Source organism: Lacibacter sp. H375 (assembly GCF_037892425.1).
Lineage (GTDB): Bacteria > Bacteroidota > Bacteroidia > Chitinophagales > Chitinophagaceae > Lacibacter.
On sequence record NZ_JBBKTT010000001.1, the window covers coordinates 2,537,550 to 2,652,892 of the forward strand.

Annotated in this window: 85 protein-coding genes, 1 tRNA gene and 1 riboswitch (2 of these 87 cut by a window edge); of the genes, 65 read left to right on the forward strand and 21 right to left on the reverse strand. The window is 40.5% G+C overall.

Annotated features, from left to right (window positions below):
* From WG954_RS11120 to WG954_RS11170, 11 genes are all read left to right on the forward strand, one after another.
* On the forward strand, nt 1-1,607 hold the 3' portion of the coding sequence (locus tag WG954_RS11120) for an aceric acid hydrolase (RefSeq protein ID WP_340436445.1). Its footprint begins 409 nt before the window's first position; only the last 1,607 of its 2,016 coding nucleotides appear in the window; its start codon lies beyond the left edge, outside the window; it ends in the stop codon at nt 1,605-1,607.
* Between the two features lie 6 nt (nt 1,608-1,613).
* On the forward strand, nt 1,614-2,858 hold the full coding sequence (locus tag WG954_RS11125; protein WP_340436447.1) for a ribulose-bisphosphate carboxylase large subunit family protein: 1,245 nt from the start codon (nt 1,614-1,616) through the stop codon (nt 2,856-2,858).
* The gene (locus WG954_RS11130; protein WP_340436449.1) at nt 2,858-4,162 is read left to right on the forward strand and encodes a four-carbon acid sugar kinase family protein; all 1,305 of its coding nucleotides are present in this window, start codon (nt 2,858-2,860) and stop codon (nt 4,160-4,162) included. Before WG954_RS11125 ends, WG954_RS11130 begins: the two co-directional genes overlap by 1 nt.
* A gap of 98 nt (nt 4,163-4,260) precedes the next feature.
* Nucleotides 4,261-4,923 carry an aspartate/glutamate racemase family protein gene (locus tag WG954_RS11135; protein WP_340436451.1) on the forward strand — a complete coding sequence of 221 codons (663 nt, stop codon included), beginning with the start codon at nt 4,261-4,263 and terminating at the stop codon, nt 4,921-4,923.
* 14 nt (nt 4,924-4,937) lie between these two features.
* Nucleotides 4,938-6,233 (forward strand): bile acid:sodium symporter family protein, encoded by a 1,296-nt coding sequence (locus WG954_RS11140; protein ID WP_340436453.1) that lies wholly within the window; start codon nt 4,938-4,940, stop codon nt 6,231-6,233.
* A 10-nt stretch (nt 6,234-6,243) separates the two neighbouring features.
* Nucleotides 6,244-7,455: a glycoside hydrolase family 88/105 protein gene (locus WG954_RS11145; RefSeq protein ID WP_340436455.1), complete on the forward strand. Its 1,212-nt coding sequence runs from the start codon at nt 6,244-6,246 to the stop codon at nt 7,453-7,455.
* Nucleotide 7,456: 1 nt separating this feature from the next.
* Nucleotides 7,457-9,427, forward strand: a complete 1,971-nt coding sequence (locus WG954_RS11150) for a glycoside hydrolase family 2 TIM barrel-domain containing protein (RefSeq protein ID WP_340436457.1) — start codon at nt 7,457-7,459, stop codon at nt 9,425-9,427.
* Nucleotides 9,400-10,800: a beta-galactosidase small subunit family protein gene (locus WG954_RS11155; protein WP_340436459.1), complete on the forward strand. Its 1,401-nt coding sequence runs from the start codon at nt 9,400-9,402 to the stop codon at nt 10,798-10,800. Before WG954_RS11150 ends, WG954_RS11155 begins: the two co-directional genes overlap by 28 nt.
* A gap of 109 nt (nt 10,801-10,909) precedes the next feature.
* On the forward strand, nt 10,910-11,917 hold the full coding sequence (locus WG954_RS11160; protein ID WP_340436460.1) for a glycoside hydrolase family protein: 1,008 nt from the start codon (nt 10,910-10,912) through the stop codon (nt 11,915-11,917).
* 18 nt (nt 11,918-11,935) lie between these two features.
* Nucleotides 11,936-15,244 carry a glycosyl hydrolase gene (locus WG954_RS11165; protein ID WP_340436462.1) on the forward strand — a complete coding sequence of 1,103 codons (3,309 nt, stop codon included), beginning with the start codon at nt 11,936-11,938 and terminating at the stop codon, nt 15,242-15,244.
* A complete protein-coding gene (locus WG954_RS11170) occupies nt 15,241-17,535 on the forward strand; it encodes a DUF5703 domain-containing protein (protein WP_340436464.1) in 2,295 nt (764 codons plus the stop codon). The genes WG954_RS11165 and WG954_RS11170 overlap by 4 nt, the downstream gene beginning before the upstream one ends.
* Nucleotides 17,536-17,624: 89 nt before the next feature.
* On the opposite strand, the gene WG954_RS11175 is transcribed toward WG954_RS11170, so the two are convergent.
* The gene (locus WG954_RS11175) at nt 17,625-19,058 is read right to left on the reverse strand and encodes a sialate O-acetylesterase (RefSeq protein ID WP_340436465.1); all 1,434 of its coding nucleotides are present in this window, start codon (nt 19,056-19,058) and stop codon (nt 17,625-17,627) included.
* A gap of 143 nt (nt 19,059-19,201) precedes the next feature.
* Between WG954_RS11175 and WG954_RS11180 the strand changes: the two genes are divergently transcribed.
* The gene (locus tag WG954_RS11180; RefSeq protein WP_340436466.1) at nt 19,202-20,137 is read left to right on the forward strand and encodes an AraC family transcriptional regulator; all 936 of its coding nucleotides are present in this window, start codon (nt 19,202-19,204) and stop codon (nt 20,135-20,137) included.
* Nucleotides 20,138-20,146: 9 nt separating this feature from the next.
* Here the strand turns inward: WG954_RS11180 and recN are convergent, their stop codons facing one another.
* On the reverse strand, nt 20,147-21,793 hold the full coding sequence (gene recN / locus WG954_RS11185) for a DNA repair protein RecN (protein WP_340436468.1): 1,647 nt from the start codon (nt 21,791-21,793) through the stop codon (nt 20,147-20,149).
* 615 nt (nt 21,794-22,408) lie between these two features.
* Here recN and WG954_RS11190 point away from each other — a divergent pair.
* The 11 genes from WG954_RS11190 (at nt 22,409) to WG954_RS11240 (ending at nt 41,758) form a co-directional block, all read left to right on the forward strand.
* Entirely contained in the window at nt 22,409-25,315 is a 2,907-nt protein-coding gene (locus tag WG954_RS11190; RefSeq protein WP_340436469.1) for a SusC/RagA family TonB-linked outer membrane protein, read from the forward strand.
* A gap of 29 nt (nt 25,316-25,344) precedes the next feature.
* Nucleotides 25,345-26,922, forward strand: coding sequence for a RagB/SusD family nutrient uptake outer membrane protein (locus WG954_RS11195; RefSeq protein ID WP_340436470.1), 1,578 nt, complete (start codon nt 25,345-25,347; stop codon nt 26,920-26,922).
* Nucleotides 26,923-26,973: 51 nt separating this feature from the next.
* Nucleotides 26,974-27,660 carry a fasciclin domain-containing protein gene (locus WG954_RS11200; protein WP_340436472.1) on the forward strand — a complete coding sequence of 229 codons (687 nt, stop codon included), beginning with the start codon at nt 26,974-26,976 and terminating at the stop codon, nt 27,658-27,660.
* Nucleotides 27,661-27,700: 40 nt separating this feature from the next.
* On the forward strand, nt 27,701-28,753 hold the full coding sequence (locus WG954_RS11205) for a DUF5007 domain-containing protein (protein ID WP_340436474.1): 1,053 nt from the start codon (nt 27,701-27,703) through the stop codon (nt 28,751-28,753).
* A 44-nt stretch (nt 28,754-28,797) separates the two neighbouring features.
* Nucleotides 28,798-31,968, forward strand: a complete 3,171-nt coding sequence (locus WG954_RS11210; RefSeq protein ID WP_340436476.1) for a SusC/RagA family TonB-linked outer membrane protein — start codon at nt 28,798-28,800, stop codon at nt 31,966-31,968.
* Between the two features lie 24 nt (nt 31,969-31,992).
* Complete coding sequence (locus WG954_RS11215) at nt 31,993-33,549, forward strand: RagB/SusD family nutrient uptake outer membrane protein (RefSeq protein ID WP_340436478.1); 1,557 nt, start codon at nt 31,993-31,995, stop codon at nt 33,547-33,549.
* Nucleotides 33,550-33,568: 19 nt separating this feature from the next.
* A complete protein-coding gene (locus WG954_RS11220; RefSeq protein ID WP_340436481.1) occupies nt 33,569-34,282 on the forward strand; it encodes a hypothetical protein in 714 nt (237 codons plus the stop codon).
* Between the two features lie 57 nt (nt 34,283-34,339).
* The gene (locus tag WG954_RS11225; RefSeq protein ID WP_340436483.1) at nt 34,340-36,007 is read left to right on the forward strand and encodes a DUF5008 domain-containing protein; all 1,668 of its coding nucleotides are present in this window, start codon (nt 34,340-34,342) and stop codon (nt 36,005-36,007) included.
* Nucleotides 36,008-36,038: 31 nt separating this feature from the next.
* Nucleotides 36,039-37,799: a DUF4983 domain-containing protein gene (locus WG954_RS11230; RefSeq protein WP_340436485.1), complete on the forward strand. Its 1,761-nt coding sequence runs from the start codon at nt 36,039-36,041 to the stop codon at nt 37,797-37,799.
* A 47-nt stretch (nt 37,800-37,846) separates the two neighbouring features.
* Nucleotides 37,847-39,874 (forward strand): M60 family metallopeptidase, encoded by a 2,028-nt coding sequence (locus tag WG954_RS11235; RefSeq protein WP_340436486.1) that lies wholly within the window; start codon nt 37,847-37,849, stop codon nt 39,872-39,874.
* A 123-nt stretch (nt 39,875-39,997) separates the two neighbouring features.
* A complete protein-coding gene (locus tag WG954_RS11240) occupies nt 39,998-41,758 on the forward strand; it encodes an alkaline phosphatase family protein (protein WP_340436487.1) in 1,761 nt (586 codons plus the stop codon).
* Between the two features lie 121 nt (nt 41,759-41,879).
* Here the strand turns inward: WG954_RS11240 and WG954_RS11245 are convergent, their stop codons facing one another.
* Nucleotides 41,880-42,632: a zinc ribbon domain-containing protein gene (locus WG954_RS11245; protein WP_182805032.1), complete on the reverse strand. Its 753-nt coding sequence runs from the start codon at nt 42,630-42,632 to the stop codon at nt 41,880-41,882.
* 91 nt (nt 42,633-42,723) lie between these two features.
* Complete coding sequence (locus WG954_RS11250; protein ID WP_340436490.1) at nt 42,724-43,821, reverse strand: Nif3-like dinuclear metal center hexameric protein; 1,098 nt, start codon at nt 43,819-43,821, stop codon at nt 42,724-42,726.
* Between the two features lie 144 nt (nt 43,822-43,965).
* On the opposite strand from WG954_RS11250, the gene WG954_RS11255 reads away from it, so the two are divergent.
* Nucleotides 43,966-44,391, forward strand: coding sequence for a hypothetical protein (locus WG954_RS11255; RefSeq protein WP_340436492.1), 426 nt, complete (start codon nt 43,966-43,968; stop codon nt 44,389-44,391).
* A gap of 82 nt (nt 44,392-44,473) precedes the next feature.
* Here WG954_RS11255 and WG954_RS11260 read toward each other — a convergent pair whose 3' ends face one another.
* Nucleotides 44,474-45,349 carry a LysR substrate-binding domain-containing protein gene (locus WG954_RS11260; protein WP_340436494.1) on the reverse strand — a complete coding sequence of 292 codons (876 nt, stop codon included), beginning with the start codon at nt 45,347-45,349 and terminating at the stop codon, nt 44,474-44,476.
* A 150-nt stretch (nt 45,350-45,499) separates the two neighbouring features.
* Here WG954_RS11260 and leuC point away from each other — a divergent pair, with 150 nt between their 5' ends.
* From leuC to WG954_RS11290, 6 genes are all read left to right on the forward strand, one after another.
* Nucleotides 45,500-46,906 carry a 3-isopropylmalate dehydratase large subunit gene (gene leuC / locus WG954_RS11265; protein ID WP_340436496.1) on the forward strand — a complete coding sequence of 469 codons (1,407 nt, stop codon included), beginning with the start codon at nt 45,500-45,502 and terminating at the stop codon, nt 46,904-46,906.
* Between the two features lie 112 nt (nt 46,907-47,018).
* A complete protein-coding gene (leuD, locus tag WG954_RS11270; RefSeq protein WP_340436498.1) occupies nt 47,019-47,615 on the forward strand; it encodes a 3-isopropylmalate dehydratase small subunit in 597 nt (198 codons plus the stop codon).
* A 16-nt stretch (nt 47,616-47,631) separates the two neighbouring features.
* Nucleotides 47,632-49,167, forward strand: coding sequence for a hydroxymethylglutaryl-CoA lyase-like TIM-barrel protein (locus tag WG954_RS11275; RefSeq protein ID WP_340436500.1), 1,536 nt, complete (start codon nt 47,632-47,634; stop codon nt 49,165-49,167).
* 86 nt (nt 49,168-49,253) lie between these two features.
* Nucleotides 49,254-50,327, forward strand: a complete 1,074-nt coding sequence (gene leuB, locus WG954_RS11280; RefSeq protein ID WP_340436502.1) for a 3-isopropylmalate dehydrogenase — start codon at nt 49,254-49,256, stop codon at nt 50,325-50,327.
* Between the two features lie 107 nt (nt 50,328-50,434).
* Nucleotides 50,435-50,905: a redoxin domain-containing protein gene (locus tag WG954_RS11285; RefSeq protein WP_340436505.1), complete on the forward strand. Its 471-nt coding sequence runs from the start codon at nt 50,435-50,437 to the stop codon at nt 50,903-50,905.
* Between the two features lie 204 nt (nt 50,906-51,109).
* Nucleotides 51,110-51,361, forward strand: a complete 252-nt coding sequence (locus WG954_RS11290; protein WP_340436508.1) for a T9SS type A sorting domain-containing protein — start codon at nt 51,110-51,112, stop codon at nt 51,359-51,361.
* 157 nt (nt 51,362-51,518) lie between these two features.
* Here the strand turns inward: WG954_RS11290 and WG954_RS11295 are convergent, their stop codons facing one another.
* Complete coding sequence (locus WG954_RS11295; protein WP_340436509.1) at nt 51,519-52,691, reverse strand: class I SAM-dependent rRNA methyltransferase; 1,173 nt, start codon at nt 52,689-52,691, stop codon at nt 51,519-51,521.
* A 238-nt stretch (nt 52,692-52,929) separates the two neighbouring features.
* On the opposite strand from WG954_RS11295, the gene WG954_RS11300 reads away from it, so the two are divergent.
* From WG954_RS11300 to WG954_RS11360, 13 genes are all read left to right on the forward strand, one after another.
* The gene (locus WG954_RS11300) at nt 52,930-53,133 is read left to right on the forward strand and encodes a hypothetical protein (protein WP_340436510.1); all 204 of its coding nucleotides are present in this window, start codon (nt 52,930-52,932) and stop codon (nt 53,131-53,133) included.
* Nucleotides 53,134-53,282: 149 nt separating this feature from the next.
* Entirely contained in the window at nt 53,283-53,852 is a 570-nt protein-coding gene (locus tag WG954_RS11305; RefSeq protein WP_340436511.1) for a nucleotide exchange factor GrpE, read from the forward strand.
* A 78-nt stretch (nt 53,853-53,930) separates the two neighbouring features.
* Nucleotides 53,931-55,103 (forward strand): molecular chaperone DnaJ, encoded by a 1,173-nt coding sequence (gene dnaJ / locus WG954_RS11310; protein ID WP_340436512.1) that lies wholly within the window; start codon nt 53,931-53,933, stop codon nt 55,101-55,103.
* Between the two features lie 197 nt (nt 55,104-55,300).
* On the forward strand, nt 55,301-55,747 hold the full coding sequence (locus WG954_RS11315) for a hypothetical protein (RefSeq protein ID WP_182805060.1): 447 nt from the start codon (nt 55,301-55,303) through the stop codon (nt 55,745-55,747).
* Nucleotides 55,748-55,868: 121 nt separating this feature from the next.
* Complete coding sequence (gene aspS / locus WG954_RS11320) at nt 55,869-57,713, forward strand: aspartate--tRNA ligase (protein WP_340436513.1); 1,845 nt, start codon at nt 55,869-55,871, stop codon at nt 57,711-57,713.
* A gap of 8 nt (nt 57,714-57,721) precedes the next feature.
* On the forward strand, nt 57,722-58,237 hold the full coding sequence (locus WG954_RS11325) for a hypothetical protein (protein ID WP_340436514.1): 516 nt from the start codon (nt 57,722-57,724) through the stop codon (nt 58,235-58,237).
* A complete protein-coding gene (locus WG954_RS11330; protein WP_340436516.1) occupies nt 58,230-58,760 on the forward strand; it encodes a hypothetical protein in 531 nt (176 codons plus the stop codon). Before WG954_RS11325 ends, WG954_RS11330 begins: the two co-directional genes overlap by 8 nt.
* Nucleotides 58,761-58,806: 46 nt before the next feature.
* Nucleotides 58,807-59,652 carry an alpha/beta hydrolase fold domain-containing protein gene (locus WG954_RS11335; protein ID WP_340436517.1) on the forward strand — a complete coding sequence of 282 codons (846 nt, stop codon included), beginning with the start codon at nt 58,807-58,809 and terminating at the stop codon, nt 59,650-59,652.
* Between the two features lie 63 nt (nt 59,653-59,715).
* The gene (locus WG954_RS11340; RefSeq protein WP_340436518.1) at nt 59,716-60,972 is read left to right on the forward strand and encodes a replication-associated recombination protein A; all 1,257 of its coding nucleotides are present in this window, start codon (nt 59,716-59,718) and stop codon (nt 60,970-60,972) included.
* A gap of 12 nt (nt 60,973-60,984) precedes the next feature.
* Complete coding sequence (locus WG954_RS11345; RefSeq protein WP_340436521.1) at nt 60,985-62,337, forward strand: M20/M25/M40 family metallo-hydrolase; 1,353 nt, start codon at nt 60,985-60,987, stop codon at nt 62,335-62,337.
* A complete protein-coding gene (locus WG954_RS11350) occupies nt 62,337-62,798 on the forward strand; it encodes a GNAT family N-acetyltransferase (RefSeq protein WP_340436524.1) in 462 nt (153 codons plus the stop codon). The genes WG954_RS11345 and WG954_RS11350 overlap by 1 nt, the downstream gene beginning before the upstream one ends.
* Before the next feature lie 159 nt (nt 62,799-62,957).
* The gene (locus tag WG954_RS11355; protein ID WP_340436526.1) at nt 62,958-63,953 is read left to right on the forward strand and encodes an outer membrane beta-barrel protein; all 996 of its coding nucleotides are present in this window, start codon (nt 62,958-62,960) and stop codon (nt 63,951-63,953) included.
* Between the two features lie 39 nt (nt 63,954-63,992).
* Nucleotides 63,993-64,127, forward strand: coding sequence for a hypothetical protein (locus tag WG954_RS11360; protein ID WP_340436528.1), 135 nt, complete (start codon nt 63,993-63,995; stop codon nt 64,125-64,127).
* 629 nt (nt 64,128-64,756) lie between these two features.
* Here the strand turns inward: WG954_RS11360 and uvrA are convergent.
* Nucleotides 64,757-67,591, reverse strand: a complete 2,835-nt coding sequence (gene uvrA / locus WG954_RS11365; protein WP_340436530.1) for an excinuclease ABC subunit UvrA — start codon at nt 67,589-67,591, stop codon at nt 64,757-64,759.
* Between the two features lie 285 nt (nt 67,592-67,876).
* Between uvrA and WG954_RS11370 the strand changes: the two genes are divergently transcribed.
* The 16 genes from WG954_RS11370 to WG954_RS11445 all read left to right on the forward strand — a co-directional run bounded on the left by WG954_RS11370 (nt 67,877) and on the right by WG954_RS11445 (nt 87,425).
* A complete protein-coding gene (locus WG954_RS11370) occupies nt 67,877-68,335 on the forward strand; it encodes a hypothetical protein (RefSeq protein ID WP_340436532.1) in 459 nt (152 codons plus the stop codon).
* An 89-nt stretch (nt 68,336-68,424) separates the two neighbouring features.
* Nucleotides 68,425-68,538, forward strand: a riboswitch (SAM riboswitch).
* A gap of 425 nt (nt 68,539-68,963) precedes the next feature.
* Complete coding sequence (locus tag WG954_RS11375; protein WP_340436535.1) at nt 68,964-70,289, forward strand: O-acetylhomoserine aminocarboxypropyltransferase/cysteine synthase family protein; 1,326 nt, start codon at nt 68,964-68,966, stop codon at nt 70,287-70,289.
* Between the two features lie 114 nt (nt 70,290-70,403).
* Entirely contained in the window at nt 70,404-71,456 is a 1,053-nt protein-coding gene (locus WG954_RS11380) for a homoserine O-acetyltransferase family protein (RefSeq protein WP_340436537.1), read from the forward strand.
* A 1-nt stretch (nt 71,457) separates the two neighbouring features.
* A complete protein-coding gene (locus WG954_RS11385; RefSeq protein WP_340436539.1) occupies nt 71,458-72,720 on the forward strand; it encodes a homoserine dehydrogenase in 1,263 nt (420 codons plus the stop codon).
* 2 nt (nt 72,721-72,722) lie between these two features.
* Nucleotides 72,723-73,457 (forward strand): phosphoadenylyl-sulfate reductase, encoded by a 735-nt coding sequence (locus WG954_RS11390; RefSeq protein WP_340436542.1) that lies wholly within the window; start codon nt 72,723-72,725, stop codon nt 73,455-73,457.
* 112 nt (nt 73,458-73,569) lie between these two features.
* Nucleotides 73,570-74,478, forward strand: a complete 909-nt coding sequence (cysD, locus tag WG954_RS11395) for a sulfate adenylyltransferase subunit CysD (protein ID WP_340436544.1) — start codon at nt 73,570-73,572, stop codon at nt 74,476-74,478.
* A gap of 92 nt (nt 74,479-74,570) precedes the next feature.
* Complete coding sequence (locus WG954_RS11400) at nt 74,571-75,812, forward strand: sulfate adenylyltransferase subunit 1 (protein WP_340436546.1); 1,242 nt, start codon at nt 74,571-74,573, stop codon at nt 75,810-75,812.
* A 67-nt stretch (nt 75,813-75,879) separates the two neighbouring features.
* On the forward strand, nt 75,880-76,689 hold the full coding sequence (gene cobA / locus WG954_RS11405; RefSeq protein ID WP_340436549.1) for a uroporphyrinogen-III C-methyltransferase: 810 nt from the start codon (nt 75,880-75,882) through the stop codon (nt 76,687-76,689).
* An 8-nt stretch (nt 76,690-76,697) separates the two neighbouring features.
* Nucleotides 76,698-78,416 (forward strand): diflavin oxidoreductase, encoded by a 1,719-nt coding sequence (locus WG954_RS11410; RefSeq protein WP_340436552.1) that lies wholly within the window; start codon nt 76,698-76,700, stop codon nt 78,414-78,416.
* A 29-nt stretch (nt 78,417-78,445) separates the two neighbouring features.
* Entirely contained in the window at nt 78,446-80,128 is a 1,683-nt protein-coding gene (gene cysI / locus WG954_RS11415) for an assimilatory sulfite reductase (NADPH) hemoprotein subunit (RefSeq protein WP_340436554.1), read from the forward strand.
* A gap of 4 nt (nt 80,129-80,132) precedes the next feature.
* Nucleotides 80,133-80,813, forward strand: coding sequence for a DUF2490 domain-containing protein (locus WG954_RS11420; protein ID WP_340436556.1), 681 nt, complete (start codon nt 80,133-80,135; stop codon nt 80,811-80,813).
* Nucleotides 80,797-82,284: a TSUP family transporter gene (locus WG954_RS11425; protein ID WP_340436558.1), complete on the forward strand. Its 1,488-nt coding sequence runs from the start codon at nt 80,797-80,799 to the stop codon at nt 82,282-82,284. The genes WG954_RS11420 and WG954_RS11425 overlap by 17 nt, the downstream gene beginning before the upstream one ends.
* Nucleotides 82,285-82,577: 293 nt before the next feature.
* Nucleotides 82,578-85,160 (forward strand): TonB-dependent receptor, encoded by a 2,583-nt coding sequence (locus tag WG954_RS11430; RefSeq protein ID WP_340436560.1) that lies wholly within the window; start codon nt 82,578-82,580, stop codon nt 85,158-85,160.
* Between the two features lie 97 nt (nt 85,161-85,257).
* A tRNA-Cys gene (locus WG954_RS11435) sits at nt 85,258-85,348 on the forward strand.
* A gap of 19 nt (nt 85,349-85,367) precedes the next feature.
* A complete protein-coding gene (locus WG954_RS11440) occupies nt 85,368-86,123 on the forward strand; it encodes a DUF2490 domain-containing protein (protein ID WP_340436563.1) in 756 nt (251 codons plus the stop codon).
* Nucleotides 86,124-86,249: 126 nt separating this feature from the next.
* Nucleotides 86,250-87,425, forward strand: coding sequence for an O-succinylhomoserine sulfhydrylase (locus tag WG954_RS11445; RefSeq protein ID WP_340436565.1), 1,176 nt, complete (start codon nt 86,250-86,252; stop codon nt 87,423-87,425).
* A 133-nt stretch (nt 87,426-87,558) separates the two neighbouring features.
* On the opposite strand, the gene WG954_RS11450 is transcribed toward WG954_RS11445, so the two are convergent.
* The 14 genes from WG954_RS11450 to WG954_RS11515 form a co-directional block, all read right to left on the reverse strand.
* Nucleotides 87,559-88,047, reverse strand: coding sequence for a hypothetical protein (locus tag WG954_RS11450; RefSeq protein ID WP_340436567.1), 489 nt, complete (start codon nt 88,045-88,047; stop codon nt 87,559-87,561).
* A gap of 189 nt (nt 88,048-88,236) precedes the next feature.
* Complete coding sequence (locus WG954_RS11455) at nt 88,237-88,998, reverse strand: SDR family NAD(P)-dependent oxidoreductase (RefSeq protein ID WP_340436569.1); 762 nt, start codon at nt 88,996-88,998, stop codon at nt 88,237-88,239.
* A gap of 52 nt (nt 88,999-89,050) precedes the next feature.
* Nucleotides 89,051-90,427 (reverse strand): Gfo/Idh/MocA family protein, encoded by a 1,377-nt coding sequence (locus WG954_RS11460; protein WP_340436570.1) that lies wholly within the window; start codon nt 90,425-90,427, stop codon nt 89,051-89,053.
* A gap of 86 nt (nt 90,428-90,513) precedes the next feature.
* Nucleotides 90,514-91,821, reverse strand: coding sequence for a glycerate kinase type-2 family protein (locus WG954_RS11465; protein WP_340436572.1), 1,308 nt, complete (start codon nt 91,819-91,821; stop codon nt 90,514-90,516).
* A 128-nt stretch (nt 91,822-91,949) separates the two neighbouring features.
* Nucleotides 91,950-93,281, reverse strand: coding sequence for a Gfo/Idh/MocA family protein (locus WG954_RS11470; protein ID WP_340436574.1), 1,332 nt, complete (start codon nt 93,279-93,281; stop codon nt 91,950-91,952).
* Between the two features lie 450 nt (nt 93,282-93,731).
* Nucleotides 93,732-94,307 (reverse strand): hypothetical protein, encoded by a 576-nt coding sequence (locus tag WG954_RS11475; protein WP_340436576.1) that lies wholly within the window; start codon nt 94,305-94,307, stop codon nt 93,732-93,734.
* Between the two features lie 188 nt (nt 94,308-94,495).
* On the reverse strand, nt 94,496-97,144 hold the full coding sequence (locus tag WG954_RS11480; protein WP_340436578.1) for a PKD domain-containing protein: 2,649 nt from the start codon (nt 97,142-97,144) through the stop codon (nt 94,496-94,498).
* Entirely contained in the window at nt 97,141-97,962 is an 822-nt protein-coding gene (locus WG954_RS11485) for an alpha/beta fold hydrolase (RefSeq protein WP_340436580.1), read from the reverse strand. Before WG954_RS11485 ends, WG954_RS11480 begins: the two co-directional genes overlap by 4 nt.
* A gap of 78 nt (nt 97,963-98,040) precedes the next feature.
* The gene (gene lnt, locus WG954_RS11490; RefSeq protein ID WP_340436582.1) at nt 98,041-99,663 is read right to left on the reverse strand and encodes an apolipoprotein N-acyltransferase; all 1,623 of its coding nucleotides are present in this window, start codon (nt 99,661-99,663) and stop codon (nt 98,041-98,043) included.
* 97 nt (nt 99,664-99,760) lie between these two features.
* Nucleotides 99,761-101,257 (reverse strand): IMP dehydrogenase, encoded by a 1,497-nt coding sequence (gene guaB / locus WG954_RS11495; RefSeq protein ID WP_340436585.1) that lies wholly within the window; start codon nt 101,255-101,257, stop codon nt 99,761-99,763.
* Nucleotides 101,258-101,304: 47 nt separating this feature from the next.
* Nucleotides 101,305-102,405 carry a DNA-processing protein DprA gene (gene dprA, locus WG954_RS11500; protein ID WP_340436586.1) on the reverse strand — a complete coding sequence of 367 codons (1,101 nt, stop codon included), beginning with the start codon at nt 102,403-102,405 and terminating at the stop codon, nt 101,305-101,307.
* Between the two features lie 24 nt (nt 102,406-102,429).
* On the reverse strand, nt 102,430-104,352 hold the full coding sequence (locus WG954_RS11505; RefSeq protein WP_340436587.1) for an OmpA family protein: 1,923 nt from the start codon (nt 104,350-104,352) through the stop codon (nt 102,430-102,432).
* 86 nt (nt 104,353-104,438) lie between these two features.
* The gene (locus tag WG954_RS11510) at nt 104,439-105,104 is read right to left on the reverse strand and encodes a 7-carboxy-7-deazaguanine synthase QueE (RefSeq protein ID WP_340436588.1); all 666 of its coding nucleotides are present in this window, start codon (nt 105,102-105,104) and stop codon (nt 104,439-104,441) included.
* Nucleotides 105,105-105,126: 22 nt separating this feature from the next.
* Nucleotides 105,127-106,002 carry a bifunctional 5,10-methylenetetrahydrofolate dehydrogenase/5,10-methenyltetrahydrofolate cyclohydrolase gene (locus WG954_RS11515; protein ID WP_340436589.1) on the reverse strand — a complete coding sequence of 292 codons (876 nt, stop codon included), beginning with the start codon at nt 106,000-106,002 and terminating at the stop codon, nt 105,127-105,129.
* Nucleotides 106,003-106,113: 111 nt separating this feature from the next.
* Between WG954_RS11515 and WG954_RS11520 the strand changes: the two genes are divergently transcribed.
* From WG954_RS11520 to dapA, 6 genes are all read left to right on the forward strand, one after another.
* Nucleotides 106,114-106,944 carry a PorV/PorQ family protein gene (locus WG954_RS11520; protein WP_340436590.1) on the forward strand — a complete coding sequence of 277 codons (831 nt, stop codon included), beginning with the start codon at nt 106,114-106,116 and terminating at the stop codon, nt 106,942-106,944.
* On the forward strand, nt 106,941-108,989 hold the full coding sequence (locus tag WG954_RS11525) for a ComEA family DNA-binding protein (RefSeq protein WP_340436592.1): 2,049 nt from the start codon (nt 106,941-106,943) through the stop codon (nt 108,987-108,989). Before WG954_RS11520 ends, WG954_RS11525 begins: the two co-directional genes overlap by 4 nt.
* Before the next feature lie 139 nt (nt 108,990-109,128).
* Nucleotides 109,129-112,236, forward strand: a complete 3,108-nt coding sequence (locus WG954_RS11530; RefSeq protein ID WP_340436594.1) for a SusC/RagA family TonB-linked outer membrane protein — start codon at nt 109,129-109,131, stop codon at nt 112,234-112,236.
* Between the two features lie 18 nt (nt 112,237-112,254).
* The gene (locus tag WG954_RS11535; protein WP_340436596.1) at nt 112,255-113,748 is read left to right on the forward strand and encodes a hypothetical protein; all 1,494 of its coding nucleotides are present in this window, start codon (nt 112,255-112,257) and stop codon (nt 113,746-113,748) included.
* 115 nt (nt 113,749-113,863) lie between these two features.
* Nucleotides 113,864-114,838, forward strand: coding sequence for an acetyl-CoA carboxylase carboxyltransferase subunit alpha (locus tag WG954_RS11540; protein WP_340436598.1), 975 nt, complete (start codon nt 113,864-113,866; stop codon nt 114,836-114,838).
* 48 nt (nt 114,839-114,886) lie between these two features.
* Nucleotides 114,887-115,343: the 5' portion of a 4-hydroxy-tetrahydrodipicolinate synthase gene (gene dapA / locus WG954_RS11545; protein WP_340436600.1), read on the forward strand. 431 nt of this gene lie beyond the right edge of the window; 457 of the gene's 888 nt are visible here — the first part of the coding sequence; the start codon lies at nt 114,887-114,889; the stop codon falls past the right edge of the window.

Below are 115,343 nucleotides of genomic sequence, written 5' to 3' on the forward strand. Positions count from 1 at the left end.
AGACCGATGGTTATATCTATACCAAGAATATTATTGAGCAAAAGAAATCAGGTAAAGAAAAAATGTTTGATGACCAGTTAAGTTTTGAAGCTTACAACTTTGGTCATTTAATGACAGCGGCTTGCGTGCATTACCGTGCAACAGGGAAAGCAACATTGCTCAACATCGCAAAGAAAGCAGCTGACTTCTTAATTGGTTTTTATAGTTCAGCCTCTCCTGAATTGGCAAGGAATGCGATTTGTCCTTCGCATTACATGGGTTTAACAGAATTGTATCGCACAACAAACGATAAAAAGTATTTAGATCTTGTTATTCATCTCATCAACATTCGTGGTACGGTTGAAGGAACAGATGATAACAGCGACCGTGCACCTTTCCGTGAAATGAACAAAGTGGTGGGTCATGCAGTACGTGCAAACTACTTGTTTGCAGGTGTTGCCGATGTATATGCCGAAACAGGCGACGTAACATTGATGAACACGTTGAATAAAATGTGGAATAACGTCATCAATACAAAAATGTATGTAACCGGAGGTTGTGGTGCGTTGTATGATGGTGTTAGTGTGGATGGTACTGCTTACAAGCCGGATACTGTTCAGAAAGTACATCAGAGTTATGGACGGGATTATCAATTGCCAAACTTCAGTGCACACAATGAAACCTGCGCCAACATCGGTAATGTGTTATGGAACTGGCGAATGTTTTTATTAACCGGTGAAAGCAAGTATGCAGATATTGTTGAACTCACTTTATACAACAGTGTATTGAGCGGTGTAAGCATGGACGGTTCAAAATATTTTTATACTAATCCATTGGCAGCAACAACGAACTATCCATATCATTTGCGTTGGGAAGGTGGAAGAGTGCCTTATATCAGCAAATCGAATTGTTGTCCGCCGAATGTTGTCCGCACAATTGCAGAAGTAAACAGCTACATGTACAGCATTGGCGAAAAAGGTTTGTACATTAATATGTATGGCGGCAACACACTTGCTACGGAATTGCATGATGGTACAAAGATCAAACTTGAACAGACAACGAACTACCCTTGGGATGGAAAGATTGTGATTACAATCAAAGAAGCTACAGATAAACCTGTGAATATCTTCTTACGCATACCAGGTTGGAGTAAAGCGTATACGTTGAAGATTAATAACACATTTCCGAAAGTGAGAGACAGAGATGGCGGCTTTGTTATTGCAGGAAGAAAATGGAGTGCCGGTGATAAAATTGAATTGGTTTTTGATATGCCTGCGACATTGATCGAAAGCAATCCATTGGTGGAAGAAACAAGAAACCAGGTAACGGTGAAACGTGGACCTGTTGTGTATTGCCTTGAATCAAGTGATTTGCCTCAACAAAAAGTATTTGATGTAGTGATTCCATCAAATATTAAACTGCAACCAGTGGCAATGAAAATTGATAATGGGAACGTAATGGCATTAACTGGTGAAGCAAGACTGCTTGATCAGAATCAATGGAACAATACATTGTACAAAGAAGTAAATACAAAACTCAAACCTGTCGACATAAAACTCATTCCTTACTATGCCTGGGCAAACAGGGGAAAAACGGATATGACGGTTTGGTTGCCTTTAATGAGATAACATAACATGGAACGGATTACAGCAACATATTTTATTGAAACGCCGTATGCGCCGGAAAAAGCAGCGGCGGTATTGGCAGGTGAGCAATCATCCGGAACATTTGTAGCAGTGCCCGGCGAAACCGAAGAACTCAAACAACGTTTTGCTGCAAGAGTTGAATCGGTTGATGTATTGGAAACCGTGAATGAACCAGCCATTCCCGGAGCATCAAGCAAGGATGGGAAGTACCGCCGTGCCATTGTGAAAGTATCGTGGAGTATTGAAAACTTCGGTTATAACCTTCCTGTGATGGTTTCAACCTTACAAGGAAATTTATACGAGATCACACAGTTCACCGGTTTGAAGTTGATGGATATAGAATTGCCTGCCTCATTCGGCCAACATTTCAAAGGCCCTGCATTTGGTATTGAAGGTTGCAGAACATTAACCGGAGTAAAGGATCGTCCGTTGATCGGCACCATCATCAAACCATCGATCGGATTATCAGTCGAGCAAACTGCTTCGATGGTGAAAACTTTAGCTGAAGCAGGAATTGATTTTGTAAAAGATGATGAACTGCTTTCTTCATCTGCCAATTCAAATTTCAATGATCGTGTTGATGCGGTGATGAATGTCATTAATGCACATGCAGATAAAACAGGTAAGAAAGTAATGTATGCGTTCAACCTCAGTGGCGAAGTAGATGAAATGCTGCAACGTTATGAGAAGATCGTTAAGAGTGGCGGCACTTGTGCCATGATCAGTATTAACAGCGTTGGGTTGGCAGCTGCAAAAAAAATCATGGATCAACGACAGTTGGCTATTCATGCACATCGCAACGGTTGGGGTATGATGACAAGACACCCTTTGCTGGGAATTGACTATAAAGCCTATCAAAAAATATGGCGATTGGCTGGTGCAGATCAAATGCATGTCAACGGTATACAAAATAAATTCTGGGAGAGCGATGATAGTGTGGTGGCATCCATTGAAGCATGCTTAACAAAAATGTTCGATCATAAAACGGTTGTGCCGGTGGTATCATCGGGCCAGTGGGGTGGACAGGCATTTGAAACCTATCGCAGAACAAAAACTGTTGATCTCTTGTACATGGCCGGTGGCGGTATTATGGCGCACCCAATGGGAGCAGCAGCAGGTGTGGTGGCATTGCAACAGGCATGGAAAGCAGCTGTTGATGGATTGACGTTGGAAGAAGCAGCGAAGCTGTATAAAGAATTTGCGGCAGCGGTTGAAAAATTCGGTAAGAAGTAGTGAACAACAATCAAAATATATTACTTGCTTTTTACGGCGATGATTTCACCGGTAGTACCGATGCACTGGAATTTATTACACGTGCCGGTGCAAAGGCTGTGTTGTTCATTGAGCCACCAACAACAGAACAGTTGCAACAGTTTCCGCAAATGGATGTAATTGGTGTAGCAGGTAAAACAAGATCATTATCGCCCATGCAAATGAAAGAGATATTGATTCCTGCATTTGAACAGTTGAAAGCAAGCAGCGCAAAGCATGTGCATTATAAAGTATGCTCTACATTTGATTCATCGCCTGCGGTTGGGAGTATTGGTCAAGCGATTGATTGTGGTGCTGAAGTGTTCCAGAATAAACTGATACCGATGTTGGGTGGTGCGCCATCGCTTGGAAGATATTGTGTGTTCGGGAATTTGTTTGCAAGGATGGGTATTGGCAGCAATGGAAATATTTATCGGTTGGATCGTCATCCATCGATGAGTAAACATCCGGTAACACCGGCTGATGAAAGTGATTTACGATTGCATATTGGTAAGCAAACGAATAAAACAATAGGATTGATCGATATTACACACATTGAACAACCAATAAAACGATGGGCTGAATCAATAAGAGATGAAGAAGTTGTATTGGTTGACGTAATGGATGAATTACAATTGATCAAGATCGGAGAGTGGATGGCGCAACTTGAAGAAAATAAAACATTGTTCAGTGTAGGTGGCTCAAGCGTGGAGGCGGCATTAGGCAATTACTGGAATGAAAAGAAAATATTGAATCCTGAAACGCAATGGAAACATCCGGGTAAAGCAGAATCATTATTGGTGATATCAGGAAGTTGCTCACCTGTTACTGCTGCACAAATTGAATTGGCCAAGGCAAATGGTTTTGCAGAAGTGGTGCTGGATGCAGTGAGAATTGTAAATGAGAACACAGTTGATGCTGCAATAGGAGGCCATGTAGCGATGTTGTTGCAGGAGCAGAAGAAAGTTATTGTTCATACAGGTGCAAAAGAACTGGAGAATCTATCATCTGAGAAATTGGGTACTGCATTGGGAAGCATTGCAAAGCAAGCAGTGATGCATACAAATGTGAAACGTGTGGTATTGGCCGGTGGCGATACAAGCAGTTATGCAGCGAGGGCAATGGAGATTGATGCGGTTGAAATGATTGCTCCATTGGTGAGCGGTGCACCGTTGTGCAAAGCTTATTCGAAAAATGAAAAGATAAATGGACTGGAAGTGAATTTTAAAGGCGGTCAGGTTGGTGCAGAGAATTATTTTGGAGTGTTGTTGAATGGTGAGCTATAATGGTGAATGAAGAATCTGAAAGCACAAGAGTGCGACGCAACGAAAGCTAAATAGAACTACAAAAATTGGAATCATAAAATAAAAGGAGCATAAGCAATATGTCACAAAAAACATTAGGATTGGTTCATACATCGGCAACGTTGGTGCCTTTGTTTGCAGACTTGTGTAAAAAATATTTGCCAAACGTAAAAGTATTCAACATTGTAGACGACAGTTTGATCAAGAATACCATTGCACGTAATGAACTTACTCCCGACACTTCGAAACGGGTAGTGAACTATGCAGCATCAGCACAGGAAGCAGGCGCAGATTTTATTTTATTCACCTGTTCATCAATCGGGCCTGCAGTTGAAACAGCAACAACATTAACAGGAGTGCCTGTTTTGCGGGTAGATCAACCAATGGCCGACAAAGCTGTTGCAACAGGAAAGAAGATCGGCGTGGTAGCAACATTATCAACAACATTAAATCCTACAAGCGATTTGGTGAGAAGAAGAGCGGCTGTTGCAGGAAAAGAAATTGAATTGAAATCAGTTTTATGCGAAGGTGCATTTGAAGCATTGATGAGCGGCGATGCAGCAACACACGATAAGAAAGTAGGTGATGCGTTAAAACAATTAGCCAACGAAGTGGATGTGATCGTGTTGGCGCAGGCAAGCATGGCAAGAGTGGTGGATACATTGACGGAAGCAGAAAAGAAAGTGCCGATATTGGCAAGTCCGCCGATTGCAATGGAATACTTGGCAACAATTATAAAATAACGGGATTGCTTGTAATGAAAAATTCGGGTAAACTTTTTTTACTGTTAAGTGGCATTGCTGCAGTTGTGTTGCTCGTTGGCATTGCAATGCAGAATGCTGCTTTGTACAAACCTTTCGCCATTGCAACAGCAGTTTGTTTAGCAATCGGGTTGGGTTCAGTGCCATCATTAAAAGGTTATCAATACACGGCATGGATCATTGCGGCAGTTGTTGCAGGAATGGTTTTCCCGGAAGCATTTAAAAATTGGGGTGGCGTAAATCTGAGAGATAAAACATTGATCCTTGTGATTATTCAACTCGTGATGTTTGGCATGGGCACGCATATGAGTTTAAAAGATTTCAGCGGTCTTGCATCAACAGGCAAAGGTGTATTGGTTGGATTGTTTTGTCATTTCTCTATTATGCCGTTGATGGGTTTGTTACTGACAAAAGTTTTTCAGTTTGAACCGGCGATTGCTGCGGGAATTATTTTAATCGGCAGTTGCAGCAGCGGATTAGCAAGTAATGTTATGGTGTACCTGGCAAAAGCGAATTTGGTATTGAGTGTAATTGTAACAGCTATGGCAACATTGGTTGCTCCGCTGCTAACACCATTGCTGATGAAAACGTTGGCAGGTACATTGATCGAAATAAAATTTATAGACATGATGATGGAGATCATCAAAATTGTATTGGTGCCTATTGGCGCAGCGTTGTTGCATGATTTTCTGAAACGGGCTACAACAGCACAGAAGAAGAAAGTAAACATCATTACTGTTTTTTCTGCGGCATGGATTGCTGTGATTATTTTCTTCCTGCACAAGAGTATCAGTGATGCGGGATTGTTACAAAGTATAACTCTCTCAGGTTTTTTCGCAGGTGCTGTTATTGCCGGTGTGTTATATCATTGGCTATGGGTAAAGTTTCCAAAGCTTGATAGCATTATGCCATTGATCTCAATGTTTGGTATTATTTATTTTACAACGGTAACAACTGCAGCAGGCAGAGAAAATTTGATGAAGGTTGGGGTGTTGCTATTCATTGCATCGGTGGTTCATAATGCAGCCGGTTACTTTTTTGGATACTGGCTTAGTCGCTTGTTTGGAATGGATAAAAACTCAAGTCGCACCATTGCCTTTGAAGTAGGTTTGCAAAACGGTGGCATGGCCAGTGGTATTGCAGGAAGTATGGGGAAATTGGGAACGGTTGGTTTGGCTGCTGCAGTGTTTAGCCCGTGGATGAATATCAGCGGAAGTTTGCTGGCGAACTATTGGAGAAGAAGACCCGTTGAACTACAAAGACAGGAAGACACAAAGGAGCACAAAGATTAAATCAACATACATGAAACAGATACTTGTTTTACTGATGCTTGTTGTTGCATTCAATTCGAATGCGCAGATCGAATATGCCAAACAAATGGCTGCCACTATTATGAAGCAATACAAAGATTCAATGGTGGTGAAAAAGTATGCCAGTCATTTGGAACAGGATAAATTACCAACGGGTGATCGGCCTGCAAACTGGAATTATGAAATAGGTGTTGTGCTGATGGGCTTTGAACGTTTGTGGAAGATGACGGATGATCAAACCTATATTGATTATACCAAACACATCGTTGATCATTTTATTACAGCCGATGGAAAGATCCTTACGTATGTAATGGATGAATACAATAGTGATAACATCCCTCCCGGAAGACAACTATTGCGTTTGTATGAATTGTATAAAGACGAGAAATATAAAATAGCTGCACAAACATTGCGTGACCAGATCAGCATTCAGCCACGTAACAAAGCTGGGGGTTTTTGGCATAAGTTGAAATACCCTTCACAAATGTGGCTCGATGGATTGTATATGATCGAACCGTTTTATGCAGAGTATGCTGTCGTAAATAAACAACAGCAGGATTTCAATGATATTATCAACCAGTTTGTGTGGATGGAGAAATATGGTCGTGATGCAAAGACGGGTTTATTGTATCATGGCTGGGATGAAAGTAAGCTGCAAGGCTGGGCAAATAAACAAACCGGTGTATCGCCTGAGTTCTGGAGCCGCAGCATGGGTTGGTATATGATGGCGTTGGTGGATGTCTTGGATTTTATTCCTCCTACTCATCCACGAAGAAAAGAATTGATCACTATTCTTAATCGTCTTTCAAGTGCTATTGTAAAATTCCAGGATGCAAAGAGTGGTGTTTGGTGGCAGGTGACTGATAAAGCGAATAAAGAAAAGAATTATCTCGAATCATCGGGCACAGCCATGTTTGTGTTTGCATTGGCAAAAGGCATCCGCATGAATTATCTGCCTGCAACATTCAATGCGTCTTTACAAAAAGCATACAAGGGCATGATCAAAGAATTTGTAACAACAGATGCAAATGGTCAGTATCATTTTATACAGGCAGTTGCAGGTGCAGGGTTAGGTGGCATTCCATACCGTGATGGTACGTATGAGTATTATGTGAACGAGCCGAGAAGAGATGATGATCTGAAAGCGATCGGCCCTTTCTTACAAGCCTGTATTGAAATGGAGTTGTTGAAAAAGAAAAAGTAAAATGAAAAAAGAAAAGAAGAATAGAACCACAAAGTCGCAAAGGCACAAAGGAACACTAAGGAATTTCTTTGTGCTTCTTGCTGTACTTAGTGTCTTCGTGGTTCAAACAAAAGCACAGTTGGTTGATAAAACACCGGCTGCTGTTCCTGTTGCGCCAACAATTTTCAACCGGGAACCGTATGAAGATCCGTATGTCAGCGGCATTAACCGGGATCAATCAAGAGTAACAGCTTATTCATTTGCAACTGTTGCCGAAGCATTAACGAACGACAGAACAAAAAGCGGTCGTTATATTTCTTTAAATGGTGAGTGGGATTTTTCTTTCGCATTAAAATCTGCTGACGCACCCAAAGATTTTTACAAAAGCAAAGTGAATGGATGGAAGAAGATCGTTGTTCCATCGAGTTGGGAAATGCAGGGTTATGATAAACCGATTTACAAAAGTGCGGTGTATCCATTCCGCCCGGTAAACCCGCCACATGTGCCGCAAGATTATAACGGTGTTGGTTGTTACCAGAAAACATTTACTGTTCCTGCCAACTGGAAAAACATTAATGTGACCTTGCATTTCGGCGGCGTTAGTTCAGCTTATAAATTATGGATCAACGGAAAGTTTGCAGGTTATGCAGAAGATAGTTTTCTGCCAAGTGAATTCAACATCACACCTTACTTACAAGACGGCGAAAATGTGATTTCTGTTTGGGTGATCCGCTGGAGTGATGGCAGTTTTTTAGAAGACCAGGATCAATGGCGCATGAGTGGAATTCATCGTGAAGTGTATCTGCATGCAGAACCATCGTTGCGTATTGCAGATTTTTTCTATCAAACAAAATTGGATAAAGATTATAAAGATGCGTTGTTGAGTATCCGTCCACGTATTGAAAACTTAACAGGGAAGGATATGCCGGGTTATGTATTGAAAGCACAGGTATATGATGCCAACAATCAACCGGTATTACAACAACCGCTTTCGAAAAAGACTGATGAGATCATTAATGAAATTCATCCACGGTTAGATCGTGTAAAATTCGGTTTGATGGAAACTACCATCAGCAATCCAAAAAAGTGGAGTCCTGAAGAACCGAACTTGTATAAACTTGTGTTGACATTAGAAGATAGTACAGGTAAAACACTCGAAGTAAAAACCTGCAAGCTTGGTTTTCGTTCTATTGAATTCAGAAAAAGCGATAGCAAGTTACTCATCAACGGAAAGTTGACTTATCTCTATGGTGTCAATCGTCCTGATCATCATCCAACCAGAGGGAAAGCATTGACAAGAGAAGATATTCTGCAGGATATTAAAACCATCAAGCAATTTAATTTTAATTGTGTTCGTCTCAGTCATTATCCAAGCGATCCATATTTGTTAGACTTATGTGATGAGTTCGGCATTATGGTGATTGATGAAGCAAATTTAGAAACACATGGTTTGGGAGGAAAGCTGAGTCATGATGCTGCATGGGCCGGTGCGTATGTTGAGCGAATCAGTCGTATGGCTTTGCGTGATAAAAATCATCCGAGCATTATCATGTGGAGTTTGGGTAACGAAGCAGGTAGTGGACCCAATCATGCAGCGATGGCCGCATGGATCAAAGATTTTGATATGACAAGGCCGCTCCATTACGAGCCTGCAATGGGCAGTCCGAAGGAAGAAGGCTATATCGATCCGAGTGACAGTCGTTATTTAAAAAGCAATGATCATTCGCATCGAATTCAGAATCCATTGGACCAATATTATGTTGATGTGATCAGCAGAATGTATCCATCTGATTATACCGCACCATTGTTGGTGAATCAATCGAATGGTGATCATCGTCCTATTTTCTTTTGTGAGTATGCACATGCCATGGGCAACAGTGCAGGTAACTTAAAAGAATTCTGGGATCAATGGAGAAGTATACCTCGTGTAATTGGTGGTTGCATCTGGGAATTTAAAACCAGGGTTTGGAGAAAACAGATTCAGCAGGTGTAAAGTTTTATGCATACGGTGGTGATTATGGCGAACGTTATTTCGACAATTTCACGATCAAAGGCGTTGTGAATGCTGATGGAAAACCAAAAGGTGCAATGTATGAATGCAAACGTCTTTTTCAACCCATACAGGTTGAATGGGCTGATTCAATAAAAGGAATCATCCGCATCATCAACCGAAGTGAAGTAAAGAATGTGAATGCTTACACCGCTTATATTGTGGTGAAAGAAGATGGGAAAATTATTTCGAATCAGCAGATCGGAGGGATTGATGTAGCACCTGCAACAACAGTTGAATTTCCTGTCACGAAATGGTTGCGGAAAACGAAAGCAGCATCCGAATATCATGTTGAGCTGAAGTTTGGGTTGCAGAAAGCAGAAGCATGGGCGCCGGCGGGATTTGAGGTTGCATCAAATCAATTGGTGTTTAAAACAACAACCAATACAAGCAAGGTAATTACTAAAGTTTTTTATACTGAAACAGAAGAAGGGTTCAGTCTCAAAAAAGCCGATTATTTTATTTTCATAAGTAAAAAGACAGGTGCGTTGGAATCATATAAGCTGAAGGGCAAAGAACTGATCGACGCACTCTTATTGCCGCATTTTACAAGACCTCAAACAGATAATGATAAACGTGGATTTAAAACTCATCGGGTATTAAAACAATGGTATGAGTCTAAACCTAAATTAATAGAAGTAAAAAAGGAAATTTTCGGCGGACACAGTGGATATGGTGAATTTATTAGTTCTATATATTCTTTAATTAACGATAGTGCCAGAGTAACTATTAACTATTTCATCCATGAAAATGGCCTTATTAAAATTGATTACATTCTAACTGCTAAACCAGGCTTACCGAATATTCCAAAAGTAGGTGTGCAGATGGGTATCAATAGAAGCTACGATCAAATAGAATGGTTCGGTCGTGGCCCATTTGAAAATTACATTGATAAAAATTATGGCGCTGATGTGGGTGTTTATAATTTACCGATCAATGATTTCATGGAAAACTATGTTGTGCCGCAGGAAAATGGTAACCGTACCGATGTTCGCTGGATGTATTTGCACAATCGAAAAACAAAAGATGGGTTGCTGGTTGTTGCCGATAGTTTACTCAGCATGAGCGCATGGCCTTATACTGAAGAAAATATTCAGAATGCAAAGCATACCAACAAACTCAAAGATGCAGGTTTTATTACTCTCAATATCGATCTCATTCAAATGGGTGTTGGTGGTAACGATAGCTGGAGCGAAGTAGCCGCACCCTTGGAGCAATACCAGATCAAACCAAAGAATTATCAATACAGTTTTTATTTAGTTCCGTTCAATTCAAAAAAGAAATCAGCAGGTGAAAGAGCAAAAGAAATTAAATAGTAAGTTGAACCACAGAGACACAAAGGCACAGAGATACGCAAAGTGTTTTTTGTTTTCTCTCTGTGTACTCTGCGCCTCTGTGGTTAATTCACAAGTGCCGCAGGAGGTCATGCAGAAAGTATATGAAGAAGTAAAAACACCTTACAAATACGGCTTGGTTGTTACGCCTGAAAATGACACAAAGAAAATTGATTGTCCGTCTGTATTTCGCAAGGGAAATTCATGGTACATGACCTATATCCAGTTCGATGGTCGTGGTTATGAAACATGGATCGCAAAAAGTAAAGACCTGTTAGAATGGAAAACACTTGGTAAGCTCATGAGTTTTTCTGATACTGCTGATTGGGATAATAACCAGAAGGCAGGATACATTGCTTTGCAGAATACAAATTGGGGAGGTAACTATCAACTCGAAAAATTTCAGAACAAATACTGGATGAGTTATATCGGCGGAAAGGATCGTGGTTACGAATCAGGTCCGTTAGCAATCGGTATTGCCAACACGACCAAAGATCCAACCAAACCACATGAATGGAATCGCTTATCAAAACCAGTCTTAAGTTCAACTGATGCAGATGTGCGTTGGTGGGAAAACCGCAAGCTCTATAAAAGCACCATCATCCGTGATAAGGACAAAACACTCGGCAGCGAATTCATCATGTACTACAATGCCAATGGCGACAGCAGTGGCAATAAACCAAAGTGGCGATGGTTCGAACGGATTGGTATGGCAGTGAGTGATGATATGGTCAACTGGAAACGTTACCATGCTGATCCTGTAATGGAACATGGTGTGGGTATTACCGGCGATGCGGTGATACAGAAAGTAAATGGTGTGTGGGTGATGTTTTACTTTGGCGCTTTCTGGGAAACAAGAAAGAACGAAACGTTCAACCGTTTCGCTTGCAGTTATGATTTGGTGAACTGGACAGATTGGAAAGGAGAGGATCTCATCAAATCATCCGAACCTTACGATGCAAAATATGCGCATAAGAGTTTCTTGGTAAAGTGGAAAGATGTCGTTTATCATTTCTATTGCGCCGTTGATAACAAAGATCATCGTGGAATTGCGGTGGCTACTTCAGTTGACAAAGGAAAGAGTAAATTGCAGTTCTAAACGGCGGTTGTTTACCATATGCGAAAAATATCCCTTCACACATATTGTCTATTGATTGCGTTGATTTTTTCGATGCAGCTTTCTGCACAAACAATTGAGCAACGCTTTCTCAATCCTCCTCAATCTGCAAAACCCTGGGTATTCTGGTACTGGATGCATGCTGCAGTTTCTAAAGAAGGCATCACTGCCGATTTGGAAGCAATGAAAGAAGTAGGGATTGGTGGTGCATATTTAATGCCCATCAAGGATACGTTACACAAAATTCCTTTTCAACCAACAGTTCGTCAGTTATCTCCGGAGTGGTGGGCCATGGTGAAGTTTGCCATGCAGGAAGCAAAGCGTTTGAATTTACAATTAGGCATGCACGTGAGTGATGGTTTTGCGTTGGCAGGCGGTCCGTGGATCACACCTGAACTTTCCATGCAAAAATTAGTGTGGACCAAAACTTATGTTGCTGATGGTTCAACTGAAAAGATCAACTTATCACAACCGGAAGGCAAAGAAGATTATTATAAAGACATTGCTGTGTATGCTTATCCTGCAGTAAGCAGTGCTGCGTTTTCTGAAGTTGTATTGGTGCCGTCCGTTACTACCAGTAATGGCATCAGGGCATCTTTTCTTTCGTTCCAGGGAAGTAATAATCAAAGTTATAAAAGCGACAGTAGTTGCTGGATCCAATACAAATATCCAAAACCATTTACCTGTCGTTCCATTCGAATAAAAACTGGCGGTAATTCTTACCAGGCACATCGTTTATCCGTTCTCGTGAGTGATGATGGTGTTGAGTTCAGAAAGCATACACAATTACAAGCGCCACGTCATGGTTGGCAGGACGCTGATGAAGATGTTACACATGCCATCCCTGAGATCACTGCACAATATTTTCGGTTTGTGTATGAGAAGGAAGGAAGCGAACCCGGTTCAGAAGATCTTGATGCTGCTAAATGGAAGCCGTCATTAAAAGTGATCGGCATTTATTTAAGTGATGAACCAATGATCAATCAATACGAATCAAAGAATGGTTCGGTATGGCGCATCAGTGAAACAACAACAAAAGAACAAGTGACGGATGCAATGGCGATACCAATGAAGAACATCGTCAATTTAACCGGTAAGATGGATGCAGATGGAAATCTCAACTGGAAAGCTCCTGCAGGTAACTGGGTGATCGTTCGTATTGGTCATACATCAACCGGACATACAAATTATACAGGCGGCGCAGGTTTGGGTTTAGAAGTTGATAAGTTTAATGCATCGGCCGTAAAGTTGCAATTCGATAATTGGTTTGGAAAAGCATTTGCACAAGATGCAGCTTTAGCAAAACAAGTGTTGAAAGTATTTCATGTTGATAGTTGGGAATGTGGCAGTCAGAACTGGGGAGCAAACTTTGTAAATGAGTTTAAGAAAAGGAGAGGATACGATCTGATGCCTTACCTGTTGGTGATGGCTGGAGTGCCTGTAGAAAATGCAGCGAAGTCAGAGAAAGTGTTGCATGATGTTCGTACAACCATTGCTGAATTGGTGAACGATGTGTTTTATACCACATTAAAAAAAGAAGCGCATGCATTAGGTTGTGTTGTAAGTGCAGAAGCCATTGCGCCAACAATGGTGAGTGATGGGTTGCTGCATTATAAACATACTGATCTGCCAATGGGCGAATTTTGGCTGAACAGTCCAACACATGATAAACCTAATGATATGCGTGATGCTATCAGTGGCGCACATATCTATGGCAAGAAAATTATTCAATCCGAATCGTTTACATCTGTGCGAATGAACTGGGGCGAACATCCAGGCAATTTAAAAGCACTTGGCGATCGAAACTTTGCATTGGGTATTAATAAAATGGTGATGCATGTGTTTACACATAATCCGTGGCTCGATAAAAAACCGGGAATGACATTGGATGGTGTGGGTTTGTATTTTCAACGTGATCAAACATGGTTCAAACAAAGCAAAGCATGGATCGATTATTTAACAAGATGTCAATCACTCTTGCAATTAGGCGATCCTGTTGTGGATATTGCTGTGTTTACTGGTGAAGAAGTTCCCCGTCGTTCTATTTTGCCTGATCGTTTGGTGAGTACATTGCCCGGCATTTTTGGAAAAGAAAGAGTTGAAGCAGAGAAGAAGAGATTAGAAAATAAAAATCAGCCGTTGCGACAAATACCGGATGGCGTAACACATTCAGCAAACATGGCTGATCCGGAAGACTGGATCGATCCGTTGAATGGATATACGTATGATTCATTTAATCCGGATGCATTGATGTTGATGCAGGTAAAGAATGGAAGAGTGGTATTGCCGGGTGGAGCGAGTTATGGCGTGTTGGTGATACCGGGAGAGATGTTGATAAATCCCAACCCAACAATGAGTGTTGCTGTGCAAAAGAAATTACAACAACTGGCGAATGCAGGCGCAAAGATGGTGGTGGATCAACAATGGATAAAGTTCTTTGCTAAGAATAAGAATGTGGTGGCAGCACCATATATGGAAAGTTCGTTTGAGAAGTTGGGTGTGAAGAAGGATGTGGAGATTGAGGGAAATGATCAACATGCAATTGCTTGGACGCATCGTACAACGAAAGATGCGGAGATCTATTTTATTTCGAACCAAAGCAATACAACACAATATTTCAAAATTAAGTTCAGGGTTAAAGAGTTCGATCATGTTGAGTATTGGGATCCTGTGAATGGAGGAATAGAGGATAATAGTTTTCTTGGCAAAAAAAATTCTGACGACGTTGGCATTGTCCCTTCAGGTTCTTATTTTGTTGTATTCAGAAAAACAAGAAAAACAAAGGCAAAGCAGTTGGCAAATATTCCGACAACGGAATCTGAACTGTTTTTTAATGCAACTACCTGGAAAATTCAGTTTGATCGAAAAGCGGGAGGCCCTTCTGCGCCAGTAGAAACAAATGTGTTGAAAAGCTGGACAACTTCTTTTGATTCATCCATAAAATATTATTCGGGCACAGCAGTCTATTCAAATACTCTGGATTGGAAACAGGATATTTCAACTCGGAGAATCTATCTGCAAATTGACTCTTTATACAACATCGCTACTATAAAAGTAAATGGAATTGATTGCGGAACGATCTGGACAAATTATCATGGAGTAGATATATCTAAAGCTATCAAACAAGGCGAAAACAAAGTGGAGATTTTTGTGACTAATACCTGGCACAATCGTTTGATCGGCGATCAACTGTTGCTTGAAGAAAAACGAATCACTTGGACAACTGCGCCTTTCCGGTTAAAAGACAAACGATTATTACCAGCCGGGATTGTTGGTGCAGTTAAATTAATTGTGAGAGAAACCAGATGAAGATATTCATACTTTTTCTTTTTAGTCTATACGTTGCTTCGCTTTCTGCACAACAGAATTACGATGTTGTGTGGAATACACAAAGCAACAACGCATCTGCATCCATGCCCTGCGGCGCTGGTGATATTGGTATGAATGTATGGGTGGAGAAAGGAGAACTATTTATCTATGTTGCACGTAGTGGCAACTTTGATGAGAACAATGCGTTGATGAAAACGGGAAGGATCAGAGTAAAATTATTTCCAAATCCATTCAACAGCACTTCATTTAGACAACAACTTCATCTTCGGGAAGGATACGTTACTGTTGAAGGTGAAAGTAATGGTACTAAAGCGATAGTAAAAATATGGGCAGATGTTTTCAAACCTGTTGCACATATTGAGATCAGCAGTAATAAAAAAATAAATATAGAAGCTACTTACGAAAGCTGGCGTTATCGTGATCGTATCATCACTACAAGAGAAAACTGGGGCAATTCGTGGAAATGGGGAGCGCCTAAGAACAACGTTTACAAAAAAGATGTGATCGATTTCAACGGCAACAACGTATTGTTCTATCATCACAACAGCAGCGAAACCATTTTTGATGTAGTGGTGAAACAACAAGGAATGGAATCGGTGAAACAGCAGTTGTATAATCCAATCAAACAACTGGCATTTGGCGGTTCTTTCAGCGGAAAGAATTTTGTTGCAGCAGGAACTGATACTGGCACTTATGCCCAAACAGATTTCAAAGCGTGGAAATTAAAAAGCAGATCAGTAGCAAAGCAACATGCATTGCAGCTTACGTTGCATAATTCGCAAGTAGAAAATATTGATTCATGGAAACAATCACTCGATTCATTGCAGCAAAAAGCAAAAGCTGATAAAACTGCTTTTCAAAAAACACAACAATGGTGGAAGCAATTCTGGAGCAGAAGTTTTATTGAAGTTGATCCAGACAAAAAGGAAAATCGTTCATGGGAAGTTGGCCGCAACTATCAACTCTTTCGATATATGCTCGCCTGCAATGCAAAAGGAGCTTGGCCAACCAAATTCAATGGTGGATTGTTAACCGTTGATCCTATCTATACCGATACCATCAACAAAGGATTGACTCCTGATTATCGAAATTGGGGTGGCGGATTACACACAGCACAGAACCAGCGACTGGTTTATTTCCCGATGATCAAAGCTGGAGATTGGGATCTGCTGCAACCACAACTCAACTTTTATCTTCGTTTGCAAAGGAATGCGGTTCTGCGAAGCATGGTTTATTGGGATCACATTGGTGCCTGCTTTACCGAACAGATGGAAAACTTTGGTCTACCCAATTATGCAGAATATGGCACGAAACGTCCTGCTTATTTTGATAAAGGCGTTGAGTACAATGCATGGCTCGAATACGAATGGGATACCGTATTTGAATTTTGTTTGATGATGATACAGGAAGCTGAATACACTGGAAAGGATATCAGCAATAAAATTCCGTTCATTATTAGTTGCCTGGAATTCTTTGAAGTACATTACCAATGGCTTGCGAAACAAAGGGGAGCAAAAGCGTTGGATGGAAATGGTCAACTGATATTATTCCCAGGCAGTGCTGCAGAAACATTCAAGATGGCGAACAATTCGACAACAACAGTTGCCGCCATGCAAACTATCATCAAACAAATACTTTCAACAAAAACTTCAAATCTTACAGCAGAACAAAAACAATATGTTGAATCATTATTGAAACGTGTTCCATCATTAAGTTATCAGCAATACAACGGGCGCACAACCATAGCTCCTGCAAAAACATGGGAACGCATTAACAATACTGAATCACCACAGTTATATCCTGTATTTCCTTGGGGGATATTTGGAGTTGGTAAACCTGGCTTAGATACTGCATTAAATACCTGGCACTACGACACATCAGTGATCAAATTCCGCAGTCATATTGGTTGGAAGCAGGATAATATCTGGGCTGCACGGTTAGGGCTAACCGAAGAAGCATGGCGGTTAACTTCTCTCAAATTGCAAAACAGCGAACGACGTTTTCCTGCTTTCTGGGGACCGGGTTATGATTGGGTGCCCGATCATAACTGGGGCGGTAGCGGCATGATCGGTTTGCAGGAAATGTTATTGCAGACAGATGGTCAACGCATCTTACTTTTTCCTGCATGGCCAAAAGAAAAAGATGTACACTTTAAATTACATGCACCATCTAATACTACTGTTGAAGCAGAGTTGAAAGATGGAAATCTTGTAAAGTTGATTGTGTTGCCGGAGGGACGGAGGAAAGATGTGGAGTTATTTTTAAAATAGAAAAGCTGACAGGCTTTTTAATCTGTCAGCTTTCTTTATTCCTCTAATGATTAATAATTTCTGTGTCTCCGTGCCTCTGTGGTTCAATCTCACCAATCATCACTTCTGAAACTGCTCACCGGAAATCCTTCTGTACTAAACAAATCACCCACGACAAAATCTTTAAAGGCATAACGCACCGCAACAGGATCTTTTACATCAGGTGCAGAAACAACAATCGTTCCGCCGCTGATCAATGCTTTTGCGGGACGGAAAACTTTATTAGCACCTGCCACTTCAAACAACGATAATGTTTTACCATAAGCAGTTAAACCATTGGGTGCGCCACTGAATTTAATGGTAACTGTATTCCCACTTACAGTCATAGATTCATAAGCCGGGCTTTCGTAACCAAAACCTTTCAGCCCATAGGTTTTTGCCAATGCCATATACGCCAGGCGTTTGCTGCCGGTTAATTTATCCATGGGGTGAATGCCAAACTCTTCGCCAATATCCATCAACACAGCCATGCCACTGTTCGGAATTTTTGCTAATGCTTTACGTTGTGCATCCCGTAAATAAGCAGAATTATTATTTACCACATTTACTGCAGCATAATTATTATAGTTATAGGGTGCTATCTGGCAATAGTAAAAAGGGAAATCGCCTAGTCCACTCTCTTCACGAATTTGTTTTACAAATGCGGGGAACAATGTTTCGTATTGTTCCGGACGATCATTATTGCTTTCGCCCTGGTACCAAAGACAACCTTTAATGTTATAACCAAGAAAAGCTTTCAGCATACCATTATATAAAACAGTTGGCGTACGGTTGTTTAATCTGGCTGTATCTGTAGGTGAAGGAACTTTTAATTCCGGAAATTGTTTTAATGTTTCGGCATCCATAAACGCTTCAACCGGTGATCCGCCATAGCTGATGTTGACCAAGCCAATTGGCACTTTTAATTTTTCATAAAGCATCTTTCCAAAATAATAAGCAGTCGCACTGAAGTTGTTCACCGCTTCAGGTTCTGCCAATTTCCAGGGAGAAGCTTTTGTTGTATCCTGTGGAGTGCGTTGTACCGAGCGGGGTACAGTATACAAACGAATCTGATCATTTGCTGAATTAAAAACAGCATCATTAGCTCCGAGTATCGGCTGATCTCTGAAACCTTTCATTGGCATTTCCATATTACTCTGTCCGCTGCATAACCACACTTCACCTAGTAATACATTCTTCAATGTAACAGTTTCGCCATCACTGATGGTAATAGTATATGGTCCGCCGGCCTGGATCGTTTTTACTTTTACTTTCCATTTTCCAATGGCATCTGCCTTTGTATTATAGCTGGCTTTATTCCACGAAGTGTTCACTTTTACTGTACTTCCTGCTTTTGCCCAACCCCATATAGCTGCATCGGTTTGTTGCTGTAAAACCATGTTATCGCTAAAGAAATAAGGAAGTTTAATAGTGGCATTAGCGAGGGATTGCAACAATACTATTGCTGCAAAAACAAAGGCAAAACGAAGGATATTTTTTATCATGGCAAATAGAAGATTAAGGAAAACGAATATACTGTTTTCGATTCTTTGCCCATCATGCACTTACATGACAATTGTGAGCTTTATAAACGGTTGTTGCGGAACCTGTCTTTTTTAGTAATTTCCCTTCCAGTTACAGCTTGCACATGAAGGAGATCAAGGAAAATAAAGAAGGCTCACATAAGAATATCTGGTACGGTCTCGGCCGTCAGCGTATTGAAATACCCAAAACCATTCTAAAGTCGAGGGTGCTGGGTAATTCCCTGCTTAAGCACCTACATGTTTGTTCTATTGGCTATTATCCCAAAGCAAAAGATCATTACACTTATAGGAAGAAAGGCTTGCCTGAAAACTTTTTGTTTTACTGTGTTGATGGGCATGGTTTTTTTCAAATCGGTAAACAGCGACATGAAGTGGGGCCAAATGAATTTTTTATTCTTCCGCAGAATGTGGAGCATTCTTACGGCAGCAGTGCCGATCATCCATGGACCATTTATTGGATCCATTTTGGGGGAGATTCATTGCCGCAGTTTAATGAGGTGCAGGAAGTGCAGAAACATTTCAAACCGGTATATGTAAAAAATAATGGCGACATACTTCCCATCTTCACCAAAATTTATAAAACACTTGAGTTAGGTTACAGTATCGATAACCTGTTGTTTGCAAACATGTGCTTGTCGCATTTTCTTACGTTGTTTGTTTACAACTTGAGACACTATGCAGGTACACATACCGATAAGATCGATTGCGTGGATAGTGCCATCCTCTTTATGCAGGAGCATATCAATAATAATATTTCACTGAACGATTTGAGCAAGCAATACAATTATTCTGTATCGAGATTTTCAAACCTGTTCAAACAAAAAACAGGTTATGCTCCGATTGATTATTTTTTGCAGATGAAAATGCAGAAGGCTTGTCAGCAATTAGATTTCAGTGATCGTTCCATTAAGGACATTGCATTTAGCATGGGCTTTGATGATCCGTATTATTTCTCCAAACGGTTCCGAACCATCATTGGCATGTCGCCCAAGAAATATCGTACAAGAAGGATTGATGAAGCAAAGGCAGATATGCAGTAGGAGATCAGTTTAACCCATCACCATTTCTTTTGCTGTAACCAACGATGAGTCAGTTGGTTTTTCACCGCTCAGCATTTTTGCAACGGCTTCAATTTGCTCTTCTTTACTCAGCAAACGGATCTTTGTTTTGATTACCGATTTTTCTTCCTGTTTGTACACAAAGTAATGAGCGGTTGCTTTTGCAGCAATTTGTGGAAGATGTGTAATGGTGATCACTTGTTGACGATCAGCTAACTCCTTCAATAAAATACCCACTTGTTTGGCAGCTTCACCACTAATGCCCGTGTCAATTTCATCAAACAACATGGTTGATAAAGAAATCTTCTCCGCTACCAGTGATTTAATGCAAAGCATCAATCGACTTAATTCACCACCACTCGCAACTTTACTGATCGGTTCAAAACGGTTACTTTTATTCGCATCAAACAAAAAGTTGATACTGTCTGTGCCATAATGATAAAGTGAAGTTGTTGTAAGTTCAACTTTCAGTCTTGCATTGGGCATACCCACACGACTGAGCAATTCATTTACCTGGCGTGCAAAAGGTTCAATATGTTTTTTGCGCTGTTCATGAATAACAGCAGCTTCTTTATTTAACTGTTGCTGTTGTGCCGCTGCTTCTTTTTCTTTTGCTGCAATACTGTTCCCCAAATCAGCAACTGATTGTTGTTGCTGTTGCAGTTGCTCAAGCAAACTCAGTAGCTCATTGGTAGAATGCAGCCCATGTTTTTTCTGTAGCTTATAACCCAGCTCTAAACGTTCATTCAACTGATGTATCCTTGCTTCATCAATACTAATGCTGTTTTGCAAATGATCAAGTTCTGATGCTATATCGCTCAACTCAATTTGTGCCGATTGTAAACGGTCGCTGATGGTTGAAAGATCAGCATGCATGTCTTTATACTGTTGTAAACGTTGTAATACAATTTTCAACTGTTGCACCACAGGCGCTTCACCTTCTTTTAAAAACTGTACCGATTCTGAAAGTACAGTTGCGATATTCTCGGCATTACTTAACAGTTTTAATTCCTGGTCAGCATCTTCCAGTTCATTTTCTTTGAAAGAAGCTTGCTCTAATTCATCCAGTAAAAATTGTCGGTAATCCTGTTCTTTCTGTTGTTGCAGTTGTTGATCTTTTAACTGCTGCAACTCACGCTGCAGTTTTGCATAGCGTACATATTGCTGCCGGTATTGCTCCACACGGGCAGTGTTATCTGCCAATGCATCCAATACTTCACGTTGAAAATCTTCTTCACCCAGTTCCAAAGTATCAAACTGCAAATGAAGATCAACAAGTGCAGAGGTTAGTTCTTTTAGTTGTGTAAGATTAACCGGCGTATCATTAATAAACGCTCTTGATTTTCCATTTGGCGAAATCTCACGACGCAGGATCAACTCTTCCTCTTCATCAATTTCGTTTTGCTGCAACCACTCTTTTATGTGTTGATTTGGATTAGCAAAGAAAGCCTCCACCACGCATTTCTTATCAGCACTTCGGAGTACGGTGCTGTCGGCCCGGTTGCCCAAGACTAATCCTAAAGCGCCTAAAAGAATGGATTTACCGGCACCTGTTTCACCGGTAATAATATTTAACCCCTGTTGAAATTCAACAGTTAATTGATCAATAATGGCAAAGTTTTGTATGGAGAGTTTCATCAGCATATACGTTTCAAAACTAAATGAATTAATGCAAACAGGAATGGCTTGTTTATAGCTTTAAAAACAACCGGTGGCAAGGCAAAAATTCAAGATAAATGCGACAGAGATTGCTGCCTGTCCCACTCGCTTTTCTGCAAAAAGTAGCGGAAAATGTTGTTTTGATTTGAATTCAAAAAAATGAACAACCGTTTGCGCAGAGTTTTCAACCGTTTGCGCAGAGTTTGTACAGTTTGGCGGTTTGGAGAGACAGTATCACAACTCTAAATTTGGTAACAGCATAGAATTAATAGAAACATCATAAATCATTTTTCAGAAATCGTTTGTGATGTATCAAGAAGAAAAAACAATTAACGACGATTGCATCATTTTCAGACGAATTGACAAGAACAGATCCATTTCCTGTAATTAACAGCTATCGTGCAAACACTGTGTATAGTTTACGGCAACTGAAAAGAGTAAATGCGCATTGAGGCTTGGCCGATTTTCGAAAACTGATATAACATGATCTTTTGCATGATGAATGTAAAAGAAAATTAGGATAAAGTAAAAGGAGTGGTTGCCTGTTACACAGGTAATTGTTCAACGGAAATTAATCTAACTAACTGTTTAATTATGAATAAGCGAGTGATTCTGGCTGCAAATGCCCGGAACTGTATACTTACTGTTTTTACTTTCCTTACTTCATTGGGCGCTATGGCCCAAACCGATACAGCTTCTGCTCTAAAAGACTCTATTGTTGTGGTGGTTACCAATGGAGTAAAGCTACAACACGAAGTAAATCATGTGCCGCTTAAATATATTCAGAAGCAACCGGTTCTGTCGCTGCAACAAATGATGAAAGGAAATGCTGCCGGTGTATATGTGCAGGAGCCCAGCGGTGAACCTGGAACTGAACAGAACATTTTTGTACGTGGTATTTCATCACCCCTTTTAAGTAAGCGTGAGTTATTCGATCAGCAGGCTGCTGTATTTCTCAATGGTATTCCACTTGTACAGGATAATCCCTTTGCATATGAAATACAGAAGTACGATTTCAACCGCATTGGCCCTGCTACCAATTTACTTGCTGCTGTTAATCTGGATAACATTGAATCGATTGAAGTAATAAAAGATCCCATTGTGCTTGCAAAGCTGGGGCCAGTTGCAACAAATGGTGCTATCTGGATCACTACAAAGAATGCTCATTCAGGTTACAGAGAAATTTCCATCAACAGTTATTATGGTTTTGCACAAACTCCTTCTGTTACACCTGTAAACGCAGCCTACGAAAATAATTTCCGTAAACCTTTTTACGACCGCTTTGGTACACTGGCCGACAGACTTAATTATCCTCCTTATTTACGTGATTCAACCAACGTGGATTATTACGGCCCTGCAAACTGGATTGATAACTATTATAAAAATACACCGCTGTACAATGTTGATCTGAGTTTAACCGGTGGATCGGAAAGAGCCAACTTCCGTTTTTTTGGTGGAGCCACAAAAAATGCATCAAGTGCTGATGAAACAGCCATCAACCGCTACACAGGTTCGTTCTTCATTAATGCAGCGCCAATTAAGTGGTTAATGGTATCGAGTATGATCACGTATAACCGCATGGAACGTACACGTAACCGTAACATACGTGACCGCTTGGCTGAACAACGTTATAATCCTGATCTAACAAATCCGCTAACGCCTAATAAAAATCTTTACAGTTCTTACCTCAATGAATTTAACAAGGCAATAGATGATAATATTTCAAACGTAATACAGGGATATTTTGCTCTATCAGCCAATCTCAACAAATTCAGTTATAACGGGCGCATTGCTTTCGATTATAACGAAGGTATCCGTGATGCATTCTGGCCAACTACATTATTAGAGAAGAACAATTTTGTATCGAATTATTTCGGTTACAATCAACGTGTGGTGATCAGCAACACGGTTTCTTATAAAATAAACGTGAACAAAAGGCAGAAGTTATTGCTTGAAGCCGGACAAAATTTTATGGCCGATACCTACAAGTATGATTATGCATATGCCTACAATGGCCCTAACGATTTCGTAAAAATCAATGTGGTAAATGGTGACCCTAATGCAGCTGATTATCTATTGCCAACTGCTTTCAGGGTGTATTATTTCCCTGGAAAAATGCGTTCGGCATTAGCATCTTTTTCAGGCAATGCTACTTATTCGTTTAATGATGTGTTGAAGTTGCATGCAGTAGTAAGCAGAGATGGTTCATCGAACATGCAACCCGATAACCGCTGGACCACTAATTTCTCAGGTGGTGCAGAATGGGATATCAAAAAACAATTTGAAACAAAACTGAAACGTATCAACGCATTTACTTTAACTGCTTCATGGGCACGTTTGGGTAGATTGTTGAGCGACGACAGGTTTAATGCAGGAGCACAATATCGTGTAGATATGGGTTGGGGTAATGAGCCAACACTTGGTTCTTATGTGGGCATGCCCGGTATTTCAAGACCATATACCAGTGGATGGATCGGCTATGGTATTCCATGGGCTTACAGCGATCAGTTGAATATTGGTTTTCGTTTAACAACACTCAGCAGCCGTTTAAAACTTGCACTTGATATTTATAACAGGGATGATAAGCAAATGTTGCTGCCGGTTCCGGTTCCTGTTGAATGGGGTTATACCAGTGCCTATAAAAATGGTATGCATGTTCGCAACAATGGAGTTGATCTTACGGTAGCTGCTGATCTGTTACCTGCTGAATCAAATACAGTCAGCTGGAATTTCGCACTCAACATTAACTACAATAACAATAAACTCATTGCATTACCCGGCGGTTTGCAGGAAGTGATTATTGGTAATAATAAACTCGAAGTAGGAAAACGTATTGATGCCTTTTGGGTATTGTTAAACAATAGGGCTGGGTCAGCTTATCCGCCATCAGCATTGGCAACGAGCTACAGAGGCGTTCCTTTTACTGCTGGTGATCCACGTTGGGTTGATGTTGTTAATGATGATGTAATTAACGATGATGACAAAGTATTAAAGGGCAATTACATTCCCAAAGTAAGCGGTGGTTTCAGTAACTCTATCGGGTTTAAATCCTTTACACTTGATGCACAGTTTTATTTCGCAATTGGCCGCAAAGTATTAAACCAGTATGCATCATCACGTCTCAATTTTATAAATGTTGAAGCAAGTAACAACATCAACTCAGTAAAAGAAATTACGTTCTGGGAAAAGAAAATGGATCTGTCATCATATCCCATGTACAATCCCTGGAGTGCCGTTGTTCCTTACCGTCTTGAGCAGGATCTGTTTCTCGATGATGCATCATTCCTGAAACTTCGTTCGCTTTCACTCAGCTATAATTTGAAAACAGGTAAAAAGAAAACATTCACCAGTTGTGTGTTTTATGTAACAGGCACAAACCTGTTAACACTTACGCCATTCAAAGGTGATGATCCGGAGCTTGTGAATTACAACGGTATTTATACAGGCTATGGCTTGCCGCTTTCACGCACATTCATTACCGGTGTTAGAGTAGGATTATAAAAAGAAATTATTCAAACTAATCAGGAAACATGAAGAATACGTCAGTAACAAGAAACAAGGTGATAAGCATTGGAAAAAAACTGGTGCTTGCAACAGGGTTGGTGCTTTTCATGGGAGCTTGTAATAAACAACTGGACATTCAATCATCCCGCCAGGCAGATGAAAAAGGGCATTGGGATTCGTATGAAGATGCAAGAAGCGGGCTCATTGGTTTATATGGATTGCTGCGTGCAGCTGTTGCAGATAACAATGCGCATTGGATGTGGGGCGAATTAAGGAACGGCGATTTTCAATCAGTATATCGTCCCGATCTGAAAGCGGTGATCGAAGGAAACCTCAATGCATCGTTCCCGACAATTGAAGCTGTTACAAACTGGCGTCGTTTTTATGCAGTTATCAATGCAAGCAATTTGTTTATTGAACGTGTTGCAGGTTGTAAAGCCGATCAACGTTATACGGAATCGTATTATAAGCTTGATGTGGCTCAGGCAAGAGCCATCCGTGCATTCACTTATTTCTATATGGCAAGGATATGGGGTGATGTTCCGCTCATCATCAATACAAAAGAAGGAAGCTTCGATGAACTGCCACGCACAAGTCAGGCCACAGTTCTTTCTTTTGCAGAGCAGGAACTGATTGCTGTTGCACCTAATCTTCCTTTCCTGTATTCAGGTATTGATCCTGCACAGATATTTCCCAATAATTATTACGGCTATAATTCTTCACAATGGTTAAATGCACCTATAACAAGATTGGCTGCATATGCAATGCTGGCACATATTGCTGCATGGCAGGGCCGTTATATTGATGTAGCAGTTTACACAGAGTTTGTGGTGAACAATGCAACAAAAAGTAATCTTTCGCTGGTTACAACTACAAACCTTGTAACAACATTATTTAACAGCGGTGTAAATAATAACTACAACCAGCTTGTTGGTTTCAGCTTTAACCGCAATATGGGTGAAACAACTTCAGAAGGTCATATAGAGCAACTCACATTGGCAACAACAACGCTTTACCCAATGTCGAAACAGTTGCCAGAAATATATGTTTCAAAAGATTCTATTGCTGCAGCATTTCCACGTAGCAACGGTGGTACCGATCAACGCTTTGGTGTTGATCCTGCTTCTGTACAGCAAACAATTTATACCAATTACTTTGAAAACTATAGTGCAGCAGTTCCTGTGTTCAAGAAGATAAGAGTGGTGGATGGTAACGTGGGTAACGCAGGACAGTTTGCTGTATTCAATTCATCCATTGTATTTACACGCCTTGAAGAAATAAAATTATTGCGTGCGGAAGCGTTGGCTGTACTGGGACAAACAGATGCTTCTTACCAGGAGTTAAATGGTATCAGAAGTATCAGGGGGCTTGCATCCATTTCTCCGGCGCCATCAAGAGATATCTTAACAGAAGTGTTTGCAGAAAGAAGAAGAGAGTTAATGGGCGAAGGCTGGAGATGGTACGACCTCGTACGTTTTAACAGGTTAAAACGTACAAATCCTGCTTTTAATGAGCTGATCGATAAGGGTGGAGTTTATTGGCCGATAGCACAGGAAGTATTGAACAGGAATTCAAAGATCACGCAAAACAGTTATTGGCAATAACCGGTTGTTTAAGCAAAAGAAACTTTTTCAATAAAAGTAAAAACGCACAGAATGAGTTTTATCAGAAAAAATTATTTGTTGATCGCTGCGGGTTTGTTGATAGTGATAGCACTAACCAGCTGCAGCAAGACCGACAAAACCTATTACGATTATAATAACACGGCTGGCACCTTCAAAGGTACAACGTATGAATACCTTACTGCGCAAACAGGTTTGTATGATTCGCTCCTGTTTGTTGCAAACCGCTTAACAGGTTTATCTGATGCGTTAAAGAGCGGCAACATAACCTTGTTTGCAGCCAACAACAGAAGTTTTGAACTGGCGTTGTTCAATATAAACCAGGCACGTAAAGATTCTATTCCTGCAATGGCACAGGTATCTCTGGCTACAATTGATTCTGCTTTGCTTGATACGTTTGTTTGCCGTTATATTATTCCGGGATTGCAACATACTGATAGTTTAAAAGGATTTACAGATGGCAAACTGTATGCATCGTATCGCTACGATTACAACATGCAGTTGCAGTATGTGGCTACCAACGCATCGGGTTATTTAGGTGGCGGCCCCAAGGCCATTACATTCAGCGATCCACGTAATTCCATTTTCACACGTAATTGGATACGAGTAAATACAATCACGGTTGATATTAAAACATCAAACGGTATGCTGCATCTGTTACCTGCAGGTCACGACTTTGGATTTGGTAACGATTTTATTAAACGGGTTAATAAACGATAGGTTTTATCAACTCTCATTTTCTTATAAACAGAAGATAAAGATGAACACAAGCTTAAAAAATATAGGACATAGCCGCCGTTATTACCTTGTTGCAGTTGCAGTATTGCTGGCTGTAAGTGCCTGCAAAAAATACCTGCCGAAAGAAAGGGAAACGGTTGGTGCCGATTCGCAATACACCATTGATACTTATCAACCGGTTTTAGGCCGCACCACTTTCTTTACTGATAATTTTTACCAAGGCAGTACAACCTATCCGTCTGATTTTAAGATCGTGAACCCACGGAGAAGAAATGGTGATCCTGCACCGGAACTCACAGATGTATTTCCTGTGATGGTTTGGAAACAGGCATACGATGGTACAGAAAAGTCAGTTGCAGAGATTGAAACAAAACGTGAAAAGCAATACCGTCCGTTATTTGAAATAGGACCACACTCAGGTGCATTCACAATGTGGACTGAAGCAAAATCAGCATTTATCAGATCACAACCCGATTCAGGTTATTTATTTGATGTGGAGCTTTCAAACTCCGGTGGTCGCAGATTTTACCGCAACCTGAAGCTGATGCCATTGAAAGAACGTCCGTATGAACCATCTAACTACAATGCATCAACAGGTCAGCCAACAACAAACGGAGTATATGCTTCTGCTATAATTAATATAAAGGGAGCCAATACAAACCGCTATCTCTCGTACAACGATATTGATGTGTACATACGCAAAATTGTAAAAGTTGGAGTTCCATCAACCAATACATTAACCTTCCGCTTCCTGGATACATTATATAATCCAATTGATCCTGCAAAGTTTGCAGAAACTGATTGGAACAATCTTGTTCATGGGTTTGAGAAAGTGATGACAGCGACAGGTGTTACTTATAAAATGGTTTATCCGATTCCTGCTGTTGAAATACCTACACGCTTTACATCATCTGACGGGCGCCGTGCCAGAGTACGTTTCGGTTACTCACGTCTTGGTTATAATGGTTCAAGAGAAGATGCATTGCTAGGCCTTGACTTTGCTATTTATGAACCCGGTGATTGGGAGATAGTGTTTGCGTTCAAAAACGATAATCCAAAATTTACCAACGATTAACACTGGCACACATGTTTAGTATAAAAACACAAAAACTAATTGCAATGAGATTGTCACCCTGTATCGTCATACTGGCTTTCACCCTTCTTTTTTCTGTGCATGCCAATGCACAAAATAAGATAACAGTGAAAGGTGTTGTTAAAGATAATGCACAGCAAACTGCTATGCAGGGTGTAACGGTATCAACCGCCAAGCCTTCTAAAACCATTGCAACTACCGATGCAAACGGTGCATTTACGGTTACCATTGATGCGGGAACTGAACTTGTGTTTACACACTCCGGATACGCTGCTATGCGTAAAACATTTCTTTCAAGTAACTCATCTGTAACAATATCACTTTCTGTTAAGGATAATACCATGCAGGAAGTAGTGATACAGGGGTTCCGTCAAAAAACAAAAGAAACAGCAACAGGTTCAAGCACTGTTGTAAGTGGTAAAGCATTGCAGGATGTGCCTGTATCAAACGTGGTTGAACTGTTACAGGGTAAAGTGGCAGGATTAAACGTACAGAATAACTCAGGTTCACCCGGCGGTATGGGCACCATTAACTTACGTGGTATATCAAGCATCAATATCAGCAGTGATGGTTTCTTAACACCAACATCACCTTTATTTGTGATCGATGGTGTGCCCGTTGATGTAAATACAAATTATGAATATGGATTTCAAAGTGGTGGTGCTGGTATCAATCCACTAGCCTTAATACCACCTGAAGATATTGAGCAGATGGAAGTGTTGCGTGATGCAGCAGCAACGTCGGTTTATGGAGCAAGAGCTGCCTATGGTGTTATCATTGTTACTACAAGAAGAGGTAAATCAAAAGTACCCATTGTACAGTACTCATCTAACTTCTTTGTAAAAGCACCACCACGTTTGCGTGAAGTACTTGGTGGTAAGGAAGAACGTTTGTTTCGCATACGTACCATTCTTGATTATGATACTTCTGCTGCAGCAGCACAGGCGCTGATCAATCAAACCCCGTTTTTATCCGATAGTCTTAATCCTTACTACAACAACTCAACAAACTGGCAGGATTATTTTTACCGTACAACATATAATCAGCAGCATAACGTAAGTATCCGTGGTGGTGATGACAGGTTTAATTATAAAACCAATCTTAACTATTACCAGGAAAATGGTATTGTGCAGAACACGGGCTTTAAACGTTATTCGCTTAGTATGAATGCACAGTATGCGCCTACCAATCAATTGCGGATGCTAGTAAGTCTTTCAAGTTCACTTGGCCAAAAACAAAACGGCAGTGGTGTTGGTTTAATACAAACAGGTGTGGCAAGTGGCGGATCTTCTTCATCGTTACTGCCTTCACCATCACTGTTCTCTGAAAATAACAGCGCTCTTGCTGCTGCAAGAGTTACCAATAATAACAAGACAGCGAATATTTCTTCCAGCCTCGATCTTTCATATGAGCCATTAAAAGGTTTACGTATTGGTAACCTTCTTAGTTACAATTTTAATTCAGGTACAGCCGATCGGTTTACCCCTTCGTTTCTCAGTAACGGCTCTTCAGAATCGTACAGTTATAATGACAGGACGTACACGTTATACAACCGTTCTAATATCAATTTCACAAAAACATTATACAACCTGCATAATTTTAATGCGTTTGTTTTTAATGAGATCAATTCTTACGGTTATCGTGCAAACGCTGTTCGTTTAGATCGTACTGCAAATGATCAGATAACAGGTCCTATAGGTTATGGATGGGGAAGTTCACGTGGCGGTACAATGAATAATATCAGGGAAACAAGACAACATGGTTATGGCGGTTCTGTTTCATACAACTTCGATCGTAAGTATGTAATTGATTTCAATATCCGTTTTGATGGATTATCAACCACCGGTTCAAAACAACCGTATTCACAAAATCCTTCTGTGAGTGCGAGATGGAATTTTAACCGTGAAAAATGGCTGGAGAAAATTACGTGGTTAAGTTACGGATCTGCCAGAGCATCATGGGGACGTAACATTAAACCTACCGGAACTATATTTGATACATATGGTCGCTACATTGTTGGTTTGCCTTACAACAATAACCCAACTGTAACGATTGATTATGCAACAATTCCGAATGAGAACTTCCTCCCTGAAACACAAACATCAACAAATGCAGGTATTGAATTAGGGTTATTCAACAATGCGTTGCAGCTTACATACGAATCCTATTACAGGTCGATCGATAACCAGATCATGAAAATCAAACTGGCCAACACCAGTGGGTTTGCCGAATTGCAAACAAATGCAGTTAGTCTCGTGAACTATGGTATGGAATGGTCTGCTACAGTACGAATGTTTAAACAAAGCAAGCCATTCCAATGGACGCTCTCTGTAAACGGTGCATTTAACCGTGAAATACTCACCAAGCTTCCTGATAATCTTCGCCAATTGCGGCAGGAAGTAAAAGATAACGGAAGCGATGTTCCGGTTATTTACAGGATAGGACGTAACGCTATATCAAACCTCATTTATCATACGCAGGGTGTTTATGCCGGCACGTCGGATGTGCCGGTGAATATTGCAACAGGAAGACGTCAACAGTTGGGTTCAGGTACAGGTTATTATTTCCAGGGAGGTGATCCACGTTGGACCGATGTGAACGGTGATTACATCATTGATGAAAAAGATCTGTTGCCCATTGGTAATCCTATACCAAAAGTGAATGGCGGTATTCTTTCGCAAATGCAGTTCAGAAACTTCCAGTTAAACATTAATGCATCATACACACTGTTTCGTGATCTGTTGAATGCTTCATTGTCGAGAACAATGCAAAACTTTGGTAACCCTGCTTCAATTGGTGTGGCACCGGGAGCATTGGTTCCTATTGATCAATACAATTACTGGAAACCATCTCCATCAGATAAAGGAAGCGGTACTGTAAATGCGCAATATCCAAATCCTTTCGATTTCAGAAGAGCAGGTGTAATGCAACCGTTCCGTAGTAACCAAACCTTGTTCCTTGAAGATGGTTCTTACTGGAAAATAAACAACATCGTATTGGCTTACAACCTCGATAGAAAACTCATCAGCAGATTTAAGATGACCTCATGCAGACTTACGTTAACTGCCAATAATGTATTTACATTTTCAAATTACAGCGGCCCCGATCCTGAATTGGTTACACAGTTAGGAAGAGATAATTCCGGCGGTTATCCTAATGCACGGAGCTATGCAGTTGGTGTAAATGTTCAGTTTTAATTGTAAAAGAAAAACAAAAATCAGATGAAACGTATTATCAGCATACTTGCAATTACCACATTACTTCTGTTTGGCAGTGGTTGCAAAAAATATTTAAGTCTTGATCCGCCCAATGCACTTTCAGGAAATAATTTCTGGAAAACAAGAACCGACCTGGAGAACTATACCAATGGTATGTATGAGTTGTTGCGCAAATCTGTTGCAAGACTTGATATGAAAGCAGATGCAAGTTCATTCAACTTTCCCTTCTTTGCTTTTTCAGGCGACCTGAGAGGTGGTATGGCAAAAGAGAATACGGAGATCGGTTGGGGACGTACGTATGTCGCCAACTTATCAAACAATAATATCAAGGCACTTTTTGTTGATGCGCCAAGTGGTGGTAATAACTGGTATCGTGTGTTTAACATGATCCGTTTCAGCCAGTGGGATAATTTTTATAAAGTGATCGCTGCGGCTAATATTGCTGTTGATCGTGTTGATGGTGTGCCCGATCCTTCATTAACAGACGCAGATAAAAAGCAATACAAGGCAGAAGCCATCTTTATCCGCAACATGGCTTATTTCCTGATGGTACGTCAGTGGGGTGATGTTGCTTATTATACAGATGCCTACCATAGTGCGCCATTGAAACGTATGCCAATGGTAGAGGTATTAAAAAATTGCCGTGCAGATATGATGGCAGTGAAAGATGATCTTCCCTGGACGTATAAAGATCCTGTGTTTGTTGCTGTGCGTGGAATGAGAGGATCGGCTATTGCATTATTAATGCATATCAACATGTGGCTTGCTGCTTTTGATACAGGTAATGAAAAAGGATATTATGAAGCAGTAGATGCATTGGGTGATGAATTGTATAACGAAAACGGTGGAGCCTACGCACTACTTCCATTGGAACGCAATGGTGAAATTTTTAAAGGCCGTTCAAAAGAAGGTTTGTTTGAAGTGCCGCAGAATGCCAACTATGGTGAATCGTTTGGCTGGTCTTACTACTATGATCTTGTTTACTATAACCGTCTTGCTCCCGATCCTACACATCCTTATATCAGTTACGATACAAAATTCATGGAAACGATTTACCCCGTAGGACAGGCTGATAAAAGAACTGATTATTGGTTTGATGTATCAACCATGTACAGCGGTAACCGGAGTTTTAAAATGCTGAAGTTTTTTGTGAACCGTGATCCTAATTCTGTTGATGGTACTTCGTTTGATGCAAGCCAGATCATTTTCCGCTATACGGATGCTATACTGTTACATGCAGAAGCATTAGCAAATCTTGGTAACGATGTAAAGGCAAAAGAGAAAGTGAATATTGTACGTGACAGAGCTGCGGCTGCTCCTTTAACAAGCGCAGGCGCTGAATTAAAAACAGATATTTTTTATGAGCGCTGCAGGGAATTATTGGGTGAAGGGCATTATTGGTTTGATGTGGTACGGACAAAACGCATTATCGATCCTTCATACAAGTTCGGTTACCATTGCACGGTAGAGCAATTTAAAGCAGGTGCATGGACATGGCCTATTCATCAATCAGCATTGGTGAATAATCCGGGCATGACATTAAACACTTACTGGCAATAACAAACAAAAAATTAAGCAGATGAATTATATGAATCGATCCATCATCATCGCTTTTCTCATAACAACCATCTCCTTTGGTTGTCAGAAAAAAGATTACTTCACCGATACGGGGAGGCATACACCCAATTACCAGGGCACTGTACTTGATTACTTAAAATCAAAACCGCAGATGTGGGATTCGCTGTTGAAAGTGATCCGCATTGCAGGTATGGAGGATGTGTTCAAAAATGAAAAGATCACCTTCTATGCACCTGCCGATTCATGCATTACACTCTCGATGCGTGTTTTAAATCTGTACCTGGATGCAAAGGGAAAGCCACGTGTCACAAGGCTTGATCAAATTAAGCCGGAGGTATGGAAAAAGCAATTGTGCCGTTACCTGTTTAAAGATGCCCGTTCAATGAACGATTATCCGCAGCTCGATCCAGGTAATTTATCAGCTTATCCCGGACAGATCTATAGTTCCTATCTCGGCGACATTATGAACATAGGTGTGATCTATAATGATGCAGGTGGTGTAAAGTATGCAGGTTACAGGCAGTTGATGATCTCATTCATCCCATCCGTTTCAGCACCGAGAGATTATAACAGTTGGTTCCCTGCTATTGTGGCTTCTGTAAATGTTGCACCCACAAACGGGTTTGTGCATGTATTGAATTATCAGTATCACTTTTTCGGATTTGGAACAGGCCAGTTTGTTGAAGATGTAATTGACAAAGGCATTATTTACTGAGTATAAAAAGCGTAAGCGTTTTTCATGATAAAGCAAACGATTAAAAATTTTTCAGTAATGACAAGAAAGAACAGACAAATATTCCTGGGAGCAATGAGTTGTTTTTTGGTAGCTGTACTTTTGGGTTCATGCTCAAAACAGAAGGTTGAGCCCGTAGATATTTATCCCGATCCTCCTGCTGTGTTGGTGAAATTCCTGGAAGGTGGCCCTTATCCTGCAATTGGCAGCGAAGGTTCTGTTGTAAAGTTTAATGTAACAGGTTTAAAAGGCAAGGAAGGACAGTTTAAATTCTTTGTTCATCTTACCGAAGCAGAAATAATATCAGTTGAAGAAAATGCAATTACGGTAAAGGTTCCTTTGGGAGCAAGCACAGGTGCAGCAAACGTACTCATTAACGGACAGTATTATTTTGGTCCTACGTTTACCATTAAAGGAAAGCTTTCAATTGATGCTTCTTTTAATACAGATGCGTATGTTTCAAATGGCGAGATCAATGGCATCTTCCTGCGTTCTGATAATACTTCTTATTTCCTATATGGCCGTTTCAGTAATTACCAGAACAGTGCTACTGCAGCTAACCCCATTACAGGTATGGCAATTGTTGATCTCAACTGTGCTTACAAAGCAGTAGCTGATCAAATGAAGGTAGGTAAAACGGGAGTTTCAGGAAGTTTAACCAGTGTAATTCAGCAGCCAGGTGGTCAGTACCTGCTTGCCGGTTCGTTTGGCAGTTACGATACAACAAATGGTATAAATAATATTACCCGTTTAACATCAGCAGGAGTGTTGGAAACACAAATAGTAGATATTATTAATCCCGATCCTGTTAATTTCCCAAATGATGGAAAGGCAACTGTTCCTTCTTTAAATGGAGGTACTTCAGGAAGTATTACAAAAATGTTTTTCAATTCATCAAACGGTGATATTACAGTAGTTGGAAATTTCTCAAGCCATGTTAGTACGTTTTATGAACGATCAACGAAGACAGGTCCTTTTGTTGATATTGTAAAAGTTCGCCAGTTGATACGCATGAAATCTACCGGTGAATTTGATTCTTCTTTCAACTTCAACTATGCAACCAAGGAAGGTTATGAAGGTGGCAACGGTTTTATTTATGATGCAGTGCAGCTGAACGATGGTAAGATCATTATTGTTGGAAATTTTACAACATATAATGGAACAGCCACAAACTATATCACCCGCATTAATCCAACTAACGGTTTGGTAGATGCCACGTTTAATCCCGGTGGAGTTGGAGCTGATGGACCCATCAATAAGGTGAGGTATAATGCAACCACCAATAAACTTTTGCTTGTTGGTGATTTCAAAAAATATAACGGTCAGGATGCTAACGGTGTTGTTATGATCAATGCTGATGGTTCAGCTGATACAAATTTCCGTTTTGGAAAAGCAACAGGTGGTATCCCAACATTTGCCGCACAATTGAATAATGGAAAAATTATTGTTGCAGGCAGCTTTAGTCATTACAACTACAATTATATCACCACACCAGATAAGTCTATTGTTCGCCCCGGGTTTATGGTACTTGAAAGCAACGGTGCTTTAGCACTTGGCTATAACAATACAGGTTTATTCAGGGGTACCATTAATGATCTTGTACAGATCGTTATTAACGGAACACCGGGTGTAATTCTCGTTGGTGATTTCGACAGGTTCGATGGTAAAACAGTTGCAGATATTGTAAAGCTTCGCATGGAAAACTAACAGGTTACCTAACAAATTAATTGATAAGATTATGATACGATTAAAATATCTAAATGCTTTATTCCTCGTTGCTGCGGCAGGGTTCATTGCAGCAAGCTGTAATAAATCATTTCCGAATCCACTGGAAGCAAATGCAGGCGGTGGAAATTCTACAACAGTCATTAATCCAAAAACATTGGTAATAGTGGTTGATGGCGCAGTAGGTGTACAGGTACAGGTAGCTAACCCTCCGGTACTTAACAGCCTTGTAGATTATTCCATTTTTTCCTGGGATGCATTGAGTGATTATGATAATGTAGATGTTACAAATACATTAGGCTGGTCGAATTTACTTACTGGTGTAAAGGTGAATAAGCATAATGTTACAGGTTCAGATTTCAGCGGCAATCGTTTTGCAGATTATCCTTCTTTGTTTACACGTCTTAAACAACAACGTACCGGAATGCGAACAGCTGCTTTCTTTTCATCAAACAGTATTGCTGCTGAGCTTGCCGTTGACGCAACAAAAAAGGAATCATTCAATGAAGATGACGCTGCGGTTAAAGAAGCAGTAAAAAGTGAATTAACCACACAAAATCCTGACCTGGTATTGGCGCAATTTCATGATGTTGATAAAGCAGGCGCTTCATCATCTTACACAGCTGGTTCAACAACTTATAAAGATGCGATATTAAGAACCGATGCGTACATCGGTGAAATATTAACAACATTGAGAAGCCGTCCTTCATTCAAATCAGAAAACTGGATGGTGATTATAACTTCAAACAAAGGAAGCAATACAGTTTATAATCCATCGGGCTCATGGTCGGCATTTGAAGATACAAGACACAATACGTTTTTCTTTTGTTTTAATCCTAGGTTTAACAGCAAGGCTTTAAATAAACCCGGCGCATTGATACCTTATACAGGAACTGCCCCGCTGTACAACTTTGCTTCTGCTTCAAATACAAGAGCAAAAGTAACAGGCGGCGGAACACTTTACGACTTAGGAACAGGTGCTGAAATGACTGTGCAATGCAAGGTTAAATTTCCAACGAACAGTGTTAACTATCCTGCATTTCTTTCTAAACGGGCATCATTTACCGCTGGTGTTGTTGGCTGGCTGTTATTTAGAGAAGGTAATTACTGGCAAATCAACTTTTCGCAAACAGGTTTTGGTAACCGCCAGGTTCGTGGCTTTGCAGTTGCCGATAATCAATGGCATACATTAACTGTGGTGGTGCGTAAAGAAGGAACTGCACGGAAAGTTTATACATATACCGATGGAGTACCATACCCGTCAGCTGCAAGCCCGGCTTCGATTGATATTACTGATATGGGTAATCTGAACAGTCCGCAGCCATTAACAATAGGCAACCTTACCGGCGATAATAATACAGGCATTCCCGGTTATTTAATAACGGATATCCGATATTATAATGTGGCATTACCTGCCGCTTATATTGCTAATACTTATTGTACAACAAGCATCGAACCATCAACCCAGTATTATAATAATCTTGTTGGTTTCTGGCCCGGTTTCCCCGTTGTAAATGAAAACGGCGTATTTAAACTGCGTGATCTGAGTTCTTTCGGACGTGACTTCACACTCGAATCTTATTCGCCCGGAAGCTTTAATGATCTTACGACGAATGTTTGTCCTCCTGTTAGTGAACCTGTTTACAAAACAGTTCCTAATTCGGTGGATGTGGCGGTACAAATCTATGCATGGTTTGGTATTACTGTTCCTGCTTCATGGGGATTAGATGGTAAAAACTGGATACCTACCTACAGCGATGTAAGTGGAGGTTGATAAAATAAGAACGATTAATGAAACTAGTTACAATAAAAAGAACAAACATGAATTCTGTTATTCTTGTTAAACGCTTATCGGTTTGCCTGTTGTTTCTGTCAATAGCAACAACTGCCTGCAGAAAAAAATATGCATACAATTTTGAGGATGGTACCCCCGGCAATGGTGCAAATGCAGGAAGTATCACCATCGATACCAGTATTAAAAATGTTGATGCCAGTAAATATGCACAGGCGAGAGTATTTCCCGGTTTGGTTTGCGCATCAGAGCCAAGAACCAAGGTGGATCTTACAATGAATTTAAATTATAACAACGTGCAGGATGAGTTGCGCATTTCTGTTCCGCCAAGCCCGCAATTCAGTACAGGGCTTTATGCTGCACCGGGTGAGTTGGTGATCATTGATGTGCCGCAAAACGAATATTCACTCTCTGTACAAATTGGCGCATGGACAGATAATCTTTCTGTTATACAAAATGCTCCACGTGACCCTGTTATTTTTACACGCAGTCAATTAAATCCCGGAAGAAACTATTTACGGAATTTATATGGAGGACATATTTATATTTTCGCAGGTCGTCCCACTTCAACTCCTGTAAACTTATCGTTTACCAATGTTGTGAAGTCGCCTGATTTTGTATTGGGCATAACAGATAAAAACGAGTGGCAAACACAAATACGTGCTTCCTGTGTACCATGGCTCGAATTAAGAAGTTCGAATATGATCTTTGTGGTACCACGACAATATTGCATTGATCGTCCGTTTGCCGATATACAAAAAGCAATGGAAGATTGGGACGATATTATAAATCTTGATTATTACCAATGGGAAGGATTAAGTGCAAACCCTGCAGAAACGATTGATAAAGCACCGCTTCTCCCATGGAGAGTTGTGCTGGACATTAAACCTGTTGTTGGTTATGGTCACTCTGGTTTTCCAATTGTTGTACAAAATGATTTCAGTTGGTTCGATGGTATAGGCAATGTAAGTGCTATTAATGGCGGTGGTAACTGGGGTGTTTTTCATGAAGTGGGTCACAATAACCAGCAGGGAACTTACTGGAGCTGGAATACATTAGGCGAAACAACCTGTAACTTCTTTGCATTTAAAGTGGCAAACCGTTTAAGTGCAATCACACCATCTGCATGGCCACCAAAACATCCGGCACTCGCTACTGCTGTACCTGCTGCAATTACATGGGCTTCTTCTGCTGTTGGTACAAGAAATTTTGATGGAACAGATGCAGCTATAAATGATCCGTTTGCACGTTTAACACCATTCATCCAGATCATGAGTAAGATTCCTGCAAACTGGGGTTATCCAGGCCAACCTGATGGATGGAGTTTTGTAACAGAACTTTATAAAAAAGCAAGACGTTCAAACAGGATATCATTAACCGATCAGAACAAACGTGATTTTGTGTATGAAACATTGTGTGAATTTACACGCAGAGATATGCGTGCTTTCTTTAAAGCATGGGGTATCACTGTCAGCACCATTTCATTAAACAAGATGGCCGATGTTTATCCGGTATCGTTTCAGGAAATATGGAAGTATAATCCGTTAACCAAATCGGGTGGAGATGGAGAAGCAACAGAAAGGAGAACTATCTGGACTGCAACTGCAAGTTCATGGTCAACAAGTGAGGGTTCAAACGGAACGATTAATAATGCATTTGATGGTTCGTTCACAACTTACTGGCATAGCAACTATGGTACTGGTACAGGACCAACATCACCAACGCACACAATTACCGTGGATATGGGTGTAAAAACAATAGTCAAAGGTTTTTCGGCAGCATTAAGGCAAAGCGGAACAGGGACAGCTACCCGTGTTAAAAATATCAGGGTACAGATAAGTGATGATAATGTGAATTGGACCAATGTAACTTTTGTTGCCGGTGCAAGCACTATTCCAGGTGCGTTTACATTAGTAAACCAGCAAGGCTTGCAAAGTTTTAATCTGACAGCTAATGTTACAACCCGATACTTTAGATATGTTATTACTGCAGCTGCCGATAACGATCCCTCAGGTAATAATTCAGCCTTATCAGAAATCAATATCGTAAGACCTTAAATTTTCTATCAGAAATAAACGACTAATATGAAATGAGCGGTAAAATTTTCGATGTAATATCTATCAGTACTGATGAAAATTTATTGCGAATAACATGTGGCTACAAAAAATAAAAAATTACACATGAAAAAGAACAAACTGCATATTGGATACTTAATTTATTCTGCAGGATTGATGATCATAATACTTGCATCGTGTAAACGTTATGTTGATCCACCACCTTATTTTGAGGAACCTGGCGATACCAGCAAACCTGCATCACGCAGAATTCTGTTTATTGGTATTGATGGCGCAGTGCCTGCTGAATATAAAAAAATGACGCTGCCCGCATTACAGGGTATGCTTGTAAAAAGTAAATATAGCTGGGATGCTGTTTCAGATGAATTGAGTACCGACGCTGCGTCATGGAAAACATTGATGACCGGTGTCTCTTATTCAAGACACAAAATAAAAGACAGCACATTTATTTACACTCAGGGTATTAACGATCCGCAACATGGAGCAATCCCTAATTTTCCATCTGTATTTTCTTACATACTTTCTTCGCCAAGAAATGATATGCGCACAGTTTTCATATCACCCTGGCCAGCTATGGTAGAAAAACTGGTGCCCGAAGTGCAGGATCCTGTTATTGCATTAAATGATTTAGCTGTAAAAGATTCAGCAATAAAAAGAATTAAAAACGGCAACCCGGATTTTATGGTTGTGCATTTTAACTCGGTTGCCATTGCAGGAAAAGCGGGTGGTTTTAATGAAGGTAACAATGATTATAAAAATGCTGCAGTACAGGTTGATGGTTATATTAATGAAATGATGATGGCATTGAAAGCCCGTCCGGGTTATAATAAAAATGAAGAATGGCTGGTTGTAGTTACGAGTACACATGGTGGTGTTGGTAATAACTATGGCGGTTTTTCTCCTCAGGAAACAACTGTGTTTTCAGTTTACTACAACGAAGCGTTTAAACAAACCGAGTTTACAAAACAGGGTTCTTTCGTTAATGTGCAACTTAAAGGAGGACAGGGAGGAGTAAGAGCTGTAATGAGTGATGCATCTGCATACAATCCGGGAACAGGCCCAATGACAATCGAAATGAAAATAAAAGGTAGTCGCAGTGGCGGGTTCCCTTTATTTGTTTCAAAGAAAGGTCCTGCATCGGGTAACATACTTGATTCAGGCGATCCCGGTTTTGCTTATTTCTCTGGCGGTAACAATAACTGGAACTTACAATTACGAGGAGCAAGTGGGAATGTCCGTATTCAACCAGGTCTTCCACAATCTCCTGCTGTAGTTGATAACAGTTGGCATACGCTCACTTTGGTTTTTGTAGATAGCGCTTCTAAACGTTGGGTAAAGCGTTACAGAGATGCTGTAAAAATTGATGAAACAGATATTTCATCGTTTGGCACAATAGTATCGCCTCAGCCGTTGATCCTAGGTTGGAGTCAAGGTAATGCGGGTGACGCACTAACGTCTCATGTTGCATATAATGTGTCTGATATTAAAATATTTGATGTTGGACTTAGCTCAGCTGATGTTGCTGCAAACATTTGTGTTAAAGACATCACGCAACATACTAAATATGCAAACCTTACGGGTTACTGGCCATGCACTGATGGCTTAGGGGGCAGGTTTAAAAACTATGCACCGGGCGCAGTAAATAAAGATTTCATTTTGCAAAGCAGTTTTGAATGGAAGCCGGTGCCTGAGTTCCCATGCAGTTTTTCCAGCGTTGTAGATGCAGGAAAAACAAACCTGTTCTTAACTAACTCAGGTTTTGCAACAACAGTTTTTTATTGGCTAAAATTGAATACGCAGGCAGCGTGGGGTTTAGAAGGAAGTAAATGGCTTGAACCCTATGAGCAGGAGTTTGTAAAATTATAAGTGTCCAAAAGAGTAACAACAAAGCCTTTCTTATGAAAGGCTTTGTTGTTACGTAAACGTTGTTAAACAAAAAAGGAGCAATAAATTTCATTGCTCCTTTTTTTATAAATTCAAAAATCATTTATGGTTCAACTGAATCATTCAAGTCTGCATCCACAAGAATGCGACCACAGTTTTCACACACTATGATCTTTTTGTGTTGTTTAATTTCGCTCTGACGTTGCGGAGGAATGGTATTGAAACAACCACCACAGCTTTCACGCTCAATAGGCACTACCGATAAACCATTGCGGTAACTGTTACGGATACGATCGAAGCTTGCGATCAAACGATCTTCAACAGCTTCTCTTGCACCATTCACCAAAGAACGTAATTGATCTTCTTCTTTTTGCGTATCAGCAACAATCTTATCTAATTCACCTTTCTTGTGTTCAAGGTTTTTTTCTTTTACTGCAATTGCCTTCTTTGCTTTTTCAAGCACTTCACTCTTTTCAATCAACTCTTCATTTGCGTCTCTGATATGCTTTTCAGAAAGTTTGATCTCAAGACCCTGCATCTCAATTTCTTTATTGATGGCTTCAAACTCACGGTTATTCTTTACGTTCTCACTTTGCTTTTCGTATTTAACAAGCAACGCCTGCGATTCAAGGATCGCATCTTTTTTACTCTGAATGAATTCCTGGATACCGTTGATCTCTTCTTCAATGCGGTTCTTACGTGCATTCAAACCTTCAATTTCATCTTCAAGGTCTTTTACTTCCATCGGTAATTCACCTTTCAGGATCTGGATCTCATCCAGTTTGCTTTCGATCTTTTGCACACGAATGAGTGCCTTCAGTTTTTCTTCTACAGAATACTCTTTTGTAGTAGCCATATTTGTGTTTGAAGTTTTTTGTTTTTGGTACCGGCGGTAAGGCCTTGCTCATCACTTGTTGTGTCACTCTCTTGTACGTTTGTATTTCTAATCATCTGAAATACTCGACAGGATTCGTTTTCACAGCAGTTTTGAGGACGGCAAAGGTAGGGAATTTCCCGCTCAAATGATCGGCCAGTAAATCGATTGTAAACTGTTCACTTTCCCAATGCCCGATGTCGGCCAGCAACAGCCTGCTTTCGGCATCAAAAAACTCGTGGTATTTCACATCACCGGTTGCAAAAGCATGTGCCCCGGCAGCAAGTGCTGTTTTGGTTAAAAAGCTACCGGCACCGCCACAAAGCGCCACTTTATGAATGGCATGGGCAGGAGGAACAGTATGCCGGATTACACTAAGTTGAAATTGATCCTTAAGTAGTTGGAGGAAATCGGTTGGCGTCATACTGTTGGGTAATTCACCGATCAGACCACTACCGACTGCATTCCATTCATTTGACAGCTGGATAATATCGTAAGCAGGTTCTTCATAAGGATGATGTTTCAGCATAGCTGCAACAATATTCTTCTCCAGCCAGGCAGGAAAAATCGCTTCGATCTTCAATTCTTCTTCCTCATGTCGTATTCCCGGTTCGCCAACAAAAGGAGTTGTTCCCGGCGCACCTTTAAACGTTCCCTTACCCGGGGCATTAAAACTGCATTCGCTGTAGTCGCCAATATGTCCGCCGCCTGCTTCAAAAATGGCTGTGCGAACGATCTCGGCATGCGAAACCGGTACAAAGCTGAACAGTTTGCGAAGCAGAGCTGTTTTTGGCTGGAGTATTTTACAATTAACCAAACCAAGACGCTCAGCCATCTTTGCATTTACTCCTGCAATAACATGATCAAGATTGGTATGAATAGCATAAACGGCAATATCATATTTAATGGAAGCTATCACGGCACGCTCTACATACGTTTTACCGTTGATCTTTTTTAATCCGCTGAAAACAATGGGGTGGTGAGCCACAACCATGTTAAGCCCTTTCTCTTTTGCTTCGAGAATCACTTCTTCAGTTGCATCAAGGCTCACCAATATCCCCGTGCATTCCCAGGCAGGTGAACCGGTAAGAAGTCCTGAATTGTCATAACCTTCCTGTAAGGAGGGTGGGGCAACTGTTTCCAGAAAACGAACGATATCTCCAATTTGCATGTCGTAAAAATAAGATAATTCAGAATGAAACGTTGAAAGAGGAAGTTAAGCGGTTGAAAACCCGATGGTTGGGTTTTGCGTACTTATACTGTTGGCAAATCAGCAAAACAAGTTGTATTTTTAAACCCCGTTAACTTGAAATCTATGAAGCAGTTATTGATTCTTTCCTTCAGTTTATTACTGCTTTCCGGCTGTAAAAAAGCCATAAAGCGTACCCAGGAACAAATTGCCGAAACATTAATTGTAAAAGCAATGACCGATGGTCGTTGGGCGGTATCTGTATACACAGATGGTACCACCGATTACAAGCCTGAGTTTGATGGTTACGAGTTTCAGTTTAAAACAGATCGTAAAGTTGATGCAATTAAAAATGCAATTACTGAATCGACCGGCACATGGAATGAAGATCGGGTGAATATTGCCATCATGGCCGATTACCCTGACAATGCAGCCTCCACTTTACAACGTTTAGATGGTGTTTGGAAGATGAGGGACAGTAATTGGACGTGGGTAAAAGCTGAGCAAGTTATCAATGGTAAACTTGTAAAGCTTGAATTGACCAAAAAATAAAATCATTGCAATAAAATAATAGAAAAGCGCTTTCAGTTGAGAGCGCTTTTTTGTTTGACAGATAGTTTTGTGCAGATCGTCATCACTTCATCTGCTTCTGTATCATCTCTGTAAACACCAATGCAGCTTTTTTTCGATAGCTATCCTTCGGCCACGTAATAGAGGCCTGGCTAATGATGTTTAATCCTTTAATAGGAATGGTTTTTAAAGTCTGTCTTCCTTTAGCTGCAGCAACCGTCATGATGGTGCAAAAATTCCCTGTTTCAACCAATTGAAGCAGTGTATTAATATCATTCAACTCCATTTTAATATTTGGCTCCACCTTGTTTTTCGCCAGCTCTTCATTTAAAAAATGTCTTGTATGAAATCCTTTTGCAGGCAGCACCAACGGAATATCTTTTAAATCTTTTATTGATACTATTTTTTTATCAGCAATCGGGTTCGATGGATGCACGACCAATGTTAGCGGCGATTCATACAACCGCTGTGAAATAAACATATCGTTATCCTGCAATTCCAGAAACGAAAGCAGGAAATCAACTCTTGTCGACTTCAGTTTATCAAGCAAATCTTCTGATGTACCAAACTCAATAATAATCTTCACATCGGGGTATTGTGCAGAAAACTGGATGAGCACCGGCGTGAGCAATGCCGACAAACCATAGGTAACGCCAATCCGCAGTTCACCGGTCTTAATTCCTTTCAAGTCATTAATTACAAAGCGACCGCTTTCTGAATCGGCAATCGTTTGCCGGGCATAGGGTAAAAACAAGCTCCCGGCCTCGGTAATACGCACCCGCTTACCGATACGGTCGAATAAAGGCATCCCCAATTCATCTTCCAATTGCTTGATCTGCTGGCTCAAAGTACTCTGACTGATATACAAAGCATGAGCCGCTTCAGTAAAATTGAGCAGTTCTGCTGACCTGATAAAATAACGTAGTTGACGAAGCTCCATAATGATCGATCGGTTTTACCGATTGAAGTGATAGAAAAATACAGTTATACAAATTTAGGATTTAAAAATACATTTGGGCTGTAATAAGCGATTGATTGTAACATATTGCTGATCTGGTCGCAAATTTTCATCCTTCTAATACAAAAGAATATGAGTCATACGCCAACAACTTTGTTCGATAAGGTTTGGGATTCCCATGTTGTACGCAGCATTCCGGATGGTCCTGATGTGTTTTTTATTGATCGTCATTTTATTCATGAAGTAACCAGCCCGGTTGCGTTTCTCGGTTTAGAAAACCGTGGTTTAAAAGTGATGTTCTCTGAAAAAACATTTGCAACGGCCGATCATAACACGCCAACCATCAATCAACATTTACCGGTGAAGGATCCGCTTTCTGCTAATCAGTTGAAAGCATTGGAAACAAATTCGGCCAAATATGGTATTTCGCATTGGGGTTTGGGAAATCCGAAAAATGGTATTGTGCATGTGGTTGGTCCTGAAAATGGAATTACACTTCCGGGTATGACGATCGTATGTGGTGATTCGCATACTTCAACACATGGTGCGTTTGGTGCTATTGCATTTGGTATCGGTACAAGTGAAGTGGAGATGGTGTTGAGCTCGCAATGTATCATGCAGCCAAAGCCAAAGAAAATGCGCATCACCATCAATGGTAAATTAGGAAAAGGTGTTGTGCCGAAGGATGTGCCTTTATTTATTTTATCACAGATTTCTGCAAGTGGCGCAACCGGTTATTTCATTGAGTTTGCCGGTGAAGTGTTTGAGAACATGAGCATGGAAGGTCGTATGACTGTTTGTAACCTCTCGATTGAAATGGGTGCACGTGGTGGTATGGTTGCTCCCGATGAAACAACGTTTAACTATTTAAAAGGAAGAGACCTTACACCAAAAGGTGAAGCATGGGAGAAAGGCCTGGCTTATTGGAAAACATTAAAGACAGATGCAGATGCAAAGTTTGATCTCGAATTGAATTTCACTGCAGATCAGATAGAACCACAAATTACATACGGTACAAATCCTGGCTTGGGTACAGGTATTACCCACAATATTCCTCTTGCTGCTGATGTGAAAGATGGTGAAGCTTCTTACAAAAAATCACTCGCTTACATGGGCTTTGCTGAAAATGAAAAGATCATTGGGAAGCAGGTTGACTATGTGTTCTTAGGAAGTTGCACCAACGGACGAATTGAAGATTTCAGAGCATTTGCAAGCATTGTAAAAGGAAGAAAGAAAGCCGATAATATTACAGCATGGTTAGTGCCCGGCTCACATATTGTAGAGCAACAAATTAAAGAAGAAGGTATTCTTGATGTTTTGACGGAAGCAGGTTTCCAGTTACGTCAGCCCGGTTGTTCTGCATGTTTGGCAATGAACGATGATAAAATTCCTGCAGGTAAATATGCAGTAAGTACAAGTAACAGAAACTTTGAAGGTCGTCAGGGTCCCGGTGCAAGAACATTGCTTGCAAGTCCATTGGTGGCTGCTGCTGCTGCTGTTACAGGCGTAGTAACTGATCCGAGAGAACTAATTGCATAAATACAATGTCGGATATAGGATGTCTGATTTTGGATGTCTTCAAGCCGATAGAGTTTTACAAAAATCAAGATCAAACAAATCATAAACCAGACATCATAAATCATACATCAAAATGGCCTACGATAAATTTACAGTCCTCAAAAGCACAGCGGTGCCAATGCCGATCGAGAATGTGGACACCGATCAAATTATTCCTGCACGCTTTTTAAAAGCAACCAAGCGTGAAGGTTTTGGCGATAATCTTTTCCGTGACTGGCGTTATAACGGCGACGAAACACCGAAACAGGATTTCGTCTTGAACAATCCTATTTACTCCGGTAAAATTTTAGTGGGTGGTAAAAACTTTGGCAGCGGTAGTAGTCGTGAACATGCTGCATGGGCTATTTATGATTATGGTTTCCGTTGCGTGGTATCCAGCTTCTTTGCTGACATATTCAAAGGCAATGCACTTAATATCGGCATCTTACCTGTAACAGTTAGTCCTGAATTTTTAGATAAGATTTTCAAAGCAATTGAGGCCGATCCAAAAGCTGAACTGGAAGTAAATCTTCCTGAGCAAACGATCAGCATTGTTGCAACAGGTGAAAAAGAATCATTCGATATCAACGGTTATAAAAAGCATAACATGATCAATGGTTTCGATGATATCGATTACCTGCAATCGATGAAAGAAGAGATCAATGCTTTTGCATCAAAAAGTTTATACTAAGCTACCCAAAACAAATATGCCTCCAACTAAGCGTTACATTGAAATAATGGATACCACACTGCGTGATGGCGAACAAACCAGCGGCGTATCCTTTTCAGCATCCGAAAAATTAACGATCGCACAACTGCTGTTAACAGAAGTAAAAGTTGATCGTATTGAAATCGCATCTGCCCGTGTATCGGAAGGAGAATTTGATGCAGTGAAAAAAATTACGAAGTGGGCAAAGGCAAACGATCTGTTGAACAGGGTAGAAGTGCTCACGTTTGTTGATGGAACGGTATCAGTTGACTGGATGATCAAAGCCGGTGCAAAAGTGGCAAACCTGTTAACCAAAGGTTCGCTTAATCATCTTACACATCAGCTTAAGAAAAAACCTGAGCAACACTTTGCTGAAATTGCTGAAGTGATCAAACTTGCAAAAAAGAAAGGCATTGACAGCAATGTATATCTCGAAGACTGGAGCAATGGAATGCGTCATTCAAAAGAATACGTTTTTCAGTATCTCGATTTTATTGTGAAGCAACCGGTGAAGCGTGTGATGTTGCCTGATACACTCGGCATCTTAACGCCATCTGAAGTGTTTGATTTTGTTTCTGAAATTGTACAACGTTATCCCGATACGCATTTTGATTTTCATGGTCATAATGATTATGATCTCGGAACAGCCAATGTGCTGGAGGCAATGAAAGCAGGTGCTCATGGTTTGCATCTTACAGTAAACGGCATGGGCGAACGTGCAGGTAATGCGCCATTAGCAAGTGCTATTGCAGTGATGCACGATTTTATGCCGAACATTAAATCGTCTGTTGTAGAAAAATCATTGTATGGTGTAAGCAAGTTGGTGGAAACATTTTCAGGTGTTCGCATTCCTTCAAACAAACCTGTTGTGGGAGAGAATGTGTTTACGCAAACAGCAGGCATTCATGCCGATGGTGATAAAAAGAATAAACTTTATTTCAGTGATCTGATGCCGGAGCGTTTTGGTCGCCAACGCAAATATGCATTGGGCAAAACAAGCGGTAAAGCAAACATTGAAAATAATCTTGCACAGTTAGGTATTCAGTTGGCTGACGAAGATCTGAAAAAAGTAACGCAACGTATCATTGAGTTGGGTGATAAGAAAGAAGTGGTAACTCCTGCTGATCTTCCTTATATACTTTCAGATGTGCTCGACAGTAATTCTATCCAGGATAAAGTGCGTGTGGAGAACTATGTGTTAACTCATTCGAAGAATCTTCGTCCTTCAGTTACACTTCATTTAAACATTGACGGAGAAACGTTTGAAGAACATGCGCAAGGCGATGGTCAGTATGATGCATTCATGAATGCATTGAAGAAAATTTACAGACAAAAGAAAAGAGAATTACCACAGTTAACCGATTATGCTGTGCGGATTCCTCCCGGCGGTAAGAGTGATGCCTTGTGCGAAACAATCATTACCTGGAGTTATAACAACAAAGAATTTAAAACAAGAGGTCTTGACAGCGATCAAACAGTTTCTGCTATCAAGGCAACACAAAAAATGTTGAACATAATAGTGAGTGGTGAGTAGTGAGTGAACATCGTCTTACGCTTTCGCCTGACGGATTAAACTGACGACTGACAATTCACGGCTCACGAAAAAAAATCATAACAAGAATGGCAACAAAACACATTTTAATTGTTCCGGGCGATGGTATCGGACAGGAAGTAACAGCAGTTGGTAAAAAAGTATTGGATAAGATCGCTGCAAAGTTTGGTCACACATTTACGTACGATGAAGCATTGATCGGTCACGTAGCGATTGAGGCAACAGGTGTTCCGTTGCCTGATGAGTCATTAGAGAAAATGCGTAATTCAGATGCAGTTTTATTTGGTGCCGTTGGTCATCCCAAATATGATAACGATCCTTCTGCAAAAGTTCGTCCTGAGCAAGGCTTGTTGAAGATGCGTAAAGAGCTTGGATTGTATGCCAATCTTCGTCCCATTAAATTATTTGATGAGTTGTTGGGTGCATCAAGCATTAAACCTGAAATTTTAAAAGGTGCTGATATTTTATTCTTCCGTGAATTGACCGGTGATATTTACTTCGGTGAAAAAGGACGTAAAAACAATGGCGATACAGCTTATGATATTGCAGAGTACAGCCGTTACGAAGTAGAACGTATTGCTCGCAAAGCATTTGAAGCAGCACGCACACGTAAAAAGAAATTATGTTCTGTTGATAAGGCGAATGTAATTGAAACATCAAGATTGTGGAGAGAAGTGGTGCAGAAAGTGGCATTGGAATATCCTGATATAGAAGTAGAACATCAGTTTGTTGATGCAACAGCGATGTTGCTGATCAAAGATCCTCGTCGTTTTGATGTGGTAGTAACTGCCAATCTGTTTGGTGATATCCTTACCGATGAAGCTTCACAAATTGCAGGTTCAATGGGAATGTTGGCAAGTGCTTCTATTGGTGATGGTACAGGTGTATATGAACCCATTCATGGTTCGGCACATGATATCACCGGCAAGGGTGTGGCCAATCCGTTAGCTTCTGTTTTATCAGCAGCGTTATTATTAGACATTTCTTTTGGTATGAAAGAAGAATCAGAAGCGGTCATCAGTGCTGTTGATAAAGTATTAAAAGACGGGTTCCGTTCAAGAGATATTGCAGATGCAACAACGCCGGCAGAGAAGATCCTTGGCACCGATGCTATGGGTGAGCAGGTTCTGCTACATATATAAAAGTAAACTGAACTTAAAAAAGGGAAGCATTTTTACAATGCTTCCCTTTTTGTTTAACAAATTTGCAAAGTGGTTGTTATTGATAAAAATTTAAACAAGTAAATCATATGACTATTCAAATTGGACAGAAAGCCCCGGAATTTTCGCTCTTTGATACGGAAAGGAAGAAAGTAAGTCTCACCGATTTTAAAGGAAAGAATGTGTTGATCCTGTTTTACCCACAGGCATTTTCCAGCACCTGCACTGCTGAACTTTGTACGGTAAGGGATGATATTGCCCGGTATAACAATGCCAATGCAGAGGTTTTGGGTATTTCAGTTGATTCTGTGTTCACTCTGAAAAGATATAAAGAGGAGCAGGGTTATAATTTCCCTTTGCTAAGCGATTTTAATAAAGAAGTATCGGCAGCTTACGATTCCTTGTACGAGAACTGGATACTTGAAATGAAAGGTGTTTCTAAACGAAGTGCTTTTATAGTTGACAAGGAAGGTATTATCCAGTACGTTGAATTAGTTGAAACGAAAGATGGCGTGCCTGATTTTGAGGCCATCAACAAAAAACTGGAATCACTCAACTGATTCATTGTCTGTGGAATAAGAGGGCAAATCAAATAAGGGTTTGCCCTTTCTTTTTTAAGAAATGTGAGAAAAAGCTTGTAAATTGCAGATAATAAAACTAAGTTTGTTTCGTTGAAACGGATTTTTACCATACTCGCCTGTATCCTTTTGATAACCACAGCAACCGCCCAGACGGACAGAACACCCGCTGGAAACGCTGAAAATGTGGTTAAGGTTGTCCGTTTTTATCCCAACCCCGCTTCTTCCTTTATCAATTTTGAGTTTAAAGAAACACGCCTTGCAGATTTTTCTTTCAAGGTCTTCAACTTTATTGGCAAGAAGGTTTTAGAGATCAATAATCTTACCCCACGTACTGTTGTCAACCTCAACGATTATTTCCGTGGTGTTTATATCTTCCAGTTGACCGACCGCAATGGTAAAGTTGTTGAGAGTGGTAAGTTCCAGGTCGTGAAATAATTTCAATCTTGTTTTATTGAATAATTGTGAAGGCTCAGACGAGTCTTTTTTAATTTGCACCTATTCAGACTGGTTATAGCCTTTCTTCAAAAAGAACGCCGTCAGTTTACATAACTGACGACGTTCCCATATTTTCAACTTTGTATCTCGTACTTCATCAAAGCACTTGCACAATCAAAAACTTCAAATAATGTGTATTCTCCCAACCCCAGATGATCGGGTGATCGGAGCTTTGTGTTTGGAATGTAACCTGGCGTAATTGTCTGCGTGCATCTTTCGCTGCCATTTGAATGATCTCTAAAAACAGATCGGGCTGCACAAGATTGGTGCAGGAAGATGTAACAAGAAAACCTCCCGGCTTTACAAGCTTCATTCCACGAAGGTTGATCTCTTTATAACCGGTGATCGCTTTTTGTATGGTTGCTCTTGATTTACTGAACGACGGAGGATCAAGCATTACCACATCATACTGCTTATCTTCTTTCACCCATGTCTTTAAAACATCAAATGCATTCACACATTCAAATTTGCATTTGTCGGCAACGCCGTTAAGCTCAGCGTTTTTATTACACATGGCAATAGCACTTTCTGATATGTCAAGGCCGTGAACACTTTTTGCGCCGTACTTTGCTGCATGAATTTCAAACGTACCTGTGTAAGTGAATGCGCCTAACACTTCTGCATCTTTCACAATGTGTTCAATGTGCCTGCGGTTATCCTGTTGATCAAGGAAGTAGCCCGTCTTTTGTCCATTGGCAATATCAACATGAAACTGCAATCCGTTTTCATTGATGATGATGTTGGTATCGAATGGTTCACTCAAGAAACCTTTCTTCTGTTCCATGCCTTCCAGCTCACGGATAGGAACATCGTTGCGTTCGTAAATGCCTTTTGGTTGAAAGATTTGATTGATCGCTTTTACAATGGCATCCTTCCACATATCAATACCGAGCGCCAGTGTTTGTAGAACGAAATAATCGTTGAATTTATCAATGATGAGTTGTGGTAAGCCATCAGCTTCACCAAAGATCAAACGGCAATTTTCAATGTATCCCATTTGCTGCCGTTGCTTCCACGCTTCGCTCAGTTTGCGTAAAAAGAAATCATCATTGATCTCTTCATTCTTTTTTCTTGTAAGAATACGAACGAGTATCTGCGATTTTGGATTGATATAACCCCGGCCTAAAAACTTATCGTCATGTGTATGCACATCTACTATGGCTCCTGCTTCTGCATTTCCATCAACACGGTTCACTTCATTTGCAAAAACCCATGGATGCCCGTTTGCTACACGTTGAGAGATCTTTCTGTTGAGCGTCACTTTTGTCATAGCCGGCAAAGGTATTTTTAAAAAATGAGTTTCGTGCAACGAAATCAATTGTATAGAGGTCAACCAAATAAAAGGACTTATGAAACTTTATCATCTTTTATTATTCGTCACTTTGTTTTTATTATCTGCGTGCAGCAAACCGTATCCACCTGAGGGAAGTTTTAAAGCAAAATTGCTGGCATCGTTCTGAGCCTTCCATATTGTACAGATAGAAGATGCTGATGGGAAAGGACGGGGTATGGACTGGACCGATCCTTCAGGAAAGCAATACAAGAATGTATTTACTGTAAAAAACCATTGCGATTTTGCAAAGGCAGGATTGAAAGTTGGTGACAGATTTACTGCCGTAATTGTGCAGGAAGCCCGGGAAGTAAACTGTGCGGTGTGCATGGGTTTTATGGAAACTCCACCACTGCAATGGAATATTAGAGTGGCTGAATAATTTTCTGTTTTATGTTTAGGTTGGGCATCCGGAAACGGGTGCCTTTTTGTTTTGATCCGGGAGATTTTGAGGTAGCAGGACAATTTGTCCCAATTCAGCCATTGGCAATATTCTTGACCAGCTTACCTTTGCCGACAATTTTACCTTTTATGGAAGAAAAGACGAACGAAATGACAGAACAAAACGCAGCTGAACTGAACGATACTGCTTTCAGTGCCAATATTAATACAGATGAAAACATTGCAGGCGTTAATCACCTCAATGAGCAAATTGCCGAAGAAACCGAACTGGAAAAATTAAAGGAAGCTGTGGAGGAAGAGAAGAAAAAATATCTCTACCTCATGGCTGAATTCGACAATTTCCGTCGACGTACTGCAAAAGAAAGGGTGGAGCAGATGCAAACTGCAGGGAAAGAGGTAATCGTTTCAATGCTGGAAGTGCTTGATGATACCGACCGTGCAGAAGCGGAGCTCGCAAAAAATGGTGGAGTAGATGAAGGTGTAAAACTGGTGTTTCATAAACTCCGTTCCACCTTACAAAACCGTGGCCTGAAGGCTATGGAAACAAAAGGCCAGGACTTTGATGCCGATAAGCACGAAGCAATTACTGAAATTCCTGCACCGGAAGGCATGAAAGGGAAAGTAATTGATGAAATTGAAAAAGGTTATTTACTCAACGATAAGATCATCCGCTTTGCAAAAGTGGTTGTAGGAAAATAGGCTGCCAGCCGCAAGCCATCAGCTGCAAGCTGGTTTGCGTTTTACTAAAAGCTTGCAGCTAAAAGCTAGTAGCAATATATGTCAACAAAAAGAGATTTTTACGAAATACTCGGGGTAAGCAAGACTGCTTCTGCGGACGAGATCAAAAAAGCGTATCGCAAAGTGGCCATGCAGTTTCACCCCGACCGGAACCCCGGAAACAAAGAAGCCGAAGAAAAATTTAAAGAAGCGGCTGAGGCTTACGAGATATTAAGTGATGCTGATAAAAAATCACAATATGATCGTTATGGGCATGCCGGTGTAAGTGGCAACGGCCGTGGTGGATTTGGCGGTGGTCAGAACATGAACATGGATGATATCTTCAGCCAGTTTGGAGATATTTTCGGCGACGATGTATTTGGGAGTTTCTTTGGCGGTGGCGGTCAACGCAGAGGCGGTGGTGGCGGAAGAGCAAGAGGTGTTAGAGGAAGCAATCTTCGTGTTCGTATAAAATTGAATTATGAAGAGATCGCAAAAGGTGCCAGCAAAACAATCAAAGTAAAAAAATACGTTAGCTGTAACACCTGCGGCGGCACTGGTGCGAAAGATAAAAGCAGCATGCAAACCTGCGGCACATGCGGTGGTAGTGGTCAGGTAAGACGAGTACAAAATACGTTCCTCGGACAAATGCAGACGGTTACAACTTGTCCAACCTGTAATGGTGAGGGTTCAACCATCGCACACAAGTGTACAGCATGTAAAGGTGAAGGCCGTGTATATGGCGAAGAAAATATTACGATCGAAATACCTGCAGGTATACAGGAAGGAATGCAGTTAAATGTTAGTGGCAAAGGAAATATGGGTGAGCGTGGTGGCGCTCCCGGTGATCTGATCGTATTGATAGAAGAAGAAGCACATCCGCAGTTGCACCGTGATGGATTGAATGTGGCGTATGACCTGCATATCTCATTTCCTGATGCAGTATTTGGTATTCAGGCCGAAGTGCCAACCATTGATGGTCGTGCAAAGATCAAAATACCACCGGGTACGCAAAGTGGGAAAGTGTTTCGCTTAAAAGGCAAAGGTTTCCCTGCTGTTCAGAGTTATGAAAAAGGTGATCAACTCATTTATGTAAATGTGTGGACGCCACAGCACCTCACTTCAGAAGAAAAAGCCATATTGGAGAAATTACAGCAGGGCCAGAATTTTCAACCCAAACCTGAAAAAGGAGAGAAGGGTTTCTTTGAGCGGGTGAGAGAAATGTTTAGCTAAATTGAAAAGTAGAAAAAGTTAGAGGCGAGTGGTAAAACTGCTCGCCTCTTTTTTATCCGCCATAATATGCCCTCGAAGGACAGGAAGGTTGAGTCTTCTGTTGTCAATCTCAACATCAGCTCGAATGCTCCGCCCTTCGAATGCTCAGGCTTCGTTCGATTCCTTATTTTTACGGTTTCCCAAAAAGCATAGCAAACATGAGCAATAATCTGATCTATTCTATTCCTGCAAGGTTTCGTCGTATTGAAAATCTGCATATTCTTTTCTGGCTTATTAAAGATGCATGTTGGGCTTTGAATCTTCATATCCCGGCGTTGATCATGATTGTTCCAACGATGTTGGCGGCATTAATTATTACTTGGCAAACAAGAAAAATATTCTCTGAACTGGTACATAACCTGGCGGTTGTATTCTGGATCACGGCCAACTGTACCTGGATGATCGGTGAGTTTTATGGTTGGGACGAAGGAAAGTTCGGGCTTCGTAACATGTCGTTGATTCCTTTCAGTATCGGGTTATTAATTCTTTTCGTGTATTACTTGTTGTATTTCGTGAACCGAAAATTCAGAGAAAAAGTGATTGTTCAAACTGAAGAGGCGTTGAAAGAGGAGCTGAGCCATCAAACAGAACGAAAAACAGCCTGAAACTGCTTCGGATGGTTGCCTCTCAGTAGTTATCTTTGCGCACCTTAGCAAACCGTTTATGTTGAAGCTGTAGAGTCCGGATTGGACTTTTCAATTTCAACTTTCAATTTTAAACTTTACTATGTATCGTTCTCATACCTGTGGCGAATTAAGAAGCAATCATGTTGGTAACACAGTAACCCTGGCTGGCTGGGTGCAAACCGTTCGTAAGTTCGGCAGCATTACGTTTGTTGATTTACGTGACCGTTATGGAATTACACAGTTGTTGTTTGGTGAAGAACTGAATAAAGTGCTGGATGAAAATCCGCTTGGTCGTGAGTTTGTATTGCAGGCAACCGGTACCGTTAGCGAACGTAGTAACAAGAATCCAAACATTGCAACAGGCGATATTGAAATCCTTATTACTGAATTTAAGGTGTTGAATAAATCTGCAGTTCCGCCTTTCACCATTCAGGACGATACTGATGGTGGCGATGATCTGCGCATGAAATACCGTTTCCTTGATCTGCGTCGTAATGCAGTGAAACGAAATATTGAATTACGTTATGCGGTGAACCGTGCTGCAAGAAATTATCTGCATGGTAATGGTTTCATGGATATTGAAACACCTTTCTTAATTAAATCAACACCCGAAGGTGCAAGAGATTTTGTGGTGCCGAGCCGTATGAACCCCGGACAGTTTTATGCATTGCCGCAAAGCCCGCAAACGTTTAAGCAATTGTTGATGGTGAGTGGTTACGATCGTTACTACCAGGTGGTGAAATGTTTCCGTGACGAAGATCTGCGTGCCGATCGGCAACCGGAGTTTACACAGATCGACTGTGAAATGGCATTTGTTGAACAGGAAGATATCCTCAACATGTTTGAAGGAATGATCAAATCGATCTTCAAAGATGTAAAGAACATCGACTACACAGAAACTGTTGAACGCATGACTTGGGAAGAAGCGATGTGGCAATACGGAAACGACAAGCCGGATATTCGTTTCGACATGAAGATCTGCAACCTCAAATTCCCTGCACATACATTTCCAACAAAACAAAGTCAATCAGCATTGATTGACGGTGCAGATTTTAAAGTGTTTGATGAAGCTGAAACAGTGGTAGCGATTGCAGCTCCCGGTTGCAGTGAATATACACGCAAGCAAACTGATGAATTAACGGAGTGGGTGAAACGTCCACAAATTGGTATGAAGGGGTTGGTGTTCATCAAATGCAATGCAGATGGTACTTATAAAAGCAGTGTAGATAAATTTTACGGCGAAGAAAAATTAAAAGCCATTGCTGAAGCAACCAATGCAAAAGCAGGTGATTTGATTTTGATTTTAGCAGGTGCAGAAGAACGCACACGTAAAGCCATCAGCGATCTGCGGATGTACATGGCCGATAAGTTGGGCTTGCGCAAAGCTGATGATTATAAATTATTGTGGGTGCTCGACTTCCCATTGTTTGAATTTGCACTGGAAGACCAGGATGGAGGCGGAGCCGGTAGATGGGTTGCAAGACATCATCCGTTTACAAGTCCAAAGCCATCGCATATTGAAACAATGATCAATAACAGTCCGAAAGTGGATGATCTTGACAAATACCTGGAGCATCCGTATGCCGGCATCAAAGCCAATGCATACGATATGGTGTTGAATGGAAATGAAATTGGTGGTGGTTCCATCCGTATCTATCAACGTGAGCTGCAGGAAAAAATGTTTGCCGCTTTGGGTATGGATGCAGAAGAACAACAACACAAGTTTGGATTCTTACTTGGTGCGTTTGAATATGGTGCACCGCCGCATGGTGGGATAGCATTTGGTTTCGATCGCCTTTGTGCAATCCTGGGTGGCAGCGAAAGCATCCGTGATTTCATTGCCTTTCCGAAAAATAATTCCGGAAGAGATGTAATGCTTGATGCACCAAGCGAAATCGCTGCAAAGCAGTTTGATGAGTTGCAGATAAAGCTGGATTTGAAATAAAGATGGAAATGCTACATCCTAAGTGGAAGATATTTTCAGTTTCGAATTATGTCAACATTGTCATTTGGGTTTTGGTTCTTGCTTTAACGGTTGGAAATGCAATTAATAATTCAAGGTATGTTAACATGCTGCAATGGGAATTCTTTGTATTTCTGCTGATTGCCGGATTTTCAGTTCTCATTAGTTTGCTTAACTTATATGTTCTTAAAAATTTTTTCCCTGAAAAAGCATTAAGGGGAAGTGTAAACATAACCTACACTACCGGTATTGTATTTTGGTTTACTCTTATTCCAGTGCTTCTCTTCATATTTTGCTTTGGATTTTATGAAGAGTTTATTAATCCCGAACAAAAGGGTTCAGCTGGTGGTAAAATTGCTTTAGTAATTATCATAACTATTGTGACTAATCTCTTGTTTGTATTAATTTGGCAAATTAAGTTAAAGCGATTTTTGTCAAAAAGGCAACAGCTATCACTTGATGATATGATACAATCAATTGGCTCAGAAATTAATAATAATGAATAGAATGCTTTTCTATCGGATCTTCTCTTATTTCCTTTTAATCATCGCTGCAATCTTCGGTATTGCCGCATTGTTTGCATTACTGATTGCATTATCAAACCCGGCATTGCTGCTTAGTGTGTTTGTGATTGTGGCAGTTGTGATCTATAGCATTGCCAGTTTCCTGTTCCTGTTGAATGGGATTGATGGTAAACGTCAACTTCAACCAAAGTTGCGTGACTGGATAAAAGTAAATGCTTACGTTGCTCTTGTGTTTGTGATCATGAATATCTTTCAGTCAATTGCAGTGTTGCAGAACCCCGCAATTCTTTCCGATGCTGTTAAGCAGGTAAGTGATATGCAGCAATCCAACTCACCCGTATCGTCGGCTTTGATGTTGCGTATTATGAAATCAGTGGTTTGGTTCCTGCTTTTTTACGCTGTTATACTCGGCGTTCATATAAGTTTTACGTTTCGTTACCTGAAGCAATATGCTCACCTTTTTGCGGAGAAAAATAACGACACTCCCGTGGATGGTTCTTTTTAACACAATTCATCTCCCGCTTCTTCGTTTCTTTATGCAAACGAAACCTATGCGCATTCTTCTCATTTGTTTGGTTGCAGCTATCAGTCTCTTTTCCTGTAAGAAAAAAGATAAGGATGCCAATGGCGCACAAACATTGCTTAATGTGAAATACGGAACTGATACAAAACAGGCAATGGATGTGTATCTGCCTTCAGGAAGAAGCACATCCGAAACTCCTGTACTTATTTTGATTCACGGTGGCGGCTGGACGGAAGGCAGCCGTGCCGATCTCAATGCTTATGTTGATACACTAAAACGCCGTTCTCCGAAGTATGCCATTTTCAACATCAGTTATCGTTTGGCCGCAAACGGACAGAATCTTTTTCCTTCCCAAGAACAAGATGTAAAAGCGGCCATTGAATTTATTCTAAGCAAACGGGACGAGTATAGAATTTCTGATCGCTTTGGATTGATCGGCGCAAGTGCCGGAGCACATTTGGCGTTGTTGCATGCTTATAAATACACAACGCCAATAAAGGTAAAGGCTGTTATTTCATTTTTTGGCCCAACGGAGTTGGTGCAACTGTATAACAATCCACCAAATCCCTTTGTGCCTGCATTATTAGTCAGTGTAACAGGTGCTACACCAACTTCCAATCCTGTTATTTACCAACAATCATCTCCATTTAATTTTGCAGTGAGCAGCAGTGCACCAACTTTACTCCTGCATGGTAGCAACGATATAGTTGTGTCGTCTTCGCAATCGGCTATTTTGAAAGATAAGTTGAATGCAGTTGCTGTGCCTAATCAGTATGTGTTATATCCCGGGGGTGGGCATGGCGATTGGAGTCCGTTGATTTATTATGATGCGTTCAATAAAATTGATGCCTTTTTAAAACTTTATCATCCATAAAAGAGGCATACCGTTTCTCATATCTGCTCTCTTAAATTTCCATAATTGGTATAACTTGCCTGCATGCAGGCTCCATTAGCAGAACGGTTACGACCAAAACAATTGCACGACCTTGTTGGTCAGCAACACCTCACGGGGCAAGGCGGTATTCTGCAGAAAGCCATTGCCAGTGGTAACATTCCAAGTATGATCTTGTGGGGGCCTCCCGGCGTTGGTAAAACAACCATAGCAAATATCATTGCGAATAATGTAAGTGCTACGTATTATCAGTTAAGTGCTATCAGCAGTGGTGTAAAAGATGTGCGTGAAGTAATTGAACAGGCGAAGCAGGAAGCAAAAGCCATTTTATTTATTGATGAGATACATCGTTTCAATAAAGGTCAGCAGGACGCTTTGTTAGGTGCTGTTGAAAAAGGAATCATTACACTCATTGGTGCCACAACAGAAAATCCTTCGTTTGAAGTGAATAGTGCCTTGCTCAGCCGTTGCCAGGTGTTTGTGTTGAAAGCATTGGATGAAAACGATCTTGTTCAATTATTGCAAAAAGCAATTACGAATGATGTTGTGTTGAGAGAAAAAAAGATCGAGTTAAAAGAAACAGAAGCACTCATTCGATTAAGTGGAGGTGATGCACGGAAATTATTAAACCTGTTAGAAATTGTTACTGATAGCTCAGGCAATGAAATGCTGATAACAGATGAATTGGTATTGCAAACCGTTCAACAAAAAATGGCGTTGTATGATAAAAGCGGTGAGCAGCACTACGATATCATTTCTGCTTTTATCAAATCCATTCGTGGCAGTGATCCCAACGCTGCAGTGTATTGGTTGGCAAGAATGATCGAGGGTGGCGAAGATGTAAAATTTATTGCCCGTCGTTTATTGATTCTTGCCAGTGAAGATATTGGCAATGCAAATCCCAATGCATTATTGCTGGCAAATGCAACATTTGATGCAGTGAATAAAATTGGTTATCCTGAGTCGCAACTTATTTTATCACAGTGTGTCATCTATCTCGCCTCCAGTGCAAAAAGTAATACTGCAACAGTTGCTATTGGAAATGCAATGGCCGCCGTTAAACAATTTGGCGATTTGTCTGTTCCTCTGCATATCCGCAATGCACCAACAAAGCTCATGAAGAACATGGACTACGGGAAAGGGTATCAGTATTCGCACAGTTATGAAAACAATTTCTCATCGCAGGAGTATTTGCCGGAGAAGATCGTTGGAACAAAATTTTATGAGCCGGGTAAAAATATAAGAGAGGAGGAGTTAAGAAGATTTCTGAAACAACTCTGGAAAGAAAAATATAATTATTAATCACTCCACTTTATGAAGCAAGTTTCGTTTTTCGTTTTTGTTTTCCTGTTTGTGTTAAAAGGAATCAATGCCCAAACTACTATTCAACGTGATCCTGAAATTGAAAAGATGGTCACTGCAATTTCTCCGGATTCACTCAAAGCTTACATTTTGAAAATGGTGAGTTTTGGCACACGCCATACCATGAGTACGGTTACTGATCCTAAACAAGGCATTGGCGCAGCACGTGAATGGGTAGTTACAAAGTTTAAAGAGTTCGCCAAACAATCAAATGGAAGAATGACTGCTTTTGTTGACACAACAACCTTGCAGCCCGATGGACGGCGCATCAGCAAACCTGTGAATCTTGGTAATGCAATGGCCATCCTGAAAGGAACTAATCCTGCCGATCAACGCATCTTTGTGATCAGTGGGCATTTAGATAGTCGTGTAACAGATGTAATGAATGCAACAAGCGAAGCGCCCGGAGCAAATGATGATGCCAGTGGTGTGGCTGCGGTACTTGAGTGTGCACGCATCATGAGTAAGTATGAATTTTCTGCAACGATCATTTTTGTTGCTGTAAGCGGTGAAGAGCAGGGATTGCTGGGTGCAAATTTTTTGGCAGGAAAAGCAAAAGATCAAAACTGGATCATTGAAGCGGTGTTGAATAACGATATCATGGGTTCAAACAACAGCAATGAAACAAACATTATCGACAATACAAAAGTGCGTGTGTTCAGTGAAGGATTGCCGGCTTATGAATTAGATAAAGCTGCTGCAAACATCCGCAATCTTGGTTTGGAGAATGATGGAAAGTCGAGACAGTTGGCACGTTATGTTAAAGAGATCGGCGAACGTTATGTTGATAATCTGGAAGTGGTAATGGTATATCGCAATGATCGTTTTTTACGTGGAGGTGATCATACACCCTTCATCCAAAAAGGATTTGCAGCCGTACGTATTACTGAGATGAATGAAAACTTCAATCATCAGCATCAGGATCTGCGAACAGACAAAGGCATTCAGTATGGTGACTTACCCGAGTTTATGGACTTCGTGTATTTAGCAAAGAACACAGGAATTAATCTTGCTTCACTGGCCAATCTTGCAAAAGCTCCATCAATGCCATTGGAAGTAAAGATTGAAACACGAAGCCTTACAAACTATTCACTCATCAATTGGAAGCAACCTGCTATTGGAAAAGTAAAAGGATTTTATGTGTTGCTGCGTGAAACAACAAGTGCTGTTTGGCAAAAGAAAATTTTCACGACTGAAACTTATGTGAAATTACCTTACTCAAAAGACAATTATTTTTTCGCTGTACAATCGGTAAATGAAAACGGCAACGAAAGTTTACCAGTTGTGCCAACACCCGGACGATAATGAAACTGAATTGGATCGTAAAAAAATTTGAAGCATTAACGCCATATGAGCTATACAACATCATGTGGTTGCGTAATGAAGTATTTGTTGTTGAACAAAACTGTGTTTACCAGGATGCTGATTATAAAGATCAGAAAGGTTGGCATTTGATGGGAGTTGATGAGGATAATAAACTGATGGCCTATGTTCGATTGTTGCCTGCTGGTGTTTCGTATGAAAAGGAACCATCAATTGGCAGAGTTGTTACAAATCCCGCTGCCAGAGGAACGGGTGCAGGAAGAGAATTAATGAATGTTGCAATTAAGCAATGTGAAGAGCTTTTTGGAAAACTTGATATCAAGATTGGGGCCCAATATTACCTGTTGAAATTTTATAATTCACTTGGTTTTAAACAAACAAGTGAGATTTATCTGGAAGATAATATTGAGCATATAGAAATGATTCGGAATTGTGAAAACTAATAGGTAATTTTACTTAACACCACAAGTAAAACTGCTTAAAAGCCTATGCCAGTAAGGGTTTCCACCGATTCAGTGAAAGAAAAAATTTTGAACTTCAAGATTTGTTTTCTAATATTGCCTTGTTGTATCCAATACACGAAGAACCAAATATCCAATTCTATGAAACAACGTACACAGCGCATAATTCTGTACGCTTTACTGCTTATTACGTTTTGTAATCAAAGTCTGCAGGCTCAGATTGGATTGTCTTCTGCAAATTCCCGTTTTGAAATTGGTTTAGATTTTGGCCCGATGAGTTTCCTTGGCGACCTTGGTGGTAACCGTGGACGAGGAGGCTATGGTCCTAAAGACAATAACCTGCCGGTAACGAATGCGATCATTGGTATTTCTGCTTCTTATTATCCTGCAGAGTGGATCGGGTTCCGTTTGTCAGGCAACTATGGTAAAATGGAAGGCGATGATCGACTGGTGAAGCAAAAGCAACCTGCTGATACATGGGAAGGTTCAAGAAAATACCGAAACCTTACATTCCGCTCACCTTTATACGAAGCATACGCTGCACTTGAAATTTATCCCACAGCATTTATAAGCTTAAAGAACGGATCTGGATTACCACGTTTCCGTCCATATGGTATCGTTGGTTTCGGCGTCTTTAAATTTAAACCACAAGGTTTATATAAAGATCCTGCAGGTAATGAATCATGGATCGATCTGAAACCACTCCGGTTAGAGGGACAAGGAATGGTTGAAACAGGAATTCCGGAATACAGTTTAACGAATTATGCTATTCCAATGGGAGTAGGTATTAAATATGATATTACAGAACGTGTAACATTTGCTGTTGAACTCATCCATCGCAAAACTGGAAGTGATTATGTTGATGATGTAAGTAATAAATTTATTGATCCGGCTTTGTTCGATCAGTATTTAACACCAACCCAGGCAACGTATGCTAAATACCTGGCCAACCCAAGTTCATTTTATCCGAATTCAAATCCGGCTTATACTCCTTACCGTGCGGGTAAGAAAAGAGGTAATCCATTAAAAAATGATTCTTATTTCTCCAGTACATTCAGACTTACCTGGAAGATCGGTGATGTGTACGCAGACTGGTTCCGAAATAAGAATTCAATGAAATGCCCGCAGTACTTTTAGCGAATAATTTTTATCCATACCCATACCCAAATCCCAAAAATGAAAACTGAAATCCCCAAAACAAAAGCAAGAGCGCTATCTAACAATCCCGAGCTAACTATCTGGTTGCTTCGTGTAGGATTAGTTACACTCTATGTTGTGCTCTACATCTTTAAGAAAAAACTTTATCTATAACTTCTTAAGCAAAGTATGTAATAAACGTTAGTCCGTACCCTTCTCATAATGTTCCAATCCTGTGAAAATCCAGTGAGAACCAGCGACCGATATTTATTTCATCATGCTTTGCTTATTCTTTTAATTACATAAACTTTTCTATATGTAAACTCATTAGCAAAGTATGCAATAAACGTTAGTCCGTACCCTTTCTAAAGTTTCCAATCCTGTGAAAATCTGAAGAGAGAACCAGAGACCGATATTTATTTCACCATGCTTTGCTTTTACTTTTAATTACACAAACTATCTATATGTAAACTCTTTGAACGAAGTATGCAATAAACGTTAATCCGTACCCCTTTTCTCATTTTTTTTTAATCTTGAGAAAAAGAAAAAAAGAGAACCTGATCGATATTTATTTCACCATGCTTCGTTCATTTTTTTCCCAGTGTTAAACCAAGACAATCCTAATGATTTGGCAAAGTATGCAATAAACGTTAGTCCGAAACCCTTTCTAAAGTTTCCAATCCTGTGAAAATCTAAAGAGAGAACCCTGGACGGATATTTATTTTACCATGCTTTGCTTTGTTTCTCTTGGTCCGTACTCTATCCTGTTGCCCCCCATTGGTTCGGGGGGCTTTTTTTTGTTCTTACAGTTCAACTTTTAGAAATCTTGCAGTGTGGCTTGCTTTACAATTGAGCAAATCTTCCGGTGTTCCTTCAAATAAAATTTCACCGCCACCATCGCCGCCTTCAGGACCAAGATCAATAATATGATCTGCAACTTTAATTACATCCATATTGTGTTCAATTACCAATACTGTATTACCTCTATCGGTTAATTTATTAAGGACATCAAGTAAGTGTTGAATATCCTGGAAATGTAAACCTGTAGTTGGTTCATCAAGAATATAAAATGTTTTGCCCGTATCTTTTTTCGCAAGCTCTGTTGATAGTTTTACACGTTGTGCTTCACCACCGCTCAATGTAACTGCACTTTGCCCGAGTGTGATGTAACCAAGCCCCACATCTTCCAATACTTTTATTTTACGATAGAGGTAAGGAACTGGTTGAAAAAACTCCACTGCTTCTTCCACCGTCATATCCAATATGTCTGCAATTGATTTCCCTTTATAACGAATCTCCAGTGTTTCCCGGTTATAACGTTTGCCGTTACATTTTTCGCAATGTACATATACATCTGGTAAGAAATTCATTTCAATAACCCGCATTCCACCACCTTCACAAACATCGCACCTTCCTGTCTTTACGTTGAATGAAAAACGACCTGCATTATAACCCCTGATCTTTGCTTCAGGTATTGCTGCAAATAATGTCCTTATCTCTGTAAAGAATCCGCAATAAGTGGCAGGGTTGCTTCTTGGTGTACGACCAATAGGCGACTGATCAATTTCAATCACCTTGTCAATATGTTCCAATCCTTTAATGCTTTTGTAGGGCATTGGATTGGCTTTTGAATCGTAACAATATTTGCTAAGGATAGGATAAAGTGTTTCGTTGATGAGTGTACTCTTGCCACTTCCACTAACACCGGTAACAACAATCAGCTTACCCAACGGAAATTTAGCACTCACATTATTGAGATTGTTACCGCTTGCACCTTTCAACTCAATCGATTTTCCGTTTCCTTTTCTACGCTCTTTCGGCACGGGTATTGATTTTTCGCCGTTCAGGTATTTGGCGGTATCACTTTTTGATTCAAGTACATCCTTTGGTGATCCGGCAGATACAATTGTTCCACCATGTTTACCAGCTTGCGGACCAACATCAATTAAATGATCAGCAGCAAGCATAATATCTTTATCATGTTCAACAACAAGCACACTGTTGCCTACATCACGAAGATTTTTTAATGCTTCAATCAAACGATGGTTATCACGTTGATGCAAACCAATACTTGGTTCATCTAAAATATACGTGATGCCCTGCAGTTGAGAGCCGATCTGTGTTGCTAAACGTATACGCTGACTTTCGCCTCCACTCAATGTTCTGCTTGAACGGTTGAGTGTGAGATAAGTTAAACCAACGTTCAATAAAAATTGTAATCGTTCCCTGATCTCTTTCAACACATCTTTGGCGATGGCTGCCTGTTTGTTACTGATACGAAGCTCCAAACCATCGAACCATGCAGCAAGATTATCAAGATTCAAATCACTTAATTCAGAAATATTGCGGTCTTCAATCTTAAACCAAAGACTTTCTTTTTTCAGTCTTGCACCATTACAACTTCCACAGGTTTGTAATGTCATGAATTGCGTTACCCATTCACGTAACCCTTCTGTACTGGTTGTAGAAACAAACCAACGTTTTAACATCGGGATGATGCCTTCGTAACTGCCTGTGTATTCATGCGGAACCGTTTCATCACTTGCATCGACTTCCAATGTTGCACTGATATTCTTATCGCCAAACAACAAAAGGTCAAGTTGTTCTTTTGGAAGTTTGTCAACCGGCACATCTAATTTGATTTTATATTTTTTTGCAAAAGCAATTACTTGTTGAAACACACTTGCATCACGTTCTTCACCTAATGGTGCAATGCCACCTTCCTTTACAGTTAGTGTTTGATCAGGCAGCACGAGCTCCATATCTATGGTATACACATTACCCAATCCTTTACAGGTTGGGCATGCGCCATAAGGAGAGTTAAATGAAAATGCATTGGGTGATGGTTCTTCATAACTCAGCCCGGTATCTTCACACATCAATTGTTTTGAATAAGAAACAACGCCACTCTTTTCTGTTTCAATAAACATCAGGTCTTTCCCGATTTTCAATGTTTGTTGCACGCTCTGGCTGATACGCACCCGAAAATCATCACTCACTTTCAAACGATCAACCACTACTTCAATATCATGGATCTTATAACGGTCAACCTGCATCTTAGGGGTAATGTCCTGTATCTCGCCATCAACCCTAACTTTTACATAGCCTTTCTTACGAATGTCTTCAAACAATTCACGATAATGTCCTTTACGTCCTCTTACCAACGGAGCAAGTAATGAAACTTTTTGTCCATCAAAACGATTGAAAATATTTTCTACAATTTCTTCTTCACTCCACTTCACCATTTTCTTTCCTGTGTTATAGGAATAAGCTTCACTCGCTCTTGCATAGAGCAGGCGAAGGAAATCATACACTTCAGTAATTGTTCCTACAGTTGAGCGTGGATTTTTATTGGTTGTTTTTTGTTCAATGGAAATAACAGGAGATAGGCCGGTGATCTTATCAACATCAGGCCGCTCCATATCGCCCACAAACTGCCGGGCATATGCGCCAAATGTTTCCATGTAGCGGCGTTGTCCTTCAGCATAAATTGTATCGAATGCCAAAGATGATTTTCCACTGCCGCTAATACCGGTAATCACCACCAGTTTGTTCTTGGGAATACTTACATCAATGTTTTTCAGGTTATGCACCCTTGCTCCCGATACTTCTATCTGATCATTAGTTGAGTCGCTCATAATTTACTGCTGCCGACCTTTTACGACCGGATAGCGAATTTACAGTGAAATCCTTTACTAAAATTATTAGGTTTTAGAAATGCCCTTCTTTGGTTTCCAGAAGATTGGGTGTTTAATCAGACAGGGAGACTTAAAGCTGGATAGTTCAACGTAACTGAAGTGGGTCAATATTAAATAATTGTTATGTGGAAAACTAGGTCGTTTTCATATTTTGATTTGGCCGGCTTCATGCTAACTTAATGTTCAATTACGACCTGCCAATCATACAAGCAAAAAACTTACACTATGGGTATAGCCGTTTACAACGCCGTTCCGATGATACTTCACGACGGTCAGAGAGAACATCGCTTCACCTTAAAATTAAACCCCGCAACCGAGAGCTTCCGACTTGAAAGCGGAATGATCAAACGCAGCATTTTCATTGGCAAACGTATGTTTAACCGTTTGTTTCAATTTGTGCGAAATGAGTATGGTTACACGTTGGGCCGCATCCAATATGACGATGATCAAATGAAAAAAGGTTCTGCGGTTACTGAAGAGCACGATCAGTTCAGGTTTATTATCAATGAACAAGATGGCATTGAAGTAATGCTGGAAAATGAAGCTGTTCCATTAAAAAAGGTATCGGCATCTATTCCACTTCGTTACGAAAATGAAATGGAGAAAAAAGCACACCTGCGTGCACTCATCCCATCAGTAATTGCAGCATTGATCCTTACAAGGGAAATGCAACCGGCACTGTAACAACTGTTAGTGAAAGATATTTTGCATTTTGCAGTTTTTGCCGCTAACTTTGCTGCAGTTCTTTTAACACCGGTATGAAAATACTGGTCCGCTTATCAAGAAAGGCAGAGGGTAATGGCCCAATGAAGCCTTGGCAACCTCTCTCAATTGTTTTGCAACTGAAAGAAAGGTGCCAATTCCATCCTGAAAAGGGTAGATAAGTCAGATTTCAAGCTTAACAATGTTCAATTACATAGCAAAAGCTCATCTGATATTATCGGATGAGCTTTTTTGTTTTGAACATGTTTGTTCTTACAACTGCTTCCGTTAAACTGTTTCTTAGATAGGTAAAAGAGAATGTAGAAAAACAAAAGCAGATGAAACAAACAATTGTTATTAAAAGCATTGACAAAACTTTTGCAAATGAGAATTTGTATAAATCAATAAAGCCGACTACTTTTGTTGGGTTTAGAAACTTCATGTACAACAGCAACAACAATACAAACCATTCTTTAACTGCAGCCATGCAGTGTTGTTGTATTTGTTGTATGCCGTAAGGCATACATATCATTTCCGACCCTGCCTGTCAGGGAGGTAACACACACACTTCTTCTTTTTTACTTCATTCTTCAATCATTAAATCTTAATTATGAGCAACACTCTTCGTTTTGAAACATTGCAATTGCATGCCGGTCAACAAATTGATCCAACAACAAAAGCACGTGCAGTGCCTATTTATCAAACTACGTCTTATGGATTTGACAACAGCGAACACGCTGCTGACCTGTTTGGCTTAAGAGCATTCGGCAATATCTATACACGTATTATGAACCCAACTACCGATGTGTTTGAACAACGCATCGCAGCTTTAGAAGGTGGTGTTGCAGCATTGGCTGTAGGTAGCGGCCAGGCATCACAATTTCTTGCACTCAATAATATTTTACAGGCTGGCGATAATTTTGTGACCACTACTTATTTATATGGTGGCACTTACAATCAGTTTAAAGTTGCTTTCAAACGTTTAGGTATTGAAGCACGTTTTGCTGATGGTGATGATGCAGAAAGTTTTGTAAAGCACATCGACAAAAATACAAAGGCGATCTACCTCGAAACAATTGGTAATCCACGTTTAAATATTCCTGATTTTAAAAAGTTTGTAGACTTGGCAAAAGAATATGATCTGCCATTGATTGTTGATAACACATTTGGTGCTGGTGGTTATTTGTTCCGCCCAATTGAACATGGTGCAAACATTGTGGTTGAAAGTGCAACTAAATGGATCGGTGGACACGGTACAACTATCGGCGGTGTAATTGTTGACGGTGGTAATTACAATTGGGGCAACGGTAAGTTCCCACAGTTTACTGAGCCAAGTGAAGGTTATCATGGATTAAAATTCTGGGACATATTTGGTGAAGGCAATCCGCTTGGTTTACCAAACATTGCATTCATCATTCGTGCAAGAGTTGAAGGCTTGCGTGATTTTGGTTCCGCACAAAGTCCGTTCAATTCATTTTTATTATTACAAGGTTTGGAAACATTGTCGCTTAGAGTACAACGCCATGTTGATAATGCGCAGAAATTAGCAGAGTGGTTGGAACAACATCCGTCTGTTGAGTATGTATTGTATCCCGGTTTAAAAAGCAATCCATATCATGAGCTGGCGAAAAAATATCTCACCAACGGATATGGTGGTGTATTGCAGGTTGCAATAAAAGGTGGAAAGGAAAATGCAGCGAAGTTTATCAATTCGTTGAAGCTGATCAGTCATTTGGCGAATGTGGGAGATGCAAAAACATTGGCGATTCATCCTGCAAGTACAACACACGAACAGTTGAGTGAAGCAGAACAAATTGCAAGTGGTGTTGCACCAAATCTTGTTCGCTTAAGTGTAGGTATTGAACATATCGATGATATTAAAGCAGACCTGGAACAGGCTTTTCAAAAAGTATTTGAAAAAGAATTGGTAGGATAAGACCTCCTGATGATTGAATAGAAAGTTGAAATGCTTAATTACAAAAGATAAAAAATAGATACCGCTCGGCCTCCCTTCTCCTTCAGGAGAGGGGAACGAGGGGTAAGGTTAAAAATGTCGACACAAATTTTTACATACAATAAACCATTCAGACTTGAGTCGGGAGCTTTGCTCAATCAATATCATTTAGCATACACAACGCTTGGTGAATTGAATGAAACAAAAGATAATGCCGTTTGGATTTTTCATGCATTAACAGCCAACAGCGATCCATCAGAATGGTGGAGTGGTTTGGTGGGCGAAGGAAAGTTATTTGATCCTGCTAAATATTTTATTGTATGTGTGAACATGCCCGGCAGTGCATATGGCAGCATTGGTCCTTTGGATATTAATCCGTTAACAGACGAGCCATACTATCACGATTTTCCGTGGTTTACCACAAGGGACATGATCCGTGCATATGATCCGTTACGCAAGTTTTTAGGTATTGAAAAAATATACATCGGTATTGGTGGTAGCATGGGCGGGCAACAATTATTAGAGTGGGCTATTGAAGAACCACAGTTGTTTGAACATATTATTCCCATTGCAACAAACGCATATCACTCAGCTTGGGGTATTGCATTTAATGCATCGCAACGTTTGGCAATAGAAGCTGATTCAACATGGAAGAATAAAGCGGAGGATGCTGGCACTGAAGGATTGAAAGCTGCAAGAAGTATTGCATTGCTATCTTATCGTCATTATGATGCGTATGGCATCAGCCAGATCGAAGAAAGTAATGATGTGCTGGAATCATTCAAGAGTGAATCATATCAACGTTACCAGGGAGATAAATTAGTGAAACGCTACAATGCGTTCAGTTATTATTTTCTCAGCAAAGGAATGGACTCACACAATGTGGGCCGTAGCCGGGTTTCTATTGAAGGAGCGTTAAAAGAAATTACCGCCAAAACATTGGTGATCGGTATCAGCAATGATGTGTTGTTCCCTGTTAGTGAGCAGCAATTTCTGGCAAATATCATCAGCGGAGCAAGCTTTAAAAGTATTGAATCGTTTTATGGTCATGATGGATTCTTGTTAGAGTACGATCAGATCAGCAAAGCCATCAACCATTTTTTGCAGCAAACACAGAAAACAGATTTAAAAAAACAATTAACAAGTTAATATGTCATCAGATAAACAATTGGTCATAGGACTGTTTGGATTTGGAGTAGTAGGAGAAGGGTTGTACAAAGTATTACAACAAACACCATCATTGAATGCACGCATTAAAAAAGTATGTATCAAGAATCCGAATAAAAAACGCAATGCTCCCGAAGAATTATTTACAACAGACAGAGATGTATTGTTGAACGATCCTGAAATTAATGTGATCGTAGAAGTGATCAATGAAAGCGAACCGGCTTTTTACATCGTATCAACTGCATTAAAGAGTGGAAAAGAAGTTGTGAGCGCCAGCAAGAAAATGATCGCTGAGCATTTGCCTGAACTCCTTCGTTTGCAAACTGAAACAGGTATTTCATTCCTGTATGAAGCATCAGCTTGTGCTTCAATTCCTGTGATTCGTAACCTCGAAGAATATTATGATAATGATTTACTGCACGGCATACGTGGTATTGTAAACGGCAGCACCAACTATATCCTCACAAAAATGTTTGAAGAGAAACTCGATTTCAAACAGGCATTGTTACAGGCACAGCAATTAGGTTTTGCAGAGGCTGATCCTACATTGGATGTGGATGGCTGGGATGCAGTAAACAAATGGGTGATCCTGTTATTACATGCATACGGAATTGTTTCGCATCCAAACGATGTATTGTTCACCGGTATTCAAAATATCCAGGGGTCAGATGCTACTGTTGGCCGTGAGAAAAATTTAGAGATTCGTTTGGTAGGTCAGGCTAAGAAATTGCAGAACGGTAAAGTAGCTGCGTTTTTGCTGCCACAGTTTGTAAAGCATGATGATCATTTGAGTTTTGTAAAGAACGAATACAACGGAGCTGTTGTTGAAAGTTCTTTTTCTGATAAGCAATTCTTTTATGGTAAGGGTGCCGGTTCATTCCCAACTGCGTCTGCAGTGTTGAGTGATATTTCTGCTTTGCGTTACGATTATAAATATGAATACAAGAAACTGTATTATCATCAACCAAATGAACTCACCAACGATTACTACCTGAAAGTATATCTGAGCTTTGACGATTGGAATTATATTCCAAAAGATAAGTTTGAGTGGATCGAAGAGTGGCATGCAGAAAGTGATCGTAAGTATTTAGTGGGTGTGTTGCATGCAACTGAGCTGAAAGAAAATACCTGGTGGAGAGAAAACGGAACGTCACTCATTCTTTCCCCCGAACCCATCATTGAAGATGTAGAGGTTCGCAAGCTTAAAAAAAAGAGTCTTGAATTAGCAGGTTTAAATTTTAATTGATCATGAGTTTACAACAACAAATAACTGAGCTGGAAGGTCTGCTTCAGGGTAAAAGTCCTGCAGCGGCTCTCCAGTTGTTAAGCGAACGGTTTAACGGCAATATCGTTTTTTCAACCAGCTTTGGCTTGGAAGATCAGGCCATCAGCCATTTGATCTTTTCTGAAAAATTGCCGATTGATGTGTTTACGTTAGACACAGGCCGTATGTTCACCGAAACATACAGCACCTGGCGTTCAACACTGGAAGCATACAATCAACCCATTCACGCTTATTATCCCAATGCGGAAAAGTTGCAGTCTTTTGTAACTGAGAAAGGTCCAAATTCTTTCTACGAATCAACTGATAACCGGAAAGAATGTTGCGGCATTCGTAAAGTCGAGCCATTGAAACGTGCATTAAAAGGCAAACAAGTTTGGATCACCGGTTTAAGGGCTGAACAAAGTTCTGATCGTCAGTCTACCTCTCAACTCGAGTGGGATGAAGGTAACCAGATTATCAAGTTTCACCCCATTCTGCATTGGACATGGGATGAACTGAATCAGTTCATTCGTGAAAATCATGTTCCCTACAATTCCTTACACGATAAAGGCTTTGTAAGCATTGGTTGTGCTCCCTGTACAAGAGCTATCCGCCCGGGCGAAGATTTCCGTGCCGGCCGCTGGTGGTGGGAGGATAAAAGCAACAAGGAATGTGGGTTACATGTACACACAGATGTAGAACAAGCTACAAAATCCTGATTTGCGCAAATGTTTGCGTAATTAAACCTCTTTAAAAACAAGTGTTAGGCACTTTGAGCCTTATATTTGCAGTCATACAACCCTACTCAGTAAGTAGGATAATAAGCAGATCATGAGTCAATATCATTTAAATTATTTAGAGCAGTTGGAAGCGGAAAGTATCCAGATCTTCCGTGAGGTTGCGGCGCAGTTTGAAAAACCGGCCCTTTTATTCAGTGGTGGAAAGGATTCTATCGTGATGGTTCATTTGGCAAAGAAGGCATTTGCACCCGGCAAAATTCCTTTTCCATTAGTACATGTTGATACAGGACATAATTTCCCTGAAGCATTGGAATTTCGTGATTGGTTAGCGAATCAAGTGGGTGCTACACTCGTTGTGCGTAAGGTAGAAGATACCATCAAGCAACGCAGCTTAACTGAGCCAAAAGGGAAGTTCCCAAGCCGTAACTGGTTACAGACATATACATTGCTCGATACCATTGAAGAATTTGCATTTGATGCATGTATTGGTGGTGCCCGCAGAGATGAAGAAAAGGCCCGTGCAAAAGAACGCATCTTTTCTGTGCGTGATGAGTTTGGACAATGGAACCCCAAATTGCAACGTCCAGAATTGTGGAATATTTACAATGGCCGTATTCACAAAGGTGAAAACGTTCGTGTGTTCCCGATCAGCAACTGGACAGAATTAGATATCTGGAATTATATCCGCAGTGAAAAAATTGATCTGCCTTCTATTTATTTCGCACACGATCGTGAAGTGATTGAACATGAAGGACAGTTGGTAGCAATGAGTGAGCATGTGCAACCATCAGCTGATGATAAGATTATCACCAAGCGTGTACGTTACCGTACTGTTGGTGATATGACTTGTACAGCAGCTGTTGAATCAAATGCTTCAAACTTAGATGAAGTCATTGAAGAGATCATTGCAACACGCATCAGCGAACGTGGTGAAACACGTATCGATGATAAAGTAACAGAAGCTGCAATGGAAGACAGGAAAAAGAATGGGTATTTCTAAAGAAGCGAGCGGTGAGTAGTAAATGGCAAGTATCTATTCACAATTCACCATTGACCATTCACAATTTTTTGATTTTAATTTTTTAAGATAACATGGACTTACTAAGATTTATAACCGCAGGTAGTGTAGATGATGGCAAAAGCACATTGATCGGTCGTCTGCTATATGATAGCAAGAACATCCTCATCGATCAATTGGAAGCGTTGGAAAAATCAACCAAGAACCGAACTGATGGTTCTGTCGATCTTGCGTTGTTGACTGATGGCCTTCGTGCAGAAAGAGAACAAGGGATTACCATTGATGTAGCGTATCGTTATTTCACTACACCAAAACGTAAGTTCATTATTGCTGATGCTCCCGGTCATGTGCAGTACACAAGAAATATGATCACAGGTGCAAGTAATGCCAATCTCATTATTATTCTGGTTGATGCAAGACAAGGTGTGGTGGAACAAACACGTCGTCATTCGATCATTGCTTCTTTACTTAAGATCAAGCATGTGGTAGTAGCAATCAACAAAATGGATCTGGTTGAATACTCACAGGATGTGTACAACAACATTGTAATTGATTATGCTGATGTAGCGAATCAATTAGGCTTGAAGGATGTGACTTATATTCCGATTAGTGCATTGAATGGCGATAACATCGTTGATAAATCTGAAACAATTACTTGGTACGAAGGCAAGCCGTTGCTTGAGTTCCTTGAAGCTGTTGAAATTGACAACGACATTAACTTAACTGATCCACGTTTCCAGGTACAGTTGGTGATTCGTCCGCAAACAGAAGATCTGCATGATTACCGTGGCTATGCCGGACAGGTGACAAGTGGTATCTATAAAGTGGGTGATAAAGTAACGGTGTTGCCTGCTGGTATTGAAACAACCATCAGCACATTGGAAGTTGGAGGTAAATCTGTTAATGAAGTATTTGCTCCGCAAAGTGTAACGATTCAACTGGCCGATGATATTGATATCAGCCGTGGCGATTCAATTGTAAAATCAGATAACCAGCCGCAGGTAAGCAATGAGCTTGATGTGATCCTTTGCTGGATGGATGATAAGCCATTGATCCCAGGAAACAAATATTACCTGCAGCATGGCAGCCGTTTGGTGCGTTCTGTTGTTAAACAGGTAGAATATAAATTGGATGTAAACAGTTTACAGCAACAACCCGTTGAAGGAAATGTGAAATTGAATGAAGTGGTGAAAGCTGTGATCAAAACTGCATCACCATTGGTGTTCGATTCATACGATCGCTTAAACGAAAATGGAAGTGCAGTATTGATCGATGAAACAAGTAACAGCACAGTAGCTGCTGTTTTAATCAAATAAAAAAGCCGAAAGGTTTTTTTATGATCTTAAACCCTACTTACAGAGTAGAATAATAAAGAGACGAAACATGTCAAACCAACCTCATACAACAAGCGGCAAAGTAATTCTTGCAGGAGCTGGTCCCGGTGATGCCGACCTCATTACGGTAAAACTGCAACAGCGTTTGGCAGAAGCAGATGTAATTATAGTTGATCGACTGGTAAACCCGGAGATCACTGATTTGTATGCACGTCCTGATGCGTTGGTATTGATGACAGGCAAACAAGGTTATCATGATGGGTCAGTTGCACAGGAAGATATCAATAAGCTCCTGGTTGGTCATGCAAAGAATGGTAAAACAGTTTTACGTTTAAAAGGTGGCGATGTTGCTTTCTTCAGCAATGTGCTTGATGAATTACAAAGTTTGCAGGAAGAAAATATTCCGTTTGAAATTATTCCCGGTATTACTGCTGCATCAGGTGCATCGGCTTATGCAGGCATTCCGTTAACAGCAAGGGGTTATGCCAAGGCTGTTCAGTTCATCACATTTAATCCATGCAGTTTTTACAGCCGTGATCAATGGAAGGCATGGGCAACGTCAACCGACACATTGGTATTTTACATGGCTGCACGTAACCTCGATGGTTTAACGGAGTTGCTGTTGCGTCATTCAAAAAAACCAAACACTCCGCTTGCAGTTATTGAGCAGGCTACAACAAAATTTCAACAGGTCCATATAACAACAGTTAGCGATTGCGCCACCGATTTTGCAACAAAAAAGTTCAGCTCACCTTCATTGGTCATCATTGGTGATGTGGTGAAACTGCATGAGCAATTCAGCTGGTACGAAGCCAGTAAAGCAGGTTCTGTTTTTCATGAATTAGTGACTGTTAAATAATGCATTTTATGATTGGTGATTTACGATTAAAAAAATTACACGAGTTTTTCGAAGGCTATTCCAAAGAAGAATTGATTTGGGTGAATGGCTATTTGTCCGGGCTTGTAAGCAATGGCAAACTGAATGGTACTTCTGATGCGAATGGCCAGGATCATAAAGCCGTGTCAACAAAAAAGATCACACTTGCTTTTGGTACCGAAACAGGCAATTCAAAAAAACTCGCAACACAATTAGCTGCTGCCGGTAAGAAACATGGCGTGGTTGTAAAGCTTACTGATCTGAGCCAATACCGTGTTGCAGATCTTGCAAAAGAAGAATTCTTTTTTGTGGTAATCAGCACACAGGGCGAAGGTGAGCCTCCAATTCCTGCAAAGAAGTTTTACGATTATATTCATGAAAATGAATTGTCGCTTCCCAATTTAAAATTCAGTGTGTTGGCATTAGGCGATACTTCTTACCCGATGTTTTGCAAAACAGGTGAAGATGTAGATGCTCAATTCTTGAAGTTTGGTGCAAAGCAAGTGGTGCCATTGCAAAAATGTGATGTGGATTATGAAGAAGACGCACAGGCATGGTTTAATAAAGTATTGCAGGTAGTGGAAAATCAAACTGCAGTTGCTCCCGCTATTGCAGAACCTGCACCTGCTGCGAAAAAAGCAACTGGTAAAAAACATTACCACGGTACGATTCTGACCAATATCAATTTGAACGATCGTGGATCGAAGAAAGCAACTTATCATATTGAAATAGGAACAGATGAACCGATCGCTTATGAACCAGGCGATACCATTGGTATTGTTCCCAACAACAGAGCCGATGTAGTAGATCGTATTTTATCACTCACAGGTATTGCAGCAGATAAAATAATTGTAACTGCAAAAGCAGAAGGAACAGTCAAAGAGCTGTTGTTACATAATCTGAACATCTGTTATCTGTTAACTTCAACTATAAAAAAATACGCAACACTTACACAGCAGGAAATTCCTGATACAAGAATGGATCTTGTTGATCTCTTGCGTATCTATCCCGTAAAAGATGCCGATCAGTTTGAAGATGTGATAAAAATATTGATGCCGATTGCACCTCGTTTGTACTCCGTATCATCTTCACCTGCAGCGCATGGCGAAAATGAAATTCATATTACCGTTGCAAAGAATGCATTTTTATCGCAGGATGAACAACGTTGGGGTTTGTGCAGCGAGTTCCTTGGTGATTTGCCGGTTGGTTCGCCAATTACATTCTATGTGCACAAGGATAAAAATTTCAAATTACCTGCTGCTGATAAAGATGTGATCATGATTGGTCCCGGTACTGGTGTTGCACCTTTCCGTTCATTTCTTGCAGAAAGAGATGCAACAGGTGCAAATGGTCGTAACTGGTTCTTCTTTGGTGAACAACATTTCACAACTGACTTTTTGTATCAAACAGAAATGCAGAATTACGTAGAGACAGGTGTGTTAACGAATATTGATCTTGCTTTCTCGAGAGATCAACAGGAAAAAATATATGTGCAACATCGCATCAAAGAAAAGGCCGGTGAGTTTTTTCAATGGATCGATGGCGGTGCTTCTGTTTACATCAGCGGAACAAAGGATCCAATGAGTAAGGATGTGGAGCATATATTATTGCAGATCATTGAAGAGCATGGAAAGAAAACAACTGAAGAAGCACATCAATACCTTGAGCAATTGAAGAAAGAAGGTAGATACGAAAAGGATGTGTATTGATAAACAATCGAACTAAGTTATATACTGAAATGGCGGAGCAAGTAAAAAATAAAGAGAAGGTGGCATTATCACCTGTTGAGCGTATCAAAACTGCAAGTGAGGGTTTGAGAGGAACGTTGAAAGAAAGTTTAACAAACCAACTCACAGGTGCATTGTATGAAGATGATCAATCGTTGATCAAGTTTCATGGCATGTACCAGCAAGATGACCGTGACAGGAGAGAAGAGCGTACAGCAAAGAAATTAGAATGGCTGTTCTCATATATGATCCGTTTGCGTTTGCCTGGTGGTTTCTTGTCACCTAAGCAATGGGTTGCTTTGCACGAAGTGGCTGGTGAACATTCAACCGGCACTATTAAGATCACCACAAGACAAACCGTGCAATTACATGGTATTTTAAAATCACACATCAAACCAACGATCTCCGATTTCAATTTAGCTAAGCTGGATTCAATTGCAGCTTGTGGTGATGTGAATCGTAATGTTACCTGCAGTGCACATCCAAACGAATCGGAAATTCATGAGCAAGTATTTGCTTTTGCAGATAAGATCAGTGTGATGGCTTTGCCAAAAACAAGGTCGTATTACGAAATATGGCTTGATGAAGAAAAGCTGGTGGAGAAAACAGAAGACGATCCATTATACCAGGATCGTTATTTGCCACGTAAATTTAAGATCGGTATTGCCATTCCTCCAAACAACGATGTGGATGTGTTAACGAATGATGTAGGATTGATTGCAGTAATTGAAAATAATAAACTCATTGGTTTCAATATTGCTGCAGGTGGTGGTTTAAGTTCAACACACGGGAACCCGAATACTTATGCACGTTTGGCAACGGTGTTGGGTTTTGTTACCGTAGAGCAAACATTGAAGGCAGTTTATGAAGTGATCACGATTCAACGTGATTATGGAAACAGAAGTGACCGTAAACTGGCACGTTTGAAATATACCATCGATCGTTTAACTGTTGAGGGATTAAAAGAAGAACTGGAAAAGCGTTGTGGTTTTAAACTCGGTGAGATCAAACCGTATACTTTCACTTCACGTAAAGATCATTATGGTTGGAAAAAGAATCATCAAGGCAAATGGTATTTCACACTGTTTGTAGAAAATGGCCGTGTGTTAGATGATGAACAGGTGGCAATGAAAACAGCGTTACTGGAAATTGCAAAAACCGGAAAAGCAAATTTCCGTTTTACCGGCAACCAGAATGTGATCATTGCTGATGTGCTGGAGGCAGATAAACCTGCCATTGAAAAAATATTGAAAGAATTTAAACTGGATGAACATACTGCAAATGCCGGTGCACTTCGTAAAAATGCAATAGCATGTGTGGCGTTCAATACGTGTCCATTAGCATTGGCAGAAGCACAACGTTATTTACCAACGTTGATCGACAAGATCGAACCTATACTCTCAAAACATGGTTTACAGGATGATGAAATTATTCTGCGTATGACCGGTTGTCCCAATGGATGTGGTCGTTCACCTGCAGCAGAGATAGGGTTTGTGGGTACAGCGTATGGTCAATACAATTTGCATATTGGTGGCGACAGGGAAGGGGAGCGCTTGAATACAAAATATAAAGACAGCTTAAACGAAGAAGAAATTCTTGCAACACTCGATGAGTTGTTTGAAGTATATTCCAAAGAACGCAACAGTGGCGAAACGTTTGGCGATTTTTCACAGCGTAAATGGATATTGAATTAATCGCTTGAACAAATTGCTTACGATAGGATTAGTTGCGCTTTCAGCACGAGCTTACACTCAAACCCCGTCTGCTGAGTTGTGGATTGGTGCAAATGTTACTGTAGCGTTTCAAAATAATTGGCAATGGCATAATGATGCAGGCTACAGGACAAATGGTGTAAATCTTGTTCCTCATCAATATCTTTATCGTACAGGTATCCGTAAAATATTTTCAACGAAATGGAACGCAGCTTCTGGTGCTGCATTTTTTTCAACCAGGATATCATATAACAAAGACGACCATGAATTTGGAAATGAATACCGGGCATGGCAGGAAGTAAATCACCAGCATGAATGGAAAAATGGTTTCAGTTTGCAGAACCGGTTCAGGACTGAAGAGCGTTTTTTTGAAGAGGTGAGTAACAGGGATGCCTACAATGCATTGCGGTTGCGTTATCGTGTTGCTGTTACAAAGCGGTTTTCGGAAAAATGGACAGTTCAGGTGGCAGATGAGTATATGCGCCAGTTGCAGCAGAAACAATTTTTATTTAATCAAAACAGAACATTGATTTCCCTTGGGCATGATTTAAAAAAACATGTACAATTGCAGGCCGTTTATATCTGGCAACAGCGACCAACGGGATCACAACATATTTTGGCACTCTTATTTCAAAAAACAATTACGGCAGATGGAAACAAGAACTGATGCAGATAAAAAAAACAGGCTCTATCCTGTTTTCCTGAAGCTGGAGGAATTACGCATCCTGCTGGTTGGAGCAGGGAATGTGGGCTTAGAGAAGCTGCATTCGTTGCTGGCAAATTCACCGGAAGCAAGTATTACGATCGTTGCTCCAATTGTAAAAGATGAAGTAAGAAAGTTAGTATTTAAGCATCCTGCATCAGTTATTGTTCAACGGGAATTTGAAGCGTCTGATCTTGAACAGAAAGACATCGTTATTCTTGCCACTGATAATCGCAAGCTGCATGAAGAAGTAAGAATATTGGCAAAGGAAAAAGGCATGTTGGTGAACGTAGCCGATACGCCTGATCTTTGCGATTTTTATTTGGGAAGTATTGTACAGAAAGGAAATCTGAAAGTAGCTATTTCAACAAATGGCAAATCGCCAACTGTTGCAAAACGAATCAAAGAAGTATTAAATGATGCATTGCCCGGTGAACTGGATGAAGTGATCGAAAATCTCCACCATGTAAGAAACAAGTTGAATGGTAATTTCGAATACAAGGTAAAGAAGCTTAATTCAATCACAAAGGTATTGGTTGAAAAAGATCGAATAGGTACAGAACGCCAATGGAAAAAAATTGCCACATACTCATTGATCGCTTTTGCATTAATGCTGGTTGGACATTTTATTTTCTCCTACATTCCATTCGGCCAAATTGCCACTGATACTGTTGCCTGGTACAAAACACTTGATGAAAATTTTCATTGGCTGGTATTAGCTGGTTTCCTTGCCCAGTTAGTTGATGGTGCTTTAGGAATGGGTTACGGTGTTACGAGTGCTACCGTTTTATTATCGGTAGGTGTGAGCCCTGCTGCTATCAGTGGAGCAGTGCATACAGCTGAAGTTTTTTCGAGCGCAGCATCCGGCTACAGTCATTATAAATTCGGAAATGTAAATAAGAAACTGTTCAAAGCGTTAGTAATACCCGGTGTAATCGGCGCCATCTTAGGCGCAGTCTTACTTACATGGCTCGGTAATGCAAATGCTACATGGTTAAGGGCGATACTCGCAACTTATACGATGTTTCTTGGTGTGAAATTTTTGATCAATGCTTTTCGTGAACAACGTCGTCAGAAAAAATTCAAGCACTATAGTGCATTGGCGGGTGCCGGTGGTTTTCTTGATTCTTTTGGCGGTGGTGGTTGGGGACCATTAGTTACTACAACACTTATTAATAAAGGAAGAAGTCCGAAATATGTTATTGGTTCAGTAAGTTTAACTGAGTTCTTTGTTACACTGGCAAGTGCCTTTACATTTTTTACACTATTAGGTGTAAGTCATTGGCAAATTATTGCAGCATTAATGATCGGTGGTTTTATTGCAGCTCCAATTGCAGCTAAACTGGTAGGCAAAATGCCAAGAAAAACGGCCTACATTTTATTAGGTATTCTTGTTATTATCTGGAGTCTACGTATTCTTATAAAAGTTTTCTAAGAAGTATTTCTTTTTCAATAAGGGTTACATAAACAAAGCATCATGCCGTTTATGTAACCCTTTTTCGTGCAAGCTAAAAATAAAAGTCTATAAATTTGGTAGGAAATAAATACTCTACTATTTTTGTAGGGTAATGAAAAATGTCAATCATCTCAACATTCACATGATCATGCGATTCGCATCGGCTACACGATGTTGTATGTGCAACTGTTGATCATTTGCTCCTCCATATAACTGTCATTCTTTTCGCTCTTAATAGCGGTCTATCTATTTATTTCTAAAAACTAATTATAATGAGAAGGTGTTTTCTTTTTGTTTTATTGCTAACAGCACTTACGCAGGTTTCGTTTGGACAGAGTGTGTTAAAAGGAATTATTAAAGATGGTAAGGGGCAGCCCGTTGAGGCAGCCAGTATCAAGGTAAAAGGAACTGCAATTAATGCTGTTGCTGATGGTAAAGGACATTTTAATATTCCTGCGCCAAGGGAATTGCCTTTTACGTTACTTATTTCTTCAGCTGGGTATTACCCAAGCGAAGTAGAGATCACTGAGTTAAAGGAAGCTGAATTAAATATTGTTTTAATTGACAACAATCAATTGTCGGAAGTTGTGATTACTTCACGTCGCCGTATTGAAACAGCACAGAATGTTCCTATTGCTATTTCAGTAGTAGGAGGTGCACAAATTGAAAATGCAGGTGCGTTTAACGTAAACCGTTTGAAAGAGCTTATACCAAGTGTGCAACTTTATACCTCCAATCCACGTAACACCGGTATTAATATCCGTGGACTGGGATCACCATTCGGACTTACCAACGATGGTCTTGATCCGGGTGTAGGTTTTTATGTTGATGGTGTATATTTTGCACGCCCTGCCGCAGCAACACTTGATTTTATCGACATCGAGCAAATTGAAGTATTGCGTGGTCCACAAGGAACACTGTTTGGTAAGAACACGACTTCAGGTGCATTCAACATCACTACCCGTAAACCAAGTTTTAATCCCGGTGCAAATTTCGAAGTGAGTTATGGCAACTATGGATATATACAAGCCAAAAGTTCAATAACAGGTGCATTAACGAAGAAGATAGCCGGACGTCTTTCTTTCTCTGGTACACAACGTAATGGTTTAATTGAAAATGTCAAAACAGGAAAGTACACGAATGATATCAATAACCTCGGCTTACGTGGCCAGTTATTATTCAAACCTTCAGTTAATACCTCTATAACACTTGCCGGTGATCTGTCCCGTCAACGTCCTGATGGTTATGCACAAGTAGTAGCCGGTGTGGTGCAAACAAAACGTGCAGCGTACCGCCAATTCAATGCAATCATTGCTGATCTTAATTATTCATTGCCCAGCCAGAATGCATTCGATCGTAAAATAGATCATGATGTTCCGTGGAATTCCGGTAACGATTTAGGTGGAGCTTCATTGAATATTGAACAAAAGATAGGATCAGGTACGCTTACAGCAACTACAGCTTGGCGTTATTGGAATTGGGATCCATCTAATGATAGAGACTTTACAGGTTTGCAAGCATTGGCTAAGTCTCAAAATCCGGCTAAGCATCAAAACTGGTCACAAGAAGTTCGTTATGCAGGTCAGTTGTCTTCACGCTTGAGTGGTGTTATTGGTTTGTTTTATATTGACCAGGAAGTTAAGATCAATGGTACAGAGGAATCAGGTTCTGCTCAGTGGCGTTTTTCACAAAGCTCAACCAGTAATCTTTGGAAAACACCGGGTCTGTTCGAAGGTTTTGGAATTAATACAAAAGCTTCTATCAAATCGAAGAGCGCTGCCGTATTCACAAATATTGATTGGGAAGTATTTGAAGGATTTCACATTTTGCCGGGGTTACGCTACAATTACGATGAAAAAGATGTTGTTTACAACCGTATAGCATATGGTGGTTTGGATACAGCTACTTACAATGGTTCTAAAGGAGATAAAACTACTTTGCAAGGATTTAAAAACGGAGTATACACCAGCCAGGCTTATGTGGCCAATGCGAATGAAAATAATCTTACTTACCAGCTTACACTTTCTTACAGAGCAAATAAACATATCAATACATTTGCAACTTATTCAACCAGCTTTAAGCCAGTTGGTGTTAACGTTGCAGGTTTGCCAACTGTAAACGGTCAGGCAGCAACTGATCTGGCAGTAATAAAACCGGAAGATGTAAGACATTTTGAAGTTGGTGTTAAAACAAATCCAACAGACAACTTTATTTTGAATGCCGTATTCCACAATACGAATATTCAGAACTATCAAACGAATGTTCAATCGGCAGAGTTAGGTGTTAACCGTGGTTACATTGCCAATGCAGAAGAAGTGAATGTAAAAGGAGTAGAGCTTGATGCAAACTATAAAGTAAATAGCCACTTCTTATTCTATGGAGCGTTGGCTTATACCGATGCGAAGTATGTGAAGTTTGCAAATGCACCGCTTCCACTTGAAGAAACAGGGTTGACTGAAAATGGCGTGCAGAAAGCATTCAAAGATATTTCAGGTGGCGTACTTCCCGGTATTTCAAAATGGTCAGGATCATTGGGCGGTGAGTTTACAAAAGCATCTACTTTCTTGAATAAACCTGCAAAATTCTTTATTGCATTGGAAAGTTTTTATCGCTCTTCTTTTTCGTCGAGTCCATCTCCATCAGCTTACCTGAACATTGATGGTTATGCACTTGTGAATGGACGAGTAGGCTTCCGTTGCGTTAACACAGGCTTTTCTGCTTTTGTATGGGGTAGAAATATTTTCAATAAAAACTACTATGAACAACTTTTGCCGGCAGGTGGTAATGCAGGTCAATATGGAGCTGTTCTTGGAGATCAGGCTACTTATGGAGTAACGTTGCGCTACTCACTTTAATAAAGTATGAGAACAAATTTTTGAATTTAGTTTTCCCTATAGCAAGCAATCGTAAAGAAAGCCGCGCATCCCGATTCTTCGGGATGCATTTTTTCAAAGCTGTATGGCCGAGTGGTTAGGTAAAAGTCTGCAAAACTTTTTACGTTGGTTCCCTGCCCGATGGCAGGCGAGGAATCCGACTGCAGCGTCAAATGAAACAAAATGCAAATGAAACGTAAATATTTTTCAACCCTGCTGATGCTGTTAAGCATGCAATCGATAATAGCACAATTGAAAACTACAACTGATGTAAGGCAGATATGGACTGGATATTTTAATCAAACACGTTTAACCGATAAATGGGGTTTTTGGGCTGATGTTCACTTGCGTACAAAAGACAACTACTTTAATAATCTTTCACAAGGAATTGTTCGTTTAGGTTTAACCTATTATCTCACAGACGATTCAAAGCTTACAGCTGGGTATGCTTTTATCAACCATTTTCCTGCGGAGAATCATAAAAATATTTCACAACCTGAGCATCGCCCCTGGCAACAAATTCAATGGCACACCAAATATCCTAAGCTGAAGCTGATGCAGTGGTTCAGGCTAGAAGAACGTTACCGAAGGAAAATTAAGAATAACGATGAGCTGGCAGACGGTTATAATTTCAACTTCAGGCTTCGATATAATATTCTGTCGCAGTTTCCACTGAGTAAGAAACGGTTTCAGCCACATACGTTTTCATTTGTGTTAAGCAATGAAGTGTTTGTAAATTTTGGAAAACAGATCGTTTATAATATGTACGATCAAAACAGGTTCTTCGCCGGGTTTCATTATCATGTAAACAAACATGATAATCTGCAAGTCGGTTATATGAACGTTTATCAGCAATTGGCTGCGGGTAATCAATACCGAAGTACACATGCGGCCCGGGTCTTCTATTTCCATAATCTTGATTTACGAAAAAGCATACAACACTGATCTTTCTTTATGCTTCCGTTCGTTCGTAAGAAAATGGTAAAACCATTGCGCAGAATACCATCTTTCTGATGTCTTAAAAGTCTTTCTGCCCTAACTTCGCAGCTCATTCAGAAGAACAATAAAGATATGAGTAAGTATCATCCACAAACGGACGCCATCCGGTTACAAATGAGCCGTACCAACGAAAAAGAACATAGTACTCCTTTGTTTTTAACCAGCAGTTTTGTGTACGATAGCGCAGAAGATATGGCGGCGGCTTTTTCTGATGATAGTCTTGATGTAAATATCTATTCCCGTTTTTCAAACCCAACGGTTGATGAGTTCATTGATAAAATAGCAGTGCTTGAAGGTGCTGAAGCTGGTATTGCAACAGGTACAGGTATGGCTGCTGTGTTTTCAACCTTCATGACATTTTTAAGTAAAGGTGATCATATCATTTCTGCATCTGCAGTATTTGGTTCAACACATACAATCCTTACAAAGTATTTACCTAAGTGGGGTTTTGAATCGAGTTATTTTGATATGAACGCACCGGAAACAATTGAAGCATTGATTAAACCCAAGACCAAGTTGCTGTATGTTGAAACTCCATCAAACCCCGGGCTTGATATTATCGATCTTGAATATGTTGCAAACATTTGTAAGAAGCATAATATCCTGTTTGTAGTTGATAACTGTTTTGCAACACCTGCAGTTCAGCAACCTATTAAATTCGGTGCTGATCTTGTATTGCATTCAGCAACAAAATTTATTGACGGGCAAGGAAGAGTATTGGGTGGAGTAGTGGCAGGAAGAAAAGAACTGGTGCATGAAATGTATTTATTTGTACGTAACACCGGTCCGTCACTCAGTCCGTTTAATGCATGGGTATTGACGAAGAGTTTAGAAACATTATTCATCCGTATGGATAAACATGCAGATAATGCATTGAAACTTGCACAACGCCTGGAAGGAAATGCAAAACTCAACTCGGTAAAATATCCCTTTCTCTCATCGCATCCGCAATACGAAATTGCCAAAAAGCAAATGAGTAATGGCGGTGGTATTGTTACGTTTGAATTGAAAGGTGGAATTGAAAGTGGTCGTAAGTTTTTAAATGCACTGGAAATGTTATCGATGACAAACAATCTTGGCGACAGCAGAAGTATTGCATCGCATCCTGCATCAACCACGCATTCTAAGTTGTCAGTAGATGAAAAGAAAGCTGTTGGTATTACAGACGGGCTGGTGCGTATTTCTGTTGGCCTGGAACATATTGATGATATTATTGCAGACATTGAACAAGCATTGGAAAAGTGCTGATGCAAGAATATAGTAATAAAAAGAGCCACGTTTTGCGTGGCTCTTTTTATTTGCGAATACAACATGCTTAAAATAAAAAGCCCCGCCACCTAAAGGACGGGACCGTTATTACCTGATAAAACCAAAACACTCTTTAGCGGGTTGGCATAGTTTCGTTCGTGCCTTTTACTTTTTTCAGAAGTAAAATATAACCGCAACATTCTTTATTCTTTTTATTAACCTGTACTGGTTTGATCATGTGCCACTCACTGATCTTCGGCATATAACCATAGCTGATGATATTGCCATCCAGTTCAGGTTTTAATTTTTTATAGAACACTTGCTTCTCATCATAGTCATACATACGCACTTCCTGGATCTTGCTGCTGGGGTCGCCAATAAAAACAATATGGTACCAGGAGCCTTGTGTCATGGGAACAATAACCGGCATTTCAAATTCACTTTCCATGGTCATGCTGGCTTCTTTCAAAACCATAAACCCACTCTGTTCAAATGATTTCTTTAAACTATCTACTTGTAAACTGATTGATTGATTGGTGCAACTCCGTTGGCGGATAACATCCTGTGCGGAAGCAAATGTGCACAGTAACGCAAATGTGCAGATGAAAAATAAGTTTTTCATACTAGTACGGATTATTAGGGTTTTAATGCTGTTTTTCAGCAGGATTTGGTACGATTTACAGTACAAGATACTGTATATATTATGATATTGGAGTCTTTTCAATGCTATGTTTTACTACTACGTAGTTTCCCTTATGATGGTTTATGATTTTTACCTGCTGAATATACCAATAATTGTGCCTCAATATTCCTAAGATCCCTTATAGGTATAAAAAGAATTTGCCTGGGCGGTACAGGTAAGAACAAGGTCGTTGATGCACACGTGCGCAGGCAGGTTGGCCGCATAAAAAATGACATCGGCCACATCTTTCGCAGACAATGGCTTGTAGCCTTCATATACAGAAGCCGCCTTCTGCTCATCGCCTTTGAAACGGATCATAGAAAACTCTGTTTCAGCCGCTCCGGGGTGAATAGCAGTAACTTTTATCTTATGTTTTAATAAATCTATGCGCATTCCTTTGCTAACACTGTCAACCGCCGCTTTGCTGGCACAATACACATTGCCGTTTTCATACGCTTCCTTGCCGGCAGTCGAGCCAAGGTTTATTACATGACCTCCATTTCGTTTGATCATATACGGCAATACAGCACGGCTCACATATAACAATCCTTTAAGGTTTGTATCGATCATGATCTCCCAATCGTCCATATCAGCTACATCAAAATGATCTCGACCCAAAGCAAGACCTGCATTGTTCACCAATACATCAATACTCTGCCATTCTTCCGGCAAACTGTTGATGGCCACAAACACTTCATCTTTCTGCTGCACATCAAAAGGCAACAAAAAAATGTTAACGCCATACTGTTCTTCTAACTGTGTTTTGATTTCCTGCAAGCGATCGAGCCTGCGACCATTTAAAATAATATTCCAGTTGTTGGAAGCAAATACTTCTGCACAGGCTTTTCCAAAACCTGATGTGGCACCGGTAATAAAAACAAGTTTACTCATGCCGTGAATGTACAGAGAAACTGAATTGAGCGAACGGGATGTGATTGATTTTTTAAAGCTTAATATCTTCGATCGTCCGGTTCTGGCGGCTGCGTTCGGCACCAAAAGCCATGAGATGACTTTCAACCGAAACTTCAATGGAAGAACTGAGTAAATCTTTGTTTTGTTGATACACGGCCTGCACCCAATCTTTCACCAGTCGATGATCTCCGCCACCATGTGCATCTGTTTTTAAACTCCAGGAAGTTTGCTTGCGGGTTTTAAAATCTGTGAGTACAAAACTTTCCATATCGCCGATAATATCACCCTTCGATCCCATGATACGGGTCTTTCTTCCTTCGTAGGATACATGGGCTTCCATAGAAAAAGCAGCAGTGGTTCCGTTTTCGAACAGCATGTTTACGGTAAGATGATCGGGCTGATCATTATCCATCCTGTAAACACAACGACCGTAGTCACTTGTTTTTAATTGTTCTAAAATGAAAGGCCCTTGATCTTCTTCATCTTCGGGCAGATCAAACACATATGTGCGTTTACGGTCACGGTAATAGATCTGCAGGGCAGAATAGGCACAACTATCTTCCACTTTGCAACCATCGGTGCAACGTTCAGTGCTTCCTTCAGGTGCATTGGCATTTTTGAACCAGCGTAGATTACCAAAACAATGCACATCATGCACCGGACTGTTCACCAACCAACGGATGATATCAGTATCGTGTGATGATTTTGCTAAGATGATAGGAGCAGCCATTTTGCTGTTGCGCCATTTGCCACGTACATATGAATGACTCATGTGAACATGCTCAATAGGTTCCATATGTTGGATACTGATGATCTCACCAATAAGCCCTGCGTCGATCACTTCTTTTAATTCACGGAAATAAGGTGAGTAACGCAACACATGGCAAACGCCCACAATGCGGCCGGTCTCTTTTGCTCTTTTTAGTATAAGCCTGCATTCTTCTTCAGTAGGTGCAATTGGTTTTTCGAGCAACACATCATAACCGGCATTCAATGCAGCAAGACAAGGAGCTGTGTGCAATTGATCAGGTGTTGCTATAATGACAGCATCTGCAATCTTCTCTCTAATAAAAACTTCTTTCCAGTCTTTATAACAATGGTCGGCTGATATTTTATGTTTGCGTGCTGTACGTTTTCTTCGTTCAGGATTATTATCTGCAACAGCTACAATTTGTAATTCATCGGGGTTTTGTGAAGCATAGTCTGCATAGATGGTACCACGGTGTCCTGCACCAATAAGAATTGCCGTTACCGGCTTTTCAATTTTACAATGATTGGGATTATAAAATACATCATCGTGCAGACCAAGCAAATTTGCTACCTCTTTCCAGCCAAGTGTGGCAATATTGGTAAGCGATTCAACGTGACGTAAAAACTTTCGTGAAGCAATAAACTGGCGTAACGACATAGATAAACAATTCTTCTTTTAAAAATAAATTCCTTTCTCACAACAACAGTTCATCGGTTACGATACCTTAAAGTTAAAACAAGAATTTATTTATCAAGCAATACAATGACAATATCCATCACATTTGTCAGCGTAGCCCCGGTTTTTAGTAAACCATTCACGTTTTCAAAGAAATGATAGGCGTCATTTTGATTGATAGCATCATTAATGGATAGTTGTTGTTCATCTGCTGCTTTCAGTAACTCATGATCTGCAAAGGCACCTGCTGCATCAGTGGGTCCATCTGTGCCATCGGTTCCGGCGGAGAGAAGAGTAATGTTTTGCGTATTGTTTCTTAAATGTTCTAATATACATAAGGCGAGATGTTGGTTGCGGCCGCCTTTTCCATTGCCTGTTACTGTAACAGTTGTTTCTCCACCAAAAAGTAAACAGACAGGATTGTTTGTGCGATGCTCCGTTGCTTTTTGAATAATGTATGATGCAGCCTCGGCTGTTTCGCCGGTTAATAATTCTTCCTGCACAATAACGTTGTAACCCAATTCCTGTGCTTTTTGTTTGGCGGCAACAATGGCTGTTTTGTTACTACCGATGATTGTATTGCTTACTTGGTTTAATAACTGATCACCGGGTTTGATGCTGTCTGCAAATTGTCTCTTCATTCCTTTTTGCAGGTAGTGTAAAACAGATGCCGGTAATTGCTGTTGCAGCTGATACTTGTTGATCACATTCATCGCATCAGCAAAGGTTGTTGCATCGGCAGTTGTTGGCCCGCTGGCGATATCCTGTAATTGATCACCAGGTACATCTGAGATGATTAGTGTGAACCAATTTGCTTCAGGAGCATAACGTAATAACTGTCCGCCTTTTATTTGTGAGAGATGACGACGTACACAATTCATTTCATCAATGGATGCACCGCTGCGGAGCAGGAGTTGAAATGTTTGCTGCAGTTCTGGCAAACTAAGATCAGCAGGCGTATCAACCCAAAGGGAAGAAGCACCACCACTGAGCAGACAAATGATCACATCATTTGCTTTTGTTTGCTTGAGTAAGTTGATCGTTTGTTCAACTGCCTTCACACTGTTTTCATCAGGCACCGGATGTGCAGCTTCAAAACAGTTTATTTTTTCGAGACGCAACGCATGCTCGTATTTGGTTGTAACAATTCCTGCTTTGATGTGATCGCCAAGAATTGATTCAACAGTTTGTGCCATAGCTGCAGCCGCTTTTCCTGCGCCGATCACATACAAGTTGGTGTTTGCCAAAGGAATTGTTTGGGTGCCGATCTGTAATACATGACCATTCAGTTGCAGGTATTGCGGCAACAACGCAGCAGGTTGAACTGCTGCCACTGCCGCACGAAAAATTGCTTCTGCATGAATTCTGTTTTGCATGATTAATATTGATAGAATAAACTTACGTAATGATATCGGATGCCGACAATTGAAACCCCGATGCTCCCTTTATTTGTCGGAGGCATCGGGGCAAATAGTAATAATTATCAGCCGTAGATATATGCTGCTTATAGTTTTATTCCCCACTCATTTAACATGGGTCTGCCAAGAAGCGCATTTGCCTCTGCATCGTTTTTGAATTTTTCTTTTTTCGGATTCCATTTTAAAGGGCGTTTCAGTTGGTAGGCAATGTTAGCAATATTACATACCGAGGCTGTACGATGCCCGATTTCAACATCAGATATTGGTTTCACACGTGTGCGCATCGCATTCAGGAAATCTTTGTAATGATTTTCGCTTTTGTACACATGCTTTTGAGCATCACCAATGACCTGACTTTTTAATGATGCAGGTGTGGTTTCAAGTTTACCACGTCCAATTCGAAGTTCGCCTTCAGTGCCGGTAAATAACAAAGCATTATTCCATTCCCACTTTTCATGGGTCATGATAACACCGTTTTTATACTTAAACGTCAGAACCGGATGGTTAGCGTCGGGAGCAAAAATTTCCACCGGGCCGCTCTTATCCATATCCAAAGCCCATTGAGCAATATCAAACATATGTGCACCAAAGTCGGTTACCATGCCGCCACCAAATTCTTTGTACAGTCTCCAGTTGGGATAAACATCTTTTGTTATGGGTGGAGCCAGTTCAGCATTAAAGGGTTTGTATTCATTCGGGCCAAGCCATTTCTGCCAGTCTAAACCTGCGGGTACAACCTCTTCCGGTAAATTATACGGAACTGGTGGTGTGCCGATATTTACTTTAATACTTTTTACTTCACCGATATAACCATTGCGGATCAATTCAACAGCCTGCCTGAATTCGGGCCATGAGCGTTGCATATTGCCTGTTTGAAAAATACGATTGTGTTTGCGTGTAGCATCCACCATTGCCCTTCCTTCTTTTACAGTAAGCGACAATGGCTTTTCACAATAAATATCTTTACCTGCTTCAGCTGCCTTTACCGCCATGGCAGCATGCCAATGATCGGGTGTGGCAATTACAACCGCATCAATATCTTTTCTTGAAAGCAATTCCCTGTAATCAGTATAAACTCCAATATCGTTTTGGTTACCCGTTTGCTTGTACTTTTCCTGGTTCGCTTTTACTGTTTTCAGCATCAGTTCGGTCTTGTCTTTATACACCTCACTCAATGCCAGTATCCTGATCTCGTTTGTCGATAGGAAATAATTACTGAGGATACGACCTTGTTTACCACAACCAATAAAGCCAAGAGAGATCATATCACTTGGAGCGATGTATTTCGAGCCATCGGGACGGTTGCCACCTAAAACATAACGGGGTACAATTATGAACCCTGCAAGAGCAGTAGCCGAGTGTTTGATGAAATCTCTGCGGCTGTTGTTTGACGGGGTTTCGTTTTTCTTATCGGTCATTGGTTGAAGATTTTTAATGGTAAGACAATCGGTTGCTAAAAACGCAACTGAAAATACGAAGATTAGGTTAACCGGAATTACATGAATTTTTACAAGAACCTGTTTTTTAACGCTACCGGGAATGTCGAATGATTCTACCTCAATGGTTCACTTGCTGCCGTTAAGGAGATGATGTTTGAAACGCTGCTTTTCTGAAGCAGTGTGAGTGTGTAGAGATTCTCATCCCATATTAACCGCTACAAGTTCAGCACTAATAATAACGGCATTAGAAATGACGGACCCCGATTAAGTAAAAGCCGCCTTTACTCTAACTTTTACCCCGTCATGTCGACGACAGGAGACATCTCTAAAGTTTTAGTGGGCAGAATGTTGTCAATCATATTTATTTATTGGGGAGAATAAGAAAGAGACCTGGCACAAAATAGAGGTATGTTGTTGAAGATTGATCGACTAGAGCGAAAACTGCTTCCATTCTTTGTTTTGTTCATTGTCAATAATTTCGAACATTTCAAATTTACCTTTGCTGATTTTTCTTACTCGCTTTTCTTTGTCTGGTTTCATAAAGTTTATATCAAATGTGCATATGCCAATTTTTTTCCATTGCTTGTTTGTTAACGTGTATGCAATGAGAGACTTAAATCGGCTTACGCAACTTGAATAAAAAATGCAGATTTCTGAAACCCCATCTTCGTCTATGTCGCCTATAGAAAATAAATTTTCAGGATTGCAACAATAAGAGTCCGTAAACAATCGGGGTAATGTTGTATCAAAAAAGGAGTAGGAATAACCTTCGTCGCAAAAGTTAAACGGAGGAACTACAAAAACAGTGTCAGAAATTTTGTCACCGTTAATGTCGCCGATGTTTTTAATTCCTTCAAATCCTGAACGCAATGTTGTGTCTTCGTAGGAAATTATTACGCAGGTATCGGGTTGATAGTTCTCAATATATTTCTTTAAAAGAAACGTCTTGCCATCTAATAAACTGTCGCCAATGAAATGCAAATTTTCATTGAGTTTTTGCTGCAAACTGTCTTTGTTGATTTTTCGGGTGTAGAAAGATTTAGCTGATTCTGACCCGTTGCTTGTTTGATTTTTGCAGGAGCTAAATGAAATTATCAACAGAAAGGAAATACCTATAAGGTTATAATGTATCACAGAATTACAGCAGCTTAAGTAAAATTATCAATGATATTAGTTGTTACTACAAACCTCTCTTACCGTATCAACACCACCGTCCCTTTCTTACTAATTCTTCTTCCCAAATAATCAGTACCACTCACCATCCACACATAAGCACCGGGATCTTGTTGAATACTTTTGAATGTACCATCCCAACCTTCATTGGTTTTTGTAGTGGCAAAAATTTCCTGTCCCCACCTGTTAAACACACGGAAGTAATGGAACTGTGCAATACCAACAGGATAAGGCGTCAATACATCATTCAGGTTATTGCCATCGGGAGTAAAACCGGTAGGCACTAAAATGTCAGGTGAAATTTTAAAGATGCGGATATTAATGGTATCAAATGCAAAACAACCTTCCGGCGTTTCCGTACGCATGATGTAACTGAAGTTTTCTCTTGATGCATCAAAAATGGCAAGAGGATCAGATATGAACGGATCATTTAAAAAGTCAGGAGGTATCCATTGATAAATAGTGCCGCCACTTCCATTCAATTGTAATGGCTGACCAACAACAACTGCTGTATCATTTCCTGCAAAGGCAGGAACAGGTGGAACAACTCTTACCTGCACGGTATCAAACACCGGTTTGGGACAACCTAAACTTGATGTACCTCTTAAAATATAATTGGTTGTTGTTAATGGAAAAGCAGTGGTAACTGCATTGGTGGGCGAACCTAATGTTGAAGCAGGCGACCATAGCCAATTCTCTGCATCACCAACGGCGGTGAGTGTTAATGTATCATCATAGCAAATCGCATCATCTGGTCCTGCATTTACCAAGGGATAAGGAACTGTGTTAACGGTTACAGTTCTTGTTTGGTTACACTTCCCAATAGTTGATACAACGGTGAACACCGTTGAAGGCGCAGTTGGTATCGCAACTGCATCACGAACATTCGGGTCAATAAATAAATTCGGCGGACTCCATGCATACTGCAAACCATCGGTGCTCGGTTTCAATACAACTGTATCGCCACGACAAATAGTTGTATCGTTTGGTGCACGCAATGTTACAAAATCAACCACATTCACTAATACCGAATCAGTATTAAAACAACCCGGTGCCAATGTAAGTGTTACATAATATTTTGTCGGCACATCCGGACTCACCAATGGGTTGGCAATTGATTGATTGTTGATATTATAAGCCGGCGACCATTGGAATGTTCCCTGTCCGAATGCATTTAATTGCAACGTATCAATCGAACAAATGAGTGTGTCATTCGTGAGTTGCAGTGTTGGTTTATCCGTTATGTTGATCGGTTTGGTTATCGTATCCAAACAGCCTTTGGTACTGCCTGCAATGAGTTGCACATTATACGTTCCGTTTAATGGATACGTGTATTGCGGATTTCGTAGCCTCGATGTATCTGCTAAGGTTGCAGGATTACCGAAATTCCATTTCCATGAATTGGGGACACCATACACAGAAGTAGTGTTATCTGTAAATTGTATTGGAACGTCTTTGCAGCCATCATAACTATTAAAATCAGGGAAAAAACCGGGGAACACATAAATATCAGAATAGGAAGTATCGGTACAAACATTGCCACGATTAACAATGAGCATTACTTTGTACACACCGGTATCAGCATACGTGAATGAGGGAACGCTTTGATTTGATGTATCGTTTGTTGCTGATCCAACACCAAAATCCCAAAACCAGGTTTTTATTTCGGTGCTGGGCGTAAGGTTTTGGAATGTTTGCGTAAACCCATCGCAAGTACGGTTCTCTAATGGTAATTCTGCATCAGCAAAATCACAATCAGAAATACGGATGGTGAAATCTTTACGATGAACAGAAATAGGCACACCTCTTCGCCACTCGGTAACACATACATTCACTACAAAAAAAGATGCACCGCTTGGGTTTACTACACCTGTTGGCGCAACACCGGATATAACGCCTGTTACAGGATGAATAGTAACACCTGAACCGAGGGGTGATGCACCGCTGTAACCACCGGTGTAACCAACCGAATTATAAGGAGGAGGTAGAGGTTTACGATTGGTTGAATTTGGGAGTCCATCGGTATCGTATGCTTCACAAAAACTGTAGCTTAATGAATCGCCAAGATCGGGATCAGTTGCACTGAAGGGTAATACAAAACGTTTATTACGGCATACCAAAGCAGTATCTTTTGTATCAAAAACAGGGCTTGAATTTTTTTCAGCACCTAAAAGAGCTGTGCCCGGAATATTGGCAACATAAGTTGAACCGGTGCTTGCGCCACTCACGTTTGATAATCCATTAATCCGGCAACAGGTTTCAAATGCAACAGTATAACCTTGCGCAGTGTTGGGTAATTCTATAGTGGTGGAAAACAATCCTACTTCATAACAAACCGGAGGTGCATTAATGATGCATGAAAAAGGACTTTGCAAACTGAGCGTTCTGAAATCGGTTCGACTTACAGATACACTATCGATATATGCGGTATTACTTCCCCTGTTAAAAACCCCCAACGTAACAACAGATGGAAGAGGCGCAATTTGAGCGCCGCCGGTATTATTCAACGGATTACAATCACGAAATAATCGAAGCGTAATGCGAAAAATGCTGCCGCCATTTGGTCCCGGTCCAACATAGGCATAATACATCTCTCCACCAGAGATATGACCTGCTTGGGTTTCTTGTAATAACAGTAAAGTGAATACGATCAGTATAATTCGTTTCATGTGGTTACAGTAGTTAAGTCTTGTACCGTTGTACAAAATTCTCCAATGGTAAGGTTCAGTTCTGTTGTTGCTTCAAGCATGCCCATATGTGCAATACCCAGTATAAGTTTGGCCATGCATACAGTTGGTAAAGCTGTTTGCGCCAATGCATCTGCAGGGTTTACGGCTTTATCTTCTTCGCCAATAAAGAACAAAACAGGTACGGTTGTTTTTTGCAGGATATGTGAACGGTTGGGTCGGTTGATCATGGCCGTATAATATGCTATTAACGCTTCGGCAGTAAATTGATTGCCTTGCTCAATCAGTTCATCTACCTGCTCCTTGTGCTCGCTGTTGAAGCTTTGTGAAAAAAGATTGGGAATGGTGGTCTTCATAAATTCAGCTGCACCATGTTCTTTGATAAACGTAATTGATTTTTGTCGTGCTGCTTTTTTCTCGTCACTATCTGCATAAGCAGTTGAATGAATCAAGCCAAATGCTGTTAAACGTTCCGGATATAATTCAGCAAAAGCTAATGTAACATAACCACCCATTGAATGACCAACCATAATGCACTGATCGATCTTTTCTTCATCAAGCATTTGTTTGGTGGTTTCGGCCATTGATTCCATCGATAATTCCCTATTACCAATTGGAGATTGACCAGTGCCGGGTAGATCGGGGACGAGCAAACGAAAATCATTTTCGAGATAGCTGATCTGATGTTTCCAGATACGGCTGTCCTCGCCAAACCCATGAATCAATATGATCGGTTGATTGCCTTTTCCTGTAATGAAATAAGATAGCGAATGATTGTCCTCCAGCTTCTTTTGTAGCATGCGGGTAAATTACAAAAAATAACAGGGCGGCAAAACCGTTGTGGAGCAATTGGCCGAATTTTACCAGATGTTTTACAACTATTTCCGCTGTTTAGCAGCAATAGTTTGGTAGATAGCAAACAGGATGAGGATGCCAGTCAATATCAATGCAAGTTTACTGAGCAGATCGCCATAACATACGAAGAATGTTTGTTGGTCATTAACAGGTATATGCATCTTGGTGGAAGCAGCTACCCACCAGGGTTGCGGTTGAAATACTTCGCCCATCGGATCAATAAAACAACTGATGCCGGTGTTGGCACTACGCAACACCCATTTTCTTGTTTCGATTGCACGCAGTTTTCCATACAACATGTGATGTTTGTAGCCGGGTGTGTTGCCCCACCATCCATCGTTGGTGATCACAGCAATAATATTGGCGCCACCCCGAACATACTTGCTCATGTACTCGCCATAAATACTTTCATAACAGATTGCAGGTGCAATTACATACCCATTTGTTGTGTTGATGGGTGTACGTTCATCCTGTTTAGCATAACCACCTGCAGTTCCCCCGAATTTTTCAAACACAGGTGCAAGAAATTTTAAGAAGCCGGGTAATGTTTCTACGCCGGGCACCAACATTGATTTATGATAGAATTGTTTTGGGCCGGTACTGTCGAACAATACACTGCCATTATACACTTCGTAAAAATTGGAAGTGCCGTCAATTGGTCGTGCATCATTTGAAATACGTTCGCTGAATACACGATAACTTTCAATGCCTGTAAATAAATTAAGCTTTGGATGACGTTTTAAAAATGCAAACAATGGATTCAAAAAGAAATTCTGTTGCAGAGATGTTTCATCAAAACCATTTGGTGCATACAACGCTGTCTCGGGCCAAACTAATAAAGTTGTGTTGCTATCGATCTGTTGTTCACTTAATCGGATGAGTTGTTGTAACTGTACATCAAAAATTTCAGTTGTTAATTTCTTGTAAGGATCGATGTTGGGTTGAACGATGACGATGTTGGAAGATGTCGGATTTTTGATGTCTGATTTTGGATATGATGTGCTTCGATTATTATTGATGAGTAGTGATACAATGATCGGTAGTGCAAGCAGTGCTGAAATAAGCAGGAGTGATGACATTCGTACATCGTACATCGTACCTCGTATATTATCTTTCCCACTTCTAACACGAATTAGCTGGAACAGCAACACATTCACTAACAACACCCACAATGTTCCGCCACTTGTTCCTGTGTATTCATACCATTGAATCCAATTTGTTCGACCCGCAAATACATTGCCTAATGTGAGCCAGGGCCAGCTTAGTCCCCAATCTTGTAAGTGGATGTATTCAAAACTCATCCAGAAAATGATGAATGATGAATAACCGATGAGTGAACCAAAACGTTTGTTCATGAAGCGGAAACCCATCAATGGAATGCACATCAATAAACTGTTGACGATAATGGCCAGCCAAGCACCTAACATGTCTGCATTCCAGATCCACCAGGTGGTGCTGATGTTCCAGGTGAAGAGTGCTAGATACATCAACCCGAAAAACTTAATACCTGAATAGTTCTTTTGTTCAATGATGAATAATGGAATGAATGCAATGAACACTGCAACAGAGATATTGATCATGGGCCATGCTATAAAGAACAACAAGCCCGAGAGTAGCGAAAGCAGAATGGGTTGGAACTTTTTCAAGTAACTGATTTTTGTAAAAATAGGAATGCCGGACGAATACGTCCGGCATTTTGTAAGTTAAAAGATTTTGACTTCGCTATGGGGCAATGCCCTTTGGTTATCTTGAATAGTTCGGGCTTTCTTTTGTAATGATCACATCATGTGCATGGCTTTCTTTCATCCCTGCATTGCTGATCTTGATGAATTGTGCGCCTTGCAGATCTTTGATGGTTTGTGCACCGCAGTAACCCATCCCTGCACGAAGACCACCTGTGAACTGGTGAACGATCTCACTCACATTTCCTTTGAATGGTACACGGCCTTCAATTCCTTCAGGGACTAATTTCTTGATGCCATCTTCCACATCCTGGAAATAACGATCGCCACTTCCTTGCTGCATGGCACCAATGGATCCCATACCACGGTATTGTTTGAACTTTCTTCCTTCGTAAATAATTGTTTCACCCGGACTTTCTTCTGTTCCTGCAAACACACTTCCCATCATGACGGTTGATGCACCTGCGGCTAATGCTTTTACAAGATCACCTGTGTAACGGATACCACCATCTGCAATTACAGGAACACCTTTTGTTTTTAAAGCAAAGGCAGCTTCCATAATAGCTGTCAATTGAGGAACACCTGTACCGGCAACAATACGTGTTGTACAAATAGAACCTGGGCCAATACCAATTTTCACTGCATCTGCACCAGCATCAGCTAATGCTTTTGCTCCAGCGCCTGTTCCTGCATTACCTGCAATGACTTGTAGTTTCTTGAAATTCTTTTTCAGTTTCTTCAATGAATCAATAACACCTTTACTATGTCCATGTGCACTGTCGAGCGTTACTATATCAACACCTACATGTTGTAATGCGGCTGCACGATCAAGCATATCGCCTGTAATACCAAGGGCAGCACCAACCAATAAACGTCCGTATGAATCTTTTACTGCATTGGGGTGACTTTGCACCTGCAGCATATCACGGTAAGTAATAAGCCCTGCAAGCGTACCGTCTTTTTTTACAACCGGGAGCTTTTCAATTTTATGATGACTGAGAATGGTTTGTGCTTTTTTGAGATCAGTTCCTTCAGGTGCTGTAATGAGATTTGTTGAGGTCATTACTTCACTTACTTTCTTCTTAGTATTTGTTTCAAACCTGAGATCACGGTTGGTGAGGATGCCCACCAGTTTATTTTTCATGTCAACAATAGGAATGCCACCGATCTTGTTTTCTTTCATCAGTTGCAAGGCATCAGCCAAAGTAGCATCAACATGTAATGTAATTGGATCGATGATGAGGCCGCTTTCACTACGTTTTACTTTGCGCACCTGCGCCGCCTGTTCTTCAATACTCATATTCTTATGCAGGATGCCGATACCGCCTTCACGTGCCAGGGCAATGGCCAAACCTGCTTCGGTAACGGTATCCATTGCTGCAGAGAGCATGGGAATGTTAAGCCGAAGTGATTTTGTGAGATTTGTGCTGATATTGGTTTCTCTCGGGAGAACCTGTGAATAGGCCGGCATGAGTAAGACATCATCAAATGTGTAACCTTCGCCGAAAAATTTGTTGAGAACCGCTTTGCTGAGTGGGGAATTATTTCTTGTTGCCATGTGCAAAGATAAGGGAGCGGATATATTGCTTCCAAATCGGGGAGAGATCAGCTTAATTTATAGATTTTTCCGGGCAGGCTTTTTACCAGTCCGTTCATTTCCATCATTAGTAAAGCCGCTGAAACAGCGCTGCTGTTGATGTTGCTTTGCAGGTTGATTTCATCAATATGCATTTGTTCCTGTGTTTGTAATAGTTGGGCAATCATCTTTTCGTCTGCCGTTAAATCAACAAACAACTGTTTTTGAATTGTTTTTTTCTTTTGTTTTTCTTCCCAATTCATTTGCTCAACAATATCTTCTCCGTTTCTGATCAATACCGCTTTATTACTTTGAATTAAATAATTGCAGCCTTCACTTTTGCTATCGGTTGTTTTGCCGGGGATTGCAAATACGTCACGGTTGTAACTGTAAGCAAGATTTGCAGTGATCATGCTGCCGCCTTTTATTCCGGTTTCAATGACTATGGTTGCATCGCACATGCCTGCTACTATCCTGTTTCGTTCAGGAAAGTTGTGACGATCAGGTTTGGTATCTTTTCTGAATTCAGTCAGAATGCCACCGCCTTCAGCAATCATTTCTTTGGCTAGTGCCGTGTGTTGGGGCGGATAAATTGTATCTAAGCCATGTGCTAATACTGCAACGGTGGGTAGTTGTTGTTTCACACTGTATTTGTGTGCAATGGCATCGATGCCATAAGCAAGTCCGCTTACAACCAGTGGTTGATGTGGCGCAAGTGATGCAAGAATCTTTTCCGTCATCATCTTTCCATAATCAGAATTACTACGTGTGCCGATGATGGAAATAATTTTTGATGTATTGAGATTAGCTGTGCCTCGGTAAAATAAAAGAGTAGGAGGATCGTAACAATGAAGTAACCGTTTTGGATAATCATCAGCCGTTAAGAACAGTGGTTTGATCTTGTATTTTTCAATAAAGCTGATCTCTTCTTCCTGTTCTGAAAAGCCATCAAATTTCTTGATGCTGTTGGCACGCACTTCACCAATGCCTTCAATTTTTTCCAGCGTTGATTTCTTTGCTTTAAAGATAGCTTCTGCACTGCCGAATTCTTCGGCAAGTAATTTCGCTTGTACATTGCCGATATGCGGCACCCGGGTTAATGCAAGTTGGTAGATCAGGTCGGTGTTCATCTTATTTCTAAGATAACACAAAAATTATTTTGCGATGACCTTCAATTCTGTTCTCCTGTTTTTTGCACGGCCGGTTTCAGTGGTATTCTCTGCCAACGGTTTTGTTTCACCAAATCCCTTGCTTGTAAGCCTGTCGGCAGTAACGCCTTTATAAAGGAAATAATTGATCACCGCTTTTGCACGGTTGTTAGAGAGTGTTAAGTTGTCAGCTGGTTTGCCCACGTTATCGGTGTGGCCCTCGATCTCAATTTTCAAGGTTGGATTTTCTTTCAGCAACTGCACCACTTTATCCAGCTCGATCATTGATTCCGGTTTTACTTCTGCTTTATTCACATCAAAGAAAATATTTTTCAACACTATACTTGCATTTACTTCAATTGGTGTAAGCGGAATGTCGATGGTGTAAGTTGTATCGGTGCTCGATGCTTTCAGGAAAAAGTTTTCAGAGTAGAATAAATAACCTTTGCGGTTTACATTAAAAGCATAATCGTTACCAACAGGTAATGTAATCAGATAATTTCCGGTTTCATCCGTTTGCACTTTACTGATGGTTTGTGCAGTAGAAAAATTGATCAGCTCTACTGCTGATGGCAACCCTTGTTTTGTTTTTGCATCAAACACATTTCCTTTTACCCATAATGTTTTGAAGGGACGCACATGATCAGGCATTTCAAAACTGTAAATATCCAAACCACCTCTGCTGTCGGCACCATCACTTGCATAGTAAGCTGTTTTGCCATCGCTGGTAATCACCAATGATCCTTCTTCATCAATTGTATTGACAGGATAACCCAGATTGACCGGCTTGCCCCAACTGCCATCAGCTTGTTTGCGGCTCATAAACAGATCAGCTTCGCCATACCCTGGATGTCCTTTTGATTTAAAGTAAAGTGTTTGGTTATCGGGATGAATAAACGGACAACCCTCATCTGCACTTGTATTAATACCTGCACCAAGATTACGTGCCGATCCCCATTGACCATTTGGTTGCAATGTACTTACATAAATATCACTGCCACCTAAACCTGAAGGATCACTCGCCGTAAAATACAATGTGCGTTTATCTGGAGAGAGTGATGGTTGTGTTTCCCAATATTCAGTATTGATTGCACGACCAAGATTTATTTTTGGTCCCCAACCAGTTTTGTTAAGGTTCGACATGTAGAGATCAAAGTTTCCTTCGCCTTCATTGCCGTAGTTGGCCGCAAAGAATAACAACTTGCCATCAATGGAAATATTTTGTGCACCTTCGTTCGATTCAGTATTTAATTCGCCAGGCAATGCAGTGGCGTTACCCCAAATGCCATTCTTACGTTCACTCACATAAAAATCTTCGTTCAAATGCGAACCACCTGTTTTTACTCTGCGGGTGAAGATGATGGTGTTTGCATCAAGTGTTAATGATGGCAAATATTCTGATAGATTGGAATTGATGCTATCGCCCATGTTTTGCGGTTTGAACACATAACTGCCAACAGGGAATTGTTTTTTATAACCTACTGCAAACTCATAACAACCCTTACGATACAAAGCCGATTTAGCAACTCGTTCATTCAGATTTGGTTTCTGTAAAAAACGATCAATAGATGAAAGTGCTTCTTCAAATTCACCATTGCCTGCTAATGCAATCGAGTAAGGCAATAAAAAATTGCTGAAATAAACGGAATCAAGATTTTTTCCTATTCTGTATGTTTCAACAGATTGTTTGTATTTCTTCTGTTCAGAATAGACACCTGCTTTACTTAAATACGCATCTACAAACCTTGCATCAGTTTTAATGCATTCATCAAGAAGTTCGATTGCTTTTGGATAATTTCTGTACCTGGCTTCGTTTAAAGCTTCTGCATATTTGTATCCAAGTTTTACTTCTACTTTTTGTGGATTATACCATTGAGCGGTTGAAAAAAGACTGAGGAGTAAACATATGGCTGTAAGGCGAGTTTTCATGCACATTGAATTTGAGGTTCAATATACAAATGAATTAACAAAGCAGTGGCCAGATGGCTGATAAAATGCTGCTAAAGTATAAACGGTCAGGGTACGTTGATGTATTTATGCAGCTGAAGACTCAGTTCCCACTGCGGATTAGATTTGATATAGTCGATAATAAGCGGAGTCATTTGAGCGGCTTTATCCCATTCAGGTTGCAGGTAAAGCTTGCATGTTGGTGAAACCAGTGCTGCATATTCTTCGGCCCATGCAAAATCGCTTTTATTGAAGATCACCACTTTTAATTCATTTGCATGCGGCACTACTTCAGGTAACGGTGCTTTGAATTTTTTAGGCGATAAACAGATCCAATCCCATTCACCACTCAACGGAGATGAGCCCGATGTTTCAATATTAGTTTCAAATCCTGCTGTATGAATTGCTTTTGTGAGCTCAGTAAGATCATGCATCAATGGTTCTCCTCCTGTAACAACAACAATAGGTAAGGTTGGAATTTGGGTTTTGGAATTTGGGTTTTGGAATTTGGCTTCTTCATTCAGCTTATCTACAATTTCACTAACACCAAACTTCGGATGCTTGCTTGCATCCCAACTTTCTTTCACATCACACCAAACACAACCCACATCACATCCGCCAAGGCGAATGAAATAGGCAGCACGGCCCTGATGGTATCCCTCACCTTGTAAGGTGTAGAACGATTCCATTACAGGCAATACCTGTTGTGTTGTTTCAATTAATGTTTCACTCATGAAATGCAAAGATAACGAAGGCTTACTGCTTCTTCATGTAAGCATTGTAGGTATTCATCAACAAACCTGCAATGGTCATAGGGCCTACGCCACCAGGTACGGGTGTGATAGCACTACTTTTCGGAGCAACTTCATCAAACTTTACATCGCCTTTTAATGCAAAACCACTTTTCTTGCTTGCATCTGTCACACGTGTAATACCCACGTCAACAATCACAGCACCTTCTTTCACCATATCGGCAGTTAAAAATTCTGCCTGACCCAATGCAGCTACAATAATGTCGCCTTGCAAACAGATCTCTTTGAGATTGGTAGTAGCGGAATGACAAATAGTAACGGTACAATTACCGGGATATGCTTTACGACTTAATAAAATACTCATGGGTGTGCCCACAATATGACTGCGGCCGATCACCACTGCATGTTTTCCTTTTGTTTCTATTTTGAAATGTTCTAACAACAAAAGAATGCCATAAGGAGTAGCTGGAATAAAAGTTGGTGTTCCACTCACCATATTACCTACACTCACCGGGTGAAATCCATCCACATCTTTCGACGGATCAATCGCATTGATCACTTTATCATCACTGATATGTTTTGGCACTGGTAATTGCACAAGAATGCCATCCACATCTGCATTGTTATTTAACTCTTCAATTTCACGCAACAGTTCTTCTTCGCTGATGGTAGACGGGAAACGTTTTAAGGTTGATTCAAACCCAATCTCGGCGCAGGTTTTCACTTTGGATGCCACATATGTTTCACTGGCACCATCGGTACCAACCAATATCGCTGCCAAATGGGGCGAACGTTTCCCCTGTTCCTGTAATGTTGAAGTTTTTTTCTTGAGATCTTCCTTAATGGCTTGGGCCGCCAGTTTACCGTCGAGTAGTTGCATGGCGCAAAAATAACGCAGCAGGCGATTGTTTCAAGACAGTTCTAAAAAATTAAACACTAATATTTTACCTGCAGGAATAAATGATTAAATTTCTGATCCAAAACCTTCTGCTTGAAAACATCTATACTATTCCTTTCTTTCTTTTCATGTTGCTTTCTGTGTGCCCAAACGGTGCGGCAGCCTTTGGTAAATAGCTATCCCGGGCTTGGAGCATATAGCAAAAACGCATCTGATGCATTCTCGTTTATGGTGAATCCTGCCGCTTTGGCCAATATTCAACAAACAGGGGCAGGGGTTTACAGCGAAAGGCGTTTCCTGCTGAATGCGTTAAGTCAATACACAGCTGTTGCAGGTTTTCAAACCAACTCAGGATCCTTTGGATTGCAGGCCGATTATTTTGGTTATTCAAATTACAACGAAACACAGATCGGTCTTGGTTATGCAAGGTCGTTGGGAAAGAAAATAGATGTTGGAGCGAAATTCAATTATTACAATCTGCGTATACCTGCTTACACATCTGCTTCTGCATTTCATTTTGAAGCAGGAGTGTTGATGCACTTGAGTGATAAACTGCATGCGGGTTTCAGTGTATTCAATCCGGTTGGCGGAGAGTTGAATAAAGCAGCCTATGAAAAAATTGCTTCGGTATATCGTGGAGGATTGGGTTATGAAGTGAGTGATCGCTTTTTCATCAGCGCTGAATTGATAAAGGAAGAAAATAAAAATGCCGGTGTGAATGCGGTGTTTCAATATGAACTGTTGAAACAATTATTGATCCGTGCAGGTATCAATACAGTCAATACTCAGCCATTTGTTGGCGTAGGTTTAAAGTTTGGCGCTTTCAGGGTTGATGTGGCAACGGCATATCATCCTCAGTTAGGTATTTCACCAGCGGTAATGATCTTATTCAATGGTAAAAAGAAAGAGAAGAACGAGGAGTGAAAAAAGAAATCATCATACTCGTTTTTTGTTTTTGTTATGCAACCGGTATAGCACAGGAAACACAAACCACTGAACAGCAGATCGAGAATATTACCGAAGTAAATGAATCTGAAACGGAAGATGATTCTTACTTGCAATCGCTCAGGCATTATCAACGCAATAAACTTAATCTCAATAGTGCTTCCGAAACTGAATTAAAGGAATTTACTTTTTTATCGCCTTTACAAATAGCAAATTTTCTTAACTACCGACGCCTATTTGGAAAGTTCATCAGCATTTATGAATTGCAGTCAATACCAACATGGGACAATGAACTAATTCAAAAAATATTGCCGTTTGTAATGGTTGGTCCTGCAATATCGTTGAGAGAAGATGTTGGCCGAAGGTTGCTTGATGGTGAGCATACAATTCTTTCACGCATCACTTATGTACTGGAAGAATCAGAAGGATTCAGAAGAAGAAAAGATACAGCAGCAACAAGTTATTATCCCGGAAGCAGAGAACGTTTCTTGTTGCGTTACAAATATGTGTACAGGAATCTATTGCAGTATGGTATCACCGCTGAAAAAGATCCGGGTGAGCAATGGTTTAAAGGTGCACAGCGTAATGGGTTTGACTATTATTCGGCTCATTTGTTTGTTAGAAATGTGGGGATCATTAAAAATCTTGCTATTGGTGATTACACGGTGAATATGGGGCAGGGGTTGATTCAATGGCAATCGTTAGCGTTTAAGAAAAGTGTTGATGTGGTGAATACAAAACGACAGGCATCTATTCTTCGCCCGTTCAATTCAACTAATGAATATTTCTTTAATCGTGGTGCAGCAATCACGTTGGAAAAGAACCGTTTTCAGGTAACAGGCTTCGCATCTGTTCGAAAGGTGAGTGGCAATCTTACTGTTGATACATTGAATGCAGAAGATTATTTTTCTTCACTCGTTACATCAGGCCTGCATCGCACACCTAATGAACAAGCTGATAAGAATGCTGTGCAAATGAATTCTTTTGGCGGAAATATCAGCTACAATACCGGCAATCTTCATTTAGGTGCAAACGCTGTGCATTTTCAGTTTGACAAAGAATTGAAAAAAGATAACCAGCCTTATAACAATTATGCATTTAACGGTAAGCAACTCACCAACATGAGTGTTGACTGGAGTTACACTTGGCGAAACATGCATTGGTATGGCGAAGTAGCAAATCATAACAATAATAATTATGGGATGATGAGTGGTTTGCTTGTTAGTGCTGATCCAAAAGTTGATCTGTCGTTTGTTTACAGGAATATTCAGAAAAGTTATCAATCAATATTTGGTAATGCATTTACTGAAGGCACGTATCCCACTAATGAAAAAGGATTGTTTGCAGGAGCTTCCATCAAACCAAATGCAAAATGGAGACTTGACGCCTACATGGATTTCTATCGGTTCCCTTATTTGCGTTTCCGTATTGATGCTCCATCAAATGGACAGGATTACCTTGCACAGTTAACATATCGCCCAAACAAGCAAATTGAAATTTACACACGTTTCCGACAGGAAAGCAAGGCACTTAATTATACCAATGATGGTGAGTTGGTAACGGCATTGGTCGAACCTGTAACCCGAAAAAACTGGAGAACACAAATTCAATACAAGGTGAATCAGTCTATAACACTTCGGCAGCGGTTGGATGCGATGTGGTACGATGTGGGCGGCCCATTAGAAAGCCGAGGCTTTCTTGCTTTTTTTGATGTGTTTTATAATCCTCAACTAAAGCCTATTTCGGCCAACCTGCGCTTGCAATATTTTGAAACAGACGATTATAACAGCCGTATTTACGCATATGAAAATGATGTACTTTATGGGTTTTCTATTCCTCCCTTTTCCGATAAGGGCTACCGCTACTACTTGAATTTGAACTACGATGTATCTAAAAAGCTGGTACTTTGGGTACGGTGGGCACAGGTTATCTATAGAAACAAAACTGTAATTGGCTCCGGGCTTGATGAAATTGCAGGTAATCAACGCAGCGAGGTAAAGGTGCAGATGATATGGCGTTTGTAATATTTTTCCGTCTTAAAAGCAGCTATACGGTATAAAGACTTGTCAGAGTAGGAATAAGCCTTTTATAAAAATTAACAATTTTTTGTTAGTATAATAGAAGGCTTATATTTGAGACGTCTTTTTAACTAAATCAATCAACATGAGAAAAATTGCAACAGTCTTAGTCCTGCTGTTAAGTTGTGGGCTGACCTTTGCCCAACAAAGGACTGTAACCGGAAAAGTTACATCTGAAGACGGATCACCACTTGCTGGCGCTACCGTCTCTGCGAAGGGTGGAAATTCATCCACAACTACAGATGTGGCCGGACGCTTCAGTCTGGCTGTCGGTCCAAAAGTCAAAACTTTAATTTTCAGTTATGTAGGTTTAGCTACAACTGAAGTTGACATTGAAGGAGGGGAAGTGAATATCTCCTTAAAAAATCAAAGTGCCGAGATTAGTGAAGTAATTGTTACAGGTGTTGCCGGTGCAACATCTAGAAAAAAGATGACAGTTTCTGTAACTAAAGTAGGTGCAGAACAACTGCAAACTGTGCCCGCTTCTTCCGCAGCCAATGCTTTGGCAGGTAAAGTGGCCGGTTTAAAAACTTCTTCAGTGAACGGTAATCCTGGACAGGGTGCCGATTTGTTGTTAAGAGGTGACAATAACCTTGGAACCAGTTCGGCTCCACTCATTCTAGTTGATGGAGTAATCTTATCAGGTAGCCTTGCCGACATCAATATTGATGACGTTGAGTCAATCGAAGTGGTTAAAGGTGCCGCTGCAGCAGCTGCATATGGTTCAAGAGCCGGTAATGGTGTAATTTCTGTTATTACTAAAAGAGGTAAAGGGCTTGGGCTTAATAAACCAGCTATAACAGTGAGAAACGAAATAGGAATGCAAGACCTATCCCACTACCTGAAAACATCAGAGTCTCACTACTATAGGTTAGCAACTGATTGGCAAACAGCGCAGGGTAAATACACTAAGTACGCAGGTGTTACCTATCCTGCTAATTACATTGGTGCCGGTTTCGACCCTGGAATCAGTGGTTCAAGAGGTATTGATCCTGATGGCTATATGGATAATCCATTTGGTGTTTACCGTAACCCCCAAGCCGAGTTCTTCAGAACGGGTGTGAATATGGTAAACTTCATTTCAGTAGCAAACCGTACAGAAAAGAACAACGTCTATCTTTCTTTTGAAAATAATAAGCAGGAAGGTGTTGTAAAACTGACTGATGGATACGAAAGACAGAACTTCAGATTTAATATCGATCAGAATATTACTCCATGGCTACGTTTCAGTGCCTCAAACTTATTTATCAATAGGTCTTCAAGCACGGCTGGGGCGTCAAGTGGATTGTTTTACAATATTGCCCGTATGGAAAAAGATGTTAATCTGAGTGCTCCAAATCCAGACGGACAGCCCTATTACCTGCGTATCAATAACTTTAATGCGGAAGTAACCAATCCTTTGTATCCATTGTACAAGCAAAAAAACAGCTCTAAATCACGTAGATGGGTGGCTAATTATAACGTCAACATTCGATTTACACAATGGGCTGACCTGGATGTAATTCAAACAATGGAGACTGATAACTTCAGATCTTCAAGTATTAACCCTCAGGATACTTGGACTAGATCAGGCGGTACGGCTGCAACCATGGGTATGTCTTATACACAGGGTAGTATGTCCCAATCTACCAGCGAATCCAGAGTCAACAATACGCAAATCAATCTTAACCTCAACCATAAATTCGGTGATTTCTCTACCAGAGGTAAATTGTCTTATCTCTACGAAAACAGAAATTACGAGAGCAATTTCATTAGTGCTTCTCAATTCAGAATCTCTGGTATTGAAAACTTTGAAAATTTTTCAAGCATCAATGACGCATCTTCTTACGTAGAAAGCGAAAAGGCGCAAAACTATTTTGCAATCTTAGGCTTGGATTGGAAAGACAAGATCCTTTTTGATGGTATGTTCCGTTATGATGGTTCTTCTTTGTTTGGCCCTGATGCTCGTTGGAACCCTTATTACAGGGCATCTGCTGGTTATCGAATTTCTGAAGATTTCAAAATCAAAGGAATTGATGAATTAAAAATTAGAGCTGCATATGGTACAGCCGGTATCCGTCCTGGTTTTGATTGGCAGTATGAAGTTTATAATCTCTCAAACGGTAATGCCGTAGCAAGCCAAAAAGGGAACACATTCCTGAAACCTTCGACAACTGAAGAAAAGGAAATTGGCTTAAATGTTGATTTCTTAAAGAAATTCAGCTTAGAGGTTACTTATGCTGAGTCTGTAACAAGAGATCAGTTTTTGAATGTGCCATTGATTCCTTTTTTGAATGATGGTTTTAACAGCCAGTGGCAAAATGCCGGTACAGTAAAATCTAACACGCTTGAATTGACATTTGGAGCGAATTGGATAAAGAAGAAAGACTTCTCATGGAAATCAACCGTTGTATTCTCAAGAGTGAAACAAAGAATTACTGACTTGCCAATCGCTCCATATTTAGCGGGTGGTCAGGATTTCAATGGCGATCAGAATATCTTCTATGTTAAAGGAGGCGAAGTATATGGTGCAATCTACGGATACAGGATGGTACGTACATTAGAAGAAATGGCTACTCAGCTCCCTGCTGGTAAAACAATTTCTGACTACGTTATCAACAGTGAAGGATATGTAATTCCGAAAGGAACTGAAGGAACAACTTCTGAATTGCCGATCAAGCGTTTGAATTCCGATGGTTCTTTATGGTATGGTAAAATTGGTAATGGTAACCCTGATTTTGTGGCGGGTATTACTAATACATTAACCTACAAAGGTTTCCAGCTCTACATTTTGTTAGATTGGAAGCAAGGCGGTGATATTTACAATGGTAAAGAGCAACGTTTGGTGTTTAACTATATCAGCCAAAAACAGGATATGACCAATGTACCTGCCGGTCAGAAAAAAGCTGCTGCATACTGGGGTACAGGAATGTATGATGCTAACAATGCCAATGCTTATTGGGTTGAAGACGGTACTTATTTAAAGGTTCGTGAAATTGCCTTAGGTTATTCAGTGCCTACAAAAGCACTAAGTGGAATTTTCAATGGTTTTGTCAAGGGGATCAATGCGAAAGTGATTGGCCGTAACCTGTTAACCTTTACTAATTATTCAGGTTATGATCCTGAAGTAGGTACAATCAGATATCCGGTGGATGGCATTTATGCCAACCCGATTTACCGGAATATTGCATTCTCACTTCAGTTTAATTTTTAATACCATAAATGTTTTAATATGAAAAAGATTAACAGATACCTATTTTTTATAGCCTTACTGTCAGTTGGTCTGGCCGGCTGTAAAAAAGATTTGTTGGATGTTCCCAATGGAAATGATCCTGACTTTTTGAAAGTATACGCAAAAGGTGAGGATGTCGAAAATGTTGCAGCAGGTCTTTTTAACACAGTGTTTCATGGTGAACATGATTTTACCGGTGTGCAAATGATGATGGCTGTAGCTGCAGACCACGCTACCTGTTCGTGGGGTAACGCAGGGATGAGAGATATGTCATGGGAGCCACGTAACAATGGTTGGAATAATTCACCCAGCTATGGTAATGGTCCGGTATTAAAGGCTACATATGATAAAATGTACTCAGCTATTTCAACTGCCAGTAAAGTAATAAAGGCAATTGATAACGGAGTTGACATTGGTACTAACGGTGCAAATAATGCCAGGGCTATTGCTGCCGCACGATTTGTTCAGGGTTTGGCTTATGGTAATTTGGCTTTATTGTTCGATAAAGCACATGTTGTTGATGAAGCAACTTCTGTTGAAGGCGTTCTTGAAACTGCATTGACTTACAAACAGGTTGCAACTGCAGCACTAGGTTATATTGACAAGGCGATTACAGAAGCGAATTCAACTTTTACAATTCCTGCAAGCTGGTTTGGTACTCCTGCAGATATTTCAAGCGCAGATTTTAAAAAGATGTGTAATACAGCTGCTGCACGAATTCTTGCTTATCTTCCGAGGAATAAAACAGAACTAGCGGCTGTTGATTGGGCGAAAGTGAAGACTTATGCAGACAATGGTATTACTTCAGACTGGAAAATTGCTATGGATGGCACAAGCACATGGTATTTTGAGGCTGGTGATTACCTTACATATCCAGGCTGGGGCCGTACTGATATGTATGTTGTGAATTTGATGGATCCAACACAACCAAAGCATTGGGACGATTCACCAACTTTCCCTCATCCGCCGGCATCAACCAACCCGGTTGACCAACGTCTGAATACAGATTTTGAGTTTCTCGCATCAAATGATTTTCTTGCTGCAAGAGGTTACTACCATTTCTCTAACTACAGAAATAAGCGTTATGACGCTATTTATGTAGCTGCGATTGGTGAGAAAGCTGAAGTAATGAAAGCTGAAAATGATCTTCTCAGAGCTGAAGCAAGGGCTTACACCAACGATTTAGCTGGTGCAGCAGCAATCATCAATGCAGGTAGCCGTGTTACAAGAGGTGGCATGGCTCCGGTAGCTCCTGTGCTTGCTGATATAGTAAAAGCTATTCACCACGAAAGACATGTAGAACTTTATACAACCGGTATGGGTATTCAGTTTTTCGAAATGCGCAAGTTGAACCTTTTACAAAAAGGTACTCCTCTGCATTTTCCTATTCCTGCAAAAATATTAGAGCTATTCCGCTTATCACCTCCATTCTATACGTTTGGAACTGAGGCTAAAGCTGATGGTATCGGGACATCAAATGCAGGTTGGAGATAACAGAAATATTTAATCAGTTAATGAAATACACGGGCCACCTCAAAAGAGGTGGCCTTTTTCATTAATATTGCAGCTCAATCTGTTAATTTTAGCACTCTAATATTCTTTATATATTATGCCATCACTCGAAAACCGTCAGTTCATCGAAATCGAAAAGCCCATTAAGGACTTGGTTGATGAGCTAAAGGAATTACGCCATAAGGCAGAGAAAAATCCGAAGATCGACTATTCGGCAACTATTCAACAACTTGAGCAAAGCATCATTGATAAACGTAATGAAATTACCCAGCACCTTACGAGCTGGCAAAAAGTACAACTGAGCCGTCACCCCGACAGACCTTATACATTGAAGTACATCGATAAAATGTGTACCAATTTCGTAGAATTATATGGCGACAGAGGTGTGAAAGATGATAAAGCCATGGTTGGCGGTTTTGCACAACTGGACGGAGAAACGGTCATGGTCATTGGTCAACAAAAAGGGATCAATACAAAAATGCGTCAGCTGAGGAACTTTGGAATGGCCAACCCTGAGGGTTACCGCAAAGCATTACGTTTAATGAAGCTTGCGGAGAAATTCAATAAACCTGTTATTACATTGATTGATACACCGGGTGCGTTTCCCGGTCTTGAGGCCGAAGAACGTGGACAAGGCGAAGCCATCGCCCGTAATATCTATGAAATGATCCGCTTGAAAGTGCCTGTTATCTGTGTAATCATTGGCGAGGGAGCGAGTGGCGGTGCATTAGGAATTGGTGTGGGCGATAAAGTATTAATGCTGGAAAATACATGGTACACGGTGATCTCTCCTGAAAGTTGCAGTTCGATTTTATGGCGCAGCTGGGAAAAGAAGGAAGTTGCTGCAGAGCAATTGAAGCTTACGCCTGAGCATATGTACAAATTCGGTATTGTAGATGGTATTGTACCAGAACCTGCCGGTGGTGCTCATTGGGATTATGATGCTGCTGCACAAATGCTGAAAAAGGAGTTGATTCCAGTATTGCAACAATTAAAAACAATTGCTCCTGAAGATCGCATCAATCAACGGATTGAGCGTTACAGTAAGATGGGCTTTTGGGACGAGCTATAACAAAACATTGCACTTAAACACAACTATTAATATTTCTTCTAATCAACTATGAGCTTTAGAGATCAACTGCGTGGAACCGGTGTGGCATTGGTTACTCCATTTAAAGACAACATGGAGATCGATTATCCAGCCCTAGAACGTGTTATTGATTTTGTGATCGATAACGGAGTAGAATATGTTATTACTCTCGGAACAACAGGTGAAACACCAACCCTGAGTAAGGACGAAAAGATTGAACTGATTCTTTTTACCTATGAAAAGGTGGCCGATCGTGTTCCTGTTGTAGTGGGCATTGGCGGTAACAATACTTTGTCGTTGATCAAAGATCTTGAAACATTCCCTTTACAAAAAGCGGCAGCTGTTTTGAGTGCGAGCCCATATTACAATAAGCCTTCACAGGAAGGTATTTATCAACATTACAAAGCATTGGCGGAAGTATCACCGAAGCCAATCATCCTATACAATGTACCTGGTCGTACTGGTAGAAACATGACCGCTGGAACAA

Coding starts and splice junctions, on each gene's coding strand:
- WG954_RS11125 (WP_340436447.1), top strand. CDS start 1,614: ATGGAACGGATTACAGCAACATATTTTATTGAAACGCCGTATGCGCCG.
- WG954_RS11135 (WP_340436451.1), top strand. CDS start 4,261: ATGTCACAAAAAACATTAGGATTGGTTCATACATCGGCAACGTTGGTG.
- WG954_RS11140 (WP_340436453.1), top strand. CDS start 4,938: ATGAAAAATTCGGGTAAACTTTTTTTACTGTTAAGTGGCATTGCTGCA.
- WG954_RS11145 (WP_340436455.1), top strand. CDS start 6,244: ATGAAACAGATACTTGTTTTACTGATGCTTGTTGTTGCATTCAATTCG.
- WG954_RS11150 (WP_340436457.1), top strand. CDS start 7,457: ATGAAAAAAGAAAAGAAGAATAGAACCACAAAGTCGCAAAGGCACAAA.
- WG954_RS11160 (WP_340436460.1), top strand. CDS start 10,910: ATGCAGAAAGTATATGAAGAAGTAAAAACACCTTACAAATACGGCTTG.
- WG954_RS11165 (WP_340436462.1), top strand. CDS start 11,936: ATGCGAAAAATATCCCTTCACACATATTGTCTATTGATTGCGTTGATT.
- WG954_RS11170 (WP_340436464.1), top strand. CDS start 15,241: ATGAAGATATTCATACTTTTTCTTTTTAGTCTATACGTTGCTTCGCTT.
- WG954_RS11175 (WP_340436465.1), bottom strand. CDS start 19,058: ATGATAAAAAATATCCTTCGTTTTGCCTTTGTTTTTGCAGCAATAGTA.
- WG954_RS11180 (WP_340436466.1), top strand. CDS start 19,202: ATGAAGGAGATCAAGGAAAATAAAGAAGGCTCACATAAGAATATCTGG.
- recN (WP_340436468.1), bottom strand. CDS start 21,793: ATGAAACTCTCCATACAAAACTTTGCCATTATTGATCAATTAACTGTT.
- WG954_RS11190 (WP_340436469.1), top strand. CDS start 22,409: ATGAATAAGCGAGTGATTCTGGCTGCAAATGCCCGGAACTGTATACTT.
- WG954_RS11195 (WP_340436470.1), top strand. CDS start 25,345: ATGAAGAATACGTCAGTAACAAGAAACAAGGTGATAAGCATTGGAAAA.
- WG954_RS11200 (WP_340436472.1), top strand. CDS start 26,974: ATGAGTTTTATCAGAAAAAATTATTTGTTGATCGCTGCGGGTTTGTTG.
- WG954_RS11205 (WP_340436474.1), top strand. CDS start 27,701: ATGAACACAAGCTTAAAAAATATAGGACATAGCCGCCGTTATTACCTT.
- WG954_RS11210 (WP_340436476.1), top strand. CDS start 28,798: ATGAGATTGTCACCCTGTATCGTCATACTGGCTTTCACCCTTCTTTTT.
- WG954_RS11215 (WP_340436478.1), top strand. CDS start 31,993: ATGAAACGTATTATCAGCATACTTGCAATTACCACATTACTTCTGTTT.
- WG954_RS11220 (WP_340436481.1), top strand. CDS start 33,569: ATGAATTATATGAATCGATCCATCATCATCGCTTTTCTCATAACAACC.
- WG954_RS11225 (WP_340436483.1), top strand. CDS start 34,340: ATGACAAGAAAGAACAGACAAATATTCCTGGGAGCAATGAGTTGTTTT.
- WG954_RS11230 (WP_340436485.1), top strand. CDS start 36,039: ATGATACGATTAAAATATCTAAATGCTTTATTCCTCGTTGCTGCGGCA.
- WG954_RS11235 (WP_340436486.1), top strand. CDS start 37,847: ATGAATTCTGTTATTCTTGTTAAACGCTTATCGGTTTGCCTGTTGTTT.
- WG954_RS11240 (WP_340436487.1), top strand. CDS start 39,998: ATGAAAAAGAACAAACTGCATATTGGATACTTAATTTATTCTGCAGGA.
- WG954_RS11245 (WP_182805032.1), bottom strand. CDS start 42,632: ATGGCTACTACAAAAGAGTATTCTGTAGAAGAAAAACTGAAGGCACTC.
- WG954_RS11250 (WP_340436490.1), bottom strand. CDS start 43,821: ATGCAAATTGGAGATATCGTTCGTTTTCTGGAAACAGTTGCCCCACCC.
- WG954_RS11255 (WP_340436492.1), top strand. CDS start 43,966: ATGAAGCAGTTATTGATTCTTTCCTTCAGTTTATTACTGCTTTCCGGC.
- WG954_RS11260 (WP_340436494.1), bottom strand. CDS start 45,349: ATGGAGCTTCGTCAACTACGTTATTTTATCAGGTCAGCAGAACTGCTC.
- leuC (WP_340436496.1), top strand. CDS start 45,500: ATGAGTCATACGCCAACAACTTTGTTCGATAAGGTTTGGGATTCCCAT.
- leuD (WP_340436498.1), top strand. CDS start 47,019: ATGGCCTACGATAAATTTACAGTCCTCAAAAGCACAGCGGTGCCAATG.
- WG954_RS11275 (WP_340436500.1), top strand. CDS start 47,632: ATGCCTCCAACTAAGCGTTACATTGAAATAATGGATACCACACTGCGT.
- leuB (WP_340436502.1), top strand. CDS start 49,254: ATGGCAACAAAACACATTTTAATTGTTCCGGGCGATGGTATCGGACAG.
- WG954_RS11285 (WP_340436505.1), top strand. CDS start 50,435: ATGACTATTCAAATTGGACAGAAAGCCCCGGAATTTTCGCTCTTTGAT.
- WG954_RS11295 (WP_340436509.1), bottom strand. CDS start 52,691: ATGACAAAAGTGACGCTCAACAGAAAGATCTCTCAACGTGTAGCAAAC.
- WG954_RS11300 (WP_340436510.1), top strand. CDS start 52,930: ATGGACTGGACCGATCCTTCAGGAAAGCAATACAAGAATGTATTTACT.
- WG954_RS11305 (WP_340436511.1), top strand. CDS start 53,283: ATGGAAGAAAAGACGAACGAAATGACAGAACAAAACGCAGCTGAACTG.
- dnaJ (WP_340436512.1), top strand. CDS start 53,931: ATGTCAACAAAAAGAGATTTTTACGAAATACTCGGGGTAAGCAAGACT.
- WG954_RS11315 (WP_182805060.1), top strand. CDS start 55,301: ATGAGCAATAATCTGATCTATTCTATTCCTGCAAGGTTTCGTCGTATT.
- aspS (WP_340436513.1), top strand. CDS start 55,869: ATGTATCGTTCTCATACCTGTGGCGAATTAAGAAGCAATCATGTTGGT.
- WG954_RS11325 (WP_340436514.1), top strand. CDS start 57,722: ATGCTACATCCTAAGTGGAAGATATTTTCAGTTTCGAATTATGTCAAC.
- WG954_RS11330 (WP_340436516.1), top strand. CDS start 58,230: ATGAATAGAATGCTTTTCTATCGGATCTTCTCTTATTTCCTTTTAATC.
- WG954_RS11335 (WP_340436517.1), top strand. CDS start 58,807: ATGCGCATTCTTCTCATTTGTTTGGTTGCAGCTATCAGTCTCTTTTCC.
- WG954_RS11340 (WP_340436518.1), top strand. CDS start 59,716: ATGCAGGCTCCATTAGCAGAACGGTTACGACCAAAACAATTGCACGAC.
- WG954_RS11345 (WP_340436521.1), top strand. CDS start 60,985: ATGAAGCAAGTTTCGTTTTTCGTTTTTGTTTTCCTGTTTGTGTTAAAA.
- WG954_RS11350 (WP_340436524.1), top strand. CDS start 62,337: ATGAAACTGAATTGGATCGTAAAAAAATTTGAAGCATTAACGCCATAT.
- WG954_RS11355 (WP_340436526.1), top strand. CDS start 62,958: ATGAAACAACGTACACAGCGCATAATTCTGTACGCTTTACTGCTTATT.
- WG954_RS11360 (WP_340436528.1), top strand. CDS start 63,993: ATGAAAACTGAAATCCCCAAAACAAAAGCAAGAGCGCTATCTAACAAT.
- uvrA (WP_340436530.1), bottom strand. CDS start 67,591: ATGAGCGACTCAACTAATGATCAGATAGAAGTATCGGGAGCAAGGGTG.
- WG954_RS11370 (WP_340436532.1), top strand. CDS start 67,877: ATGGGTATAGCCGTTTACAACGCCGTTCCGATGATACTTCACGACGGT.
- WG954_RS11375 (WP_340436535.1), top strand. CDS start 68,964: ATGAGCAACACTCTTCGTTTTGAAACATTGCAATTGCATGCCGGTCAA.
- WG954_RS11380 (WP_340436537.1), top strand. CDS start 70,404: ATGTCGACACAAATTTTTACATACAATAAACCATTCAGACTTGAGTCG.
- WG954_RS11385 (WP_340436539.1), top strand. CDS start 71,458: ATGTCATCAGATAAACAATTGGTCATAGGACTGTTTGGATTTGGAGTA.
- WG954_RS11390 (WP_340436542.1), top strand. CDS start 72,723: ATGAGTTTACAACAACAAATAACTGAGCTGGAAGGTCTGCTTCAGGGT.
- cysD (WP_340436544.1), top strand. CDS start 73,570: ATGAGTCAATATCATTTAAATTATTTAGAGCAGTTGGAAGCGGAAAGT.
- WG954_RS11400 (WP_340436546.1), top strand. CDS start 74,571: ATGGACTTACTAAGATTTATAACCGCAGGTAGTGTAGATGATGGCAAA.
- cobA (WP_340436549.1), top strand. CDS start 75,880: ATGTCAAACCAACCTCATACAACAAGCGGCAAAGTAATTCTTGCAGGA.
- WG954_RS11410 (WP_340436552.1), top strand. CDS start 76,698: ATGATTGGTGATTTACGATTAAAAAAATTACACGAGTTTTTCGAAGGC.
- cysI (WP_340436554.1), top strand. CDS start 78,446: ATGGCGGAGCAAGTAAAAAATAAAGAGAAGGTGGCATTATCACCTGTT.
- WG954_RS11425 (WP_340436558.1), top strand. CDS start 80,797: ATGGAAACAAGAACTGATGCAGATAAAAAAAACAGGCTCTATCCTGTT.
- WG954_RS11430 (WP_340436560.1), top strand. CDS start 82,578: ATGAGAAGGTGTTTTCTTTTTGTTTTATTGCTAACAGCACTTACGCAG.
- WG954_RS11440 (WP_340436563.1), top strand. CDS start 85,368: ATGAAACGTAAATATTTTTCAACCCTGCTGATGCTGTTAAGCATGCAA.
- WG954_RS11445 (WP_340436565.1), top strand. CDS start 86,250: ATGAGTAAGTATCATCCACAAACGGACGCCATCCGGTTACAAATGAGC.
- WG954_RS11450 (WP_340436567.1), bottom strand. CDS start 88,047: ATGAAAAACTTATTTTTCATCTGCACATTTGCGTTACTGTGCACATTT.
- WG954_RS11455 (WP_340436569.1), bottom strand. CDS start 88,998: ATGAGTAAACTTGTTTTTATTACCGGTGCCACATCAGGTTTTGGAAAA.
- WG954_RS11460 (WP_340436570.1), bottom strand. CDS start 90,427: ATGTCGTTACGCCAGTTTATTGCTTCACGAAAGTTTTTACGTCACGTT.
- WG954_RS11465 (WP_340436572.1), bottom strand. CDS start 91,821: ATGCAAAACAGAATTCATGCAGAAGCAATTTTTCGTGCGGCAGTGGCA.
- WG954_RS11470 (WP_340436574.1), bottom strand. CDS start 93,281: ATGACCGATAAGAAAAACGAAACCCCGTCAAACAACAGCCGCAGAGAT.
- WG954_RS11480 (WP_340436578.1), bottom strand. CDS start 97,144: ATGAAACGAATTATACTGATCGTATTCACTTTACTGTTATTACAAGAA.
- WG954_RS11485 (WP_340436580.1), bottom strand. CDS start 97,962: ATGCTACAAAAGAAGCTGGAGGACAATCATTCGCTATCTTATTTCATT.
- guaB (WP_340436585.1), bottom strand. CDS start 101,257: ATGGCAACAAGAAATAATTCCCCACTCAGCAAAGCGGTTCTCAACAAA.
- dprA (WP_340436586.1), bottom strand. CDS start 102,405: ATGAACACCGACCTGATCTACCAACTTGCATTAACCCGGGTGCCGCAT.
- WG954_RS11505 (WP_340436587.1), bottom strand. CDS start 104,352: ATGAAAACTCGCCTTACAGCCATATGTTTACTCCTCAGTCTTTTTTCA.
- WG954_RS11510 (WP_340436588.1), bottom strand. CDS start 105,104: ATGAGTGAAACATTAATTGAAACAACACAACAGGTATTGCCTGTAATG.
- WG954_RS11515 (WP_340436589.1), bottom strand. CDS start 106,002: ATGCAACTACTCGACGGTAAACTGGCGGCCCAAGCCATTAAGGAAGAT.
- WG954_RS11530 (WP_340436594.1), top strand. CDS start 109,129: ATGAGAAAAATTGCAACAGTCTTAGTCCTGCTGTTAAGTTGTGGGCTG.
- WG954_RS11535 (WP_340436596.1), top strand. CDS start 112,255: ATGAAAAAGATTAACAGATACCTATTTTTTATAGCCTTACTGTCAGTT.
- WG954_RS11540 (WP_340436598.1), top strand. CDS start 113,864: ATGCCATCACTCGAAAACCGTCAGTTCATCGAAATCGAAAAGCCCATT.